102 protein-coding genes and 2 tRNA genes (1 of these 104 running past the window's edge) are annotated in these 115,343 nt (G+C 45.0%); 45 read left to right on the forward strand and 59 right to left on the reverse strand.

Annotated features, from left to right (window positions below; all coding sequences use genetic code 11):
- The first annotated feature begins 95 nt into the window (after positions 1-95).
- Complete coding sequence (locus JMX92_RS00005; RefSeq protein WP_201543198.1) at positions 96-806, forward strand: YdcF family protein; 711 nt, start codon at positions 96-98, stop codon at positions 804-806.
- 38 nt (positions 807-844) lie between these two features.
- The gene (locus JMX92_RS00010) at positions 845-1,102 is read left to right on the forward strand and encodes a YfhL family 4Fe-4S dicluster ferredoxin (protein ID WP_011960290.1); all 258 of its coding nucleotides are present in this window, start codon (positions 845-847) and stop codon (positions 1,100-1,102) included.
- 269 nt (positions 1,103-1,371) lie between these two features.
- On the opposite strand, the gene leuA is transcribed toward JMX92_RS00010, so the two are convergent.
- Complete coding sequence (leuA, locus tag JMX92_RS00015) at positions 1,372-3,132, reverse strand: 2-isopropylmalate synthase (protein WP_011960289.1); 1,761 nt, start codon at positions 3,130-3,132, stop codon at positions 1,372-1,374.
- A 412-nt stretch (positions 3,133-3,544) separates the two neighbouring features.
- On the opposite strand from leuA, the gene JMX92_RS00020 reads away from it, so the two are divergent.
- The gene (locus JMX92_RS00020) at positions 3,545-4,033 is read left to right on the forward strand and encodes an Lrp/AsnC family transcriptional regulator (protein ID WP_201543199.1); all 489 of its coding nucleotides are present in this window, start codon (positions 3,545-3,547) and stop codon (positions 4,031-4,033) included.
- A 113-nt stretch (positions 4,034-4,146) separates the two neighbouring features.
- The gene (gene leuE, locus JMX92_RS00025) at positions 4,147-4,803 is read left to right on the forward strand and encodes a leucine efflux protein LeuE (protein WP_201543200.1); all 657 of its coding nucleotides are present in this window, start codon (positions 4,147-4,149) and stop codon (positions 4,801-4,803) included.
- 87 nt (positions 4,804-4,890) lie between these two features.
- On the opposite strand, the gene JMX92_RS00030 is transcribed toward leuE, so the two are convergent.
- The 3 genes from JMX92_RS00030 to JMX92_RS00040 form a co-directional block, all read right to left on the reverse strand.
- The gene (locus tag JMX92_RS00030) at positions 4,891-5,565 is read right to left on the reverse strand and encodes a YoaK family protein (protein WP_011960286.1); all 675 of its coding nucleotides are present in this window, start codon (positions 5,563-5,565) and stop codon (positions 4,891-4,893) included.
- Positions 5,566-5,705: 140 nt separating this feature from the next.
- A complete protein-coding gene (locus JMX92_RS00035) occupies positions 5,706-7,004 on the reverse strand; it encodes an ABC1 kinase family protein (RefSeq protein WP_011960285.1) in 1,299 nt (432 codons plus the stop codon).
- 126 nt (positions 7,005-7,130) lie between these two features.
- Entirely contained in the window at positions 7,131-7,961 is an 831-nt protein-coding gene (locus tag JMX92_RS00040; protein WP_011960284.1) for an ion transporter, read from the reverse strand.
- A gap of 449 nt (positions 7,962-8,410) precedes the next feature.
- Between JMX92_RS00040 and JMX92_RS00045 the strand changes: the two genes are divergently transcribed.
- A complete protein-coding gene (locus JMX92_RS00045; RefSeq protein ID WP_011960283.1) occupies positions 8,411-9,157 on the forward strand; it encodes a YebC/PmpR family DNA-binding transcriptional regulator in 747 nt (248 codons plus the stop codon).
- A 139-nt stretch (positions 9,158-9,296) separates the two neighbouring features.
- Here the strand turns inward: JMX92_RS00045 and JMX92_RS00050 are convergent, their stop codons facing one another.
- The 9 genes from JMX92_RS00050 to JMX92_RS00090 form a co-directional block, all read right to left on the reverse strand.
- Entirely contained in the window at positions 9,297-10,460 is a 1,164-nt protein-coding gene (locus tag JMX92_RS00050) for a cytochrome P450 (protein WP_201543201.1), read from the reverse strand.
- Positions 10,461-10,761: 301 nt separating this feature from the next.
- Entirely contained in the window at positions 10,762-11,589 is an 828-nt protein-coding gene (locus JMX92_RS00055) for an NTP transferase domain-containing protein (RefSeq protein WP_201543202.1), read from the reverse strand.
- A 33-nt stretch (positions 11,590-11,622) separates the two neighbouring features.
- Positions 11,623-12,945 carry an XdhC family protein gene (locus JMX92_RS00060; protein ID WP_201543203.1) on the reverse strand — a complete coding sequence of 441 codons (1,323 nt, stop codon included), beginning with the start codon at positions 12,943-12,945 and terminating at the stop codon, positions 11,623-11,625.
- A 17-nt stretch (positions 12,946-12,962) separates the two neighbouring features.
- A complete protein-coding gene (locus JMX92_RS00065; RefSeq protein WP_201543204.1) occupies positions 12,963-15,404 on the reverse strand; it encodes a xanthine dehydrogenase family protein molybdopterin-binding subunit in 2,442 nt (813 codons plus the stop codon).
- 2 nt (positions 15,405-15,406) lie between these two features.
- On the reverse strand, positions 15,407-16,399 hold the full coding sequence (locus JMX92_RS00070) for an FAD binding domain-containing protein (protein WP_201543206.1): 993 nt from the start codon (positions 16,397-16,399) through the stop codon (positions 15,407-15,409).
- The gene (locus tag JMX92_RS00075; RefSeq protein ID WP_201543207.1) at positions 16,396-17,127 is read right to left on the reverse strand and encodes a 2Fe-2S iron-sulfur cluster-binding protein; all 732 of its coding nucleotides are present in this window, start codon (positions 17,125-17,127) and stop codon (positions 16,396-16,398) included. The genes JMX92_RS00070 and JMX92_RS00075 overlap by 4 nt, the downstream gene beginning before the upstream one ends.
- 207 nt (positions 17,128-17,334) lie before the next feature.
- Complete coding sequence (locus JMX92_RS00080; RefSeq protein WP_155587762.1) at positions 17,335-18,096, reverse strand: SDR family oxidoreductase; 762 nt, start codon at positions 18,094-18,096, stop codon at positions 17,335-17,337.
- A gap of 53 nt (positions 18,097-18,149) precedes the next feature.
- A complete protein-coding gene (locus JMX92_RS00085) occupies positions 18,150-18,932 on the reverse strand; it encodes an SDR family NAD(P)-dependent oxidoreductase (protein ID WP_201543208.1) in 783 nt (260 codons plus the stop codon).
- A gap of 44 nt (positions 18,933-18,976) precedes the next feature.
- Entirely contained in the window at positions 18,977-20,782 is a 1,806-nt protein-coding gene (locus JMX92_RS00090) for an acyl-CoA dehydrogenase (protein WP_201543209.1), read from the reverse strand.
- Positions 20,783-20,939: 157 nt separating this feature from the next.
- On the opposite strand from JMX92_RS00090, the gene JMX92_RS00095 reads away from it, so the two are divergent.
- The gene (locus JMX92_RS00095) at positions 20,940-21,938 is read left to right on the forward strand and encodes a GlxA family transcriptional regulator (RefSeq protein ID WP_201543210.1); all 999 of its coding nucleotides are present in this window, start codon (positions 20,940-20,942) and stop codon (positions 21,936-21,938) included.
- On the opposite strand, the gene JMX92_RS00100 is transcribed toward JMX92_RS00095, so the two are convergent.
- Positions 21,931-22,494, reverse strand: a complete 564-nt coding sequence (locus tag JMX92_RS00100) for a methylated-DNA--[protein]-cysteine S-methyltransferase (protein WP_201543211.1) — start codon at positions 22,492-22,494, stop codon at positions 21,931-21,933. The two genes, JMX92_RS00095 and JMX92_RS00100, sit on opposite strands and share 8 nt — an antisense overlap.
- 243 nt (positions 22,495-22,737) lie before the next feature.
- Positions 22,738-23,931 carry a signal recognition particle-docking protein FtsY gene (ftsY, locus tag JMX92_RS00105; protein WP_110816469.1) on the reverse strand — a complete coding sequence of 398 codons (1,194 nt, stop codon included), beginning with the start codon at positions 23,929-23,931 and terminating at the stop codon, positions 22,738-22,740.
- Between the two features lie 211 nt (positions 23,932-24,142).
- Here ftsY and JMX92_RS00110 point away from each other — a divergent pair.
- Positions 24,143-24,218: transfer RNA gene (locus JMX92_RS00110), tRNA-Val, on the forward strand.
- 56 nt (positions 24,219-24,274) lie between these two features.
- A tRNA-Asp gene (locus tag JMX92_RS00115) sits at positions 24,275-24,351 on the forward strand.
- 257 nt (positions 24,352-24,608) lie between these two features.
- Here JMX92_RS00115 and JMX92_RS00120 read toward each other — a convergent pair.
- The gene (locus JMX92_RS00120; protein WP_201543212.1) at positions 24,609-25,466 is read right to left on the reverse strand and encodes an alpha/beta fold hydrolase; all 858 of its coding nucleotides are present in this window, start codon (positions 25,464-25,466) and stop codon (positions 24,609-24,611) included.
- Between the two features lie 273 nt (positions 25,467-25,739).
- On the opposite strand from JMX92_RS00120, the gene JMX92_RS00125 reads away from it, so the two are divergent.
- From JMX92_RS00125 to JMX92_RS00135, 3 genes are all read left to right on the forward strand, one after another.
- On the forward strand, positions 25,740-26,735 hold the full coding sequence (locus JMX92_RS00125) for an NADP-dependent oxidoreductase (RefSeq protein WP_201543214.1): 996 nt from the start codon (positions 25,740-25,742) through the stop codon (positions 26,733-26,735).
- Between the two features lie 287 nt (positions 26,736-27,022).
- A complete protein-coding gene (locus tag JMX92_RS00130) occupies positions 27,023-27,934 on the forward strand; it encodes an alpha/beta fold hydrolase (RefSeq protein ID WP_201543216.1) in 912 nt (303 codons plus the stop codon).
- 223 nt (positions 27,935-28,157) lie between these two features.
- The gene (locus JMX92_RS00135) at positions 28,158-28,916 is read left to right on the forward strand and encodes a siderophore-interacting protein (RefSeq protein WP_201543218.1); all 759 of its coding nucleotides are present in this window, start codon (positions 28,158-28,160) and stop codon (positions 28,914-28,916) included.
- 298 nt (positions 28,917-29,214) lie between these two features.
- On the opposite strand, the gene hrpA is transcribed toward JMX92_RS00135, so the two are convergent.
- The 4 genes from hrpA to sohB form a co-directional block, all read right to left on the reverse strand.
- Positions 29,215-33,393, reverse strand: a complete 4,179-nt coding sequence (gene hrpA, locus JMX92_RS00140) for an ATP-dependent RNA helicase HrpA (RefSeq protein WP_201543322.1) — start codon at positions 33,391-33,393, stop codon at positions 29,215-29,217.
- Between the two features lie 412 nt (positions 33,394-33,805).
- The gene (locus tag JMX92_RS00145) at positions 33,806-34,459 is read right to left on the reverse strand and encodes a DUF1543 domain-containing protein (RefSeq protein ID WP_201543220.1); all 654 of its coding nucleotides are present in this window, start codon (positions 34,457-34,459) and stop codon (positions 33,806-33,808) included.
- Between the two features lie 35 nt (positions 34,460-34,494).
- Positions 34,495-35,532, reverse strand: a complete 1,038-nt coding sequence (locus JMX92_RS00150) for an alpha/beta fold hydrolase (RefSeq protein ID WP_201543222.1) — start codon at positions 35,530-35,532, stop codon at positions 34,495-34,497.
- Between the two features lie 170 nt (positions 35,533-35,702).
- Positions 35,703-36,701 (reverse strand): protease SohB, encoded by a 999-nt coding sequence (gene sohB, locus JMX92_RS00155; RefSeq protein ID WP_201543223.1) that lies wholly within the window; start codon positions 36,699-36,701, stop codon positions 35,703-35,705.
- 242 nt (positions 36,702-36,943) lie between these two features.
- On the opposite strand from sohB, the gene aspS reads away from it, so the two are divergent.
- The 7 genes from aspS to JMX92_RS00190 all read left to right on the forward strand — a co-directional run bounded on the left by aspS (position 36,944) and on the right by JMX92_RS00190 (position 44,079).
- Positions 36,944-38,749, forward strand: coding sequence for an aspartate--tRNA ligase (gene aspS, locus JMX92_RS00160; RefSeq protein WP_201543224.1), 1,806 nt, complete (start codon positions 36,944-36,946; stop codon positions 38,747-38,749).
- 107 nt (positions 38,750-38,856) lie between these two features.
- Positions 38,857-39,864 carry a lysophospholipid acyltransferase family protein gene (locus JMX92_RS00165; protein ID WP_201543225.1) on the forward strand — a complete coding sequence of 336 codons (1,008 nt, stop codon included), beginning with the start codon at positions 38,857-38,859 and terminating at the stop codon, positions 39,862-39,864.
- Between the two features lie 45 nt (positions 39,865-39,909).
- Entirely contained in the window at positions 39,910-40,698 is a 789-nt protein-coding gene (locus tag JMX92_RS00170; protein ID WP_201543226.1) for a glycosyltransferase, read from the forward strand.
- Between the two features lie 78 nt (positions 40,699-40,776).
- A complete protein-coding gene (locus JMX92_RS00175; RefSeq protein WP_201543227.1) occupies positions 40,777-41,775 on the forward strand; it encodes a Stealth CR1 domain-containing protein in 999 nt (332 codons plus the stop codon).
- 30 nt (positions 41,776-41,805) lie between these two features.
- A complete protein-coding gene (locus tag JMX92_RS00180) occupies positions 41,806-42,570 on the forward strand; it encodes a glycosyltransferase family 25 protein (RefSeq protein ID WP_201543228.1) in 765 nt (254 codons plus the stop codon).
- Positions 42,571-42,637: 67 nt separating this feature from the next.
- Positions 42,638-43,417: a glycosyltransferase family 25 protein gene (locus JMX92_RS00185; RefSeq protein WP_201543230.1), complete on the forward strand. Its 780-nt coding sequence runs from the start codon at positions 42,638-42,640 to the stop codon at positions 43,415-43,417.
- A gap of 44 nt (positions 43,418-43,461) precedes the next feature.
- On the forward strand, positions 43,462-44,079 hold the full coding sequence (locus JMX92_RS00190) for a YrbL family protein (RefSeq protein ID WP_110816455.1): 618 nt from the start codon (positions 43,462-43,464) through the stop codon (positions 44,077-44,079).
- Positions 44,080-44,160: 81 nt separating this feature from the next.
- Here the strand turns inward: JMX92_RS00190 and JMX92_RS00195 are convergent, their stop codons facing one another.
- The 7 genes from JMX92_RS00195 to rfbB form a co-directional block, all read right to left on the reverse strand.
- Positions 44,161-45,045, reverse strand: a complete 885-nt coding sequence (locus JMX92_RS00195) for a glycosyltransferase family 2 protein (RefSeq protein WP_201543232.1) — start codon at positions 45,043-45,045, stop codon at positions 44,161-44,163.
- Between the two features lie 61 nt (positions 45,046-45,106).
- Positions 45,107-46,360 carry a glycosyltransferase family 61 protein gene (locus JMX92_RS00200; protein WP_201543234.1) on the reverse strand — a complete coding sequence of 418 codons (1,254 nt, stop codon included), beginning with the start codon at positions 46,358-46,360 and terminating at the stop codon, positions 45,107-45,109.
- Between the two features lie 39 nt (positions 46,361-46,399).
- On the reverse strand, positions 46,400-47,500 hold the full coding sequence (locus JMX92_RS00205; RefSeq protein ID WP_201543236.1) for a DegT/DnrJ/EryC1/StrS family aminotransferase: 1,101 nt from the start codon (positions 47,498-47,500) through the stop codon (positions 46,400-46,402).
- Complete coding sequence (locus tag JMX92_RS13715) at positions 47,497-47,961, reverse strand: acyltransferase (protein ID WP_110816451.1); 465 nt, start codon at positions 47,959-47,961, stop codon at positions 47,497-47,499. The genes JMX92_RS00205 and JMX92_RS13715 overlap by 4 nt, the downstream gene beginning before the upstream one ends.
- The gene (locus JMX92_RS00215) at positions 47,958-48,359 is read right to left on the reverse strand and encodes a sugar 3,4-ketoisomerase (protein WP_201543238.1); all 402 of its coding nucleotides are present in this window, start codon (positions 48,357-48,359) and stop codon (positions 47,958-47,960) included. Before JMX92_RS00215 ends, JMX92_RS13715 begins: the two co-directional genes overlap by 4 nt.
- Entirely contained in the window at positions 48,356-49,234 is an 879-nt protein-coding gene (rfbA, locus tag JMX92_RS00220; RefSeq protein ID WP_201543324.1) for a glucose-1-phosphate thymidylyltransferase RfbA, read from the reverse strand. Before rfbA ends, JMX92_RS00215 begins: the two co-directional genes overlap by 4 nt.
- An 8-nt stretch (positions 49,235-49,242) precedes the next feature.
- A complete protein-coding gene (gene rfbB, locus JMX92_RS00225; protein ID WP_201543240.1) occupies positions 49,243-50,304 on the reverse strand; it encodes a dTDP-glucose 4,6-dehydratase in 1,062 nt (353 codons plus the stop codon).
- Positions 50,305-50,693: 389 nt separating this feature from the next.
- Here rfbB and JMX92_RS00230 point away from each other — a divergent pair, with 389 nt between their 5' ends.
- Complete coding sequence (locus JMX92_RS00230; RefSeq protein ID WP_201543242.1) at positions 50,694-51,767, forward strand: NAD-dependent epimerase; 1,074 nt, start codon at positions 50,694-50,696, stop codon at positions 51,765-51,767.
- 105 nt (positions 51,768-51,872) lie between these two features.
- On the opposite strand, the gene JMX92_RS00235 is transcribed toward JMX92_RS00230, so the two are convergent.
- The 4 genes from JMX92_RS00235 to JMX92_RS00250 all read right to left on the reverse strand — a co-directional run bounded on the left by JMX92_RS00235 (position 51,873) and on the right by JMX92_RS00250 (position 58,186).
- Entirely contained in the window at positions 51,873-52,802 is a 930-nt protein-coding gene (locus JMX92_RS00235; protein ID WP_011960251.1) for a branched-chain amino acid transaminase, read from the reverse strand.
- Between the two features lie 170 nt (positions 52,803-52,972).
- Positions 52,973-55,834: a bifunctional [glutamate--ammonia ligase]-adenylyl-L-tyrosine phosphorylase/[glutamate--ammonia-ligase] adenylyltransferase gene (glnE, locus tag JMX92_RS00240; protein WP_201543244.1), complete on the reverse strand. Its 2,862-nt coding sequence runs from the start codon at positions 55,832-55,834 to the stop codon at positions 52,973-52,975.
- Positions 55,835-56,002: 168 nt separating this feature from the next.
- Positions 56,003-56,587 (reverse strand): phosphatase PAP2 family protein, encoded by a 585-nt coding sequence (locus JMX92_RS00245; RefSeq protein ID WP_413786845.1) that lies wholly within the window; start codon positions 56,585-56,587, stop codon positions 56,003-56,005.
- A 249-nt stretch (positions 56,588-56,836) separates the two neighbouring features.
- Positions 56,837-58,186, reverse strand: a complete 1,350-nt coding sequence (locus JMX92_RS00250; protein ID WP_227675215.1) for a glycosyltransferase family 4 protein — start codon at positions 58,184-58,186, stop codon at positions 56,837-56,839.
- 226 nt (positions 58,187-58,412) lie between these two features.
- Between JMX92_RS00250 and tusD the strand changes: the two genes are divergently transcribed.
- The 4 genes from tusD (at position 58,413) to JMX92_RS00270 (ending at position 60,045) form a co-directional block, all read left to right on the forward strand.
- Positions 58,413-58,823 carry a sulfurtransferase complex subunit TusD gene (gene tusD / locus JMX92_RS00255; RefSeq protein WP_201543246.1) on the forward strand — a complete coding sequence of 137 codons (411 nt, stop codon included), beginning with the start codon at positions 58,413-58,415 and terminating at the stop codon, positions 58,821-58,823.
- A gap of 24 nt (positions 58,824-58,847) precedes the next feature.
- The gene (locus JMX92_RS00260) at positions 58,848-59,171 is read left to right on the forward strand and encodes a hypothetical protein (RefSeq protein ID WP_011960246.1); all 324 of its coding nucleotides are present in this window, start codon (positions 58,848-58,850) and stop codon (positions 59,169-59,171) included.
- 44 nt (positions 59,172-59,215) lie between these two features.
- Entirely contained in the window at positions 59,216-59,563 is a 348-nt protein-coding gene (locus JMX92_RS00265; protein WP_201543248.1) for a hypothetical protein, read from the forward strand.
- Positions 59,564-59,658: 95 nt separating this feature from the next.
- On the forward strand, positions 59,659-60,045 hold the full coding sequence (locus JMX92_RS00270) for a TusE/DsrC/DsvC family sulfur relay protein (RefSeq protein WP_011960244.1): 387 nt from the start codon (positions 59,659-59,661) through the stop codon (positions 60,043-60,045).
- A 10-nt stretch (positions 60,046-60,055) separates the two neighbouring features.
- Here JMX92_RS00270 and JMX92_RS00275 read toward each other — a convergent pair whose 3' ends face one another.
- Positions 60,056-60,598 carry a tRNA (cytidine(34)-2'-O)-methyltransferase gene (locus JMX92_RS00275; protein WP_011960243.1) on the reverse strand — a complete coding sequence of 181 codons (543 nt, stop codon included), beginning with the start codon at positions 60,596-60,598 and terminating at the stop codon, positions 60,056-60,058.
- Between the two features lie 371 nt (positions 60,599-60,969).
- On the opposite strand from JMX92_RS00275, the gene JMX92_RS00280 reads away from it, so the two are divergent.
- The 3 genes from JMX92_RS00280 (at position 60,970) to JMX92_RS00290 (ending at position 62,554) form a co-directional block, all read left to right on the forward strand.
- Entirely contained in the window at positions 60,970-61,110 is a 141-nt protein-coding gene (locus JMX92_RS00280) for an entericidin A/B family lipoprotein (protein WP_011960242.1), read from the forward strand.
- Between the two features lie 354 nt (positions 61,111-61,464).
- Positions 61,465-61,995, forward strand: a complete 531-nt coding sequence (locus tag JMX92_RS00285) for an inorganic diphosphatase (RefSeq protein WP_011960241.1) — start codon at positions 61,465-61,467, stop codon at positions 61,993-61,995.
- 124 nt (positions 61,996-62,119) lie between these two features.
- Positions 62,120-62,554, forward strand: a complete 435-nt coding sequence (locus tag JMX92_RS00290) for a hypothetical protein (protein ID WP_201543250.1) — start codon at positions 62,120-62,122, stop codon at positions 62,552-62,554.
- 65 nt (positions 62,555-62,619) lie between these two features.
- Here the strand turns inward: JMX92_RS00290 and JMX92_RS00295 are convergent, their stop codons facing one another.
- From JMX92_RS00295 to JMX92_RS00305, 3 genes are read right to left on the reverse strand one after another with little or no spacing between them, the layout of a single operon-like run.
- Positions 62,620-63,741 (reverse strand): lipase secretion chaperone, encoded by a 1,122-nt coding sequence (locus JMX92_RS00295; RefSeq protein WP_201543251.1) that lies wholly within the window; start codon positions 63,739-63,741, stop codon positions 62,620-62,622.
- Positions 63,742-63,801: 60 nt separating this feature from the next.
- Positions 63,802-64,896 (reverse strand): esterase/lipase family protein, encoded by a 1,095-nt coding sequence (locus JMX92_RS00300; RefSeq protein ID WP_201543252.1) that lies wholly within the window; start codon positions 64,894-64,896, stop codon positions 63,802-63,804.
- A gap of 24 nt (positions 64,897-64,920) precedes the next feature.
- Positions 64,921-65,586, reverse strand: a complete 666-nt coding sequence (locus tag JMX92_RS00305) for an alpha/beta hydrolase (protein WP_011960237.1) — start codon at positions 65,584-65,586, stop codon at positions 64,921-64,923.
- A 301-nt stretch (positions 65,587-65,887) separates the two neighbouring features.
- Here JMX92_RS00305 and JMX92_RS00310 point away from each other — a divergent pair, with 301 nt between their 5' ends.
- Both JMX92_RS00310 and creC read left to right on the forward strand, forming a co-directional pair.
- Positions 65,888-66,688, forward strand: a complete 801-nt coding sequence (locus tag JMX92_RS00310; protein ID WP_049750988.1) for a response regulator — start codon at positions 65,888-65,890, stop codon at positions 66,686-66,688.
- Complete coding sequence (gene creC / locus JMX92_RS00315; protein WP_201543253.1) at positions 66,685-68,571, forward strand: two-component system sensor histidine kinase CreC; 1,887 nt, start codon at positions 66,685-66,687, stop codon at positions 68,569-68,571. The genes JMX92_RS00310 and creC overlap by 4 nt, the downstream gene beginning before the upstream one ends.
- A gap of 94 nt (positions 68,572-68,665) precedes the next feature.
- Here creC and JMX92_RS00320 read toward each other — a convergent pair whose 3' ends face one another.
- The 3 genes from JMX92_RS00320 to ispF form a co-directional block, all read right to left on the reverse strand.
- On the reverse strand, positions 68,666-69,151 hold the full coding sequence (locus tag JMX92_RS00320; RefSeq protein ID WP_110816438.1) for a hypothetical protein: 486 nt from the start codon (positions 69,149-69,151) through the stop codon (positions 68,666-68,668).
- A 375-nt stretch (positions 69,152-69,526) separates the two neighbouring features.
- On the reverse strand, positions 69,527-69,862 hold the full coding sequence (grxD, locus tag JMX92_RS00325) for a Grx4 family monothiol glutaredoxin (RefSeq protein WP_011960233.1): 336 nt from the start codon (positions 69,860-69,862) through the stop codon (positions 69,527-69,529).
- Positions 69,863-70,098: 236 nt separating this feature from the next.
- Positions 70,099-70,614 (reverse strand): 2-C-methyl-D-erythritol 2,4-cyclodiphosphate synthase, encoded by a 516-nt coding sequence (ispF, locus tag JMX92_RS00330; RefSeq protein WP_110816436.1) that lies wholly within the window; start codon positions 70,612-70,614, stop codon positions 70,099-70,101.
- 56 nt (positions 70,615-70,670) lie between these two features.
- On the opposite strand from ispF, the gene mnmA reads away from it, so the two are divergent.
- On the forward strand, positions 70,671-71,867 hold the full coding sequence (gene mnmA, locus JMX92_RS00335) for a tRNA 2-thiouridine(34) synthase MnmA (protein ID WP_197708912.1): 1,197 nt from the start codon (positions 70,671-70,673) through the stop codon (positions 71,865-71,867).
- Between the two features lie 507 nt (positions 71,868-72,374).
- Positions 72,375-73,784, forward strand: a complete 1,410-nt coding sequence (gene purB / locus JMX92_RS00340; RefSeq protein ID WP_201543254.1) for an adenylosuccinate lyase — start codon at positions 72,375-72,377, stop codon at positions 73,782-73,784.
- A gap of 118 nt (positions 73,785-73,902) precedes the next feature.
- Here the strand turns inward: purB and JMX92_RS00345 are convergent, their stop codons facing one another.
- The gene (locus JMX92_RS00345; protein WP_011960229.1) at positions 73,903-74,085 is read right to left on the reverse strand and encodes an NF038104 family lipoprotein; all 183 of its coding nucleotides are present in this window, start codon (positions 74,083-74,085) and stop codon (positions 73,903-73,905) included.
- Positions 74,086-74,269: 184 nt separating this feature from the next.
- On the opposite strand from JMX92_RS00345, the gene JMX92_RS00350 reads away from it, so the two are divergent.
- Together JMX92_RS00350 and JMX92_RS00355 are read left to right on the forward strand one after the other, a co-directional pair.
- Positions 74,270-75,445, forward strand: coding sequence for a cupin domain-containing protein (locus JMX92_RS00350; protein ID WP_201543255.1), 1,176 nt, complete (start codon positions 74,270-74,272; stop codon positions 75,443-75,445).
- 231 nt (positions 75,446-75,676) lie between these two features.
- On the forward strand, positions 75,677-75,841 hold the full coding sequence (locus tag JMX92_RS00355) for a hypothetical protein (protein ID WP_162853843.1): 165 nt from the start codon (positions 75,677-75,679) through the stop codon (positions 75,839-75,841).
- A 93-nt stretch (positions 75,842-75,934) separates the two neighbouring features.
- Here the strand turns inward: JMX92_RS00355 and JMX92_RS00360 are convergent, their stop codons facing one another.
- Positions 75,935-76,741, reverse strand: coding sequence for an enoyl-ACP reductase (locus JMX92_RS00360; RefSeq protein WP_041773301.1), 807 nt, complete (start codon positions 76,739-76,741; stop codon positions 75,935-75,937).
- Positions 76,742-77,007: 266 nt separating this feature from the next.
- Between JMX92_RS00360 and folE the strand changes: the two genes are divergently transcribed.
- Positions 77,008-77,613 (forward strand): GTP cyclohydrolase I FolE, encoded by a 606-nt coding sequence (folE, locus tag JMX92_RS00365; RefSeq protein ID WP_201543256.1) that lies wholly within the window; start codon positions 77,008-77,010, stop codon positions 77,611-77,613.
- A 75-nt stretch (positions 77,614-77,688) separates the two neighbouring features.
- Here folE and JMX92_RS00370 read toward each other — a convergent pair whose 3' ends face one another.
- The 5 genes from JMX92_RS00370 to JMX92_RS00390 all read right to left on the reverse strand — a co-directional run bounded on the left by JMX92_RS00370 (position 77,689) and on the right by JMX92_RS00390 (position 84,048).
- Complete coding sequence (locus JMX92_RS00370) at positions 77,689-79,425, reverse strand: dipeptide ABC transporter ATP-binding protein (RefSeq protein ID WP_201543257.1); 1,737 nt, start codon at positions 79,423-79,425, stop codon at positions 77,689-77,691.
- A gap of 89 nt (positions 79,426-79,514) precedes the next feature.
- The gene (gene dusB, locus JMX92_RS00375) at positions 79,515-80,549 is read right to left on the reverse strand and encodes a tRNA dihydrouridine synthase DusB (protein WP_201543259.1); all 1,035 of its coding nucleotides are present in this window, start codon (positions 80,547-80,549) and stop codon (positions 79,515-79,517) included.
- A 171-nt stretch (positions 80,550-80,720) separates the two neighbouring features.
- Positions 80,721-81,152, reverse strand: a complete 432-nt coding sequence (locus JMX92_RS00380) for an HIT family protein (RefSeq protein WP_011960222.1) — start codon at positions 81,150-81,152, stop codon at positions 80,721-80,723.
- A 177-nt stretch (positions 81,153-81,329) separates the two neighbouring features.
- Positions 81,330-82,970, reverse strand: a complete 1,641-nt coding sequence (gene sthA / locus JMX92_RS00385; RefSeq protein WP_011960221.1) for a Si-specific NAD(P)(+) transhydrogenase — start codon at positions 82,968-82,970, stop codon at positions 81,330-81,332.
- A gap of 178 nt (positions 82,971-83,148) precedes the next feature.
- A complete protein-coding gene (locus JMX92_RS00390) occupies positions 83,149-84,048 on the reverse strand; it encodes a pyruvate, water dikinase regulatory protein (protein ID WP_011960220.1) in 900 nt (299 codons plus the stop codon).
- Between the two features lie 533 nt (positions 84,049-84,581).
- On the opposite strand from JMX92_RS00390, the gene ppsA reads away from it, so the two are divergent.
- The 3 genes from ppsA (at position 84,582) to rpsT (ending at position 88,807) form a co-directional block, all read left to right on the forward strand.
- Positions 84,582-86,969 carry a phosphoenolpyruvate synthase gene (ppsA, locus tag JMX92_RS00395; RefSeq protein ID WP_011960219.1) on the forward strand — a complete coding sequence of 796 codons (2,388 nt, stop codon included), beginning with the start codon at positions 84,582-84,584 and terminating at the stop codon, positions 86,967-86,969.
- A gap of 252 nt (positions 86,970-87,221) precedes the next feature.
- On the forward strand, positions 87,222-88,052 hold the full coding sequence (locus JMX92_RS00400; protein WP_201543261.1) for an RDD family protein: 831 nt from the start codon (positions 87,222-87,224) through the stop codon (positions 88,050-88,052).
- 488 nt (positions 88,053-88,540) lie between these two features.
- Positions 88,541-88,807 carry a 30S ribosomal protein S20 gene (gene rpsT / locus JMX92_RS00405; RefSeq protein ID WP_011960217.1) on the forward strand — a complete coding sequence of 89 codons (267 nt, stop codon included), beginning with the start codon at positions 88,541-88,543 and terminating at the stop codon, positions 88,805-88,807.
- Between the two features lie 111 nt (positions 88,808-88,918).
- Here the strand turns inward: rpsT and JMX92_RS00410 are convergent, their stop codons facing one another.
- The 4 genes from JMX92_RS00410 to JMX92_RS00425 all read right to left on the reverse strand — a co-directional run bounded on the left by JMX92_RS00410 (position 88,919) and on the right by JMX92_RS00425 (position 91,920).
- A complete protein-coding gene (locus JMX92_RS00410) occupies positions 88,919-89,770 on the reverse strand; it encodes a histidine phosphatase family protein (protein ID WP_201543263.1) in 852 nt (283 codons plus the stop codon).
- A gap of 12 nt (positions 89,771-89,782) precedes the next feature.
- Positions 89,783-90,577: a metallophosphoesterase gene (locus tag JMX92_RS00415; protein ID WP_201543265.1), complete on the reverse strand. Its 795-nt coding sequence runs from the start codon at positions 90,575-90,577 to the stop codon at positions 89,783-89,785.
- Positions 90,574-91,287 carry an orotidine-5'-phosphate decarboxylase gene (gene pyrF, locus JMX92_RS00420; RefSeq protein ID WP_201543330.1) on the reverse strand — a complete coding sequence of 238 codons (714 nt, stop codon included), beginning with the start codon at positions 91,285-91,287 and terminating at the stop codon, positions 90,574-90,576. Before pyrF ends, JMX92_RS00415 begins: the two co-directional genes overlap by 4 nt.
- A 258-nt stretch (positions 91,288-91,545) precedes the next feature.
- Positions 91,546-91,920 carry a lipopolysaccharide assembly protein LapA domain-containing protein gene (locus tag JMX92_RS00425; RefSeq protein WP_201543267.1) on the reverse strand — a complete coding sequence of 125 codons (375 nt, stop codon included), beginning with the start codon at positions 91,918-91,920 and terminating at the stop codon, positions 91,546-91,548.
- A gap of 394 nt (positions 91,921-92,314) precedes the next feature.
- On the opposite strand from JMX92_RS00425, the gene yajC reads away from it, so the two are divergent.
- The 5 genes from yajC to JMX92_RS00450 all read left to right on the forward strand — a co-directional run bounded on the left by yajC (position 92,315) and on the right by JMX92_RS00450 (position 99,099).
- The gene (yajC, locus tag JMX92_RS00430) at positions 92,315-92,647 is read left to right on the forward strand and encodes a preprotein translocase subunit YajC (protein ID WP_011960212.1); all 333 of its coding nucleotides are present in this window, start codon (positions 92,315-92,317) and stop codon (positions 92,645-92,647) included.
- A gap of 271 nt (positions 92,648-92,918) precedes the next feature.
- Positions 92,919-94,796, forward strand: coding sequence for a protein translocase subunit SecD (gene secD, locus JMX92_RS00435; RefSeq protein ID WP_011960211.1), 1,878 nt, complete (start codon positions 92,919-92,921; stop codon positions 94,794-94,796).
- Between the two features lie 9 nt (positions 94,797-94,805).
- Positions 94,806-96,002 (forward strand): protein translocase subunit SecF, encoded by a 1,197-nt coding sequence (secF, locus tag JMX92_RS00440; RefSeq protein ID WP_011960210.1) that lies wholly within the window; start codon positions 94,806-94,808, stop codon positions 96,000-96,002.
- Positions 96,003-96,176: 174 nt separating this feature from the next.
- Positions 96,177-97,607: an MATE family efflux transporter gene (locus tag JMX92_RS00445; RefSeq protein ID WP_201543269.1), complete on the forward strand. Its 1,431-nt coding sequence runs from the start codon at positions 96,177-96,179 to the stop codon at positions 97,605-97,607.
- A gap of 13 nt (positions 97,608-97,620) precedes the next feature.
- Positions 97,621-99,099 (forward strand): anion permease, encoded by a 1,479-nt coding sequence (locus JMX92_RS00450; protein ID WP_201543270.1) that lies wholly within the window; start codon positions 97,621-97,623, stop codon positions 99,097-99,099.
- A 107-nt stretch (positions 99,100-99,206) separates the two neighbouring features.
- Here the strand turns inward: JMX92_RS00450 and JMX92_RS00455 are convergent, their stop codons facing one another.
- From JMX92_RS00455 to prmB, 10 genes are all read right to left on the reverse strand, one after another.
- Complete coding sequence (locus JMX92_RS00455; RefSeq protein WP_201543272.1) at positions 99,207-99,722, reverse strand: RidA family protein; 516 nt, start codon at positions 99,720-99,722, stop codon at positions 99,207-99,209.
- A 202-nt stretch (positions 99,723-99,924) separates the two neighbouring features.
- A complete protein-coding gene (gene purF, locus JMX92_RS00460) occupies positions 99,925-101,460 on the reverse strand; it encodes an amidophosphoribosyltransferase (protein ID WP_011960206.1) in 1,536 nt (511 codons plus the stop codon).
- A gap of 104 nt (positions 101,461-101,564) precedes the next feature.
- Complete coding sequence (locus JMX92_RS00465) at positions 101,565-102,116, reverse strand: CvpA family protein (protein ID WP_011960205.1); 552 nt, start codon at positions 102,114-102,116, stop codon at positions 101,565-101,567.
- Between the two features lie 45 nt (positions 102,117-102,161).
- Positions 102,162-103,196, reverse strand: a complete 1,035-nt coding sequence (locus tag JMX92_RS00470; protein ID WP_011960204.1) for a quinone-dependent dihydroorotate dehydrogenase — start codon at positions 103,194-103,196, stop codon at positions 102,162-102,164.
- 239 nt (positions 103,197-103,435) lie between these two features.
- Positions 103,436-103,972: a DUF4870 family protein gene (locus JMX92_RS00475; protein ID WP_011960203.1), complete on the reverse strand. Its 537-nt coding sequence runs from the start codon at positions 103,970-103,972 to the stop codon at positions 103,436-103,438.
- 62 nt (positions 103,973-104,034) lie between these two features.
- Positions 104,035-104,490 (reverse strand): phosphohistidine phosphatase SixA, encoded by a 456-nt coding sequence (gene sixA, locus JMX92_RS00480; RefSeq protein ID WP_011960202.1) that lies wholly within the window; start codon positions 104,488-104,490, stop codon positions 104,035-104,037.
- Positions 104,491-104,499: 9 nt separating this feature from the next.
- On the reverse strand, positions 104,500-105,897 hold the full coding sequence (locus JMX92_RS00485) for an NAD(P)H-dependent glycerol-3-phosphate dehydrogenase (protein WP_201543274.1): 1,398 nt from the start codon (positions 105,895-105,897) through the stop codon (positions 104,500-104,502).
- A 72-nt stretch (positions 105,898-105,969) separates the two neighbouring features.
- Entirely contained in the window at positions 105,970-106,629 is a 660-nt protein-coding gene (locus tag JMX92_RS00490; RefSeq protein ID WP_413786846.1) for a nitroreductase, read from the reverse strand.
- 254 nt (positions 106,630-106,883) lie between these two features.
- Entirely contained in the window at positions 106,884-107,987 is a 1,104-nt protein-coding gene (gene aroC, locus JMX92_RS00495) for a chorismate synthase (protein ID WP_155586872.1), read from the reverse strand.
- Positions 107,988-108,109: 122 nt separating this feature from the next.
- Positions 108,110-109,294: a 50S ribosomal protein L3 N(5)-glutamine methyltransferase gene (gene prmB / locus JMX92_RS00500; RefSeq protein ID WP_011960198.1), complete on the reverse strand. Its 1,185-nt coding sequence runs from the start codon at positions 109,292-109,294 to the stop codon at positions 108,110-108,112.
- Positions 109,295-109,720: 426 nt separating this feature from the next.
- Here prmB and JMX92_RS00505 point away from each other — a divergent pair, with 426 nt between their 5' ends.
- The 4 genes from JMX92_RS00505 to JMX92_RS00520 form a co-directional block, all read left to right on the forward strand.
- Complete coding sequence (locus JMX92_RS00505) at positions 109,721-111,019, forward strand: L,D-transpeptidase family protein (protein ID WP_011960197.1); 1,299 nt, start codon at positions 109,721-109,723, stop codon at positions 111,017-111,019.
- Between the two features lie 65 nt (positions 111,020-111,084).
- Complete coding sequence (gene coq7, locus JMX92_RS00510) at positions 111,085-111,726, forward strand: 2-polyprenyl-3-methyl-6-methoxy-1,4-benzoquinone monooxygenase (protein ID WP_011960196.1); 642 nt, start codon at positions 111,085-111,087, stop codon at positions 111,724-111,726.
- Between the two features lie 152 nt (positions 111,727-111,878).
- Entirely contained in the window at positions 111,879-112,799 is a 921-nt protein-coding gene (locus tag JMX92_RS00515) for a tetratricopeptide repeat protein (RefSeq protein ID WP_155586873.1), read from the forward strand.
- A gap of 278 nt (positions 112,800-113,077) precedes the next feature.
- Positions 113,078-115,343, forward strand: partial view of an esterase/lipase family protein gene (locus JMX92_RS00520; protein WP_227675217.1) — the 5' portion only. Its footprint extends 254 nt past the window's final position; only the first 2,266 of its 2,520 coding nucleotides appear in the window; the start codon lies at positions 113,078-113,080; the stop codon falls past the right edge of the window.

Raw genomic sequence — 115,343 nt, forward strand, 5'->3', positions numbered from 1 at the left:
TGAGTGTGATTGCGTACGAGTTGCTGATAACGTTTAATAAGTCTCGTATCTAGGGTCATTTTCTCTATACCATACTGCGCTATTTTATCAAATTTATGCTCACTGATAAATTGTGTAGATACCTATGCCCTTTTGTGCTGGGTCTGATATTTATCATTCATGCCGTATTTTGGCATAAGATAAAAGCCAAGCTACAGGTAAGTAAACACTGGCGTATGGTTTGGAAGCTGCTGTGGGCAATATTTGTCCTGTGGCTGATAAGCTTTATTGTATTTGCCTTTTCATTGCACAAAAATATTAAGCAAGTTGACCAACCGTATGAGACAGTGGCGGCCATTATCGTACTTGGGGGCGGTATTCAAGATGGTTTGCCCACCCCCACTTTGGCCAGTCGCTTAGACGCCGCTGCTCCCTTAATAAAGGAACAACCCCAGGCGGTGGTCATCACCAGCGGCGGCATCGGCATGGGTGAGATACGCAGTGAAGGTGAGGCCATGGCCCGCTATCTGTACGCGCTTTATGGCATCCCACTTGAGCACATTCAGCAAGAAAAAAACAGCACCAGTACTGAGGAGAATTTCTTGTTTAGTCAGCAGATTTTGACCGAGCAAGGCATCTCTTTAAATGACCCAATTGCTGTGGTGACCAGTGACTTTCACATCCCGCGCTCGCTGGCCATCGCTGAGCATCAAGGCTACACCAATCTGGTGGCACTTGCCAGCACCACCCCGCTCTCGATACGTTACAACTCTTGTTTTCGAGAGTATTCTGCCTACATCAGTGGTTGGCTGTTGGGCGAATATTAAACTTAAGCCGGTTTGGTTGATAAAAAAGGAGACGTCCTATGGCTTTAAAAATCACATCTGAGTGTATCAACTGTGATATCTGTGAGCCTGAATGCCCCAATGAAGCCATCAGTTATGATCAAAAGGGGCAAAAGACCTATGTCATTGACCCCAGTCTGTGTACCGAATGCGTGGGCTTTTATGACGAGCCGACCTGCGATAAGGTATGCCCCATTGACTGTATCATCCCTGACCCTGATCGTATTGAAACTAAAGAGCAGCTGCTGCAAAAACATCAAAACATTTGGGCACAATAATAAAAGATACGCCTTTATCCACAAATAAAAAGCTCATCAATAAAAAAAGGCGTCTATAAGACTAATGCCAGTCAGTTAAGAGATTTTATAGCGAAATTCTGAAATTCGTTTTTTCTAGAAACCCCTGTTTATGGAGTTCTCTGGTTTTAAAAAACCATATCTCCGCTAAGTCTCTTGTTTAACTGACTGGCATTAGTCTATAAGACGCCTTTTTTTATTGAAAACTAAAATAGGTTTTTAGGGTAAGCGGTTAATGACAACCCTTAACCTTAAAAAGCTTGCGATAAGGCAGATAGGGCACCGCGCAACATGGCAGATACTGTACTGGTGTGGGTGCCAATACCTGAGTAAATCTCGCCATCCACGTTGAGCTGAATATAAGCTGCCGCTGTGGCATTGGTCTTATCGCTGGTGGTATCCTCATCCTCACTCATATTGGCCACAGGCTGAGTCATGGCATGCTCTGAGTAATTAATAATATGCAGCTTCTTGCCTGTGTGACGTGCAACCCCATCAATAAATGACGACAACGGCCCATTACCTTTGCCGGAGATTTCAACGGTTTCGCCATTGATAATCACTTGCCCGCTAAACTCAACGTCACCGCCTTTGTTATTCACGCTATGATCTAATAGCTCAAAGCCTGAATTATGTAGATAAGTGGACTCAAAGGCTTCTAAGATTTCCTCGTTTTTGAGCTCACGCGCTGCCTCTTCCGCTTTTTGCTGTACTACGCGGCTAAAGTCAATTTGCATCCAGCGCGGCAAGTTAAAGCCATAGTTGCGCTGTAGAATATAAGCCACGCCCCCTTTACCAGACTGACTGTTAATGCGCACCACATCTTGATAACTGCGGCCAATGTGAGCGGGATCAATCGGTAAGTAGGCCACATCCCAGATATTTTGAGTGGCATCGCTGTTTTTCTCATTGTAATCAAGTGACTTTTTAATCGCATCTTGGTGCGAGCCACTAAAGGCGGTAAACACCAACTCGCCCACATAAGGATGGCGTGGATGCACCGGCAAGTTATTGCACTCACTGACCACTTGCACAATGCGGCTCATGTCACTTAGATCAAGCTCAGGATCAACGCCTTGGCTATATAAGTTCATGGCCATAATCATAATATCCATGTTACCGGTACGCTCGCCGTTACCAAGTAGTGTGCCCTCGATGCGATCGGCGCCGGCCAACACCCCAAGCTCAGCGGCGGCCACTGCACTACCACGGTCATTGTGGGTGTGCAAGCTGATGATCACATGCTCGCGGTTTTTTATGTTACGGCAAAAATACTCGACTTGATCGGCATAGACGTTTGGCATGGATGACTCAACCGTAGCTGGCAAGTTGATGATCACCGCTTGGCCCTCTTCAGGCTTCCACACCTCGTTAACCGCATCCACCACTTGCACCGCATAATCGGGTTCAGTTTGGCTAAAGCTTTCTGGTGAATACTCAAACACCCATTCTGTTTCAGGATGCTTGGCGGCATGGTCTTGCAGCATTTTTGCGCCTTCTATCGCAATTTGCTTAATCTGCTCAAGGTCTTTGGCATAAACCTTATCACGTTGCACGCGGCTGGTAGAGTTATACACATGGACCACAGCGCGGCGTACGCCTTTTAGCGCCTCAAAGGTGCGTTCAATTAAATGCTCACGTGCCTGCACCAATACCTGAATGGTCACATCCTCTGGAATATGTCCTTCCTCGATAAGCTTACGCGCAAAGTCAAATTCCACTTGCGCAGCTGATGGAAACCCAATTTCAATTTCTTTAAAGCCTACTTCGACCAGCAGTTTAAAGAACTGCATCTTTTGTTCGATGGTCATAGGATCAATCAGAGCTTGGTTACCATCACGTAAATCCACACTGGCCCAAATCGGCGCTTTTTCAATGGTCTTATTTGGCCATGTGCGATCAGATAAGTTGGGTGCAAAAGCAAAAGGTTGGTATTTACGAAAATCAAACGCGTCAAACTTAGGCTTTACCTTAGGTTCCACTCGGGTTGATTGGCTAGTAACTTGGCTCATGGGGTGCCCTCTTTGGTCGATTGTTTTTTATCACATTGGTTTTGGTTAATGTTAATGGGTTTATATCCATACCCTTAAAATTGATTTGGCATAACAAGCTGACTTTGCACAAACCATCTACTTTTTAGACGCGCTTATCAGCGTCTTAAGTCTATGCTACTTCTTTAAGTCTATCAAGAACATAGATACTTTCGCCAGCTGCTTATTGATACTATTTATTTATCGATATTATTTATTTATCGATACGGTTTATTTAACTATGACGCCATACTGACTATCATATCAAAGCGGGGTGAAAATAATCCTACAAAATTAGCCCAATTTTTAATTAAAATTAGCGTATTATGTTTTTTATTTATCATAAATTAGTGAAAATCACTAATAAGCATCATATTACTCCGGATAAACCGCTATGAGCTCATTCTCAAATCTTTCCCCAGCCATCGATATTGACGCCATTGATCGGCAGATTTTAACCCTACTACAACAAGATGCCCGCATGAGTATTACCGATATTGCTGAAGCGGTGCATTTATCGGCTACCCCTTGCGCCAGAAGGATTAAGCGTTTAGAGGAAGCGGGTGTTATCACCGGCTACCATACTTTGGTGGATCCGCAGAAGCTTGGTTATAGCCTAGCTATTTTTATTGCGGTGAGTATGGACCGACATACTGCTGAGCGCTTTGCTGAGTTTGAAGCTAAAATCCAAAGCTTCGATGAGGTGGTCAGCTGCAGCATTGTCACCGGCCGCACTGAAGATTATTTATTAAAGGTGGTGGTGCGTGATATGGCGCATTATGAGGAGTTTTTATTGCACCGATTAAACCGCCTGGAGGGCGTCAGTCAAGTGCATACCAGCTTTGAGCTGCGTGAGGTATTTAATCGCGGCATCATTAGATAGCTCGGTTAATAATAACGCAAAAAACGCGGCTTGATTTAAACTATAAAGGCTTACGCAGCGGCCAAAAAATTCACTATAATAGTGCGTTTACAATATAGGCCAAAGGAGCCTTTATGTTTGGGATAACAGATCTTACCGCCTATATCATTGGCACCATTGCGATTATTTTACTACCCGGCCCCAACAGTCTATATTGTCTGGCCGTCGCGGCTGCCCATGGCGTGCGTAAAGGCTATCAAGCCATAGCTGGTATTTTTGTGGGTGATGGGATACTTATCTTAGTTACCATATTTGGCGCAGGCGGGCTACTTAAGCTATACCCCTCTTTGTTTAATGGCATAAAGCTGATCGGCGGCCTGTATCTTATGTATCTTGGTATCAAGCTGTTAATCGGTGCTTATCATACCTTTAAGCAGCGTGCGCTTTTGGCGGATGCAAAGCCCAAGCTTGCGGTGCCAAACCCCAATCAAAATTTCTTTTATCGCGCCATGTTGCTAAGCCTCACCAACCCCAAAGCCATTTTATTTTTCTTATCGTTTTTTGTGCAGTTCGTAGACCCTGCTTATCCGCATCCACTGCTGTCTTTTTTGGTATTGGCCATCATATTACAGTGCATCAGCTTCACTTATTTAACTGTTTTGGCATTTTCTGGTCAAAAACTGGCTAAAAAATTCAGCCAACATCCTTGGCTGATTGTCTCTAGCATGAGCGCTGTGGGTCTGTTATTTATCGGCTTTGCTATTAAGCTGTGGCAGGCGCAATTGATGTAAAGCGCGAAGCTAAAAAATTAGTCAATAAAAAACCACTCAAATGGCTTTTAGCGGTTTTTTATTGACTAAGCTTTGGGTGTAATTGAGTTATGTTTCGCGCTTTTCAGGCAGACGACTTGAGGCCACTTGATAGAAGACGGCTGCCATAAACACAATGCCAACCGGAATAAGCATGGCGCTATAGCCCAATTTAAAAAACCCATAAGCCCCTACCACACCGCCGCCACAGAAGCTGTACCAGATGATGGCCTGGAAGCCCAAGGTTAGCTTGCTAATCGGTCGACCCGCCAACCAGTTACCAATAGCGGCCCCCATGTCTGAGGTCAGACCGGTCAAATGCGTGGTGCGAATAACCGCCCCACTGTAGGTGGCTACCATGGCATTCTGTAGCCCGCAAGCCATAGCCGCCAGCAGCTGACCGAAATAATCATGGTGAAAAAACAATAAAAAGCTGCAAAACAATAAGCCAGCTTCGGTGAATAAGGCAATGCCATAACGGCGGCCAAGCTTTAACGAGTGCTGGCCAATCAGGTAGCCGCTTAAAATCGAGCCTGACAAGAATGACAGCAGCGATGCCCCCACGAACAGCACCCGCGAAAAATTCATCTGCGCCAACGCTGCCGAAAAATAACTGACGTTGCCGGTCACATGCGACACCGATAAATTGGTAAAGCCGCTAAGCGCAATAATATTGATGCAGCCGGCACTAAAAGCCAGCACTGCCCCACCAATCAAAATCCAAAGAGGTAACCTAGTTATCATAAGCACTAATTACAGTTAAGTGTGTACCAAATCAAAAACGTATATTACTAATCAAAAGATTATCCATCGGGCGCGTATACAGTCCTCTACTTATTTGCCCTACCCTAGCGCGGCGCCCTTTTTCACTATTTATCTGTCCATTATCTGCCCAGCAAGCTGACGCGGGCATCATTAAACATATCCATGTCGGGTGCAAGCGTGCGCATAAAGCGGTCAAAATACAGCATTTGCTTGGTCAGCAGCGCAAAGTCGCGCGGGAAATGAATACCGTGGCGTTTGCCGACCTCAACAATCTCTAGCATCATTTTGTTTAGCTCATCGGCCTGCTCTTTGGTATTAAAAGGCTTGCCACTGGTATAGGTTTTATCCTCTGCCATAATGCGGGTAATCATTTTTGCCAAATCACCGGCCAGCTGTGCCTGATCGACTTGCTCACGATCATGAGTCATGCCCATATCAATCATACAGCCGGCCATGGTCACATAATCATTGTCCTGTAGCGCTTGCATCATACCCATACACGCTTGCCAGCTTTCAGGCTTTAGCTTACCGACAATACCAAAATCAATAAAGCCAATACGCCCATCTTTAAGCAGCATTAAGTTGCCAGCGTGCAGATCAGCATGGAAGCTGTTGCACATCATTAGGCTTGCAAACCAAGTGTTGAGCGTATCGGCCATCACTTGCGCAGGATCTGCGCTATATTGGCGCATCGCCACCTCATCAACCATAGAGATGCCATGCAAGCGGCTCATGGTCAGCACTTTTTTGGTGGTCAGCTCATCCACCACTTCAGGCGCCACCACCTTTTGATTGCCCGTCATCTGTAAAAACTGCTGAAAATCACGGATATTAGACGCCTCAGCGATAAAGTCGGTCTCAGCCAACATACGGGTGCGAATCTCATCGATAATCGGCGAGATACTGGCAAAACGCATTTGCGGCATTAAGCGCTCCATAATCTTGGTCACCCCGTGTAGCACCCCAAGATCGGTCTGCATGATCACATCGACATCCGGCTTTTGGACTTTTAGCACCACATCACGGCCATCACGCAGCGTTGCCGCGTGCACTTGGGCGATACTAGCAGACGCTAGCGGCGTCTCATCGATATGCAAAAACAACTCATCCAAGCTGTGATGGTCTGTTAACAGCTCTTGCTTTAATACCCCTTCAATATACTGATACGGCAGCGGCGTGGTCTGGTCTAAGCAGCCTTGAAAGGCAATCACATAGTCACGCGGAAACAAGGAGGGCGTGCTGGCGATAAACTGACCAATTTTTATATAAGTGGTGCCAAGCTGCTCGAACGTCTCACGCAGCATGACCGCATCTGGACGCTCACCTTTGGCCACACGCAATGCAGATAAGCCGGCCACACTGGCAGTGTGACGGACACGATTGACAACATTGAAGGATTTTTTCAATAAATTTGACATAGGATTTTGAGTCTATTAACAAAAGAAGGTCAGGCATTAGGTCGTAAAAATTTATAACTTAATGCGTCTGTAACATGAGCAAAGTGCCGCTATATTATAGATAAAATCGGCACTTATAAGGCAAAACTAGATGTGCAGGTCATGACCACAGCGGTCACAAAACTGAGCACCGGCGGCGTGACCAAACTTACCACAGTTAGGGCAAGTGACTGGATGTAGCTGCGGGCGCATGCTCTTAGCAAGCTCAGAGGTAAAGATACCGGTCGGCACCGCAATAATGGAGTAACCGGTCATCATCACCATGGTTGCAATAAACTGACCTAAAGGGGTCTTAGGTGACATATCGCCATAGCCCACCGTGGTCAAAGTTACCGTCGCCCAGTAGATAGATACCGGAATACTGGTAAAGCCATTTTCTGGCCCCTCGACCACATAGATGACCGAGCCGAAAATCATAACCAACAGCACCAAGGACAAGAAGAACACGGTGATTTTTTGTTGACTGGTGCGTAGGGCTGCGGCCAAAAACCCCGCTTGCTGCATATAAGATTTGAGCTTTAACACTCGGAACACACGTAGAATACGTAGGATGCGCACCACAATTAAGTACTGAACACCACCAAATATTAAGCTTAAATAACTGGGCAATACAGACAATAAGTCCACCACCCCAAAGAAGCTAAATACATAGCGTACCCGGTTGGGTGCCGAAAACAGGCGCAGCAAATATTCTATGGTGAATAAAATGGTAAAAAACCATTCTGCATAAAAGAATACTGTACCAAATTGCAGGCGCAAATACAGCACACTGTCTAACATCACCACGGCCACACTAGCAGCAATGGCTATCAATAATACGATATCAAACAGCTTACCTAAAGGCGTATCTGTGCCTTCAATGATAATATGAATGCGATCGCGTAGATGATTTAGCGTATTTGAGGAGAGTTTTTTCATAAATACGGGTAACTGATCTATAAGAGTGGCCCATTATACGTTATTACATCGGCAATGTTACCTATTAGACAAACTTTGTTTTTAGCACCTCCTTTTTTATATGGCTTAACACCCTAAACTCAATGAAAACCGCTTTAGCGCCAAAAAATAAGCTATCCTGCCAAACCCAAATTTCTGCTATAATCTAGCTCTTTTAGAGGCTTGTTAGACTCAAAGTACAAGGCCATTTCCCTAACTGCTCAGGTCATCAAGCCCCTCTTATTTATCGCCGTGTTGCTATCGGTGCAATCAGTAAAAAATTCAAGTCAACACTCATACTTTCATGGCCACATAGTGCGTCCGCAGCTGGCCTATTATTACAGCTGCCGAGGGTGCTAGGTCTTTTTTATACACTCCAAGCGGATAATACCCTTGATTTGTTTAACGTAATTGATAAGGATAACCATATTATGGCAGGTCATTCTAAATGGGCAAATATTAAGCACAAAAAGGCCAAAGAGGATGCCAAGCGCGGCAAAATCTTCACCAAAATCATTCGTGAGCTGGTTTCAGCGACCAAACAAGGTGACCCTGACCCAGAATCTAACCCTCGCCTACGTGCTGCAGTCGAAAAAGCACTATCGGCCAACATGACCAAAGACACCATCAAGCGTGCCATCGAGCGCGGTGCCGGTAACTCTGACGGCGGCGAAATGGACGAGCTAACCTATGAAGGCTATGGCGTGGGCGGTGTGGCTGTCTTGGTTGAGACCATGACTGACAACGTAAACCGTACCGTCAGTGAAGTGCGTCACGCCTTTACCAAGTTTAGCGGCAACCTAGGCACCGCAGGCTCGGTGGCTTATCTGTTCACCAAACGCGGCGAAATCATTTTTGATGATGTCTCACTTGAAGATGAGATTATGTTAGTGGCGTTAGATGCCGGCGCTGTCGATATCGAAAATGATGGCGAAAGCTTACTTGTCATTACTGAGCCTGACACTTTTGGTGCGGTAAAAGATGCGTTAGATGCAGCCGGCTATGAGTCGAGCAATGCTGAGGTTACCATGTCGCCTTCGACCACCGCGCTTATCGATAATATCGATGATGCCGAAAAAGTGATGAAAATGATCGATATGCTAGAAGATTTAGACGATGTACAAGATGTGCATACCAACGTCGACTTCACTGATGACGTATTAGCGCAGTTAGGCTAGGTGGTTAGTCGTTTTAAATATTATCACTACTAACAACCATAGCGTTATCAACAATAGCATAAAAAAAGCAGCCACTATGACAATAGGGGCTGCTTTTTTTGTCTTACGATGTCAAGTATAGCCAAAATAGATAACAATATTAACTTAAGATAACAGGTACACGGCTATATCCACCTAATGGAGGCAGCTGCCGTTCAAATGACTCATTCGGCGCTGGCGTGATCGCCTCTACATGCGCAAGCAGTGCTTGGATAAGGATTCTAAGCTGCCAAGTAGCCAATAACCGCCCAGGACACACATGACGGCCAATACCATAGACCAGATTATCCGCTGCATGCTTGACTGGATCAAAGATATCTTTACCAAATACGGCCTCATCGCGGTTTGCTGAAATCCAGTCTAAATGCACCTTAGCCCCTTCAGGCAATTGATGCTCGCCTAGAGTCACCGGACACTTGGTTATCCTACGGTTTGAGGGAAAAGGATTATCAAGACGCAGTATCTCATCAATAATGGCTTCAAGCTCTGCATCAGAGGCATTGGCACAGTGCTGTAGCTGCTTAGGATGATGGGCAAGACAAGCCACCACTACGCCCACACATAATGCCATAGACCCCAAATCACCCCCAGTCCAATTGCGCAAAATAGACACAATTTCAGCCTCGCTAAGTGGACGTCCCTTTATTTGCTCACGGCATAGCTGAGCTGTTATGCTGTCTTGATTTGCTTTGTTATGGCTAGCAGCAGCAGAGTCTGTATCCCGAAATGGGGCGATAACCGAGCGAATAATTTCATTAAAATCCTGTGCTACTGTTGCAAGCTTAGCAGTGTCTTTTAAGCGGCTGGCTTGGTGATTGTCATTGACCCATTGTACTAAGATAGGCTCAACCTCTGCAGGCCAGCCTAGCCATTGACACTGAGCACGCACTGCAAAGACAGTGCCTATATCCGTAACCGCATTAATGACCTCCCCTTTAGGCAGCCCCGACACAAGCTCTGTTGCCACGTGTTGAAACATCGGCACATAAGGGGTAATGGCGTCTTGACTAAGATAGCGGTTAATCAGTGCTCTATACTGATCATGCTCTGCGCCGTCTAAGCCATTCGGGATTTGTAAAAACCGCGAGACATGACTAGAGAAAGTGGCATCATCAAGCGCCGCCGCCTTCACATCAGCATGGCGTAACAGTACCCACTCACCGGCCTCATTTTTTATAATACCCTGCTGCCGCCGCCGCTTATCTGTCAGGCTTCGCTGGTCATCTTCTGCATATAAGGCTTTGATTTTAGAATCGCCAAACATGATACCTCCTAGACAATCAACTCATATGTCACATCATAAAATATAAAATAAGGCTTGAGTCACTTTTATATCCTGTCTAACCGCAACCACAAGACCTTGTGCCTTTAATCTCTAGTATACGTTGTCCACTTACTTTGTCAGTAATACGAAAGGCTTACACTTCACGCTTTGCTGTTATTTACTGTTATGAAGCAGACTGCTGCCAGCGTATTTATCATAAGCGATTGTTATACCAAACCTAAAAATCAACCAAGCTAGGTTGTTTTTTAGAAGTTGTTTTTTAGAAAAGGTATTAGCCATTTTAACAATCTAGCCAGCCTTGTTGCTGCGCAAAGCTTAGCTGATCAGGTGTGTCTATATCCAAACTAAGCTTTATGTTATCAATCACATGAAGCTGTCTATCATCCAAGCTTCTAATTAAATCACGCAGCCCTTTATCACCCGTGAGTGTTGGCTGCCACCGGGTTAACAGCTCATAATCAATGGTAATAGGAAGACCGGTAATATTTGTATTAGGCTTGGCTGCCTTATTGGATGATAATTCAGGTAAGTCTTTATAAGAGCGGCCATAGCCACTGGCGACAACCTTGCTATCTGCTAAATTCTTGTTCATCGCTGGACTGTTGTTATCAACCGGATTATCGCCAATAGTGTGAACGACTTGAACGGATTGCTCGTGGCTGACCAGCAGCTGATGCAAATGCGCCGTATCCAGTAATATTTGATCCACCCCCATGATAACCACTCTTTTTACGCTCAGTCCCTGTGCTACTTTTTTATTAAGCACATCAATGCCCAAATTTAAACTATAAGCCATGCCCTGCTCTGGATATGGATTAAATACTGGGTTGATTACATCGTATTGGGCAGCTAATGTTTCGGCCAAGGGGTGGATAATGCTATGAGACTCGGGTACGACCAGCATAACCGCTTTGGGAGAGGTGGCCAGTGCACGCTGGGTCATCACCTCAAGCAGTGGCTGAGTATCTATGGTAAGCAGCTGCTTTGGCTGGCCCAAGCGCTTGCTTAACCCACTGGCTAACAAGATCACCGCATGTTCAGGTGGCGCTTGTGGTGATACAGAAACAGTAGATAATTCGGATAGTTTGGATAAGCTAGAAATACTCATTTAGAAACACTCATTTGATTAAAACCACCCCTATCACTGAGCAGCCCATCTGTCTTTATACCGTCTATCTGACGCTGTCTTCGGCTGAGACGCCTGCTTCATCTTCTTTGCATTTATAGACGCACTGAGTGTGTTTTCTTTACCATGCATCACTGCACTGATTTGCGCCATAACTCCTAGCGCCAACGCCTCAGGCCCATCACCGCCTAGCTTGTAGCCGATGGGATAATAAAGCTGATCAATGCCTTGCTCTAAGCCATTAACATCGCCCTGATACGCTTGCTTAATCTCATCGATTAGGTGCTCAGTACGGTATTTGGGGCCCAACTGTCCTAAATATAAAGGCGGATTGGCAAGCAGCACTTGTAGCCGAGCTCTATCTTGAGTAAGGCTGTGCGACATCACTGCCACCGCTGCATTTTGGCTCAGTGCCAATAAGGTCTGGGTATCCTCAAGCGGTACACACTGGACTTGGTCAGCTGCCATAAAGCGTGAACGAGTAGCATAGTGAGAGCGACTGTCGATCACAGTGACGTGCCAGTCCTGCATTTTGGCTAAGCGCACCAGTGGCTGCACATCATTGCCAGCGCCGCAGATAAGCAGCCGCTTTTGTGGTTGCAGCTGCTGAACCAGCCACTGAGTCTGTACTGGCTGAGTGATATCTTGCTGAGCCACACTGGTGATGGTGGCAAAATCGGTTGGTTTTTGTTCGGTTGGTTTTTGTGTTAGGCCAGATTTTATGTGTTTGGCTGACACATATTTGGCCGACAAGCTTTGAATGGTTTGATTAATCAGCTCATCACAATCAGCGGTAATGTTATTAGCAGAAGCGACTTGTACTGCATTAGAATCTGACGTTAACTGAACGTGTAATCCCACTGGGTGGCTCGCCTCTTGTGAGCGGATTAACGTCGCTACCGTTACTGGCTGCTGGGTCTGCCGAACCTGTTTGATCGTCTCAAGATATGCTCTAGCTGTATCTAGGCGCTCAAATAGCACATGCACACGCCCATTACAGCCCAGACCAAAGTTAAGCTCTGTTTGAATACTAAACTCAATATCATCGACAGCCTGCGTATTTTCAGCAGCATCCTCGGGCAAATCCTCACCCGTTTGATAGACCTGTACCACCGGGCCATTTCGGGTCAGCCATAACGCCTTTTTTATAATATGCGGCTCTAAGCAGCCACCACTTATCATACCCACCGACTGACCATCAGCGCAGATAAGCATCATGGCGCCAGGCTTACGGTAAGCAGAGCCTTCAATGTGTACGACTGTTGCAAGCACCGCCTCTGTATCAGCGGCGATGGCTTGATCGGCCAGCTGCAGAATATCAGATATCTGATTGCTCATAAGAGTACCTTTTGCTATTAGTCAGGCAAGTGATCAATCAGCTTATCTAGCGTAATCGGAAAGTCATAAATACGAACCCCAACCACGTTATAGACCGCATTAGCAATGGCCGCCGCTGCCCCGGAGATGGCCGTCTCACCTATGCCTTTGATGTGCATTGGATTGGTATATGGGTCATCTTCTTCGACTAAAATAACCTCAAGCTGTGGCACATCGGCATTGACTGGCAGATGATATTCTGCCAAATCATGATTGCATAAGCGGCCATCATGCTTGTCGTGGATGACCTCCTCCATCAGTGCCGAACCAATACCAAACACCATACCCCCATAGCACTGCGAGGTCGCCAGCTTGTGGTTTAAGATACGTCCGGCTGTAAAGGCACCGGTCATATTCTTCACTCGGATTTCACCAGTATAGCGATGTACAGCGACCTCAGCGAAGTTAGCGCCAAAACAGGCTTGACGGTGTGTTTTACCATTTTTGCCTGGGGCAATCTGCCCTTTGGCACTAAGTTTTTGATCCTCATAGCTTGCGATAATATCTGCCAACGCATGGCTGCTGCTATCGCTAAAATAGTCAGCAGAATTGTTTTTATCACTGCCCAAATCGCTATCCAAACCCGCTTTTTGTGCCGCCGTATCGACGGACTTAAGCACCGCATCCGCTGCACTTTGCAGAGCCGCTTTTCCGGTTTCAACGCCAGACTCTAGTAAACTTGCTTGATGTTCACCCTGCTGTTGTACCTGACCTTGCGTAAGCTGTATGGTATCGGCATGTAGTCCGACCTTTTCAGCGATTTGCTCCCGCAGCTTGGCACAGGCTAAATAAATACTACTGCCTGCACTGGCCGCCCCAAAGCTACCACCTGAGCCAGATGAGGCCGGCAAAGCACTGTCGCCGAGCTTCATCTCGATATGGTCAATCGGTAAGCCCAATAAATCAGCAGCTACTTGTGAAAATACAGTATAGGAGCCGGTACCGATATCTGTCATGTCTGACTCAATCACTGCTTTGACCCCAAATGTCTTGGCCGGATCAAGCTGTAAGGTGGCCCGTGCTTCGGCAGGCAATAGGCTGTTCCCGCGCGAAGCAACGGCCATCCCTGTGCCAATCCACCAATCCCCTTGTTGACGACTGGCCGGCTCAGGACGGTGCTTGTCCGCCCAACCAAAGGCTTTAGCCCCTTGCTCCATACACGCCAGCAACTGACGGGTAGAAAAAGGAATGTCTTGTGACGGGTCTTTTTCGGGCTCATTACGGCGACGCAGCTCAATAGGATCTATGTTAAGCTGACAGGCCAGCTCATCCATCGCACACTCTAACGCAATCTGACCCACAGCCTCACCTGGCGCGCGCATAGAGCCTGCCAGCGTCCAGTTCATGTCTGTTTTTTTGTAATGGACTCTGCGGTTTTCACCGCGATATAAAAAATGTGTCGATAATCCTGCTGGCTCAAAGAAGCCTTCACCGGGCAAGTTACTAGAAATCGTATCGTGAATCAGCGTATCAATCACTCCATTTTCATCACAGCCGATTGCAATACGCTGCTGCGTGTTCGAGCGGCGTACCGTCGCCTCCATTACTTGCGGGCGGGTCATCATAACAAGCACAGGGCGCTCTACTTGCTTGGCTGCCACGGCAGCGGCAATAATTTCAGGAGAGATGCCAAGCTTACTACCGAAGCCGCCACCCACAAAGCGTGAAATCAGATGCACCTGATCATCATCTAAATCCAGTGCGTCTGCGATTTGTTTTTTACTAAAGGCCACCATCTGATTAGAGGCATAAAGGGTTAACTTATCTTCTTCCCAATAAGCCAAGGTAGAATGCAGCTCCATCGGCGAGTTGCTTTGGCTGGGCGTGGTATAAGTACGATCTAATGTCACCGCAGCCGACTTTAGCCCCTGCTCAGGATTACCCTGCTCGGCATTATTATCTGAGCCGGCATCTTCATCGACTTCATGCGCATCTGCTAAAGCCTTATCAAAATCCAATGCCGCATTATCCGTCTCATCTTCATAATGAACCAGCAGTGCTTTAGCCCCCTCCGTCGCCGCCTCAAAGGTCTCACCAACCACGACAGCAATGGGCTGACCATGATAAGCAATCTCTACTGCACCTTGTGTTGGCGCCTCTAACTCACCGCCCTGCTGTGAATTGCGCAAAAAATGCTGAGCATCTGTCACCACTTTAATCACACCAGGAATATCAGCGACGGACTCTGTATCAATCTTTTTTACTTTACCTTTGGCAATGGTCGCCCCTACTAAGACCCCATAGACTTGACCATCACGGTGGTGTTCAGCAGCATATGTTGCCTGACCGCTTACCTTTAAGGCACCATCCACCCGAGTGATAGGCTTACCGACCAGCTGGCTTGAGGTTTTATCAAATAACGTATCGACCGGCTCATTCATTACCATCTTTTTGGTCGCGTTTGAATTAAATAAAGCCATGATTATGCGTCCTTAGCGGCAAGCGCGCGCTGAATGATTTGTTTTAATAAGCGGCGAGTCAAAGTGATCTTAAAATCATTTTGCCCCCATCCTTGAGCCTGCTCTAATAAGATATTGGCCGCATGAACAATGTCTGGGATACCGCCCTTAGTACCGACTAAGGCATCCTCAACCGCCTCATTACGCCAAGGCTGAGTACCAATACCACCAAAGGCCAAACGTACGGTAGTCAAAGTGCCTGTCTCATCAGCATCAATAACAGCCGCGCAGGATACCAAAGCAAAGGCATATGAGGCTCTATCACGTATCTTATCGTAGGTGTGCATCCCTGCTGTCGGCGGCGGCAGAATAATATGAGTAATCATCTCTCCTGCCTCTAGCACGGTTTCGATATGCGGTGTGTCTTTGGGCAACTGATAAAAATCTTTAATCGCTATCTGACGTGTGCTGCCATCGGCTTTTTGGGTTTCTAACGTAGCATCAAGTACGCGCATCGCGACCGCCATGTCAGAGGGGTGCTGGGCGATACAGTGCTCACTGGTACCCAAAATAGCAAGAGATCGATTCTCCCCGTCAATGGCAGGGCAACCACTGCCTGGATTGCGCTTATTACACGGACTATCAGTCTGATAGAAGTAATAGCAGCGGGTACGCTGTAAGAAGTTACCCCCTGTGGTTGCTTTATTACGTAATTGCCCCGTTGCACCGGCCAATATTGCCCGTGACAGCACTGGATAATTTTCAATAACGCTGGGATGCGCTGCCAAATCACTATTGGTCACCAGCGCACCGATGCGTAATCCGCCCGCTTCGGTCGGCTCTACTTGCTTTAATTCAAGCTGAGTGATGTCCACCAGCTTAATCGGGGTTTCAATTTCAAACTTCATTAAATCCAGCAAATTGGTACCACCGCCGATGAAGGCTGCCCCCTCTACACTGGCCGCTTTGCAGGCAGGCGTCAACTCACTGGCACGGACATAGTCAAAACGTTTCATGAGTTTTCTCCTACAGCTTGCGACTGATTGTTGGTGCTATTATTGGCATTGTCTTTATGGGCTTGGTCTTTATGGACTTGAGACTGGCTTGGCGGTGGCGACCATATGCCGGTCACTGCTGCCGAGACTGCCGGCTTATTGCTTGGGTTGCCTGAGCTATCTAGGTTATCTGAGGTCGATGGATGCGCCACTGATTTGCTCTGGTTTACCTGTTTCTGTAACTCCTTTTGTAATACTTCAGAGATGGCATTAATGATATTAGGATACGCTGAGCAGCGACAAATATTACCACTCATGCGCTCTGCAACTTCTTGGATTAAAGCGCCATCTGGGTTTTTTAGATCCTCAGTGACATAGCTTGGCCAGTTTTGTTTGACTTCCTCAATCAGCGCTGTGGCCGAGCAGATTTGACCGGGCGTACAATAGCCACACTGAAAGGCATCATGCTCTTTAAAAGCTTGCTGTAAATCAGAGAGCGTCTCTGGCAGACCAATACCTTCAATGGTAGTAATCTCATCACCTTCGTGCATCACCGCTAAGGTTAAGCAGCTGTTAATGCGCTGACCATTAATGAGTATGGTGCAAGCGCCGCACTGCCCGTGGTCACAGCCTTTTTTGGGTCCGGTGATTTGTAAGTGATGACGACATAAGTCAAGTAAGGTGGTGCGAGGGTCAAGGTCCTCGAAGTGATAGAGGTTATTATTAATCGTAAGCGATAAAGTAGTCATGCTGGCGTCCGCTGGCAAGTAAGTTTGGGAAAGTCTCGGTTAAGCTGAGCTCTTATCTATCCTAATGAAAATCCACATTTTATTTAATGATAAAATGTTGTGAGACTGTGCATTTAAGTAAACACGAAAATAAACACTAGACTTTTTAATAAAAAAACCCTCATGGGCATCTCATGAGGGTTACAAACAGCGGGGCCTTAAATAGGCTTAAGCGAGCAGTCCACCATCAACATTGATACAAGCGCCTGTGGTATAACTTGACGCATCAGAGACCAAATATAGCACCGTGCCAGCCATTTCCTCTGGCTGTGCCACACGCTTAAGCGGAATCATAGCCAGCGCCATATTAAGCACCTTATCATTGCTGGTCAGTGCTGAGGCAAACTTGGTATCAGTCAAGCCTGGCAGCAAAGCATTCACTCGAATATTGAGCGGCCCACATTCTTTAGCAAAGGCTTTGGTCATGCTTATGACCGCCGCTTTGGTAATAGAGTAAATGCCTTGTTTATCCCCTGGAGTAACGCCGTTTACTGAAGCGGTATTTAAGATTACCCCGCCCCCTTGCTCGCGCATCATCTTGCCAGCTGCCGTCGACATAAAGAAGTAGCCTTGGATATTTACTTCTACGGTTTTATTAAAGGCCAACAAGTCAGTATCTAGAATATGACCATAATAAGGATTGGCTGCAGCATTGTTGACCAAAATATCTATGCGACCAAACGTGTCTTTAATATAATCAAATATCGCATCAATCTGAGACATATCACCCACGTGACACGCATAAGCGCTGGCCTTGCCGCCGTCCTTAACGATACTATCCGCGACTGCTTGGCAGGCTTCAAGCTTACGGCTCGATACAATTACCTCGGCACCATAATTTGCCAATAAGCGAGCAATGGCCTCTCCTATCCCGCGGCTGGCTCCGGTGACCAGTGCTACTTTTCCAGTTAAATCAAATAAGTCTTTCATAAAAAATTCCTTTTTAGTAGATAAATACAGGTCACAGGCAATATGCGGCTTTATTATGCCAACATACCCCCATCTAAAGTTAAGCTGTGACCATTCATAAAGCTGCTTTCATCACTGGCCAGCCAAGCAATCGCACTGGCAACTTCTTCAACTTTGCCCAGTCGGCGCATCGGACTGGCGTTGAGTAAAGCGTGCTGCTGCTTTTCACTCATATTAAGCATGCTGTTGCGCACCATAGGGGTATCAATAAAGCTTGGGCAGACGGCATTAAACCTTATATTGGCACGGGCATACTCAATAGCAGCAGACTTAGTCAGTCCAATCACTGCATGCTTTGAGGCGCTATAAGCTGACAGCATGGGGGCTGAGCGTAGACCAGCAATAGAGGCCACATTAATAACGTGACCACCGCCATGAGGACTCAAGCAAGCAATGGCCGCTCGCATACAGTGCCAAACCCCTTTGACATTCACCGTCATACAACGATCAAAGTCATCTTCCGTTAACTGGTGTAGCGGCGCTGGTCGGTGATCGACCCCAGCATTATTGATCACCACATCAAGGCCTCCCAGCTGCTCTACGGCATAAGCAAATAATGCGTTAACCTCAGCAGCTTGAGTGACATCTACTTTCATAAAGTTTATCGTGTGATCTGACGCCCAAGCTTGCTGTGCTAAAGCATGGCCTAAGTCTTCAGCCAAATCAGCAATGATTATCTTAGCGCCGCGACTGGCCAATAGCTTTGCACTGGCCGCGCCAATACCGGAAGCGCCGCCTGTGATTAAGATGCGTTTGTTGAGGACGTTGGCGACAGTTTTGTTGGGTTCAAATTCCATTTTGATACTCAGCTTAGTTAGGTTTTTATGTTAAATTCGATCCGTTAGAACCACTCAGGCTGCATGCTGTGGCACACCGCATTGTCCGTGGTCAGCAGCTCAATATCACGCTGGATAAGCGGCAGCTCCCAATCGATGAAGTATTTTGCTGCTTGAATTTTGCCACGATAAAAGTTTTGCTTAGCGCCATCTTCAGTGAGTGCTAATAGCTGCTCGGCCTTGCTGGCTTGGCGAATCCAAATCCAGCTCATAACAATAGTGGCAAATACCGTCATTAAAGCTTGTGCATTGGCACTCAAGGTGGCAGCTTTTGGTGTGCTTAGGGTTTGACCCACATGCTGTAGCAGCGGCTGCAGCTGTTCGATATAAATCTGCAATTTGTTAGCAAGCTTCGCGGTTTGCGACGTCGAAATGGCAATCAAGTCTCGAGCGATTTCTTGCTGCAATACCTGTAATCCAAGCCCTTGATTTTGCCATAATTTGCGGAAAGTTAAGTCCAAGGCTTGTATGCCATTGGTGCCCTCGTGAATGGGGTTTAAACGATTGTCACGCCAAAACTGCTCTGCTTGATACTCTCGGGTGTAGCCTGCGCCGCCCAATACCTGAATACCTAAATCATTGGCTTTGGGGCCATATTCTGAAGGCCAAGCTTTTAAGACAGGGGTTAATAAATCCAGCAGTTCAGACAAGGCTTGTTTTTGTGTGTCATCATCGCAGGTATTGATACGATCAATGAGATTTGAACCATACAGACACAAAGCCATGCCGCCTTCGCTATAGGCCTTTTGTGCCAATAGCATACGCTTGACATCGCCATGCTCGATGATGGCCGCCGCAGGATCATCAGGCTTAAGATGTGGGGCCACTCGTCCTTGCAAACGGTCTTTGGCATAGGCCAGCGAATACTGATAGCCACGATAGCCAATCATAGCTGCGCCAAAGCCTACTGCGATGCGCGCCTCATTCATCATCTTAAACATATAGCGTAGGCCAAAATGCACCTCGCCAATCAGATAGCCAACACAGTCATTGGCATCGCCAAAGCTAAGCGCCGTTGACGTGGTGCCGCGGTAGCCAAGCTTATGAATTAGACCGGCCAAATGTACATCGTTACGCTCAGCAGGTTTGCCATTAGCATCCAAGCGGTATTTTGGTACCGCAAATAGCGATATGCCCTTCACGCCAGCAGGACCGCCTGGCACTTTAGCCAACACCAAATGCACAATGTTTTCAGCTAACTCATGATCTCCGCCTGAGATATAAATCTTGCTACCACGGATACGATAAGTGCCGTCATCATGGGGTGTGGCGGTGGTTCTGATATCGGCAAGAGAAGATCCGGCATGCGGTTCAGTCAAAGCCATAGTGCCGGTAAAATCACCGCTGAGCATGCGTGGTACAAAGGCTTGTTTTACCTCATCATTGGCAAAGTGCATCAACACATTAATCGCTGCAGTGGTCAAAAATGGATAAGCAGTGGTCGATGGATTGGCTGCCATAAAGTAACCGGCCACCGCCGTCATCACCGTCTCAGGTAACTGCATACCGCCTTGATCAAAATCATAGCGGCCGGCGATAAAGCCAGAATGGCGATAAGCATCAAAGGCTACTTTTACGTCATTGAGCATCGTTACCTTTTTGCCATCGAACTGTGGCTCGTTTTTATCAGCGACTGTGTTATGCGGTAAGAAGAGATCGGTGGCTATTTTTTTGGCGGTATCGATGGTGGCATCGAAGGTATCACGTGAATGTTCAGCGAATTTAGGGTGCTGACATAATTGCTCGGTATTTAGTACATCGTAAAGCTGAAAGGGTAACTCAAACTCATTAATTAAGCTCTGTGCGTCCATGCTGTTCTCTCTTAACAATCATCAGTGGTTCAATATTAGTTCATTTTTGTGCCTTACCACATTGTCATTTATGACATAATTAAGGTAGTAACTGACATCTATTAGGGTTAACCTGTCCAATTGATTACCGTATTACGCCGCAAACTAAGGAGTCTTTATGAGTGACAGGGCACCATTTAAAGTCGTTATCGTAGGATTTGATGGGGTACTGGGCAGCGCCCTGACGGGTGCTCTAGATTTGTTCTCTTTTACCGGTGTCAGTTGGCAGCGTTTTTTGGATCAAGACATACAGCCTAAATTTAACGTACAGATTGCCAGTTTACAAAAGGCCGATATTCGCTGTAGCAATCGTTTAATTATCCAAGCACACTGTGATATTAAAGACATTGAACACTGTGATTTGCTGCTTATTCCCACTATTGGCGACTCTATCGATAAGGTATTGGCACACAGCACTGAGCTGCTAATTGAGCTGCAGCGCCTTGCCAACACTGGTACCGATATAGCCAGCAACTGTAGTGGCGCCTTTTTATTGGCAAAAGCTGGTCTATTGGAGGGAAGAGCGGCGACTACTCACTGGGGCTATGCCAATAAATTTAAGCAAGATTTTCCCAATGTGAACCTGCAACAACAGCACTTCGTCACTCAGTCAGATAATATATTTTGCGCTGCAGGCGGCAGTGCGTTTTATGATTTAGCGCTATTGTTAATAGAGCGCTATTGTGGGCGTGAAATCTCAGCGCAAGTGGCCAAGACTCAAGTAATTGACAAAAAAACCGGTCATCAGGACAGTTATACCAATGTCACCTTGCATACGCCACACTCAGACCCAGTGGTGAGCCAAGTTCAAGCGTATATCGAACAAAATTTTGCCGAGCCGCTGCAAGTCAGTGACTTGGCCAAGCGGGTTAATATCACACCGCGCACCTTAAACCGCCGCTTCCAATCCTGCCTGTCTATGCGGCCGATAGAGTATATTCAAGCGGTACGTATTGAGCAGGCAAAACGCCTATTAGAGTCAGCCGATGTGAGCATCAAGTCACTCGCCTATCAAGTGGGCTATCATGATTTATCCTCATTTAGCCGTTTGTTTAAGCGTGCCACGCACCTAACCCCAAAAGCGTATCAAAATAAATTTGCTCGCACTGTTAGCTGAGCGTTTCTAGTTGTAGTAACAGGCGTTTTTTATCAAGCCCACCAGTATAGCCGCCCAAGCCACCATCACTGGCCACTACTCTGTGACAGGGAATGATAATACTAAAGGGGTTTTTGCCATTGGCATTGGCCACCGCTCGGTAGGCGGTGGGTTTGTTTATATTTTGCGCCAATTGTGCATAGCTTATAGTGTCTCCATAAGCAATTTGTTGCAACGCCCGCCAGACATTTTGCTGAAATGGCGTACCCAACGACCAGTCTAGTGCAATATCAAACTGTTGACGCTCACCTTTTAGATACTGCTGCAATTGGGTGATGGTGGTTATGAGCAGTGACTCAATTGGCTTATCTTTGCTTAGGCTATTTTCGTCAATAAACTGAAAATCATCATCCATTAGTTGATGACGCTTTTTTAGCGGTGCCAGTGACTTTGAGTCAGACCACTGTTGACCCTTGGCTAGCCAATCTAAGCTGACCAATTTGGGCTCTGCAGAGGGTATATCTGAAGCAATAAGCAGTAAGCTATGCTGGGCAAAAGAGGTGGTAGTTACAATCATAATCACAGGCCTCAAAACAGGTCTCAAACAAAAAAATGGCACCTTATGATTAATGCCAGTCAGTTAAGAGATTTTATAGCGAAATTCTGAAATTCGTTTTTTCTAGAAACCCCTGTTTATGGAGTTCTCTGGTTTTAAAAAACCATATCTCCGCTAAGTCTCTTGTTTAACTGACTGGCATTACACCTTATGATGCCATTTTTTTAAGAGTAAAGGTTACTTTTTGAGATAGACACAAGCCTATTATTCATCGGTTTCAAACAATGCAGCCACAAACTGCTTCGGACTAAAGGCACGTAAGTCATCAATAGACTCACCCACCCCGATATAGCGAATCGGAATGTCTGTGGTATTGGCAATGTTAAATACCACACCACCTTTGGCTGTGCCGTCAAGTTTGGTGATGGTAATGCCGGTTAGGGGCACCGCATCGTTAAAGATTTTGACCTGATTGATGGCGTTTTGGCCAGTACCAGCATCTAATACAATCATGCCCTCGTGCGGCGCCGTGGGATCAGATTTGCGCATGATGCGAACTACTTTTTCAAGCTCAGCCATCAGGTGAGTTTTGTTTTGCAGGCGGCCAGCTGTATCGGCGATTAGCACATCGATATTTTTGGCTTTGGCAGATTGCATGGCATCGAAGACCACTGACGCACTGTCTGCGCCATGACCTTGCGCCACAACCGGAATATTATTACGCTCACCCCAAACCTGTAACTGCTCGGTGGCAGCGGCTCTAAAGGTATCACCGGCAGCTAACATGACCGACTTGCCCTCACCTTGCAATCGCTTGGCCAATTTACCAATGGTGGTGGTCTTGCCTACCCCATTGACGCCTACTACTAAGATAACAAAAGGTTTTTTACTGGTATCAATGATCAGCGGGGCCACTTTTGGCTCAAGAATCTCAACCAGCTCTTTTTGTAAGGCTTTATATAAAGAATGCGAATAAATCAAATCACCGCGGGCGGTCTGCTCGGTTAAACTTTTGATAATCTTATCAGTCGCTTCTACCCCAATATCTGCCACCAACAGCTGATCTTCTACTTCCTCAAGTAGCTCATCATCAATCTCTTTACCACCGATTAAGATATTGGCCACACCCTCTGCCAAATTCTTACGCGATTTAGATAAGCCTGATTTCATGCGTGAGAACCAACCGCCACGCTTTTTGTCCTCTTTTTGCTGCTCACTTTGTGTCAGCGTCTGAGCGACTGGCTCTGGCGTTGACGTTACTGAGCTGGCAGTGGTAGATGTCGAGGAAACGGGGTTAGGTTTTGTGTCTGCGGCGGCCTGCACCACACGAGGGGTCTCGATAATAGGTATGTCTTGCGGCTCAGCCAAATCCGGCAACGTGATGTCATCATCGTCCAATTCATCTAAGCTACCATCGAGGTCAATGACCACGCGGGTCGGATTATTTGCATTATTCATGGGCGTCTCTTATTTTATTTACAGTTATGGTTTTGCATGTGTCATCATGAGATACAGTATTTAATTACCGCGTAGTTTACCATATCTGCCCCAAACCAGGATAAATCCCCTTATTTAGCCCCCTAAAATCAAAATTTTGAATTTTCTCCACTTTTTTGCAGAAAAAATTTGACACATATTGATATATGTATATAATACGCTCCTACATTCAGGGTGATTAGCTCAGTTGGTAGAGCGTCTGCCTTACACGCAGAATGTCGGCGGTTCTAATCCGTCATCACCCACCACTCTTTATAGACTACCACTTTTTTAGAAAGTGGCTAAACATTCTAAAGCGACCTAAGCAGCGGTAGTTCAGTTGGTTAGAATACCGGCCTGTCACGCCGGGGGTCGCGGGTTCGAGTCCCGTCCGCTGCGCCATATTTAAAACTTAGTGTTTAAAACAAAGTTTCAGCCTCAAGTATTTATACTTGAGGTTTTTTTGTATTTATTGGTTCTACACTTACCTCTTATCATCCCTTTATCTATACAGTCTCATCGTAGTTCTAGAGATTCAGACAAACCCAATACGTCGACCTGCTTGAGGCCAAGCGCATGAATATTCGATAAACTACGTTGGAGCCGTTAAATGAGTCGTAGTCCTACAATAGATGCCTTAAAAAAATATTAATATAAATTTAATTATTCGCTAAAAAATTAAGCGTCTGTTTTATAAAATCTTTATGATTTTGAAAAATACTACCGTGCCCAGCGTCTGGATATATGATTAACTGACTGTTGGGCAATCGCTTTGCTAAATCATAAGTATTGAGCGTTGGCACCATACGATCATGATCTCCATTAGCGACCAAAGTAGGCTGTTCAATGATAGAGAGATCGACTGGGATTTTGTTTCCCCACTTTTTCAATGCTTTAAGTTGAGCTCGATATGCTGAAATGGTGATTTTTTTGTCAAGATCTTGAGTCCGTTCATTAATACGTTGAATAAACGCTTTTGCCGCACGCTTTCCATTGTCAGTACGAGTGAAAAATAGAAAAATCTTAGGATCTTGACGTGTCAGCAAGCCCCTAAGAAGCTCAAAATTAGCCACTCTACTGACTTTAGAGATACCTTTCCCTCCAGCGGGCCCTGTACCCGATATCACCATTTTTCTCACCAAACTGGGTTTTTTTAATGCTATTTCTTGTGAAACCATACCGCCCATAGAGAAGCCAAATAAATCAACCTTCTCAAAGCCTTTTGCTTTAATGAAAGTAATAGCGTCATCAGCCATTTGCTCTATTGATTCAGCTACTCTCCCTGTCGATGCACCCACACCTCGATTATCAAACGCCACAACGTGATGTGTTTGGGCGATACCATCCATAATGCGAGGATCCCAATTGTCTAAAACCGCTGCCAAATGGTTTAAAAATATGATGGGTGTGCCACCATTTTGCTGACCATACTCACGATAGGCAAAGCCAATGCCATCTGCACTAATAAACTCAGTAGGTACTGTTGCCCATTGATAGAGCGAAGTTTGTACTGACATTAAATGTCTCCTATGGCGTGTAAATCAAATCTTAAAATACTAGTCACTACTAAAAAAGCCACAACTAAAAGAAAAGCCACAACTAAAAGAAAAGCTGCTACTAAAAGAATAGTGAATATAGTACAAAAAGTTTCAATAGTTACTATCTTTTTAGTAGTAACTGGTCCCATTTTGTATTACTATCTTATTGCTCAATAAAATATGTAAGAAAACCTTGCGATATCGTAGGCTACTTTAATCCCACTTACGATCATCATATTTAGGTAGAATATTATGAAAGCCGCTTATATTAATCATTATGGTAAGCTCGATCAGATTCAATTTGGCGACCAACCCAAGCCGACGATTCAAAGTGATGAGGTTTTGGTTAAGGTTCATGCCGTGAGTATTAATCCACTCGATTTACGCATGGTAGAAGGGGAATTTAAAGCTGTGATACCCGTGCAGTTTCCTTTTATTTTAGGCAACGATGTGGCAGGTGTCATTGTCGAGGTTGGTACAGAAGTTGAGCATTTCAAAGTGGGAGATGAGATTTTCGCTAAGACAGATGATCAGGGTTCTTTTGCTGAATATACCTCTCTTAAAGAAGCCTCAGTTGCGCTGAAACCTAAAAATATTTCTATGGCCCAAGCTGCTGCCTTGCCACTGGTTACGCTGACAGCATGGCAAGCTCTCGTGGAAATAGCACAGTTAAAACGTGGCCAAAAAGTTTTGATTCATGCAGGTTCTGGTGGCGTGGGATCCGTTGCCATTCAGCTCGCTAAGCATTTAGGCGCTTACGTTGCCACAACGGCAAGTGCTAAAAATGCTGATTGGGTAAAAGACTTAGGGGCAGACCTCGACATCGATTATAAAACGAGCAATTTCACAGATATCGTGTCTGATTATGATGTCGTGTTTGATACCCAAGGCGGCGATACTTTAGAGCAGTCTTTGCAGGTCTTAAAGCGCGGCGGTATCGTTGTCAGTATAGCGGGACAACCCGATAAGAATATGGCAGAAGCCATCAATGCTAACTGGCTTATGAGCAAAATCATCCCCTTACTCAGCCTACCTATTAGAATAAAAGCTAAAAAAAGGGGCGTTCGCTATCACTTTTTATTTATGCAGCCAAATGGTGAGCAGTTATCCTATATTGCTGAGCTTGTAGACGCAGGAAAGATTATTCCAGTCCTAGATCAGGTTTATGATTTTGCTGATTTTGCAAAGGCCATTCAGCATGTAGATGACGGGCATAGTAAAGGCAAAGTAGTGGTCAATTTACTTTAAATTACCACCAGAATAGACAATAAATAGTACAAAGACGGCTATTGACGACGTGTTCTGCCGTCGCTTGCGCTATTGAGTAAGGTAAATATGATTCGTGCCTTGACTCAGGCTGTGCCATTGATGCGTACTGAGGCCGAAATTGTTCATGTGGGGCGCCAAACTTCCCCACTATTCTAAATTTTAGGTAGCCTAATATACCCATGCAACCTACCTATCAAAGACGTCCTAACGTAAGGCCTCGTTTTTATTAAAACTTTTAACTGAAGACAAGACGGATACTCTGTACTATGCAAACATTTGATCGCACAATAACATTAGACGGTAAAAAAGCACGCTACTATGACCTGTCTGATTTGGCTCATAAAACAGCCAACCTCCCCTTAGCGCCTGCACATTTTTATGGGGGGAATGGCTTTACGACAGGTGTCTATCTGCCCTTATTAACCAAACTTAGTGAGCAGTTTACTATCACCAGTCTTGCCTTACGTGGCTATTGGCATGACCTACCTACTGTCAAAAAGTTAACGCGTGAAGAAGATGCCGATATCTTGATCGACTTTTTGGAGAAAACTCAAGACAAACCCATCGTCGGCATCGGACATTCGCAAGGCGCTACCGCTACTGCTATTGCGGCAGCCAAACGTCCAGAGCTATTTTCAGAGCTGTACTTAATAGAGCCGGTGACGTTTACCAAATCTCAGACACAAATGATGAATGCAGCGCCAGATGAAGTGAAGATCACACAAGAACCTTTTAAGTGCACACGAGCAAAGCAAGCAGATTGGGAGAGTATTAGCGCCTACTACGATTATCTACGAGCCCATCGCGCCTTTAAACGTATTAACGATGCGCATCTTTATGAGTTTGCCAAACACAGTCTGGTACAAAATAAGCCAGGGCACTATCGTCTAATGTTTGCACCTGAACAGGAGTTAGCCAGCTATTTTGATACTCCTTTTGTCACAGACGCTTTACAAGATTTAAATGCTTTATCTCTTTGCTATACTATTATTGTCGGTAAACCCTCTTTATTTATTAGCGACGAGGTACGCAAGGTATGGCAGCAGCTGGTCCCTGCGGATCGTATTATTGAGCTATTAGACAACGGTCATTTGCTACCCATGGAGGCTCCTGAACAGTGTGCATCCCTTATAATTCAGAGATTTAACAAGGGTATTGCCAGTACGTTGTCATCATAGGCTGCGTAACCATAGACTAAAAACCTATAATCTATCTCTGTTATAAACACAGTGGGTCTAGATACCGCTGTGTTTATGAGTATAAGTCATTCATTGAGTCTGGCTCTTAGCCTCTTTATTCGCCTTATTAAAAGAAGCTTGAATTATTCGCAATCAGCCCTATATATATTAAATGATAACGATTATCATTTAAGATATTACAAAGACTAAAAGGAAATAATTTATGGCAAGAGCTGCTCCTAGAACCTTAACTGTCCTAAACATTGAAGACATCACTCCAAATATGCGCCGCCTTACCTTGGGGGGCACAGACATGCAGACTCTTCCTGCGCAGCAAGAAAGCGCTTATCTAAAATTCATCTTCTCCGATACCCAAAACCATCAGGTAGCCAAGCGCTCTTATACCATTATCAATCAGCGTCCTACTGAGATTGATGTGGATTTTGTGCTTCATGAAACTACCGATAATGGCGTGGAGGGTCCGGCCTTAACATGGGTCAAAAACGTAAAAGTCGGCGATGACATCTTAGTAGCAGGCCCAGGTCCCACTAAGCTTGTCAGCCCTGGCGCTGACTGGTACCTATTAGTCGGTGATATGACGGCCCTACCAGCCATCACAGCAAACTTGGCGCAGATGCCACAAGATGCCACAGGCCATGCGGTCATTGAAGTACTTAGCGAGCAAGACATCCAAAACCTGGCCAAACCTAAAAACATTGAGATACATTGGATAATCGTACCGCATGCCAGCGCTGATAAGGCGCCTTTATTGGATAAAGTAAAATCACTGACTTGGCCGGCAGGACTGCCTGAAGTTTGGGCTGCCTGTGAATTCAATAGCATGCGCGCGCTACGATATTACTTTAAGCATGAAAGCCCCGTTACCCCTTGCAGAATGTATATCTCAAGCTACTGGAAAATCGACAGCAGTGATGATGAACACAAAATAGCCAAGCGCCTTGAAGAGACGCAAGCGGTATAATATCTTGTCGCTCTTTATTTAACCACTCAATAAAAAAAGGCCTCAGCTTATCTTATATAGATAAAAGCTGAGGCCTTATTAGATACAAACTAAAAGTAGATAAGCGGCCAAAACGGTAGACGTTTTTACGTATCAACACATACAGCGCTTTAAACCGGGCCTGTTTATCTGTGGCTCTTTTAGACTCAATAGGATCTGGTTTAAATAACGCTGTAGCGCCGCCTGGCTGTTGAAGAAAGCCGATATGGCCGTTAAATACAGCAGGCAACATAAGGCAAGTCTCTTGGTTTTTTAATATTTACCGCCGAGCATTGACCTGTTCCCACATTTTATTAAGCCGCTTTTGTGACACCGATTGACGGGTTTTCATCGGCTGCGCAAACAGCTGAATACGAAACTCCTCAACCAGCCAGCGGTAGTCACTAATGGTCTCGTCATCTGCACGCCCCGCCAAACGCTCCATATGGACATCAAGCTCATACACCGCGTCCAGATCGCCATCAAGATTATGCTCTAAGCGCTCAATGCGTATCTCTAATGCTTCAAGATAACGCGGATATTGCTGCCAATCCTCATACGCCATACGATACACAAAGTCTGACAAATGCAAATCATCAAGCTGATCCTCGATATCATCTATCGATTCACCAAACACGTCACGATCAAGCATGAGTAGGCTGCGGCGGATACGCTGCCATCGCGCATAGACATCTCGCAGCAGTCTTAGCACTTTTTGGCCTTCTAATAAGAAATTGGCCAATACCTTTTCAGATGTTTTTTCAAACTCTGTGTCATCTAGCGGCAACTGATTGGCCAATTTCTCAGCAACTTTATCAGCATTATCAGGCAGCGCTTCGTCATGATCTTGAAAGCTTGGTGCGTACGCTTCTAAGGTGGCGTCAAGCGTGGCGTCTACCACGATGGTCTTTAATTTCTCCATATCGCCTAAAGGCGCAAAGGCCAGCTTAAAGGTCTTATCAATCTGACTGGTAAGCTGCTTTTGCTTGGCACCGAGTTTGCTGCGGATAAGGGTCAATACCCCTTTGCGATGCGCTTTTAGCGCTGCTGTCACATCGGTAAATTGATGAATGGTCACCGCCTCGCCAGCCTCATCAGCCACCAGTGCAGAAAACTCTTTCATCACAATACCGGCACTATGACGGTTTTTGCTAAATCTAAAGTGCTCAGGGAAGCTGGTATGTACCCCTTGCGTATCTTGGCTGCTGCTTAACGCTTGACTGGTCTTGCTGGCATGACGTTGCTGCAAGGCTTTAAGATCACGCCCTTTTTCAATGACCCGCTTTTTGTCATCAACCACACAAATTTGTGGCTGCAGGTAACGGTCGATAGCGCTTGGATTAAAGTCCTCTGGTTTTACCCCAAGCACACCGCGGCGCTGCAAGGCCTGGCACAGCTGGTTTAATAAACCTTGCTGGTGATTTTTTTCAAGCTCGTCATATAAGCTGTCTGCGGTATTGGGAATGGGCACAATCTTGCGACGAATCTCTTTTGGCAAGGATTTGAGCAATTGCAGCACCAGCTCATAACGCCAGCCTGGTACCCCCCATAACAATTCAATGGCATCTAGCTGCGGTAAGGCAGCAAGCGGTACTCTAATGGTCACCCCATCATCTTCAGAGGCCGGATCGAACACGTATTTAAGAGGCAGCTTTAAATCACCCAATTGCCAAACCTCTGGGAACTCGCCTGTGGTCGGTGCCGTCTCTTTCAGCACATCCTCATCGGTAAAGAACAAGAATTTTGGGTCTTCTTTTTCAACATCAGCACGCCAGTCTTCAAAGACTTTACGGCTGGCGATGTGTTCTGGGATTTTGCGCTCGTAGAATTGATATAAGTCCTCTTCATCCACTAACAAATCACGGCGACGCAGCTTTTCTTCTATACGCTCAACATCTGCAATTTTGTCCATATTGTGCTGCAAGAAAGGCGCTTGACGGCCCAGATTACCAGTCACAAGACCATCGCGAATGAATATTTCTCGTGACTCCTCTAGGTTAATCTGCTCATAATTTGTCAATTGCTTAGCGACCACAATCAGACCAAATAAGCTGATCTGAGCATAAGCACGCACGCGACCGGTTTTCTTCGACCAATGCGGCTCGAAGTAATGGTATTTAAGCAGATTGCCCCCGGCAGAGATAATCCATTCTGGCTCAATTTTTGCCACGGTGCGCATAAATACTTGTGAGGTCTCAACTATTTCAAACGCCATTACCCAAGCAGGTACTTGCTTAAACACGGTACTGGCTGGGAATATTTTGGCTTTTTGTTGACGTGCAGCCAGATACTCACCACGCTGATCTGTCTTATGCGCAATAACAGACAGTAAGCCGGTTAGTAACGCACGATGCAGGTTGGCATATTTCACCGCACGCTGCGCTTCATTGACCTTGTTATCACTGGCATTATCAACAATTAGGTCCGTGGCCACGCTTTTGGCCACTGTTACTGCCTGATTGGCATGACGCTGGCCCTTAGCAGCGTCATTTTGCGTGTGGGGCTTGTCTTTATGCTCTGTGCCAGAGTCTGTGAGCAGCTTTAGGTCAGTCACCATTTGCTCAAGCTGGCGGTAGGTCTTCTCCCATTCACGCAGACGCGGGAAGCTTAGATAATGCTTTTTGGCAAAGGATTTGCGCTGACTGCTGCTTAGCTTATTACTACCGCCGCCATATAGAGCGTTCCATAGGCTTAGATAAAATAGAAAATCAGAGTCTTCTTGACGAAAAATAGCATGTTTTTGATCAGCCTGAGCCCGCTTCTCGGCTGGACGCTCTCTGGGATCTTGCACCGCAAGTGCAGCCACAATGATGAGCATCTCAAGCATACAATCAAAGTCACTACCAGCGACCAGCATACGGGCAAGCCTTGGGTCAATCGGCATGCGTGCCATTTTTTGACCAATACGAGTCAGCTTGACATCATTGAGTGTTTGCTTAGCCACAGGTTTTTTACTGTCGCTATTTTTTGGTGTCAGTGCACCGAGCTCATCGAGCAGCTTTCGGCCATCTTTGACCAAGCGGCTATCAGGTGGTTCGATAAAATCAAAGCTCTCTACTGTGCCCAGACGCAAGCTTGCCATCTGTAAAATCACCGATGCTAAGTTGGTACGCAGAATCTCAGGCTCAGTAAACTCAGGGCGACTGGCGAAGTCTTCTTCTGAATATAGGCGGATACATACCCCAGGCGCCACACGACCACAGCGCCCTTTACGCTGGTTGGCCGCTGCTTGTGAGATGGCCTCAATAGGCAGTCTTTGTACCCGTGAGCGATACGAATACCGCGAGATACGCGCAAAACCTAAGTCAATAACATAGCGGATACCCGGGACAGTCAGCGCGGTCTCTGCCACGTTAGTGGCAATAACAATGCGTCTGCCGCGACCTGAGGGCTGAAAGATACGCTGCTGCTCAGCGTAAGTCTGGCGCGCAAATAATGGCAGCACTTCAGTATGGCGCGGCCCATGTTGCACCAACACCTCTTGCATCTCACGAATCTCTGCTTCGGTTGCGGCAAATATCAGAATATCGGCATGCTCAGGATGCCCTTTAGCAATCGCATCTTCAAAGCACTCCTCTACCGCCGCCACCACCGCACGCGGCAGATTATCCTCAAAGTCATCATAACTGTCGTCATCTGAGCTGCTCACTGGGGTATCTGTCAGCGGACGATAGCGCACTTCAACTGGATAGCCTCGGCCCTCGACATCAATAACAGGCGCCGGCACCATACGCTTTTTAACAGGGTCATACTGAGCAAAATACTCACTAAAACGGCCGGTATCCAAGGTGGCTGAGGTAATAATCACCTTCAAATCTGGACGATTGGGCAGCAGCTGTTTTAAATAGCCCATAATAAAATCGATATTTAGGCTGCGTTCATGCGCCTCATCGATAATAATTGTGTCATAACGGGTTAAAAAGCGATCATGACCCAGCTCGGCCAGCAAGATACCATCGGTCATTAATTTGACCACGGATTGGGCGCTGCCCTGCTCATTAAACCGAATCTTAAAGCTAACGGTTTCCCCAAGTGGCTCACCCAGCTCTTCAGCAATTCGGTTGGCCACACTGCGCGCCGCCAGTCGTCTGGGCTGAGTATGGCCAATCTGACCCGTAATACCTCGGCCTGCCAGCATCGCAAGCTTCGGCAGCTGAGTGGTCTTACCTGAGCCGGTCTCACCGGCCACAATAATCACTTGATGGTCGGTGATGGCCTGAATAATATCGGTGCTGCGCTTACTGACTGGCAGCTCATCATTAAGCAGCTGCGGCAAATTATGAGGAATGCTATCAATACGCTGTTGTACCACGTGCTGTGAGCGCTGCTTTATTTGCTCAAACTTAGCTTGCTTGTCTGCCAATACTTTAGGGTCTGCGTTTTTTGGCGGACGTGATAATTCACGCTGCAAGCGGCTTAGAAAATGACGGTCTTTGGCCAGTACCGGCAGCTCCTTCATCGATTTAACAACAGCCAATTTAGAGCTTATCTTATCGTTTGAGCCATCCTCTACCACAGACGCATTATGTTGATGCGCCTGCATTAACGAGGGCTCTTGAGGATTAGAGGAGGCAGTGCTATTCGTGTCTTTAGTCATAAGTTTTTTTGGCTTTATCGGCTTGAATTTTGGGGTCAGCAAAGCATTGCAGTGACACAATTATCTATAGATAAACAGACGTGGGCGCGGGTATGGCCGCTTGAACCCCTATTTTAGACGCTAAGACGTTTTATATTTCTCATGCCATCATTTCAAAGGGCATGGGGGTTTTATGAGGGGTAATGGCCGCACAATCAAGGGTTTATTATAACACTGCTGAGCGGTTATTTTTGAGTTGCCATTGATTACGAGAAATTAACTTATAATGCCAAACTCACAACGCCAAACTTTTAAGCGTCTTGAGACTGAGGTAGCCGACATAATTTTTATCCTCTACAGCTTCATCAAAGTCAATAGAACCAACAGGTATAGGCGTGATAACCAGTCGACCAACACTTAGCAGACCATTAATATCATAGATATCATCGACATCCACCTGATGTTTATTATCAATGTGTGAGGCGGCATTGAAGGGAACGTCGTCATCATTATAGCTGTAATGTTTATAAAACTCGGTCGTGGCGGCCGCTTTCATTGCTGTAGCTTGAGTGGGTGCAACCACCAGCATTTTGTAATGAAACTCTTCGATACTGCCCTCTTGATAGCCACCCAAATTAATAAAAAACAGTTTTAAATCGGAAGCGTTATCTGTGCTCTGGTTACTCTTAATTGACGAGTTTATATTATCTTTTTCTGCAGTATTATCGTCCTGCCACTCAATATGATAAGCACTGCCATCAGGGTTAATAACCGTAGTGACGCTACGATAAGAGTCGATATGCCATTTGTTCTTGACCGCAGGCCAGTGGGCATTTATCGCATCTATCAAATCGCCTACCTTATCTGCTACCCCAAAGAACATGTCGTGCTGTTCAATCAGCCGACCCTTTGGCGTAGCGCCGAGCTGCACCATAAACAGTGTCGTCATACTCTGCCCCTTTGACTCAATACTGGATGATTTATTTAGTTAAACGACTTAGTATAATCAGATTTGGTGTCTCGCAAGAACTGCTTCACCACAGCCACTGTAGCTTTCGGGTCTTCTTCTTGCGGCACATGACCTAGGTGATCAAATACCACCAATTGGCTATTGGGTATGGCAGCCTTAAATTTATAAGCGCTTTCAATAGGAATTAATTCATCTTGTGCGCCCCAGATAATCAGTGTGGGCTGCGTAATCTCACCCAAGCGCTTGACTTCATCTTGATATAACCCCTCGCGCATGCGTCTGGTCAAGGCTTTACGATTGCCTGCACGGCGGCTGAGCTCATAATAACGGTTCACTAAGTCATCGCTTACCTTGGATTTATCTGCATAAACACTCTGCACACTACTGCGCACCATGCTTTTAGGGAGTACATGCTCGGTAAGACCATCTAATACAGGAGACTGTGCCAGTTTAAAGCCAATGGGCATGCGTTTGGGGGTAAATTTAAAGCCCGATGCATCAACCAATATCAAGCGGTCAGTCCGCTCAGGGTGCATTAAAGCAGTTAGCCAAGCAATGCCGCCGCCAAGCGAATTACCGGCAATGGTCGCTCGCTTGATATCAAGCTTATCCATCACTTTAATGACAGTATCAACATAATTATCTAAGCTATAGGGCTTGGTATCATCAGCATAAGGGCCTGTTAACCCAAAGGCTGGCAAGTCTAAGCGTACCACGCAATATTGTTCTTTAAGCGCCTCAGTCCAGCCATCCCAAGTATGCAAGCTGGCTGAAGTGCCATGGATTAGTAACAAAGTTTCAGCGCCGCTTTGCGCTTCACAGTTATTAGTAGCCGCTAAGTTATCAGATGTCTCAGACTTGGCCACATGCACCTGTAATCCTTCTACATCGACATAAAAGCTGGTCGGCAGCTCCCAATGCTTAAGCTTAGAGGCCTGCAAATCTGGCTTCCAGATGCGGCCGATGACAAGTGCTGCCGTAGAGGTTGCCAGCACACCCGCCAAACCCATCTTGACTAAAAGTGTCTTATTAAACGTCAAATGCTTATCCATTGAACACCTATCCTTGGTTAATTTATCTTTGATTACTGGTCTTAATGATTGGTTTTTGCTGATTAAACTCAATCCTTATCATTCAGGTTATTGCAAGATAAATCCATCAAAAAAAGCGACCTTAAGGTCGCTTTTTCTTCACATCAAGTGGCTGATAGTTTATCCAACCATTAAAACTTTAAACGCTTGTCTTGCTCAATCTTGCTCATGACCTCAGGCAATTTATCACCCAGCACAGTCAACGCTGACTTGGTTGCGGTGCTTACCAAGCCTGATACCGCCGAATGAGCGGCGTTAGCAAAACCCAACTTCTCAGCCAAAGTGGGTTTTTGGCGTGATAAAATGGCATACACTTGATGCTCATCCATTTGCTTTAGCAAATATGCATCCGAGGTCGTCAGCTCATCGACCAGGTTTAAATGCAGCGCATCCTCACCATACCAGTGATCGCCATTGGCCACTTTGGTTAAGTCCAGCTGCGGGCGATAGGTGGTCACAAAGTGCTTAAATAATTGATGAGTTTGCTCTAGCTCCTCAGTGTATTTGGCACGATCGTCATCATCATTCTCACCAAAAACAGTCACCGTACGCTTGTACTCACCTGCGGTAAACATTTCATAATCGATATCGTGTTTTTTTAGCCATTTATTAAAGTTTGGCATTTGTGAGACCACACCAATTGAGCCGATAACGGCAAACGGGGCTGCTAAAATTTTATCTGCCACACAGGCCATCATGTACCCCCCACTGGCAGCGATTTTATCCACGGCAATGGTGAGCGTTAAGCCGGCGTCTTTGAGGCGCACCAATTGAGCTGCGGCCAAGCCATAGCTATGTACCATGCCGCCGCCTGACTCTAGACGAATGACCACCTCATCACCCTTATTGGCGCCGCTGATGATGGTGCTGATCTCCTCGCGCAAGTGCTTAACGGCACTGGCTTTAATATCACCATCAAAATCAAGCACAAATACACGCTTTTGCTTGGCTTTCGCTTTAGACTTGTCTTTTAGTTTTTGCTTGGCTTTTTTGGCCAGTGCTTTTTGGAATTGTTTTACCGCATTTTTGTCCCCTGTCGCTTCAATAAGATGCTTGCGACGCTCGTTTTGACTTTTATTTAAATGAACTACTTTTAACTCAACTGGGTTTTTGGCCGGATAAAACAACATAAATATTCCTTTAAGGGTATAAAACATATCGAAAACTAGATGGGATATAATAACGCTCTAGCACAAATAATTTTTTATCATATTGTTATTAATATGCGTTTGCATTTCAATAATTTCAAGGGTGTTTGGTTGTATCAACACGCAAGATTAGGCATAATGTGCGTTTGATAAAAATTCTTTGACAGAACCTTCTTGAATTTATAAGAATTCTTTTTTGATAACTGATAGGTAGTGGACAATTTATGATGCGTACCGAGTATTGTGGGGCCGTAACCGAAGCGTTACTAGAGCAAACCATCACTATAACAGGCTGGATTCATCGTCGCCGTGACCATGGTGGGGTTATCTTTTTAGATATGCGTGATCGCGCGGGTATCTTGCAGGTTGTCGTTGACCCCGATACGCCAGAAGCTTTTGCAACCGCTGATGCTGCACGTTCTGAGTATGTATTAAAGATTACAGGTCGTGTGCGCAAGCGCTATGAAGGTACCGAAAACGCGAATATGACCAGTGGTAATGTTGAGCTGTTGGCCAAAGAAATTGTCGTATTGGCCAAATCTGAAACACCGCCATTTCCATTAAATGACGAGAATATCTCTGTATCAGAAGATTTGCGCCTAAAATACCGCTATTTAGACATGCGTCGTCCAGAGATGCAAGAGCGTATGGTATTTCGTGCCAAAGCCACCTCTACCATCCGTCGTTATTTAGATGACCAAGGTTTCTTAGACGTTGAAACCCCAATTTTGACTCGTGCCACACCAGAGGGTGCACGTGACTATCTTGTGCCATCACGTACCCGTCCAGGTAACTTCTTTGCCTTGCCTCAGTCGCCACAGCTGTTCAAACAGTTATTAATGGTGGCAGGCTTTGATCGTTATTATCAAATCGCCAAGTGTTTCCGTGATGAAGACTTACGTGCCGACCGTCAGCCAGAATTCACTCAGGTGGATATCGAGACGTCTTTCTTGTCTGAAGAAGACATCATGGACATCAACGAAGGCTTGATCCAAAACCTATTTAAGACCATGCTAGATGTGGACTTAGGTAAGTTCCCACGTATGACCTACGCTGAAGCAATGCGTGACTATGCCTCTGATAAGCCTGATTTACGTATCCCATTAAAACTAATCGACGTCGCAGACTTGATGCAGTCGGTTGATTTTAAAGTGTTTGCAGGCCCTGCTAACGATCCTAAAGGTCGTGTGGCCGCCTTACGTGTGCCAAATGGTGGCTCACTAACCCGTAAGCAAATCGATGAATACACCAAATACGTCGGCATCTATGGGGCGCGTGGTCTGGCATATATCAAAGTTAACGATGCCAGCAACATCAACAATGGTGTCGACAAAGAGTCTGGCCTACAATCGCCTATCATCAAAAACATGAGCGATGAGGTGTTGGTAAGCTTAATTGAGCGCACAGGCGCACAAGATGGCGACATCATTTTCTTTGGTGCAGATAAAGCCAAGATTGTGAATGATGCTATGGGTGCGCTACGTGTCAAAATCGGTCTAGATATGAACATGGAAACTTGTGAGTGGGCCCCGCTATGGGTCGTCGACTTCCCAATGTTCGAGGAGGCCGATGATGGTAAGTGGACCTCAATGCACCACCCCTTCACCATGCCAAAAGGCTCAGTTGAAGAGCTAAAAAACAACCCAGAAACAGCCCTATCTATCGCCTATGATATGGTACTAAACGGTACTGAGATTGGCGGTGGTAGCTTACGTATTAACACAGTTGAGATGCAGCGTGCAGTATTTGATGCCTTAGGTATCTCAGAAGAAGAAGCCAACGAGAAGTTTAGCTTCTTACTAGACGCTTTAAAATTCGGTGCACCTCCGCATGGCGGCTTAGCCTTCGGTTTGGACCGTCTGATTATGCTTATGGTGGGCGCAAGCTCTATTCGTGACGTGATTGCGTTCCCGAAAACCAAAACTGCAGACTGCCCATTAACTCAGGCCCCTGCAGAAGTCGACAGCCGTCAGCTGCGTGAGCTGGGCATTCGTGTGCGCGAAAAAGCGCAAGCTGAAAACAAAGAGTAATTTAGCTAACCGCTTGTGGGGCTAGCCCCCACCAGCAGCACACTTAGCTGGCAAAGCGGTGGTTATTCAATAGCTTAGATAATTACCCCTTATTGCGAGTTAAGTCTATGAACCCATTAAATGCCGTCAAATTTGTGCCATTGTCCGCTATGCGGGCAGTGGCACTTTTCGTCACTCCCATCGTGAATAAAATTCCTAACACCTCGATCAAACGCAGCATTGATATCAATCTGCAATTGGCAACACCTGAGCTTGACCATGAAGCTCGTGAGCAGCTTTCAGAACAAATTATTCGCAATCAACTCTTAAGCACGGTTGAATCAGTGAAAAGCTGGGCGATGCCGCCTGCTTGGAGCATCAACCAAGTCAATAAAGTATATAATCTGCAGATACTTGAGGCTGCCTTAAAAGATCCTAAGGGGATGCTTGCCATTGTCCCGCATTTGGGTACGTGGGAGATTATGAATGCCTGGCTGAATCAATTTGGCTCACCTACTATCTTATATAAACCGGTCAAAAACCGACTTCAAAATGACTTTATTCTGCAAGGCCGCCAACGCCTTAACTCACAGATGGTCCCCACTGACGCCTCTGGTATAAAGGCCATTTTTAAGACCTTAAAATCTGGCGGCTTTAGTATCATCCTCCCCGACCATGTGCCTCAGCCCTCAGGCGGTGTTCAAGCACCATTTTTTGGTATTGAAACATTAACCAGTACGCTTGCACCCAAGCTTGCCAGCAAGACCAAGTGCTCATTGGTAGGACTGGTCTGTGTACGCAGTGACAATGACTCACCCTTAAAAAGCGGCTTTGATGTCCACTGCTTCGCCTTAGATGACCCTAAGCTATTTGATAAAGACATTGTAGTTGCTACCAGCGCTTTAAACAAAGCGATGGAGGACATGATCAAGCGCTTCCCTGATCACTATATGTGGAGCTATCGACGCTTCAAACAAATTCCCTTAATCAACAATCCTTACAAAGCCAGTACGGATCAGCTAAAGCAGTTTATTGGCGCTTATGTTAAACCTAAGTTATTGACCCAAAATGCTCAGCAAAATGAAGCCTTAGAGGATTCACCCGATCGCACATTAGAGCGCTCATTAGACAAGTAAGCATTTTACTGACTCCTAAACCCACCTATTTGGCCCGAGTAACTCATGACAACTACCCAATCTGACTCACGCCTTACGCCTTCTTCAAATAGTGAGGCCCGCTATGTGATCTGTATGAAATGGGGCACCAAATATGGCCCTGAGTATGTCAACCGTCTATATAATATGGTCAAGCGTCATCTGACATTAGATTTTCAGATGGTATGCCTTACCGATGATGAGACGGGTATTGACCCCAATGTGCGCTGCTACCCTATTCCTGAGCTCAATCTACCTGAGGGCTTGCCTGAACGTGGCTGGAAGAAGCTAACCACCTTTAAGCCTGAATTATATGACTTAAAAGGTACTGCGCTATTTTTGGATATTGATATTGTTATTGTTGATAATATCAATGCTTTTTTTGAATACGAAGCCAAGTTTGATGAAAGCGTGGTCATCATCCGTGACTGGAAAAAGCCTTGGCGCATGGTAGGCAACAGCTCAGTGTACCGCTTTAAAATTGGTCAAAACACCTATCCCAATCTGCTCAGTCACTTCGAGCAAAACTTTGCCAAGATAAGCAAAGAGGTACGTCATGAGCAGGCTTATTTATCTAATTATTTGCGTAAGCATCACCACTTAGAGTACTGGGATAAAACTTGGTGCGTAAGCTTTAAATACCAATGTATGCCCTCTCCTGCTATGAGTTTTATTAAAGCGCCAAGCTTACCTGATAACGCTAAAATTATTATCTTTCATGGTGAGATTAATCCGCCTGATGCGATTAAAGGTGGTGGCGGTAAATGGTATCGCCATGTGAAGCCAAGCCCTTGGCTTAAGGATTACTGGAAATAAAAACATCGACTCGGTAGCAGATAACTAAAGAGCTATCTACCCAGATACTTATATTACCATGACATAGTGAGAGCCCTTGTGAGCCTACAATCCCCATCTGAAATAGACTTAGTTATCGCCTGGGTGGACGGTGATGACCCGAAGCTCAAGCAAAAGCGCCAGTCGTATCAAAAAACCACTCAAGTGGCCTCTGATGCGATTAGTGCTACTCGCTTTGCCAGTAACAATGAAATCTATTTTAACGTGGCCTCTATTTTAAAATACGTGCCCTTTTGCCGCTATATCTATATCGTCTCTGATGAGCAGCAGCCTAAATTTATCGAAGAGTTTGCAGCTCAAGGTATCTGTACCCAAGACAAAATTCGCATTATTGACCACAAGCAAATCTTCGCAGGCTACGAGCAGTATCTGCCAACCTTTAATACCCGCTCGATTGAGACCATGCTGTGCAATATACCAGGTCTGTCTGATTATTTTATCTACTTAAATGATGACTTCTTTTTTAATCAACCAGCCCAGATTGAAGATTTTTTGACTGATAATAAGATGGTAGTGTATGGCCACTGGCGTAGCAGCCTGCCACTGAAGGCTAAGCTTGATTACCGCAAGACATTACAAAAGCTAGTGGGTAAGCCGGTGCAGCCTAAGCATGCTATTGCTCAAATGCGGGGGGCACAACTGGCGGGGATGAGCAAGTTTTTTGAAATACATCATTATCCGCATATTGTTGATAAAAATATTTTGCGAAATTTCTTATTAAGCAAGCCTACGCTACTGGCTAAACAAATCGAGTATAAATTTCGTGATGTGGAGCAGTTTAATCCCATATCATTGATGAATCACTTGAAAATCAAGCAAAATCAGGTCATCTTAAAGCCTGATATTGACATCAATTATCTAAAAGATGAGCGCAGTGTGCAGCAGTTTATTAAAGGTTTGCAAGATTCTAATATCAAATATGGCTGCATACAAAGTATGGAACAACTGCCCGCTAAAGAATTTGCTCAAGTTACTGAGGCCATGTTTACCAAGCTTCAGTTCTACCTGCCGCAGTCACTATTGACTGCGCAAGGCTGACTATCACACACTAAGGACAAGATACCTCTTATGAAAGTATTAACTTACTTAATCAACTTAGATGGCAGTGACAAACGACTCGAGCGCTCTACCGAGCAGCTACAGCAGCAGAACTGGGACTTTGAAAGAATATCGGCGTATGATGGGCGTGGTAAAGCATTATCTGAGTTTGTCTATTATGATGACGAACAAACGCGTAGTAACTTAGGCCGCAGCCTTTTAAACTCAGAAATCGGCTGTTATCTGAGTCACTATCAGTGCGCCCAGAAGTTTCTTGAGACCGATGCGGATATGCTGATAGTTTTAGAAGATGATATGAAGATGTCCAGTGCATTTGCGCCGGTAGTCAAAGAGGCCGTATCGTATTTATATGCGCATCCAGAGCTTGACTGGTATTTGGTCAATATTGCTGCCAAAAAAAAGAAACTGGCCAAAGATATCACAACCATCAATGAACATACGCTTTGGCACGCATATTATTTTCCTATTAGGGGTCTTGGGCTGATTTGGTCACGTAAAGGCGCCGAAGAATTTGTTAAGCATGGCAAGCCCATTACGATGCCAGTCGATATTTTCTTTCAAAGATGGCTCAGTCAAAATGGCAAAGGTCTAGGCGTTTGGCCCGCCGTGATTAGCCCCATGGGGATCGATAGTGATATTTTAGGCACTCAGTCCAGTCAAAATATTCAGCGTAAAGATAAAGAAGGCCGAGATGGCAGCTATAATCTCAAAAAACAAAAAAGAATGCTACAAGACAAAGCGGCAGCTGTTAAGCATCTTTATTTGAATAAATAACTGTATTAAAAACTACTCAAAATCTGGTCTAGCCCAGATGCCAGTGCTTTATATGGATAAAACAGTTATGAAGAATATTATTATTAGCTTAGATTCTGCCAATAAAAGACGTCAACACATTGAAAATGAATTTGGGAAACATCACCTTAGGTATGAGTTTTTTGACGCTCTAAGACCTGAGCAAGAAGCTCAATACGCTAAGAGTCTAAACTTAGAGGATACCTCAGATTTAACCCCTACTGAGCTGGCATGTATGATGAGCCATGTTGCAGTATGGGAGAAAATCATTGCAGAGCAGCTTGATTATGTCGCCATCTTCGAAGACGATGTTTTTTTGGGAGAAGATGCCACAGAGTTACTGACCCAGACCAATTGGATACAACCGGATTGGCATATTATTAAAATAGAGGCATTTTCAAAAAAGGCTTATTTATCCTCTAAGACTTATGAGGTAATACCTAATAAGCGTAAGCTTGCTATTCTTGAAGGTAAAAACCTAGGTGCCGCTGGATATATCTTATCTTTGCAGGGTGCTAAGCTTTTTTTAGACTTTATTTTAAAACAGCCTGCTAAACCTGTCGATAAAATGATTTTTGATGAGTTTATTGCTGCTCAAATAGAGCCTGTCTATCAAATGCTACCGGCCCTGTGTGAGCAAGAGAAGATTTTAAAGAAGAAACAAGATAATAACAGCGAGGTAACCTTACCCAGTGCATTATCTTCTGAACGTAAGCTGCGTCGTAAACAAGAGAAGAAAAAGGGCTTTAGTAAATTACAATTAGAGGCCAGTAGACTTATTAGAAACACCAAAAAGCATTTGCTTGCCAAAAAAATAGTATTTAAATAAACCTTATTACCATCTCTACTTTTAACTTATAAGGCTTAGCTTTTATGATTAAAATTGATCAGTTACAACTGTTAGGACAAGGGACTCAAAAGTTAGTTTATCAGCATCCAGATGAGGCTAATAAGGTCATAAAATTAATGAAGCCTGAAAATGCGACAGCTGAGGGTGGCCGAGCGACTCAAAGCCGATTACGCGCTAATCGTCATCAAGGTATCTATCGCCAGTTTCGCCGTGAATTATTGCAGTATTTACAGCTGTGTAAAACCCATTACAGCCAAAAACTATTTACCTTCCCTATAGAAACAGTACACGGCTTTATTGACACAGATCAAGGACTCGGACTGGTTACTGAAAAGATTATTGCTCCCTCTGGAGAGCCTAAAACCTTAGAGGATTTGGTTAACCAGCAACAATTTGGCGAAGCTCAGAAAAAGGCACTCGATCAATTCTTTGACGACTGCTGTGATTACCACGTGGTATTTGGTGAGGTTAACATTGGTGGTATCATGTATACCGAATCGCGCCAAGGTCGCCCTGAATTTGTACTGGTAGATGGCATTGGTGAGAAATTAGTCATTCCATTTAGAGCAATGAGTAAGACCATCAATGATAAAAATATTAGAAAGGTGGAAGCTAAGATTAAGGCTAAAATAGGGATATAAACTTTTTTAGTTCTCTGTAGCAATCGGTATGTTGGGGCTTGTTTTCGTTATTGGTAATATCAAGCCCCATCACCTTACCGTCTACTGTTTATTTTTGACTTTTTTAATCATTTGTTTAAACACTAGATTCGTCGCTTTCAACGGTTTTTGCTTAAATAGCCCTGAGAACTTCTCAAGCTTTTCTAGTCCCTTTTTACTCTCAAACTCTCTACGTGCATTAGACCACAGAACCTTCTGCATTGCCGGCTCATAATATTCAGAGTCTTTAAAGCAATTGAGAACCTCTATTCGACCTTGCATCATTTTTTCAATATTGCCAGAAAAATTACTGTCATGCTGCCGGTAGAGACCTAGCACCTCATTGAGATAGTAAATATCGCCAATTTGGCTAAGTTTTAACCACATATACCAATCTTCTAAAGCAATTTTTGGATTGTATCCTCCAACCTGTTTAACCGCCTCTAACCTAAGTAACTGTGTAGCAGCAGGAAAGTCATGTTTATTCATAATGATACTCTCAAAGCTATAAACCCCAGGCTTTCTTAAAGAAACAGACAGCTCCTTATGACGACTATCGATCAGCTTAACGCCAGCAAATACTGAATTTACCTCTGGGTGTTGCTCTAAAAAACTTACCTGTACTTCAGTTTTATGAGGCAATATTAAATCATCAGAAGCCAATACAGCAAAATACTTACCCTGACACCACTCAAGTGCCTCATTTAAAGTAGCACTGAGTCCTTTATTGGGTCTATGCCTAAATTCAAATCGGGTAAATCTTTGCTCACAGGCCAGAATCATTTCCTCGATTCTCTGGACTGAATTATCTTTAGAGCCATCGTCTATAATTATTAATTCTATATTTTTATAGCTTTGATCAATGACACTTTGAATGGAGTCTTGCACAAAACTTTGATGATTATAACAAGGAATCACCACCGAAACTAAAGGACCAGAAGTACTCATATTGCTACCTAAATGTGATAAAAACTGTGATTTATAATAGTTTTAGCCACTATTAAACCAGCTACTGAATTTGTTGATACAAGTCTATTAATTGCTGAAGGTCTAAACGATAAGAGCCATGCACCTTACCGCATTTCACCTGATACTGTAAATAATGCATATCCACACCCAGTATATTTGCTAAGGAACAATATGTATCAAAGTATTTTAATTGTTCAGGAAGCCAACTGATCGCCTTTGTACCCTCTTGTGCAAATAATAAGTTAGACCAAGCTGCACCAGATGGCCCCACAATAAAGCTTGCCTCTTGAAACATAGTGATCTGCTCAATGAGGCTAAGCTTATCAGGATAAACCCCGACGAAGCCTTCTTTTTTAAAAAAAGAAAATACCTCATCTTGGTTATAACTTCTTTTGTTATAACTGCTTACGGCATCTTCATTACGCAAAATAAATATTTTTTTATGAGAATTGCTATCTAGCCGTTGTTTAGGAGAGTGCAAAGTGGCATTAGATAAACGATGACGTAAGTCAATGACAACCTCCTTATTGAAGATAGTACTGGTACGATAATCGTCTAAGAAATTATGGTAGTTATAGATGGTTTGGTTAAAGGTATTTACGAAGTATAGATGCTCAACAAAGAGCACCTCTTTAGGCTGAGCATAAACAATTTCAATATCGTGCAGATGTTTTAGACACTGCTGTAATACCCACTGATAATTATCGTTTTTTTGGACACACTCACTGACTATGATGGTGTTGACCGCTCTTTGTGTTAGCGCTTCATCTGTTAATACTAATAACTTCGGGGCAATCTCTATCATCCAATGATAAAAATTAAATGACCCATTGCCACCTAAGAATAGCGCCCTTTTAAAAGCTCTAACACTATTTTTTCTTATGTTTTTTATATACGCACTCTTTGTATCATGACGTACTAAAAACCCTGATTTATAATTAGCGTCTTGACAAGAGATGTAAGGAAACTCTTCTATATAAACACTTTTAATATCACCGCTAACAAAGCTTGAGCATTCTATATTGCAATAAACATCACTTAACTCGTAAAGTTTAATATCAACCGGCTGATAGCTGCATTCATAATGACATTGATTATTATATTTAGGGCTATTTGAGATACTGTTTGTTTCTGCTTTTTTTAACAAAACATACGTTTTTATGTCTTCAACAGACCGCTTCTCAAGTCGCTTATGCTTTAACCTAAACTCAAGCTCTTTTAGATGTTGGGATACACCACTTCTACCACCGGCTAAGCTCTGTTTCACTATCTGCACCTCTCCTCCCAGTTTCATAAGTGCACCGCACAAATTCGTCAACTATGGTTTTGTGAACTATGAACGATACGCATTACAAAGCTCAACGACTTTTTGAGCATCATCCATAGACAGAACTGGACTTATCGGTAAGCTAAGTACTTGCTGGTGAATCGCTTCACTTATTGGGTAACTGATATGATTCCACTGCTGATAGGCCTGCTGCTTGTGCGGTGCAATTGGATAATGGATCAACGTCTGCACCCCGTTATCTGCCAGATATCTTTGCAAGTTGTCTCTATCGTCACAGCGGATTACGAATACATGCCACACATGAGACTCACTATAATAGGCGGGCAAGGTTATCGCTGGATTATGAATGCCATCTAAGTAGACTTTGGCTACTGCACGTCTATGCGCTATCTCACTATCTAGATAACCAAGTTTGACGCTTAGCATAGCCGCTTGGATGTCATCTAAACGACTATTGACACCCTGAAATAGATTTTTATATTTTTCATGTGAGCCATAATTACGTAGAGCTCTTAAAGTCTGTGCCAGCTCATCATCATTTGTGGTTATTGCCCCAGCATCCCCTAAGGCACCTAAATTCTTGCCAGGATAAAAACTAAACCCTGCTGCATTGCCAAAATTTCCAGCCTTGGTACCATTTAAGCTGGCACCGTGTGCTTGTGCAGCATCCTCTAGTACCAATAAATTGTGTCGCTTAGCAAGTGCCATAATATTAGGCATATCTGCTAATTGCCCGTATAGATGCACCGGCAAAATAGCCTTAGTTTTATCAGTGATGGCTGCCTGTACCTTTTCAGGGCTTAAGTTACACGTTACGACATCAGGCTCCACCAGCACAGGTGTCAAGTGATTTGCACTAATAGCCAATATGCTAGCGATATAGGTATTGGTGGGTACGATGACCTCATCCCCTTCTTGCAGCTTGCCCATAAGCATCCAAGCTTTAAGGGTCAAAATTAGTGCATCTAAGCCATTTGCCACACCAATGCAGTGTTTGGTCCCGCAGTAGGTGGCAAAGCTATCTTCAAAGCGGCTTAATTCATTACCACCAATATACCAACCTGAATCAATCACTCGCGTAGCTGCCGCAACCAGCTCATCTCTGTATTGCTGATTTACTGCTTTAAGATCTAAAAAAGGAATCATTTTAAATACCTTATAATTTTTGCTGGATTACCTACCACAACAGCATTAGCGGGAACATCTTTGGTCACAACCGCACCGGCACCCACCATCGCCTTTTCACCTATAGTTATACCAGGGAGTATTGTGGCATTTGCACCTATGCTCGCCCCTTTTTTCAAAGTAATTCCTGAAAATTCATCAGGGTATTGCTTAGATCGAGGCATAAGATCATTAGTTAATGTCGCATTTGGGCCCAAAAAAACATCGTCTTCTATTCGGGTTCCAGACCAGACATACACACCCGATTTTACAGTAACGTTATCTCCAATAATCACATCATCTTCAATCAACGTATGCGCACAAATATTACAGTTTCTGCCAATGATTGCACCTTTTAAAATGACCACAAACTGCCAGACTCTGGTGTTCTCACCGATATCGACTGAAGCCACATCCGCTTTTTCATGAATGAAGAAACTCATTGCTTGACCACCTTCAAAAACTCATCATAATCACGAATATAGTCTGACTCATCATAATGCTCACTGGCCAATACCAGTAACACACAATCGTCACTAAAATCATGCATCTCACGCCAGATCATATCGCCTATTAACAGTCCCTTATTAGGAGAGTCAAGCCACGCCTCTTCTTTGGTTTGCCCATCATCAAGTACCATACGGCATTTACCAGACACACACACCGCAAGCTGCTGCAATTGATGATGCGCATGAAAACCACGCGCAACACCTGACTTGGTATTAAAAATATAGTACACCCGCTGAACTTCGAACGGGATGGTATCTGAGGCTTCAATGGCTACCAATGAGCCTCTATCATCACCTAATACTGGCAAATCTATCCAATGAACCAAACTCATAATCTGCCTTCTGCCAGCGCTAATAAATACTGTCCATAACTGTTTTTACTTAACTTCGCGCCTTGCTCTTGTACCTGCTGCGCTGACAACCACCCATTATTAAAGGCAATCTCCTCTAAGCAAGCTACTTTATAACCTTGGCGCTTCTCGATCGTCTCAACAAACATGCCCGCTTCCAGTAAGCTTTCGTGAGTACCGGTATCTAGCCAGGCAAAACCTCGCCCTAGTAGCTCCACATTCAAGTCACCACGCTGTAAGTACATTTGATTGATACTGGTAATCTCAAGCTCACCTCGCTCTGAGGGCTGTACTTGTTTGGCCATCTCAACCACATCATTGTCATAAAAATATAACCCAGTGACGGCAAAATTGGATTTTGGCTGAGCCGGCTTTTCTTCTAATGAGATGGCTCGCTGATTATCATCAAACTCAACCACACCAAAGCGCTCAGGATCTTTCACTTGATAACCAAAAACAGTCGCGCCGGTTGGACGCTCTACTGCTTTTTTTAACATTGGCGTAAAGCCTTGACCATAAAAGATATTATCGCCTAAAACCAAGCAGACATTACTATCACCAATAAAGTCTTCACCAATCAAAAACGCCTGTGCCAATCCATCAGGACTTGGCTGAACCGCGTATTCAATATCAATACCCAACTGACTGCCATCACCCAGCAGACGCTTAAAGCCATCGATATCTTCTGGGGTGCTAATGACTAAAATATCTTGGATACCTGCCAGCATAAGCACAGATAGCGGATAATAGATCATAGGCTTATCGTAAATAGGCAATAACTGCTTGGAAACCCCTTTAGTAATCGGATATAAGCGAGTGCCTGAGCCACCTGCAAGAATAATACCCTTGGTATTCATATTTTTACTCATTCTGGCTGTACTCCCAGTCTTTCACGTTGATAACTACCGTCTTGTACACGTCGACACCAGTCTAGATTTGCCAAATACCATTGTACTGTCTTACGTATGCCAGACTCAAAGCTCTCCTCGGGCTGCCAACCAAGTTTATTGTATATTTTACGAGCATCAATGGCGTAACGGAGATCATGGCCTGGGCGGTCTTTAACAAAAGTAATAAGAGACTCATAAGACTGGCCATTCGCCTGTGGTTGTAGCTCATCTAATATCTGACAAATACTCGTTACAACGTCAATATTTTGCTTCTCATTATGACCACCAATATTGTAAGTCTCACCTGTCAAACCCTCTGTAATCACTTTATATAAAGCACGCGCATGGTCTTCTACATAAAGCCAGTCACGGATTTGATTGCCTTTACCATATACAGGCAACGCCTTACCCTCAAGCGCATTTAAAATAACTAGCGGTATTAGCTTTTCAGGAAAGTGATAGGGGCCATAATTATTAGAGCAATTGGTAATAACAACTGGTAGACCATAAGTACGATGCCACGCTCTCACCAAATGATCTGAGCTGGCCTTAGAGGCTGAATAAGGCGAGCTTGGAGCATAAGCTGTGGTTTCGGTAAATAAATCAGAAGTATTTTCTAAGTCACCATAGACCTCATCTGTTGAGACATGATGAAACCGAAAGCTCTGCTTATTGTGCTCATTAAGAGATTGCCAATACTGACGAGCGACCTCCAATAACGTATAAGTACCAATAATGTTGGTATGAATGAATTCTGCAGGTCCATCAATAGAGCGGTCGACATGAGATTCTGCGGCTAAATGCATGACAGCATCTGGCTGAAAACTTTCAAATACCTGCTCAACAGCGGCTCTATCACAGATATCTATTCGTTTAAATTGATATCTAGCGCTATCCTCAACAGACGTTAATGACTCTAGGTTCCCTGCATAAGTCAGCTTATCAATATTTAACACTTCATCTTCAGTGCAGCTTATAATATGACGGACAACCGCAGAACCAATGAAGCCTGCACCGCCAGTAATCAGTATTTTCATAGACTCAATGTATGCCTTAAATAGAAGTAATAGGTATTGTAACAACTTAGCAAAATTAATTAAATTTTATAGTACTAATAACTTTTGATTTGTTGAAAATTCTAAGCAAGTAATAATAACAATAAAGCTGGTAAGGTTATATAGTTAAGATGTTGAATTTATGCGTAATTTATAAATACTTTTCTCAGCTATCATCGCTATGACAGAAGTTATAGAAATTGTAAGTCGCATCATATGCTTAAAGCAGGTTATTTGTTATTATCCTCACCCACAAGCTATGCTATAGATTTTAAAAGTTCGACCTAGTGCTCTTAAAAAATACACTTAAAAGTACTAAATTCATTGTAAGTTAATTTATTAAGCTCGAAGAAACCTACGGATATAAGTGCATGAAAATACTAGTAACAGGCGCAGCAGGATTTATTGGTTTTCATGTGTGCCAAAAACTATTGGCACGCGGCGATCAGATTATTGGCGTGGACAACCTAAACGATTATTATGATGTCTCGTTAAAAATGGCCAGATTAAGCGAGCTCGGGGTGACTTTAGACGCTGAAACGATGACCGCTGATCATTCAAGCCGTGATAGCACCTCTTCTGCTAATTTTGAATTTATTAAGCTAGATATTGCAGATCGTGCAGCGATGGAGAGCTTGTTTGCCGAACATCAGTTCGATGCGGTATGTCACTTAGCCGCACAAGCGGGTGTTCGCTACTCTATCGAGAACCCACATGTGTACGTTGAAACCAATGTGGTTGGGTTTTTGAATATATTAGAAGGTTGCCGCCAGCATAACGTAGATAACTTATGCTTTGCTTCAAGCTCCTCGGTTTATGGTCTAAACCAATCACAACCATTTAAGACCTCAGATCACACTGATCATCCTGTTTCCTTATACGCTGCCACCAAAAAGTCGAATGAGATGATGGCACACACTTATGCGCATCTGTTTGGTATTCGTTGTACTGGTTTAAGATTTTTCACCGTTTATGGTCCTTGGGGACGCCCTGATATGGCGCCGATGTTGTTCGCTGATGCCATCTCTAATAACCGCCCTATCAAAGTATTCAACCATGGTGATATGAGCCGCGACTTTACCTATGTTGGTGATATTGCCGAGGGTATTTTGGCGATTTTAGACACTCCGGCCGGTAGCAAAGATGTGGGTGCATCAACCTTTGACCCCCGACATCCGAGTCCAGAAACCTCTTCTGCCCCTTATCGCCTCTATAATATTGGCAATAACTCACCGGTAAACTTGATGGCCTTTATTCGTACATTAGAGGCAGAATTTGGCACAGAAGCACAGAAGATTATGATGGATATGCAGCCTGGTGATGTGGCTTCGACTTACGCAGACTCCAGCTCATTAACCCAATTAACCGGCTTTACCCCCAATACAGAGTTGGCTGAGGGTATCAAACACTTCGCTAATTGGTATCGTGATTATTTTAAAAAATAACTACCGACACTTCACATAAAAAAATCCGAACATCATGTCCGGATTTTTTTATAATTAAGCCATCCCTAAAATAAGGGCTTAGAGCATAACAGCTATACCACTTAACTAATCAACAAAGCTCAGCCAATCCATGTACTGCTCATTGCGGCCATGTACCACATCAAAATATAAGCTCTGCAGCTTCTGTGTGATGTCACCGCGTCCGCCATTACCAATGGTGCGATCATCGTATTCACGGATGGGCGTCACTTCAGCGGCAGTACCGGTCATAAACACCTCATCGGCTAAATAAAACTCATCGCGAGTAATACGGCGTTCGACCACTTTAATGCCTAAATCCTCAGCGAACTGAATCATCGTACGGCGGGTAATCCCATCTAATGCCCCACCTGCCAAATCTGGCGTATGTAGCTCGCCATTTTTTACCATAAATAAGTTTTCGCCTGAACCTTGGCACACATAGCCTTGAGAGTCCATCAAGATGGCTTCGTCATAGCCGTTGCGAGTCACCTCTTGGTTGGCCATAATAGACACTGGATAGTTGCTCGCTGCTTTGGCCTTACACATGGTGACGTTGGTCATATGGTGGGTATAGGATGAGGTTTTAACCCGGATTCCTTTTTGGATGCCCTCCTCGCCCAAATAAGCGCCCCATTTCCAAGCGGCAACCATGGCATTGATACTATTATCTCGTGAGGAGAGTCCTAGTTTTTCAGCGCCCACCCAGATAAGCGGACGAATATAGGCCGACTCAAAGCCATTTTGTTTAACGACCTCTTTTTGGGCTTGATTCAAAGTGGCTTTATCAAAGGGGACATTTAATTGAAAGATTTTGGCAGAGCCCATTAGGCGATCGGTGTGATCTTCTAATCTAAAGATTGCAGTACGGCCATCTTCTGTTTGATAAGCACGCACCCCTTCAAATACTGCCATACCATAATGCAAACTGTGCGTTAACACATGTACTTTGGCATCAGGCTGATTGACCATTTCACCGTTTAGCCAAAGCTTGCCTTCCGTTGTTGCCATACTCATAATGTTGTTCCCTTTACGCCAATAATCGTCAATCGAGCCTGCATGATCTCCCCTTATAATAAACAGCATATTTAGGAGAGGTCAATCATTTTAGTATATCACTGCGGCCTAAATTGACTATCAATTTTTAGTTTTGTAGCGCATTTGATTTGGTTATATTGAGTCCTAGGCTACACCACTATCTCATTCCATTTAGAGATGACATACTCGCGTGTCTCATTCCAGACCGCTGCATCTACCACCACCGATTCGTTAGCAAGCGCCAGCTGATGCATCGCGGCGCGCAGTAGAAGATAGGCTTTAGTAAGTCCCTCACAGGTCTCAGCATCCCACACTCCAGCGGCCGCTAAGCTTTCAAAAATTCTGACATTATCGCTCCACTGCGCCAGCTCTGGGTGGTCGTGGGCATGGGCCAATACGCCATATTGCGCCATAAACTCAATATCGACAATACCGCCTGCATCTTGTTTTAAATGAAACTCACCTTGCTGCTGAGCTAAGGGGTTGCTGCCCAAATGGTCTTTCATTTTGCCGCGCATTTCAATCACGTGCTGTTTTAAGTCAGCAATATCACATTTGCGCGTGAGCACCTGTTTGCGAGTATGATTAAAGGCCTGCATCACTCGACTGTCACCACAAATGGCGCGCGCCCGTACTAAGGCTTGATGCTCCCAGACCCAAGCTTTTTCTAATTGATAGCGCTCAAAGGATCGGCTTGAGACTACCATCATGCCAGCATTACCCGAAGGTCGCAGTCGCATGTCAATCTCATAAGCACGCCCATCTCGGGTTTGGGTATTGAGATAGGTCATCAGCTTCTGGGCCAAACGCGCGGTAAACTTCATGCCGCTAACCGGTTTAAGCCCTGTGGTCATTGCCTGCTCATTAATCTGGTGAATAAATACCAAATCAAGATCTGAGGTATACGACATCTCTATCCCACCAAGCTTGCCATAACCAATAATCGCAAAGCCGTTGTGCGCTTCGGTTACTGACTCGCCTTGCATATTGATCGGATAGCCATGACGCTTGACCAGCTCTGAGAAGGCACGCTCTAAGGTGAATTCAAGTACCACCTCAGCAATATAAGTCAAGGAATCAGACACCTTCATAATCGGGCGTTCGGCCAGCACATCACTGGCGGCTACAGCCAGCACCTGATTGTTTTTGAACAATCTAAGCACGTTTAGTAGCATCTCCTCATCATTAGGCTCAACGCGCAAAAGGCGCTGACGCAGGATATTGGCAAGCTCCTCTTTGTCCGGCAGGTGGCGGTAGCGCTGCTGCAAGAATGAATCAAGCAATACCGGATAGCGGGTCAACTCGCCAGCAATCCAAGGGCTTGCCGAGAGCATGGGAATCAGATTAACTGTGGCATCTGGGTTTTCAGCGAGCATCACTAGATATATAGAGCGGCGACAGATGGCCTCTAATAAGTCGATAAGTCTGGGTAATGCCACATTGGCTAAGCCCTGCTTGGCTTCATGAATTAGTAACGCATGCACCAATACAGGATAAGCGGCATCTAATCGCTGTTTGGCCTCCTCAGATAGATTGGCCACCATTTTGCTTGACCAAAACTGCTCAAGCTTGGCCTTGTTATCCTCGTTAAGCACCTCATCTAAGCTTTGCAGCTCATCACTGGAGGCAACAGCGGTATTGGTAGGCGTCTGGCGCTCAGTCACCATACGATCAAAGGGGAGATGCACATTGCGGCGATGCTCATTTAGACGCTGTAAAAAAGCATCCCAATTATCAAAGCCTAAGGTGAGCGCCAAATTGTGCTGGCATTCTGGATTGTGCGGCAGCTTTTGAGTTTGCTGGTCATGAATGGCCTGAATACCATGCTCAACGCGGCGAAAAAAACGATAAGCAGCCTCTAGGTTGCGGTAAGTATCATCATCGATGAAATCAAATTCGTTTAAAGCCTGCATCGCTTTGAGGCAGGACTTGACCTCAAGCTGACTGTGACGACCGCCATATATTAATTGGAAAGCCTGTACCACAAACTCTATGTCTCGAATGCCGCCGGCACCGAGCTTAACATTGTCTAAGTCCTCTCGCTGCGCCACTTGATTTTGAATTAAAGACTTCATTTCACGCAGTGCAGCAAAGGCACTGTAATCGACATAATAGCGAAACACAAACGGCTTAATGATGCTCTCTAATTGACTATTAAACCTATCGTCAACCTCATTAATCACCCGTGCTTTTAGCCACGCAAACCGCTCCCATGCGCGGCCATGAGCAGCAAAGTACTTCTCTAAAGCCGATAAGTGAATGGCCAAGTCACTGCCCTCACCCCAAGGGCGTAGGCGCATATCGACTCGAAACACGAAGCCTTCTGCCGTGCAAGTATCTAAGATCTTAATAATACTTTGACCCAAGCGAATCATAAAGCGCTTATTATCTATACTTTTGGTGCCTTTGGATTTATCACCATCGGTTTCACCGCGGGCACGGTGTACGAAGATTAAGTCGATATCACTAGATAGATTCAGCTCTTGCGCCCCAAGCTTACCCATGGCAAAGATGGCCATGTCATCGAACTGACGTTGCCCTTTTTCATCAATATATGTGGGCCGGCCATAGCGCGCAACCAATTGCTCCCAAACATACTCTTTAACGAATATCAGACAATTATCCGCAAAATCTGATAGCTCACCGGTCAGCTGTTCAAGCGCAATGAGCCCCAAAGCGTCCTGCCAAATCCAGCGCAGCATCAATAGCTCACGCAAGCGGCGCAGACCTTTCATGACGCCGGCTTCATCGGCCCGCTTAAGCTCGCCCTCTAACCCATCGTCTAAGGTGTAATCATCAATCAAATCACAGATTTGCTGGCGAGTCAGCAGCTCACCTAAAGGATAACTGGTCAAAAAGTTTTGGCAAATAGCCGGCTTGTTTTCCCAGATTTGATAAGCAAAAGGACTGGCCATCTTAAGTGCTTGAATGTGCTCTTGGGTTATGTGCTGGGCGCTTAGTGAAAGGACGTTTTGAGTTAATTGGTCAATGAGGCTACGGTCAGAGGGCATGATAGGGCACGGCTCCTTAAAAGTGCTAGTGTGCTATTAGCCTACCACATAAAAAGCACTTAGAAGATAACTGTTCGTGTTAAATTTTTATATCCTTATAGCAAAAATTCTCATATCTAATAGCCTCATTTCAGCGTAAGATAAAAGGTTACTTACAGCAAAGGTTACTTACAGCAGTAGCAGGCTGTGCTCCACCATCTTTTGCATATCAGGTGCCCATAAAGATAAGCTATAGCCTATGGCACCGCCAATCAGCACATCGGTAGGATAATGCAGGCCAAGCACCATACGCGATAAGGCCACCAATAATGCAAAAAGCATCATGATAGGCAGCAGCTGAGGAAAATAACTGCCTAAAGTTGCGCTAAACAGCACCGCTTGTAAGGTGTGTCCTGAGGGAAAGCTAAACACATCTAATGGCCGCTCACCGAGCACTATCACCTGATGTACTTGATAGGGTCTGGGGCGTACCGTTTTTATTTTTAATACTTTATATATCGCAAGCCCAATCAGGCTAATGAGTAAAGTGGTTATAATCGGCAAAAAAGCCTGTTGACCATAAACAACCAAAGCCGCCAGCATCATCGCATACCAAAACCACCCATCTCCTAATCTGCTAATAGATTTAAAGACGATGGCCACAGCATAATTGGTAGAATAGCGGTTGATATGGATACACACTGTGGTGTCCCATGATATAAGCTGATTGACATAAACGGCCAGTGCTGGACTGCGTGAACATAAGGTGAACACAGGACTCGGCGCAACGTTTGGTGGCAGTTGGCGCACCAAAGAAGGCTTTGCTTGGTTAGATTTCACCGCTTATCCCCTTATTAGGTTATGGCGCATTAAAAAAGTATAAAAACTAATTATCATATTTTAAGTTATTGAGTTTACTTTATTTTGTAAAAAATACTCATCTATTTAATCACTCTGTGTGTACATCTCGTTTTACCAGCCATAAGCGCCTATAGTCTAGTCTAACTGTTTTAATCTAACTATTTATAGTAGCCTTCGGTTTATAGTAGCCTTCGGTGCCAAGGCTTGATAAAACATGGCCAGCATTTTCTCAGTGGGGCGCTGCCAAGAGCACTGAGCCACACTCTTTCGCGCATGACTTCCCTGCTCTTTTAAACACTGCATTTTTGGCAGCTGCGAGATGGCAGTAATAAACCCTGCTTTATCGCCTAACGTCACAAGCCGGCCACTATCGGAGGTGACCAGCATACCAGCGGCTGCATCATCAAAGGCATACACCGGCAGGCCACTGGCCATCGCCTCTACCACCACATTACCAAAGGTTTCAACTTGGCTTGCAAACACAAAGGCATCGGCACTGGCATAATGCTCAGCCAAAGCCTGCCCAGTTTGCGTGCCTGCAAAGATAATATCCTCTTTGTTGTTGGCCGCCATTGCCTGTAGTCGATCTCTATCTGGCCCATCTCCCACTATTATCAACTTAACCGCTCGATGTAGCTGTTGCTGCTGTAGCGCCTTAAACGCATCTATTACCCAGTCTATCTGCTTTTCAGGCGACAAACGGCTCACCATAATCAGTACCGTGTGATGAGTGTGCGCCCCCCACTGTGCTCTAAGTGCGTCACTGCGATGCTTGGGGTTAAACCATTTTAAATCTACGCCGCGACCTACTTCCACCAGCTGCTTAAATCCTAGATTCTGTAAGTCATGCAGCGTCTTTTTACTCGGCACACAAGTGGCTTTTGAGGCATTATGAAACCATTTAAAGTAGGCCATGATGGGCCCTGCCAGTAGGCCAAGTCCAAAGTGCCGGCTAAAGTCATGAAACTGAGTATGATAGCCGGTGGTAACAGGAATATTAAGCGACTTGGCAGCCATGAGCGCCGCCCATCCTAGAGGCCCTTCGGTGGCAATATGTACCACATCAGGAGCAATGCGTTTGAGCTGTTTTTTTATGGTGAAATATACCGGCAACCCAAATTGCAAATTAGCATATTTAGGTATCGCCATGCCTTTTACCTGCACATCATGGCTAAGCACCAAACTACGGCTTTGTTCCCCTAGGTTTTGGGTGCCAAGACCTTGAATGGGCATATCGACTGAACTTGATTTGGGTTTGGGCCGGATGAGGCTCACCTGATGACCTTGTAGAGAGATTTGCTGCATTAAACGTCCCAAACTCATCGCCACACCATTGATATCTGGTGTCCAAGTCTCGGTCACCAGTAAGATGTGTAGTGGCTTTGAATAAGCAGTGACGTCCGTCAAAGTATATTGCTTATCAAAAGTTAAAGCTAAATTGGCCAATAAGCTATCAAAGCCATAGTCAGCGACAAGGGGTGCTGCTCGGGTGTCCATGTTATGATTTAGCATGTGGCCTCCTGATTGCTACTAGATTGCTAATTTGGGACTATAGCCTTACTGTAAAACAAATAGTTGACACTTTTATGGCGGTAAAATCACAGTTTAATGACAGACTAGGTTTTAGCTTAACCTAGTTATGCAGCTTATTTGTTGGCTTTGCGTCCTTATAACATGCTCAAATCATGTATAATTAACGCCAAATGCGCCCTTTTTTATTGTACAAGCTGATACTTTTATGACGACAACGACGTTATTACTGATTACCGCCGACCCAAGCCAGCCGCTTGCGTGGCATGCTTATCGTTATGCCAAAGCCTTTATGCAGCATACTCAAGAAGAGGATACTGTGTCACCTGCTAAGTTGGCCATTTTCTTTTATGCAGATGCAGCCAACACGGCCAATGGGCTACGTTGGCAGAGTGCAGATAGAGCCGATTTAACCCAGCTTTGGAGCCAGTTTAGCGCCGCGTACCAGCAAAGATTACCCGTGTGTGTGAGTACCGCCTTAACCCGCGGCGTAACCGATGAGGACAATGCTGCGCGTCACAGACTACAGACCAATAACTTAGCAGCTGGGTTTGAGCTGGTGGGACTTGGGGAGCTGGTTGAGCAAATGGCCTTAGCCACCAAGGTCATTCGTTTTTAAAGATAGATTAAAAAAGGAAGTTCTGTGTCATTACTTATTCGTTTAACCACCGCCACCGAAACCGCTACTTATGAAGGGTGCGCGCTAGCCCTAACTCTAGCAAGCTTCGGACAAGACGTGCAATTGATGCTAAGCAGCTCTGTGTTTGGCTTATTAATGCAGCCTGAGAGCCGCTTACATGGCATGATTAAATCACTAGATTTGTATGATATTGCGCCCGCTTGGCTACCTGACGATGTGTTTAGCAGTTGGATCTTTGGCATGTTGCCTGGTGATGTTGCGCAGCAAGTCGACTTCATTCCAGAAGATTTTGACGCCAATAACTTTCAGCAGATTCTATCTTTTTAACCTGTATCCGCATCAGTGTTTTCCCAAATTATAAGAGCCAAACCATGTCCACTTTGTTTCAATTACAGGCCCCAATGAATACCCTTAAAGCCACCGTCAAAGAGCTGGCTCCCTTATGGCACGCCGGTGACAGTCTATTATTATTGGCTGAAACTTCAGCTTATCTGCCTTGGCTGCAAGTGTATATCAATGAGCTAAACGGTGATGATGAGTCTGAATATCGTATTAAAAACATCCATGCGCTCTATGTTCTGGCCGATGATTTGGCTCATCTTAATGAGACCGCACGGGTCAATTTGGATGTGAGTAAAGTACACGTCATTAGTGATGCGCAGTGGGTGGCATTAACCCAAGAGGTAGATCGCGTGGTAACGTTAAATTCACTCAGTTAGTGGGCTGCGATGATCTATTCTATCCCGTAAGACGATTTATTCTATCTCATAAGACAATCTATCCCATAATTTGTATTCCCTTAAGCCGTTAAACCATGAGTCAAGCCATGAATTCATCTTCTACCAGCCCCGCTTCACAGACTGCTGCTGTCACCTCAGAGGACCTAGCCTATCTGGGTCTTGATGAAGAGGGGCATTTGCTTGACCATACCCAGTGGACCCCTCAGATTGCGCAGCAGCTAGCAGATACGCTATCCGTAAAATTGACCGAGCAGCATTATCAGATTTTGCAGCAGGTGCGAGACTTTCACACTCAGTTTAACCACCCGCCGACCACCCGCCCCTTAATTAAGTATCTGATGAAAACCTTGCCTGAGCACAATATCAGCAATCAATTACTGCAGCAGTTATTTAATACCGGTTTGGTTGCCCGCCATGTCAATCGCATCGCAGGGCTACCCAAGCCGCCCAATTGCTTATAATGCTTGCCGGTTATTTAGGATCATAAGGGGTCAGCTCGGTGTATCCGGTGCTTCGCCCTTCATCGCCATAAAAGCCTTTTTGACGCCATACTTCATATAAGCAGATGCTGATACTATTGGCCAGATTTAGGCTGCGAGAGTCTGGTAGCATGGGCAAACGCAGCCAGTTGCTCTCCCCAATGTCTGCTCGGATGTCATCAGCTAAGCCTGCCGTCTCTGAACCAAATACCAAAGCAATACTCTCATGCTCAGCCGCATTGCTATCGCCAAAATCATACTCATAAAACGGATGACTCAGCTTAGTGGTCAATGCCACCATCTTATGACAGCCTGCTGCTTGTAGCGCCTCTTTCGCCACTTGCCAGTTTTTGTGCACTTGCATGGCTGCGTATTCATGATAATCAAGCCCTGCACGGCGCAGCTTCTTATCGTCTAAATCAAACCCTAATGGCTCAACCAAGTGCAGCTGAGCTCCGGTGTTGGCACACAAACGGATGGCGCTGCCGGTATTGTTAGGAATTTTTGGGTGCACAAGCACAATGTGAATGGTCATAAAATGTTGCCTTAAATGAGACGAAGTAAAAACAAATAGTCCGTCTGTGTATCGAAATTTACAATTCTATGACAGTTTTAGATAAATTTCACACATTTCTCTGTTGTTGCTATTGGACTAATTGATATATTATGTAATTAAGGATAACTGCTGTGTTTCTAAAACTTAACGTTTTCTCAGTCGACAAATGTCTGTAAAACCTAGGTTTTTATTATCTGATCATCTAGTGTTAGGTATTTTATCGTAGTATTTGGTGTTAACTTATAGTTGGCGCTACTCGATGGTTAACCTAGTTAATCCAGAAGACACCTATCCTTAGCACACAGTGATGAATTTATATTATTTATTTTTTCAACTTTTAAGGACTTATTATGAAAAAGTTAGCATTTGCATCTTTAACTGCTCTAGTTGTACTATCTGGTTGTAACACTTTCAAAGGCCTAGGCCAAGACGTATCTAAAGCCGGTGAAGGCGTTACTAACACTGCTGACAAAGTTGAAAATAAAATCTAAACTTTTTTAGTTTTGTATTGTCTTGAGGTCTGCCATATCCATATCATATATTGGCAAATACTGGTAAACCGATAAAAGCTCACTTTTTTAGTGGGCTTTTGTTGTTTTGGACCACTGCATTCTACTGTACTATCTAGCTGACCGCCTTATTTATAAGCCACACGCTGTTTTACCAGTGCATGACCTGATCTATTCGCCCACCAAAAAGTGTTAAAATAACAAACCTTGCGCTGACAAATGTTTATTTGGAATATTGTCATAACTTGGCAATCAAGTAAAAGTTGTTATAATCAGCATGACTTTTAAAACTATGACAAATCAATGCTCTTTTTAGAGCCTATCTTGGAGAAAAACATGGCAGATTTTAACGTGATTTTAGATGCAGGCGATGTTGACGGCGGCGAAATTAACGTTGTTGTTGAAATCCCAACCGGTAGCAACCACAAAATCGAATGGAACCGTGAATTGGCTGTATTCGAGCTTGACCGTGTTGAGCCAGCTATTTTTGCTAAGCCATGCAACTATGGTTTTATCCCACAAACTTTAGATGAAGACGGTGATGAGCTTGATGCGCTAATCATCACTGAACAGCCACTAACCACAGGTATCTTTTTAAAAGCCAAAGTTATCGGTGTGATGAAGTTTGTTGATGACGGTGAAGTAGACGACAAAATCGTTGTTGTGCCTGCCGATGACCGTAACAACGGCAACGCTTACAACAGCTTAGAAGACCTACCAAAACGTCTTATTGAGCAGTTAGAGTTCCACTTTAGCCACTACAAAGATTTGAAAAAAGCAGGCACTACCGTTGTAGAATCTTGGGGCGATGTGGCTGAAGCCAAAGAAGTTATCAAAGAAGCTATTCAGCGCTGGAAAGACAAATAATCTGCTATTAAGCCTGTTATAACACTGGCAAATAGAGTATAAAAAAGCACTTTAACCTTAAGTTAGAGTGCTTTTTTTGTTACTATCTGTGCTAAAAGCCCTTATTATGCCTTGAGAACTGACTATGTCTACCAAACTTCCCAAACACATCGCCCAAATGGTTGAAAAAAACAACTTGGTTATGGCCATAAAAACGCTGTCCGAAGAGCAAGGCATTGGCATGGGTGAAGCCAAGGTTATCATTGATGAGCATGAACAAAAGCTCAAGCAGCAACAAGACAAAAATGTGGCCGCCATTAGTGCCAAACAAAACAAAAAACAGCCGATAGCCGTCTCAAAAACTACCAGCCAGCTCAATACTGCTGCCAATCAAAAAATCAAAGACAATCCTAAGCTGCAAGCGCTAAACTCAGGATTAGACAACCATCTACAACACTTGGGATATAAAAAGCCACTGTTGCCTTATTGGGCCAAACGCCTGCTGGTTATCTTATTGATCATCGTACTGTTAAGCTTAATCTTTTGGCAAATTGTGCCTAAAGACAACACGCCTTTTTAGAGAGCTACTGTCCTTTTAGAGCACTACTGTCCTTTTAGATTAATATTGTTAAGCCGCTTAGTAAGCTAGGGCTGTTGACCGTCATCAAGGTATGCTCGGTAAGCCTCATAGCCGACTAAGCGCTTTTGTTCTGTCTCACTAAATAGCTGCTGCTCAAGCTGAGTAATTTGCTGCTGTTTATTGTTATCACTGCTGTTGGTAGCCAAAATCTGCTGCTTGCGCTGCTGATACTGAGTAAATCTGTGGTCAAAGTCTTGATTTTTTTTATCCAATGCACCCAAACGCTGAGCTGCTTGAGGTCCCACAAGCTTCGCGCGCATCTCAAATATTTGCTTCTCTGAGGCACCTTGCTGCTTCATCTGCTGCGCCTGCTTAATAAGCTGTTCAATCTGCTTTTGCTGCTGCAGTTGCTGCTTGGTCGCTGACTCAGGTAGTTTTTGAATATAGGCCTGCTGAGCTTGCTGCTTTTGAGCGATACTCAAAGACTTATCTTGGGCAATTTGTAACATGGCCATATTATAATCTTGCACCTGATCATCGGCGGCAAAAAATGCCTGAGCAACTGGTTTGCCCAATATCTGCTGACGCAAAGCTTGCACCTGTTGTCGCTGCTGCTTAATACGCGTAAGATCCACCTCACCTGCTTGCATCGCCTCCAATGTTTTAGTTGCTTGTTGCTGATTGGTCAAGCGACTCTCAAGTGCCGCCACCTGCTTAAGGTACTGCTGGTATTGATAGTAAGTATCTATGGCAGCATCAGCGGCTGGCTGCGGCGTACGACTGCTAATATATGCCTCAACACGAGCATCGATGGTGGCACTGTCCTCCTCTCCAAGCGCTGACAAAAAATAATCAAAAAGGCGACGTAGGCCCGGCGTAGCTACCAGTTGCCCCTCTTTTGTGACAATAATCTCACCATCGACTTGCGTGCCTTGTAGCGACTTAGGCAACCGCTCAACACCAGTGACAAAGTGGCCCTCAGGATAAGGCAAATCTATTATCTGCTCCTCACTGTCAGCCTGAACTGGCAAAGTATGGTTTAAAGAGGAGCGCTTAGAGGGGGTCGCTGCCGTATCTGCCGGCTTATCAGACGTATTAAATCTTTGTATTAAGAAGATAATAGCGCCTATCACACAGGCCACAATAAGCACAATAAGCGCCGTTTTAATCCATGATTTATTTTTCATAGCTTGGTTTTACCACTTATTGGGTCGCACCTTGTAGACACAGCGGGAGCAGTTTGATTTTTATAAGCCATTATTTTTTAATCGATTGATTTGGGCACGATATACCGAAATCGGATCTACTTCACCCCAAGCCACCAGACCAAACATCTGATTGACTGAGTCTAAATGGTTCATTTTATAATCATCTCGAATCACATAGCCTATCCGGCTAGAGCAGGCCGATACCAGCCCATCATTGGCATCATCTTTACCAAAGCTCAATGCGGTAAGCGACAGCAGATAATCACTCGGATCTAGACCATTGGTGATGGTGCCCACCCCTGAGAAGGAATAATAGGGAATATCATTGACCACGAAATTATCCGGCGGCTGACCACAGTATTCACTCGGCATGGCCGCAGGATATTTTCGATTGTAGTAGTGTGCCATATAGTCTGTGGTCAAACCGGTAACCGCACGCACCCCGTCTTGCTGCTGTAGTTGTTTGCGATTGATACCTGAACCGTAATCTAAAAAGCGTCCCAAAGCATTGTGAAAGTTAATTAAAGCCCGACTCCGCAGATTGTATTCACCTGGTGCGTAGCCGCTTTTGGCACTGCTGTTGGTCACTAGATTTAATAGCCAATCGGCCATTTTTGAGCCCTGTTCAGGGCTGGCGACTGCAGTCACTGAAGCCACAGACTCTGGCGCTACTGCAGCCACATAGCGAATGTCTATGCCGCCTAGGCTGTGCCCCACTAGATTCACTTTTTGTTTGCCGGTGACAGCGGTGATGGTTTGTACTTGCTGTAGCAATTGTTCACCCCGAAACTCAGCATCGTGAATGGCCGAGGTCTTGGTGACATACACCTCGCTACCGCCTGCTATTAATGCTTCGGGAATGCCATTGAAGTAATTAATGATACCAAATAAGCTATTAAAACCGCCCAAGCCATGTGCCAATACCACAGGATACTGTGTGGCGGTCAGGTTGTCCTCTGGCTCAATACTCTTTATCAGCTGACAGCCCGTGGGATTAGAGCAGTTGTAATACTCAGCCGCAGCAGCGCGGTTAGCCAGCCCTAAAAGGCTCATTGCCAGTAGCATAGCTGCAGCCACTGCGTATTTTTTAGATTGAGCTGTCGTGCTTTGATTAACTTGGGTTAATACACTCATCAAACATCCCTGTATTGGCTGAGGTTACAGTACGTTGTTTAGCCACTGACCAATGGCTTGAAGCTGTGGTAAGCAGACCTGATGCGCCATGGGGTAGGTCGAAAAATCTACGTCATAGCCAGCTGCCGTTAGACTGTCTGTAGCACGTTGACCCAAAATAATAGGAACTACCGGATCTTGAGTCCCATGATCAATCTTAATCGGCAGCTGTTTGTTTTGGATAAAGCTTGCTGCATCGTCTATGGCCAAATACGTAGATAGTGCCAATAGACCTGCTAGTGGCGCAGGCTGGGTCAAAGCCACTTGATAGGCCACCGCCCCGCCTTGAGAGAAGCCGGCAATCACAATGTTCTGATGAGGCACACCGCGCTCAACCTCACGATTAATTAAATCATGAATGGCTGCAGCAGACTTCTCAATTTGTGCCACATCCACTTTACGCTCTAAGCTCATCTCTAAAATATCATACCAAGCTGGCATCACCATGCCGCCATTGATGGTCACTGGAATATTGGGCGCATGCGGGAATACAAAGCGTACCGCCAGATCGCTGCGTAGGCCAAGCTCGGGCACCACAGGCTCAAAATCGTGGCCACTGGCCCCTAAGCCATGTAGCCAAATCACAGCACAATCAATGTCTTTATTGGCTGGGTTATGCTCTACAACAACACAATCTAAATAGTGGGTCATAATTATCCTTATCGTATTTTTATGGGTTATCAGCGCTAGGTATCGTCACACCGTCAATAACTTGCGCGACGTTACCTATTTAACAAACTTCTTAGTAATTTTAACACACCCAGCGGGTAGGCGTTTTTACATGCCAGTTCAAATTGCTGCTATTGACTCTGAACTCATTTGACGATACTGACATTCATTAATTTTTCATAGTCTGCTCATCTGAAACACATCTATTTTGGCATCAGCTATGCTAGGATTAGGCCTGTGAATTTGCTTTCGCCCCTCTTCGCTTCATTATCTGGTATTTTTCATGACGGCATTATCTAATTTCGCTGCAAGCCAATCTCCTGCCCCTCATATTTTGATCGTCGAAGATGATCCTGCCATCGCCACGTCGCTTCGAGTGACGTTCAAGCGCGAAGGCTGGCAAGTGACTTGGCTGGACAATGCCAGTAGTGTCATCCCTACCCTAAAGCATTTCAACGATCAGCAGCAGCCACTTTCTGGCATTGTGCTGGATGTGGGTCTGCCTGATGGTGATGGCTTAAGTTTATGTCAAGACATTCGTCACAGCGAGGGCATTGGGATACTAAAGCAGCTGCCTATTGTATTTTTGACCGCCCGCAGCGACGAGGTGGATAGAATTTTGGGCTTAGAGATGGGCGGTGATGATTATTGCCCTAAGCCCTTTAGCCCCAGAGAGTTGGTGGCACGTCTCAAAGCCATTTGGCGCCGCGAGCAGTTGTCCGCCACCAGCATCGAGACGCACATCAGCAGCGCTGAGGACACCACGCCACAACTGTTTGAGTTAGATTCAGGCATTTGGCGTTACGAGCCGCTTACCTATACCTTGTACTGGAATGATCACAAGCTTGAGCTGAGCAATACTGAGCGCAAATTATTGTTGGCATTGTTGGCCAATCCGGAGCGTGTCTTTAGCCGTGAACAGCTCTTAAACGCGATTAGTGATTATCCCGATCACCGATTAGCGCGCACCATTGATAGCCATGTTAAATCTATACGTAAGCAATTGGCACAAATTAGTGAGCGTGAGGATTTGGAGATTATCCATACCCACCGAGGTCTTGGCTATGGGCTTTGTAGTTCATGAGTGATGAGGATAATGAGCTGAGCGAAGCGACAAAACAAGCGCTTAATAAAGCCGGCTCTGCGAACTGGTACGCCAAACTTCACCCCACTGGCAAAGAGACTCCGCCTGTGATTCAAGACAAAAAACCAAAAAAAATCCTCAACTTAAGCTTATTTTTTAGAATATGGATAGCGGTTGGGGTTATCGTGATTATCTCAGGCATAGTGGTGTTCAATCAGTTGTTTAACTACGTGCGCCCCATCACCCAACAAGTTATCGAGGATACCTTAGTGGATACCTCAAAGCTGCTGGCAGCAAGCTTGCAGTCAGCGGTGGAGTCCGGTGAGATTTATGATAGACACTATCAGTCGATGCTCGATAATGCGTTTTTGGCACCCACTTTGCCCACCAAGGAGCAAGCGGCCCAACACCCATCTAGTGCAGACAATACAACCATCGATCCAGCGCGCCCAGCTTCTGCACCTTTTGGTACTTGGTATCACGAAAAGACACACAGCAGCTTTCGGGTGTACATCACCAATAACGAAGGCATCGTTATCTACGACTCCTTACCCAAGGATGGCAATGACATAATGCCCGAGGCCAACGCTGAGGGCCAAGATTACTCAAGCTGGAACGATGTCAATTTGACCTTGCAAGGCAAATACGGTGCCCGGACCACACGCACTAATCCTGAAGACTCAAGCTCGTCAGTCATGTATGTCGCCCAGCCCATCTACAGCTCCAGTGACCCACAGCAAATCATTGGTGTTGTTAGTATCGGCAAACCCACCTCCACCGTCTTGCCCTATCTTAATGCCACTCGCCAGCGCATGCTAACCGCCTCGCTTATCATCAGTATCGTCACCTTATTGATGGCGGGTCTAATTGCTTGGTGGCTAAGACAAAGCACTTTACTGGTCACCCGTTATACGCAGTCATTGGCGCAAGACACCAAAAAGCCTTATTTTTATCTAGGGCGTGAGCTCAATGAATTAAGTGATACCATCGAGAGCATGAAGCATCGTCTCGAAAACCGTGCTTATGTCACTGACTATGTTCATACCCTTACCCACGAGCTAAAAAGTCCGCTGACCGCCATTCGTGCCAGCGGTGAGCTGCTTGAAGAGACGGATTTGGACGGTGAAGACAGACTGATGTTGAGCCAAACCATTACCGAGCAAAGCATCAAGCTACAGTCATTAATTGATCGTTTGCTGCTGTTGGCCAAAATTGAGCAGCCGACCTTTCGTTTGGCCATGCAGCGTATTAATCTAGATGGGTTAATTAAGACTTTGGTGTCCGGTTATGAGATGCAGCGTCAATACCAAAGCCTGCAAATCAATTATCAATGCCAACTGCCACAAGCGGATAACAACAGCATCTTAGCGGATGAATTTTGGCTCACACAAGCGTTGCAAAATGTGCTCGATAACGCTCTATATTTTGCTCACAATCAGGTCACTATCACCCTCACCTCTCAGACCATCCAAAAAACTGATTATATTAAGCTGTCGGTCATCAATGATGGCAATCTTATTCCTGACTATGCGCTAAGTAAGGTGTTTGATCGCTATTTTAGCCTCTCGCATCAGTATTCAAAGCCGCAAGCTGCTTCCATCTCGTCGCAAGGTGCAGCCGGTGCAAGTAGCCTCGGTAATGCCAGCCCCACTCAAGGCAAAAAAGGCACCGGACTTGGCTTAACCTTAGTCAAACAAGTCATCGAGCGTCACGGCGGTAATGTCAGCGTCCATAATCTAGAGGCTATCTTAGAGGATACGGATACTAACCGTGATAGCCCCACCACACCGATTCAGTTCACCGGCGTCGAGTTAATTTTATATTTACCCCTAACCCGTGTGTCTGGTAATGAGCGCAGTGGCAGCGAGACGACAACCACTTAGATATTGTCTTGGCACAGTGTACTGATTTTTAAATAAAAAAAGGCCCCAAAACATCTGTTATGGGGTCTTTAGGTGGTTATCAATTCTTACAAAGTTAGCTTTGCGAGGGGCTTAACGGCACGATACGCTCTTTTTGGCCACTGCCTAACATACCTTGGCTGCCCACCCCTTCTGGATTGGCCTCAAGATAAGCGGTCATCTGCGCAATGGCGTTTTCATCGCCACTGTCGATAAGACGCTGCTTAATCACCTCAACTGGCGGTACCGGTAAATTCTTTAATAAGGAGATTAATTGCGCATTGTCGCCTTTGGTCACCACCATCTCAATAAGCTGACGCGCATCTACGGGTAAGTCTGGGGTAGATTGTGCCATTAAAGCAAGGTGATAGGCGCCTGAGATATCATCATCAGTGACGATACGCTGCTCAATGGCGCTATAAGTCTCGCTGGTCGCACCGCCTGCCACGCTTAATAGGTGGATACACTTCAAAGAAGAATGCGGCTCTTTGGCAATCGCCATAATTTTCTCTGATTGCGCTTCTAAATGCTGTCTTTTTTGCAGTAATTTATCATCTGTCATAGTCATTTTCCTAATTAAGCCCGTATTTGTCCCACAGGTTACCCCACTTGATCTCAGCTGATATATTGCCTGTGTTTCGCCGCTGTTATAAAAGCTAATCTATAAAGCATCGCTAAGCGAGATTTAAGCTAAAGCAGCCTATATGGGTTAGGGCTCACTAAATATGTTTATCGTTTATTGTGGTTGCTTGTTGTTTAGGTTGCTTGTTATCTATATGGTGATGAGCGCTCAGTTCTAAAGGGCACATATACAAAAACATAACAGCTTGCCTGTTATTCAAATCGCTTTACTTCTTAAATTCTTGACCAAAAAAAACCCCAGAATCATTCCGGGGCCTTTGATACTAACTTATTTTAATCAACCACTGCTAAACGATTAGTTAGCTGGGCTGTGCTCTTCTACTAAAGGCTTAAGCTCGCCTGATTGATACATCTCTAGAATAATATCAGATCCACCCATAAGCTCCCCATTGATCCAAAGCTGTGGGAAAGTCGGCCAGTTGGCAATTTTTGGCAAAGTGGCACGAATTTCAGGGTTTTCTAAAATATTAACAAATGCAAATGGACGACCAATTTGAGTTAATACTTCAATGGCTTTAGCAGAAAAACCACACTGCGGAAACTGCGGCGTACCTTTCATATAAAGTAGCACTGGGTTTTCTTTAATCTGGTTACGAATTAACGTTTCGATGTCTTGGGCTTGGTCTGTCATATCAATTCCTTAATGGTGAGACAAGGTTGCCAACTACAGTTTTAAAGCTACAGTTTAACAAATTGGTGAATGCTAGTACCGAGTCAGCTAGGCGTCAATAGCCTGGCGTCTAACCGGTGTAGCGGCTAAAAATATCATTCATAGGTAATTATAGTATTTATGGGGATAGTAACAAAAAATACAACGAAAATGCATCTTATCTGTCATCTCAATTTAGCTTTTGCTAAAAAATCAGCTTACACCTGCTTTGTTAATAACACCACAGCACTGGCCATAATACCCTCTTGACGACCCGTAAAACCTAACTTCTCAGTAGTGGTGGCTTTAACACTAATATTATCAACGTGAGTCTGTAAGTCTTGAGCGATATTAAGGCGCATCGCCATATTGTGTTTGGCAAGCTTAGGACGCTCACACATGACCGTAATATCGGCATTGACTAAGCTGTAGCCTTTTTGGAGAATCAAATCATAAACATGGCGCAGCAGCACGCGTGAGTCTAGTCCTGAATTGGCATCATCAGTATCTGGGAAATGCTGACCAATATCCCCCAGTGCTAAAGCGCCCAAAAGCGCATCGGCAAGCGCATGCAATACCACATCGCCATCAGAGTGAGCCAGCAGACTGTGGCTGTGCTCAATCTTCACGCCCGCTAGGGTAACAAATTGATTGGGCTCACTTTTGGCGCTTTGTGCGTCCAGCTTTTTGTCATAAAACGCGTGTACATCAATACCTTGTCCAATTCTTATCATTATCAGCCTATCAGTGTTATAATTTAGCCCAAATTTTAGCATAGTTTCTGATACTTATGACGACATCTACTGGTTTTGATAATAACGCCTATAATTTGCCCGCCCTACGCCTAAGCGATGTGCCCAATCCTGCCCAGACTCGTGTAGTCGTAGGCATGTCTGGCGGTGTGGACTCTTCTGTTTCTGCGGTACTGCTACAGCAAGCTGGCTTTCAGGTAGAAGGCTTGTTTATGAAAAACTGGGAAGAGGATGACGGTACCGAATACTGTACAGCCATGGAAGATTTGGCCGATGCACAAGCGGTGTGTGACAAAATAGGCATCACCTTACATACCGCAAACTTTGCGATGGAGTATTGGGACCGAGTATTCGAGCATTTCTTAGCCGAATACCAAGCCGGCCGTACCCCAAACCCAGATATTCTGTGTAATAAAGAAATCAAGTTCAAAGCCTTCTTAGACTACGCTGTGACCCTAGGCGCAGATTACATTGCCACCGGTCATTACACCCGCCGCAGTGTCAATTACACCCGTGAAGATGGGCTTGAAGTGGCGCATCTGATGCGTGGGCTTGATAACAACAAAGACCAAAGCTATTTCTTACATGCAGTGGGCGGCGACAAGATTGCTAAGACATTATTCCCAGTGGGCGAGTTAGAAAAACCTGAGGTACGCCGTATTGCTGAGGAGCATGATCTGATTACGGCTAAGAAAAAAGACTCAACCGGTATTTGCTTTATCGGTGAGCGCCGCTTTAAAGACTTCTTACAGCAATACTTGCCGGCCAAGCCGGGCAATATCGTGACCGATGATGGCATTACTATTGGCAAGCACGATGGACTGATGTACTACACCTTAGGTCAGCGCGGCGGCATTGGTATTGGCGGGGTCAAAGACCGTCCTGAAGAGCCTTGGTTTGTGCTACAAAAAGACTTGAGTAACAACGAGCTGATTGTCGGTCAAGGTCATGACCACCCGATGCTGCTTAGCCAACGCCTAACCGCTTATAAGCTTGACTGGGTTGAGCGTATCGCGCCAGCTGCTATCTTTAGTGAGCAAGGCCTCAAATGCATGGCCAAAACTCGGTATCGTCAGCCCGATCAAAGCTGCACGGTATTTGCTGACTCTGATGATGGCAGCCGCGTAAAAGTAATATTTGATGAGCCGCAGCGCGCGGTCACGCCAGGTCAATCTGCGGTATTTTATATCGGCGAGGTGTGCTTAGGCGGCGGTGTGATTGAGTCATTTGAGTAATTAAGTGAGATAAGTCATTTAGTCACTCCTTGATATAAAAGAAATCATGCTTATATGGAGTGCTATGTTTATTCTATTACTATTAGTTGTTGCTTGGCTTTCGATTTTGCTAAGGCTGATTGCACTTACTAGTGAGTCCTCTGACAATTCTAAGCCCAACTATTCGAAGAATAAACTTATTTTCTTATGTGCTGTGACTGTGGCTTACCTCATAGTCACTTCATTCTTATGGTATGCATTTATTAGTGCTATATTTGATGCTGCTGCTTCAGTATAGCGCCATTTTTTTAGACTTTGCTTTTTTAGACTTTATTAGTCTTTATTAGACTTAAAAGGTCACTTAGCGTCATTAATTGCTATAATTGCAAACCACGCTGATCAGAAGCGGTATTTGATTTACGTTTTATCTGAGTTTTGCTGTCCATCGCGGCAGCCGTTTTTATTTATTATTTTAACAATTTGTCGTTTCCTATTCTTGTTTTTCACCCACTGAGCTAAAGGATATTTATGTCTGCCTCTTTATCTGCCTTAACTGCCCTATCTCCGATTGACGGTCGCTATGCCAGCCGTGCTGACTCATTACGTGCTCATTTATCAGAGTTTGGCCTTATTAAAGCCCGCGTTACTGTTGAGATTCGTTGGTTGCAAGCCTTAGCCGATAATGATGCCATCACTGAATTGGCCAAGTTTGATCAAGAGACCAATGCCTTTTTGGACGCCATCGTTGATAACTTTAGCGAAGACGACGCACAAGCGATTAAAGACATCGAAAAAACCACCAACCACGATGTAAAAGCGGTTGAATACTTCATCAAAGACAAGTTTCGTGGTAATGCTCAGCTAGAGGACAGCTTAGAGTTTATCCACTTTGCTTGTACTTCAGAGGACATTAACAATCTATCTTATGCGTTAATGCTAAAAGACAGCCGTGACATCGTGGTTGCCAAATTGCAACAGGTCACCGACTCTATCGTGGCACTGGCAAAAGAACATGCCAAACAACCTATGTTGTCTCGCACTCATGGTCAGACTGCCAGCCCAACGACTTTGGGTAAAGAGATGGCTAACGTGGCCTACCGCCTAGCCCGTCAAATCAAGCAAATCAATCAAGTTGAGCTACTTGGCAAAATCAATGGCGCCGTGGGTAACTACAACGCTCATTTATCTGCTTATCCTGAGGTTGATTGGAGCGCACATGCACAGCAATTTATCACTGAGCGCTTAGGTCTGACCTTTAACCCTTACACCACTCAGATTGAGCCACACGACTATATCGCTGAGCTATTTGATGCGCTGCGTCGTTTTAACACCGTGTTAATCGATTTTAACCGTGATATCTGGCAATACATCAGCTTAGGCTATTTCAAGCAAAAACTTAAAGACGGTGAAGTCGGCTCATCCACCATGCCGCACAAAGTTAACCCCATTGACTTTGAAAACTCTGAAGGTAACTTGGGTGTGGCAAATGCCATGCTGGCGCATTTGGGCGAAAAACTGCCTATCTCTCGTATGCAGCGTGACTTATCTGACTCAACTGTTCTACGTAACATTGGGGTTGGTCTGGCTCAAGGCATGATTGCTTATGATGCGTGCCTAAAAGGCGTTGGCAAATTGGAAGTCAATCCTGAGAAGCTAGATAGCGACCTTGATAACGCTCAAGAAGTATTGGCAGAGCCTATCCAAACTGTGATGCGCCGCTACCGTGTTGAAAACCCATACGAGAAGCTAAAAGCGTTAACCCGTGGTCAGGCCATGACTCGTGAAAAAATGCTTGAGTTTGTTGATAGCAATGAATTAGATGCAGTGCCAGATGCAGACAAAGCCCGCTTACGTGAGCTGACCCCTGCCACCTATATTGGTAATGCTGATGAACAAGCCCTGGCCATCGATGAGTGGATTGCCAAGCTAAATAAATAATCAAAGCCTTGACTAAAAGCTGATGAATATTAGTGTCGTAATAAAAACCCTGCTTTGATAAGCAGGGTTTTTATGCTTGATAACGTATATCTTGAGTATTAAACCCTTTAGATGTTAGTTACTCTTTTTTATCGTCGTCATCACCGCCTGGAATAATGGCTTTGGTCACAGCAACGGTTCCTTTAACTACGCCTTTGGTGGTTTTGTAGGCGACTTTAACCGGCACAGTGACCAACTTATGGACACAGGCTTGGAGCATGAGACTGCTAATAAGAATGGTCAAAAGGGTGAGTTTTTTCATAGATACCTTAATGCAATAATAAACATAAAAGACAAATAACTTGTCTGATTTTAGTGCTCATAATAAAGCAATAAAATCAGATACAACACCCAATTTTTATATTTTTTTCTTTCTTTGCACTCATAAAAGCCCCATTAATACTTTTATTTCGCCACCTATACCCTCAATATGGATACCCTTTTTTATGAATACCATTAAGTTTTGTCTGCCAGATAACATCAGCCCTGAGGTCTTCTTGCGTGACTATTGGCAAAAAAAACCTTTACTCATTAAACAAGGCCTACCACAACTGGCCGGCATGTTTGAGCCAGATGATATTTTAGGTCTTAGCCTAGATGAGGCAGCCACAGCTCGGCTGCTGACCCAAAACCCGACGTCACAAGGCGATCAGTGGCATCTTCAGCAAAGCCCTTTATCTGAGGAAATGTTTGACGATTTACCTGAGCAATGGACAGTGTTGGTACAAAACTTAGAACAATGGTCACCTGAGCTGGGTCAATTATGGCATGCTTTTAACTTTATTCCGCAGTGGCAGCGTGATGACATTATGGTGTCCTACGCCCCTGCCGGCGGCTCTGTGGGCAAGCACTATGATGAATATGATGTGTTTTTGGCGCAAGGCTATGGTCACAGACGCTGGCAACTGGGCAAGGTGTGTGATGCCGGTACTGAGTTTATTGCCGATCAACCGATTCGTATTTTCGATGACATGGGTGAGCTTATCTTTGATGAGATATTAGAGCCAGGTGACGTGTTATATGTGCCACCCAAGCTCTCTCATTACGGGGTGGCTCAGGATGATTGCCTGACTTTTTCATTTGGCTTTCGACGTCCAAACTTAATGCAAGTACTAGATAGCTTGGTGGACATTACGACCGCTGAGCCCTCGTTATTTACCCCACTGCTACTAGAGCAGCCCTTGCAGCCTTCAGGTCAACTTGAAGCCTCAAGTATTGCCCAAATTAAGTCTCAGCTGTTGGCCAAGCTACAGTCTGAACAAGGTGATCAGCTGATTGCACAAGCCGTCAGTGAAGTGGTCAGCAAGCGCCAGTACGAGCTACTGGTGCCCGAAGAAGCGCTCGATGTCTCAGAGCTGGAACAGGCACTTAAAGAGGGCGCCGTCATTAAGACAGACTACAGCAGCCGCCTCATTTATAGCCAACAGGCAGACCAAATCACTGTCTTTGCCAACGGTCAGCGTTTAGAGGACATAAGCGGCTGTGAAGCCGAGCTATTACAACGCTTAGCAGATGCACAAAGCCTAACTTATCAGGATTTATTGGCCGCTGATTTGCCGCTTGAGACAATAATGGGCTGGCTTGAAAACAGTTGGGTGTGGCTGGACTTCGATGCCCAGTAATCATCGGCTGTAGCGCTTAAGATTTGTGCGCTGCGTTACATCATTGATACACTAAGGTGCGTTGGGTGGTTTTATTAACCACATCTCCATATTAGTTTACATTTGTAAACACACTAGGTTTGATTTGGTTTTATAATAAAAAAGTGACTTATTTATAATTTTTTAATAACAACCAATCAATCACATAGATAGACCCCCACTGCACGGAGTGCTGTAACAAGGAGAACCACCATGTCCGATGATAATAGCGTTAACGAAACCACCAAAATGGCGCGTAATGATATTAACCAAGACCATTTAGACAAAAAAGACCAGCAGCGTACCGATGATTGCGCCTTAGATATGATGCAGGGTCTGCATGATCACGAAGACCATGAAGATAGCCAAGACAGCTAATTAAGTTTATTATTAAATCAAAGTTTTATAAAAAAAGACGTTAACCCTCGTTAACGTCTTTTTTATTTGATGTGCTTTGGTGTTATGGCATGCTTATTCTTCGTCGCCCAGCGATAGCAACTGCTCACTGATAGCCACGGTATTAAAGCCACCATCTACGAATACAATTTCACCGGTAATCCCTGAGGCCCAAGGTGATAATAAGAAGGCAGCTGTATTACCCACCTCCATCTGAGTCACATTGCGTTGTAGCGGCGCAATCTTAGCATTCACATCAAGCATTCTACGGAATGATTTGATACCGCTGGCCGCTAGGGTACGGATTGGACCGGCTGAGATGGCATTGACGCGGATACCTTCGCCGCCCATAGAAGCCGCTAAATAGCGCACACTGGCCTCAAGGCTGGCTTTGGCCATACCCATTACGTTGTAGTTTGGAATAACCGATATACTGCCTTGGTAAGTCAACGTCAGCAATGAGCCTTGACGCTTGGCCAATAATGCTCTTGAGGCACGTGCCAGCGCCACAAAACTGTACGCAGAAATGTCATGAGCAATGGCGCTACCTTCACGGCTGGTCACTTGAGTGAAGTCCCCATTAAGCTCATCAGCGGGTGCAAAACCAATGGCATGGACTACCCCGTCGATACCGTCTTCCCAGTGCTCAGCCACAGCGGCAAAACACGCGTCAATCTCAGCATCCGAGCCTACATCACAGGGCAATACCAAATCTGCGCCGAAAGCCTCTGCCGCCATATCTACGCGTTTTTTCATCTTGTCATTGGGATAAGTTAAAATCAATGACGCCCCTTCTCTATGTAATGCCTCAGCGATGGCCCAAGCGATAGATAACTTACTGGCAATACCCGTCACCACAAAACGTTTACCTTGTAATAACATCACTATTACTCCCTTATTTATAATTTTTCGTTGTTTTATCATTGTCCCCCACCTGATGTTAAGATAAAGGGACTCCATTTTTAGTACCAAGTGTTCACTCAGACTTTTGTGATGTGCATAATAATACAAAAGTCAGCATAATTCACAGTAATCTGTGTTTTTTTATCTCTTAGGTGAAAAATACTCAGCTATTTTTTGACAAAGACCTTTACAATTTATTTGTAGCCGTTAAGCTATAGCATTCTTCTATTTTGCTATTTATAACTATGTGTGATTCTAATTCAAATTCTTTAAAAACAGCCCTAGATCCCAGACTGCCCAGTCCTGATCTTTATGCCAAATTAATCGCCTCTACTGGAGAAGATTTAAATCGACTAGGCTTACTAGATACGCCTACTCGCGCCGCCAAGGCATTTGGTTATTTAACCCAAGGATATCATCAATCACTCACTGAAGTGACCAATAATGCGGTATTCCCTACGGATAACTCTGAGTTGGTATTGGTGCATAATATTGAGTTTTACTCATTGTGTGAGCATCACTTGCTGCCGTTTCATGGTGTCGCTCATGTGGGCTACTTACCAGATGGTAAAGTACTGGGCTTATCCAAAGTGGCACGCATTATCGATATGTATGCCCGCCGCTTACAAATCCAAGAAAGCTTAAGCCAACAAGTCGCTGAAGCCATTATGGAGGTGACTCAGTGCCGCGGCGTAGCTGTAGTTATGGACGCCTCGCACATGTGTATGATGATGCGCGGGGTCAATAAGCAGTTATCTAGCACCCGTACCACAGCCATGCTAGGCGACTTTAAGACGGATATGCAAGCCCGCAACGAATTCTTTGCTGCGCTGCCGGCCTCAAAGCTCTAAACCGCTTATCTATCCCTAGCCATTGACCGTGTTTACTGATATCAACCCGTCTTTATAGGCGGGTTTTTTGATGGGTTAAAACTGCTGGCTATGGGCACTGGTATCAATCAGTAACTTTGAATAAGGATGCTGAGGATTCTCAAATAGCTGCTGAGTGGGTTGATATTCGACACACGCCCCCGCCTTTAATACCATAATGTGCTGACACAAAGCCTGCACAACTTTTAGATCATGGCTGATAAAGATATAGCTGATACCAAACCGAGCCTGGATATCTCTTAGTAGATGCACCACAGCCACCTGGGTGCTGCTATCTAAGGCAGAGGTCGGCTCATCTAAGATGATAACCTTTGGACGCATAATCAGTGCACGTGCCAGTGCCACTCTTTGACGTTGACCTCCTGACAGCTCATGTGGATAGCGATAAACAAAGTCTGGCGGCAAGTTCACCGTTTGTAGCACGTCAATCACTGCCTTTTCACGCTCAGCCTTGTCCACCCCTTTTACCAATAGACCTTCTTCAATGATTTGCATGACGTTAAATCGTGGATTGATACTGGCGAAAGGATCTTGAAACACCATTTGTAAGGTAGAACGAAAGTGACGCAGCTTACTTTTGCTTAGGCTATTTACTTTTATGCCTGCCACGTCAATCTCGCCGCTTACCTGAGCCTGAGTACTGAGCAATCGAGACAAGGCCAAGGCGATGGTGGTCTTGCCTGAGCCTGACTCACCCACAATACCTAATGAGGCGCCACGTGCCAACTCAAAGCTGACATTGTTTACTGCAGGTGCCCACTCACTCACCCCGCCCAGCAGACTTTTTTTGGCAGCAAAGGCAATCGATAAGTTGATGGCTTTAATAATAGGTACGGTATCGCTATCATCTGATAAAGATAGCGCTGGGCCAAAGTTTTGGTTAATTAATGACAGGGTATAAGCGCTTTTGGGATGGTTAAAAATCTGCTCACTTAGCCCTTGCTCCACCACTGTGCCTTGCTGCATCACAATGATTTGATGGCTATAGCGGCGTACTAGGTTCAGATCATGGCTGATCAGCAACATCGCCATGCCTTTTTGTTGTTTTAGCCGATTAAGCAGCTCAAGAATCTCATGCTGCAAGCTGACATCAAGAGCGGTGGTGGGCTCATCGGCAATGAGCACATCGGGGTTTTGAGCAAGCGCCATAGCAATCATTACCCGCTGACGCTGACCCCCTGAGAGCTCATGCGGATAGCGATTTAATTTTTGCTCAGGCTGCTTGATATTGACATCATTTAACAGCTCAATAATGCGCGCTTTAATCTGAGATTTTGGGAGGCCACTCAAGCGCAGACTCTCAGCAATTTGCTTGCCTACTGTATGCAGGGGGTTTAAGGCCGTCATTGGCTCTTGGAACACCATCGCAATTTTTGCCCCGCGGATTTGCTTTAAAATACGCTCACGCTTAACTTGACGCCTAGCAAAGCCATCCGGCTGCTGGGTGATGGGCAACTCACCTACCTGCTGTAAGCTGACCGTCCCCTTAACGCTTAAGCTCTCAGGTAATAAGCCAAGTAGCGCCAAGCTCGATAAAGACTTACCAGAGCCGGACTCGCCAACGATGGCCAAAGTTTGCTTTTGATACAGCCGATAGGATAGATCCTGCACCAGCACAGTGTGTGCTTGCGCAATATGTAGGTGACTGACGCTCAGCACCGGCTCACCGCCATATTGCTCAGCACAATTATGATTAATAGATGAGCCGTCAATCTTAGTAGATTGAGCCGGATGACAAGCAGAATCGGAGGGGTTGGCGGGGCTTACGGGCATGGACTCATTCTCATAACAAAGACTGAACGCCTAATTTAACCCATTTGAGCGGTGAATCCTAGCCAAAGTTGGTCTGTACTGATGCCGGTCTAGCTTTCACGAGCTGAATGAGAGGATAAAAACGTATCCACCACTTTATATTGACCAGCAGTGCTCTCCTCGCCATACATGGCCTGCCTAAAGGCGTTAGAATCCTCGATACCAGAGGTATACCAAGCAATGTGCTTGCGGGCGATGCGGCAGCCTGAGTATTCACCATAAAAATCATATAGCTCTTGTAAATGAGTCAATACAATTTGTCTTAACTGCTCAATACTGGGGGCTGGTAATATCTCACCGGTCTGCAAATAATGGGCGATATCTCGAAACAGCCAAGGCTGACCTTGAGCAGCACGACCAATCATAATGGCATCACAGCCGGTCTGCTCATACACTTCTATGGCTTTTTGGGGGCTGTCAATGTCGCCATTGGCAATCACCGGGATGTTAACCAATTGCTTTACTTCACGAATGAGATCATAACGGGCCTGACCTCCGTATTTGTCTTCTCGAGTACGGCCGTGGATAGCAATGGCAGCAATGCCCGCCTCTTCTGCTCGCTTGGCCACACGCAAGATGTTCTCCTGTCCATTTTCATAGCCCAAGCGTGTCTTTAAAGTGACAGGTGCATCCACTGCGGCCACTGTCGCATCCAGCAGACGTGCCACCAGATCTTCATCTTTTAATAAAGCTGAGCCTGCCAGTTTACGGCACACCTTCTTGGCCGGGCAGCCCATATTAATATCAATAATCTGCGCCCCATTATTGACCTGATACTGAGCCGCTTCAGCAATTTTATCAACATCTGCGCCTGCAATTTGCGCGGATATGGGAGCAATTTCTCCCTCAAAGTTGGCTCGAAATAACGACTTTTTATGGGCATATAACGTGGCATCAGCCGTCATCATTTCGCTGACGGCATGACCGGCCCCAAACGACTTGCATAAGCGTCGAAACGGGTTGTCTGTTACTCCAGCCATAGGCGCCACCATCAATCGGTTCTGAATCTCTAATCCGCCAATATATAATGGCTGCAATAAGGGATGATCGGCCAAGGTGGTGGGTAATGTCATATCATTTGCCATTGAATCGCTCAAAAAATCATTTTAAAAAAAGTATATTATTTGCAGACAAAAAGGCTTGCCCTAATAAGGACAAGCCCGTTTTATCCTGCCGCTATTGTAAGGGCTAATACCTAAAACTCAAGCGTTAACTCAAAACCTAAGGTTTAGACACCCAGCGCCCAAAGCGGCCTGTTAAGCGTGCTCAATCGCTGCTGCTAGCTGCTCAGCCTGCTGTGCAAGCTCTGCCATGTCTGCTTGAACCACAGCATGTTTACCTAGCTCATGGATATTAGAGGGAATGAGATGCACATGATAATGGAAGACGGTTTGGCCTGCCTCAGCGCCATTTAACTGCATTTGAATAATGCCTTCACGATCAAATACTTTACGCTGTGCTGCCATCACCTTTTTGGCCGTCATCAGTACCGCACTGGCATACTCAGGCTCAAGCTGCGAAAGCTCTACCGCTTTTTGTTTAGGAATAACCAACACATGACCTTTAGCTTGCGGCATGATATCCATAAAGGCTAAGGTCTTGTCATCTTCGTATACCTTGTGACAAGGGATATCACCCGATAAAATCTTAGCAAAAATATTATCATCTTCGTAATGCTTAATGCTCATTGTTATGTCCTTATTTGTTGTGATTTATATGAGGCATACGTTTACCTCAACATCAGTCGTATTTATCCAACTATTCAACACCAACCGCTGACAAGTTGCAACTGTAATTGCACCTATAAAAAAGAGACTGCCAAGCAGTCTCCTTTTTTATGGTAGTTAAACACTGAACCACTTAGATTAAAATACGCGGTTTAGACCATTTAACGCAGCCACACGGTACGCTTCTGCCATGGTGGGATAGTTAAAGGTGGTATTCACAAAGTACTCTAGATTGTGACCACATTTCATAACGGCTTGACCAATGTGAATAATCTCAGAGGCATGATTGCCATAGCAGTGGATACCCAAAATCTCTAAGGTTTCGCGGTGGAATAAGATTTTTAGTACGCCTGAACGCTCACCGATGATTTGGGCACGTGCCAAATGCTTAAAGAAAGCCTGACCCACTTCATAAGGTACTTTCTCATCGGTCAATTCTTGCTCAGTTTTACCGATACTTGAAATCTCAGGGATGGTATAAATACCAGTAGGTACGCTAGATACCGGCTCAGCATCTTCATCACCCACCATGAAGGCAGCTGCACAGCGGCCTTGGTCATAAGCGGCAGAAGCCAGTGATGGCCAGCCAATAACATCACCGGCAGCATAGATGTTCTCAACCTCAGTACGATAAGTGTCATCGACTTTGAGCTGGCCTCGGCTGTTGGCTTTTAGGCCAATGCCCTCTAAGTTTAGGCTTTCTGTATTGCCTGAACGACCATTCGACCACAAAATGGCATCTGATTTGATTTTTTTACCACTTTTTAGATATAAAATAACGCAGTCGTCATAGGTCTCAAGCTTTTCAATCTCTTCGTTATTGCGAACCAATACCCCAAACTGACGGAAGTCATGCGATAAAGCATCGCTAATCTCTTTATCCAGATAGCTTAGCAACGAGTCGTGGTTATTGATTAAGTCCACCTTATAGCCAAGACCGGTGAAGATAGAAGCATATTCACAGCCAATCACGCCAGCACCATAGATGATGATTTTTTTGACCACATAATCCATTTGCAAGATTTTGTCAGAGTCAAACACGCGTGGATGATCGAAATCTAATAAGTCTGGACGATACGGACGGCTACCGACTGTGATAATGGCTTTGTTAAACGTGATGGTTTCAAAACCTAAGCCGTCACCTAATTCGATATGCAAGGTGTGATTGTCTACAAAGCTTGCCCAGCCATGACGCACTTCAATCTGATTGCGCTCATAAAAACGGGTATGCGTGTCTACTTGATTACGCACGACTTTACGCGCTTTGGTCAGCACCTTATTTAAAGGTACCTGATAATAGTCTAAGCCTTGAGAGAATAAAGGGTCACGGCGATAGTTAATTAAGTTGAACACAGACTGACGTAGCGCCTTACTGGGGATGGTCCCCACATGGGCTGAGTTACCACCGACTTGACTACGGGCATCGACTACCACAACTTTTTTGCCAGATTTGGCAAGCTTCATGGCCGCTGCTTCCCCAGCAGGACCTGCGCCAACAACGACAGCATCATATTCATACTCATGATTGTCATTTTTTAGGCGCTCAGAGTCACGAGTGAACCCAGAATTGATACGAATGCGATCGTTATCTAATGGACTGATGAGGTTTGGATGAAACAAGGTGTCCTCTAACGAGCTGTCACTGGCTTTGACAGGCGTTTTTTTGACTTCTGATAACACACTAGGTGCAGCACTGCCAATCTCATTAGCCGCTGTTTGAGTGCTTTGTTTGTCATCGTTAATATCGCTGGTTTCATCACCTTTACGTTTTTTAGACATATCATCCTCTTTGGTATTATAGTTCTGGCTGCAGTGGGTACGGCAATCGCTCAGTGGCACAAAATGTTTTTTTCGGAATCACTTTTTGATATTGGCTATTTTAGAGCCTGTGAAAATGCCCAATAAAAACTGGCGCCATTATAACAAATACTGACCCTTAGGTCATGGTAAAGTAGCCTTATCCAATACGGCGCTTTAATCCGGTAATTTGTAAAATACGGGTAGCAATCTCCTCGACCGACATCTCAGAGACATTTAGGCTGGGAATATTTTGGGTCATATAAATTGCCTGAATTGCCCGCTGCTCCTCTTCACACTGTTTATAACTGGCGTAACGACTACCGGCTCTGCGCTCTTGTCGAATCTTTTGAAGACGCTCAGTATCAATAATCAGACCAAACAATTTACCACGGTGCGGCTGTAGCGCTTTGGGCAGCTGGTTATCAAACAAATCATCTTCGGTCAGCGGATAGTTAGCGGCACGAATACCAAACTGTAAGGCTAAGTATAAAGAGGTGGGCGTTTTGCCAGATCGAGATACCCCGATTAGAATGATATCGGCCATATCATAATGACGGGTGCGAGCGCCATCATCATTATCTAGTGCAAAATGTACCGCATCAATACGAGATTTGTAGGTTTCTGAGTCCACATTATCATGGGCGTGGCCTGAATGACCGTCTGGCTCTACCCCTATCTCATCAGTAATACGGCCAATTAATCCCTCATACATATCAAGATTACAAGCCTGAGCAGAATTCACCACCGCACGAATATCAGGATCTACAATGGTATCAAACACCAAAGGCAGAATACCGGTAGACTGATAGGCTTCATTGATGTGTTTTACCGCCGCCTCTGCTGTCTCAATGGTGTCCACATAAGGAATAACTCGCGTCTCAAAAGGCACACTGGCGAACTGGCTTAAGATAGAGCGGCCTAAGGTCTCTGCCGTAATGGCGGTACCATCTGAGATAAAAAAGGCCACCCGAATCACTTGCGGCTTGTCATCGACAGCCAGTGCACTACGATTTTGGATGGTGGGTTTTACCGACAGAGTATTGAGTAGATTTTCCATAAAATTCCTTAGCAGCAGAGCGTTAAAAACCAAATTTTATAAACTAAGCGCATCTTATCAAATTATCGGTGTTTTGAGTGTGTAATAAGTTTTGAGTATGTAATAACTTAACCTGATTTATCGCAATCTATTTAAGTTAATTTTGACAATTACCGCGTCTGTCTTTTTTAGGCTTTATTTAGGCCGTGTGCTAAATGCCCTTATTTTTGATAGCCATAGAATAGCCATAGCAACTGCCTTGAAGCTCAAAACTGTTCAAAAAACAACCAAAAAGATATCATTTCTAAAATAAATATCTGTATTTTAATTGCATTATAAGCTATGCTATTAAAGGCTAAAAACGGCATAATTCAGCCTTGATACAACTGGGTAACATAGACTCTCAATTAACTTAAATGCTATAGTATTCCCAAATCTACTACCGTAACCCGTCAGAGTGTTGACTACGCCCAATCTCACAGCGCACTGACCCTACACAATTTTTTTAAATAACGTTATAATTTAAAAAAATAACCTTATTTCCTGGAGTTATCATGACAGCACCGCAAGTTATTACCCTTGACAAGCTAGGCAAAAACGACGTCGACACAGTCGGCGGTAAAAACGCCTCTTTAGGCGAAATGATTAGCCACTTATCAGATTTAGGTGTGAGTGTTCCTGGCGGCTTTGCTACTACTGCAGCGGCTTTCAATAGCTTTTTGATCGAGACAGGTCTGTTAGACAAAATCAACAATGAGCTTAAAAGCCTAGACGTTGATGATGTCAAAAAATTGACCGAAACCGGTGAAAAAATTCGTAACTGGATTATCGAACAAGAGCTACCTAAGTCACTAGAGCAAGAAATTCGTGACGCTTTTGAAGTGATGAGCGAAGGCCAAGACATTGCGGTTGCTGTTCGCTCATCTGCCACAGCAGAAGACTTGCCAGATGCCTCATTTGCCGGTCAACAAGAGACCTATCTAAACATCCGTGGTATCGAAAACGTTCTGATCGCTATTAAAGAGGTGTTCTCATCACTTTATAATGACCGCGCTATCGCTTACCGTGTTCACCAAGGTTTTGAGCACGCAGGTGTTGCCCTATCAGCGGGTATCCAGCGTATGGTTCGCTCAGAAACTGGCGCGGCCGGCGTTATGTTTACTCTAGATACCGAAAGCGGCTTTGATGAAGTGGTATTTATCACCTCAAGCTATGGTCTAGGTGAAATGGTGGTACAGGGTGCGGTTAACCCAGACGAATTCTACCTATCAAAAGCGCTATTAAAAGAGGGTAAGCCTGCTGTTATCCGCCGTAACCTAGGCAGCAAACATCAAAAAATGGTGTATGGCGATGAAGGCAGCACTACCCGTTCAGTAAAAACCATCGAAGTAGAAAAAGAAGATCGCAACCAGTTCTCACTAACGACAGAAGAGCTGACTGAACTTGCCAAACAAGCATTGGTTATCGAAAAACATTACGGTCAACCAATGGACATCGAGTGGGCCAAAGACGGTGATTCAGGCAAGCTATTTATCGTTCAAGCACGTCCAGAAACCGTTAAGAGTCGCCAAGACCGCAACGTCATGGAACGCTACTTGGTACAAAGCAAAGACGCTAAAATCTTATGCGAAGGTCGCTCGATCGGTCAGCGCGTAGGCTCAGGTAAAGTACGTGTGGTAAACAGCATCCATGAAATGGACAAAGTACAAGTCGGTGACGTGCTGGTATCTGACATGACAGATCCAGATTGGGAACCTGTTATGAAGCGTGCTTCTGCCATCATCACCAACCGTGGTGGTCGTACCTGTCACGCAGCGATTATTGCTCGTGAATTAGGTGTACCTGCTATCGTTGGCTGTGGTAATGCCACTGAAGTATTGACCGATGGCCAAGAAGTGACTGCGTCGTGTGCTGAGGGTGACACCGGATTTATCTATGAAGGTCTATTAGACTTTGAGGTGAAGAGCAGCTCTATCGACTCTATGCCAGAGCTTCCATTTAAGATTATGATGAACGTGGGCAACCCTGACCGTGCTTTCTCATTTGCTCAAATTCCAAACGCAGGTGTGGGCCTAGCGCGTCTAGAGTTCATCATCAACCGTATGATTGGTGTGCATCCAAAAGCGCTATTGAACATGAACACGCTACCACGTGAAGTGTCGCAAGCCATTAAAGAGCGCATCTCAGGCTATGCCTCTCCTGTAGATTTCTATGTAGACAAATTGGTTGAGGGTATCTCAACGCTAGCCGTGGCCTTTAGAAACCAGCCTGTTATCGTTCGTATGTCTGACTTCAAGTCAAACGAATATGCCAACTTAATCGGTGGTAAGCTGTATGAGCCATCAGAAGAAAACCCAATGCTTGGTTTCCGTGGTGCTAGCCGCTATGTGTCTGAGAACTTCCGTGACTGCTTCGATCTTGAATGCCGTGCATTAAAGCGTGTGCGTGATGAAATGGGTTTAACCAACGTTAAAATCATGATCCCATTCGTACGTACTACTGATGAGGCGCGTCAAGTGGTTGAAATCTTAGCCGCCAACGGTCTAAAACGTGGTGAAAATGGCCTAGAGCTTATCATGATGTGTGAGCTACCTACCAACGCCCTATTGGCTGAAGAATTCTTAGAGCATTTCGATGGCTTCTCAATCGGCTCTAACGACTTAACTCAGTTAACCTTAGGTCTAGACCGTGACTCAGGTATCGTCTCTCATCTATTTGATGAGCGTGATGCTGCGGTGAAAAAACTACTGTCAATGGCCATTGCAGAATGCCGTAAGCAAGGTAAATATGTCGGTATCTGTGGTCAAGGCCCATCAGATCACCCAGATCTAGCTTACTGGTTAATGGAGCAAGGTATCAACTCTGTATCATTAAACCCAGACTCAGTCCTAGACACTTGGATGTTCTTAGCCGATGATGCCAATGCCAAACAAAATGGCTAATTAGGCACAGCGCTGAAAAGCAGACAGCTTAGAGGTTAATCTTTAGCCTCTAATCCGGCGACCACAATTATCAAGTTTTATTGATTATTGTGGTCGTTTTCATTTAATATAATAAATAAGATTGAAAGCCACCGCGCTACACCCAACTATAAAAACTATAGGGATAAAAATAGCTTAAACACTTTAATTTAACTGTTTTAATGAATTTTGTCTTAAGTAGTGGTTTTGATTTTACAAAAGGTTGTTATATCAATGCAGATTTATCTAGCAAGAAACCAAGTTCAGGCGGGTCCTTACACGCTCACAGAGCTCAATAATATGCTTGCCACCGGTCAGGTAGACTTAAGTGATCTGATGTGGCATGCCGGTATGGAACAGTGGCAGCAAGTTGGTGAAATGACCCAAGGCAAAAATCACTACAACCCAAATGGCAGCATAAGCTCAGTACCGCCAAAGCGAGTATCTGTGGCTGAGCTTTATGGCAAAAAAGAGTCTCATTCGACTACATCGCCCTCAGGCAATAAGCCTTTTAATATCAATAAGCCAGTTAGTCTAAAAAAACAGACCGCCAGCATGGCCGCGCCCACACAGCTGGCCAGCATTAGCAGCCGAGTTTTTGCGGTACTGCTCGACGCTTTATTATTTTTGGCCTGCTACTTACCCTTTTTGTCAGGCTTAAATTATGATTTTGCAAAAATTACCGCCACCAATGGCGACATGGAAAAAATGACCCAATTGGCGCAATCGGTTCCTGAGCATTTAAGCTCAATGACCTCGATTATGTTTTTGGCGCTGTTTGCCATTCAGCTGATCTTATTACTAAGACGTGGGCAGACCATTGGTAAATTGGTGAATGGTATTCGTATTGTTGATGAGCAGTCAAAAAAACTGGCTTCAGCGACTCAGGTTATTTTAATGCGCAGCGTCATTACGTCAGCACTGTATATTCTACCCATGGTAGGCCCTATGATTTTATTGGCTGATTTTGTGGTGATGACTATAAATAAAGAGCGCCGCAGTATTCACGATAGGATTGCCAAAACCAGAGTGGTTAAAGCCGATCCTAAGCAGTTAGAAAAATAATAATCTCGCTATAGGCCTTTGGTGCTATTAATATGCCCCAAAAGCCGCTCATTTCTTGAGTTTATATTGTATTAAGCTGCCAAATTTGTTAAAATTGGCGGCTTTAATTTACACACAAATATAATATTCCAATTTGGTGTAAATGACACAACGGCCGCTTAGATTTAAGCTAAGATAAGTGATTACTCACAACCCTTTAGACTTAAATATCACGTTATTAGATGGGCTGCTCTGATAACCAGCTATTTTGTGTCAACAACTATTTGCTAGTCAATGGATAGTCTCAGATCCATGATGGCTAAAATAGGAAAGCTTACCATTGCCCTGCCCTAAGCTTGCTTAATGGCATTAATTGATAAGTTTTGTGTTATTTTACAAATAGAATTTTGCGTCAATTAGTTTTTGCTATAAACTATTGATTTTTATATTCATCAGTAATTATTACTGAGTCCTAATTTTAGTAATTAAACTCTACCAAGGAGACATCCGTGGCTAACTCAGCACAAGCTCGTAAACGCGTTCGTCAAAACAACACTCGTCGTCAGCACGCTGCATCACAGCGTTCAATGATCCGTACTTACATCAAAAAAGTAGATGCCGCTATCTTAGCTGGTGACTATGATGCCGCTACTGCCGCTTATAACAAAGCAGTACCTGTTATTGATCGTATGGCTGACAAAGGTGTTATCCATAAGAACAAAGCTGCTCGTCATAAGAGCCGTTATAACAAAGCAATCAAAGCACTTAAAGCTTAATTGATTTGATATAACCCAAAAAAGAGCCCCTAACTTTTTATGAAGTTAGGGGCTCTTTTTTGTCAGATACAGACTTCAAATTTAGCCATAAATCTTTAAATGACTGGCAGACTAAGGCAATATTAAACGCTGTGTGGGTACTTCAAATCTCTCACCACGCCAAATAAAGTTGGCAGTCGCCTGCTCAAACGGCTTATCATCAAACCACAAGAACATCCCCTCCATCATCTTAGGCCAATCATCCCAAGTAATGCCTGTGCTTTGGGTCATAACGCCCAAAAACGCCGCGAGCAAAGTATCATGACTGACCGCCAGCGACAAGTGTCCCGGCTGCGGCTGCGATTGATACAGTACAGATAATAAATCTAAAGCCCCTTTATTGGCAGGCTTAGTACTTGGCAAGCTATTTTGTAAAAAAGCATTGATAAACTCTAAAGCACCAATCTCTTTAAACACCGCATTGGCAAGCTTAGCATCAACCACCAAACTACCAGGCTCGACCAATAGCGGCTCATGAGCAATGGGCTGACTCACCCCCGCCCCCTCTTGCATCAATTTGGCAGTATCTACACAGCGCCAAATGGGACTGGCAATACTATGCGTATCTAAAGAGTACGGTAAAGACTCTGCCAGCCAGCGCCCCCATGACTTGGCCAGCACTCGGCCTTGCGGGGTTAACGGTAAGTCATAGCTGGCAAAGCCCTGACCATTTGAGCGCTCTCTTAAAGAATGACGGGTGAATAAAATCAGCCGCTCATTATTATGCGGCAAATGCTTAACCGAATGCATCATACTCGGTGGCAGATGCGCAGGCGCCGGCGCTGTCTTATGTAGACTGGGGGTATTGTCAGTGAGTGTTAAATCGCCTGTGTTAAGCTTGGCAGAACCAAACTCCGGCTGTATGGACTTGTTATCCAAACGAACGTCATGGCTTGTGATTTTATCTGTTGAATTATTTGTCATAATTTCGCCGTATCAAACCTCCACCATTTTTGACCAGTCAAACTCTAATTGAGTACTACTCACCTCACCAGGATAAGCACGGGGATTCACAATCACTCGAGTATTGCCTTCTATATAGTCAAAAGCCTCATGCGTATGACCATGTAGCCATAGCTTAGGAGCCCATGGCTTGTGCATCCAAGCACTTAAGTCACTGACAAATGCAGCATTGCTTGGCATACCTGCGTACCGCTGTGATACCGATCTGGGGGTGACACTGTGATGGATCATGACCACTACCTTCTTGTGCTCACTGTGTGCCTCTATTAAAGCCTGCTTGAGCCAAGCGCGGTGCTGAGCATGAATCTGCACCGAAATCTCAGGCGAGAATAACTGTTCGCCTGCGTAAATTTGCCGGTAGTCTCGCATAAATGACATGACGACCTCTCGCGTCTCTTCGGTGGCACCAAACTGATAGTCGGTCCACAAATTACAGCCTAAGATACGCACATCTTGGATATCAATCTGATCACACTGTAGTACTTTTAGCCCACTCATGCGGTTACTGTCAAAAGTATCCCACTGAGCCAGCTGCTGATCGAAGCACAAAATGTCTTCTGAGAAATATTCATGATTTCCGGCAATGGTCACCACAGGCGTTTCGTTGAGCATGGCTTGCTGCTGTAGCCAAGCCATCCCCTTATCACTGTTGGCGGTATCTCCGGCTACCAAGATAATATCGGCTGCTGTCTTTGGGATATGGCCCAGCGGCTTATCCCGTTTGGCATAACTGTCGATATGAAGATCACTTAATAGTTGTAGTTTCATAACGTATCAAGAATTTGTGACATCTTTTGGGTGGGATTATCAGCGTGGGTGATAGAGCGGCCTATAACCAGATAATCTGAGCCGTTTTTCATAGCCTGCTCTGGGGTACAAATACGTTTTTGGTCATCGGCTGCATCCTCAAGGGTACGGATGCCTGGGGTCACCAATTGAAAATCCCTCCCACAAAGCTGTTTGAGACGACTGGCCTCTTGAGCGGAGCACACTACCCCATCAAGTCCCGCCTCTTTAGTCAGCAGCGCCAAACGCTCAACTTGCTCATTGACCGGCACATCGATCCCCAGCTGACGCAGCCCCACCTCAGTCATAGAGGTCAATACTGTCACTGCAATCAATAACGTCTCATGGCCACCGTTTACCAAGCGCTCTTTGGCCGTCTGCATCGCTTCAAGACCAGCACTGGCATGTACATTGACCATCCATACCCCCATATCTGCTGCTGCCAATACCGCTTGTGCTGTGGTATTGGGAATGTCATGGAATTTTAGATCCAAAAACACCTCAAAGCCTCGTTGATGTAACTCATCGATAATTTGAGGTCCACAGCGTGTAAACAGCTCTTTACCCACTTTTACGCGGCAATACTTAGGATCCAGCTGATCGGCCAAAGCCAAGGCTTCATTCAAAGAGGCTTTATCTAACGCCACAATAATAGGCGAATTGGGCCGGGTTAATTGTGGTTTGTTTTGCAGAATTGACTTGGACTGCTGAAGTTGGGTCACATTGCCTCCTAAGCATGTATCATAAATAATAAAATGAGCTGATTAAATCGCTTTAGCAGATAAGCTTGAGCAAATAAATAGTATATAGGATGCGCCTGCAAAGCGCTAAATTAATCCACAGTTGACCACTTAGTTTTCATGTTAATCGATTGTTATGACCCGTCACTCAACCACTCGGCCAAAAAAAACGACCCTGAGGCCGTTTTTTAATCGCTATAACATCTTATCTTATCTAATAACGGTCGTATCCACGGTATCTACGCCCGCTTGTGAGTCAACATAGATGGTCTGATCGGCAGTCTTAACAGTTGATAGACGCTCTATCTCGATGGTTGACTGAGCCAGCTCTTCTTGTAAGCGCTTGTTCTCTTTACTCAAACGGCCAATTTCCCACTTGTTTTGTAGTACTTTAAACAGTAATAAAGCCAATAGCATGCCGATCACGACACCTAAGAACAGACACAAAATTAATAACAGACCTAAGTTCATGGCTGGCGCTTGAGTAAACAGTAAATTTACTGCCACTTCGCTACCGTTGACCAATACCAGACCCAAAGAATAGCCAAAAATCAAAAATAATAAAACAATTAAGACAAAACGCATAGTGACCTCAAAATAATCAAATTTAGAAAAAGAGTAAAATAGGGCGCATTTATTATAGACATTGACTTATTAAATACGCTAATAAATGCGATTATAGCGCTTTATAAGCGCATGCCGCTAGCATTCATTTTATGCCATAATCTGTTTTTTTGTGAAAAATGACCGAATCACACGGATTAACGTGCTGTATTACAAGTAATAGTTATCAATAGGCCATTTTTTTGGTACTATGCGTGTTAAATTATGACAACTATAGCCCTATATACCAATAACAGGAAGGGCGGCATAAATTGTCTGTCAGATTATGCGCAATCTTAGGTCGGTGACCTGCCTTAACGTAGGCCTTGCCGCCGACAGCTAATCCCTGTTATTTATTGAATTTTAAGGAAGTAAGATGAGTTTATTTATTCAAGCGGCCCACGCGGCTCCAGAAGCGGCCGGTGGCCCTGCTATGATTATGCAATGGATTTTCCCATTAGCCATTTTCGCAATTTTTTACTTTTTGGTGATCAGGCCTCAGTCAAAACGCGCCAAAGAGCACCGCAATATGGTGGACTCGTTGGCTGTTGGCAACGAAGTTATCTTCGCTGGCGGCTTAATGGGCAAAATCAAATCTATTGAAGGCGACTACGCGGTAGTTAGCCTAAACGATAGAAACGACGTAATGATACAACGTGCTTCTGTCATCTCAGTTTTGCCAAATGGCACAATTGATGGCTTGCAATAACAGTTTATTATGACCGTTAATTAATCCAAAAACCAACCCCATGCCCCTAAACCATCACTGGTTTGACGGCAAAATGGGAGGGGTTTTTGGATTATATGTTTTAGTTAAATGAATTAGAGTGCGTCACTCGCGATAACTATAGTTCAGTGTTATAAGCCCAATTTGATTGCTTTAACAATAGCGCTTATCACCTCGTTTTATACGTATCTTATCTGTTAAAGACTGCCTATAGCACTCTACTGTTTCCCTTCCCTCAAGTGAAGAAGCTACTATGCATTACCCTGCCTGGAAATATTTCTTAATCGTCACCGTGCTCGTCATCGCTGGGCTTTATGCTCTGCCGAATTTATATCCTGACGAACCTGCGGTTCAAGTAACCAGTGCCTCAGCAGGTACCGAGCTGACTGAAGAGGTGCTAACCCAATCCACTCAACTGCTTGATGAAGCGGGTATCGCCTATCATGATCCCACCTTCTCAGGTAACAGTGCTTTGTTACGTGTAGAAAACGGGGCAGAGCAACGAAAAGCTCAAGAAGTACTGCGCCAACAACTTGGTAATGACTATGTTGTGGCTTTAAACCTGGCTCAAACCACCCCAGAATGGCTGCGCAGTATCGGTGCCAAGCCATTAAAGCTTGGGCTAGACTTACGTGGTGGTGTGCGCTTTGTTCTTGAAGTCGATATGAACAAAGCCTTAGAGCAGCGTCTAAAAACCACCAGTAATGATGTGCGCAGCAGCTTACGTGCTGAGCGTGTGGCCGCCAAAGGTATTAACGTGGTGGAGCAAGGCTTAGTACTGCATTTTAAAGATGTTGATCTGCGTGACAAAGCACAGCGCATTATCCAGCGTGACCATGGTGCCCAGTTTGACATGCAGGCATTGATGGATGATCAAGGTCCTGCACTGCGCCTGAATTATAATGAGGCAACTTTAAAAGAGATTAATGAATACGCAGTGGGTCAAAACTTAACCACACTACGTAACCGTATCGCTGAGCTTGGGGTATCAGAAGCGTTGGTTCAGTCGCAAGGCAGCAACCGTATTGTGGTTGAATTGCCAGGTGTCCAAGACACCGCTGAAGCCAAGCGTGTGTTAGGTCGTACCGCAAACTTAGAGTTTCGCTTAGTTGCTGATGAGAACACCACTTATGCAGGTGGCATTCCTCCTGCAGGCACCGAAGCCTTTCCTTACATGACACTTGATGGCCCACCATCTTTGCTAAACCGTCAGCCCATCTTAACGGGTGAAAAAGTCCAAGGCGCCACCTCTGGTCTAGATGAAAATGGGGCACCTGAGGTAAATATTACCCTAGATACCGCTGGTGGTAAGCTGATGCAAAATGCCACTAAGAGCGCTGTTGGCAAGCAGATGGCTGTACTGTTTATTGAAAACAAACAAAAAATCGCCTACAGCAAAGATCCAAACACTGGCGAGACCATTGAGACGCGTACCCCCTACGCTGAGACCAAAATCATTAGCCAAGCCAATATTCAAGCGGTGCTGGGCTCCTCATTCCGTATTACTGGCTTAAACAGTAATGCTGAGGCCGCTGAGCTGGCATTATTGCTTCGCTCTGGTGCTCTGGCTGCGCCAATGTACTTCGTAGAAGAGCGCACCATTGGTCCGTCACTGGGTCAACAAAACATCGATGATGGCTTGTTCTCAACTAAGATTGGTTACTTACTGGTCTTCTTATTTATGATCTTGTTCTATCGTCTGTTTGGGGTGATTGCCAATATTGCTCTGGCCTTTAACCTTATTATTATGATTGCGGTATTGTCTATCTTAGGGGCGTCTTTAACCCTACCTGGTATTGCTGGTATCGTATTGACCATTGGTATGGCGGTGGATGCCAACGTGCTTATCTTTGAGCGTATACGCGAAGAGATTGCCGAGGGCGTAAGGCCAAAATCTGCTATTGTTGCCGGTTTTGACCGCGCCTTTAGCAGTATTTTTGATGGTAACATCACCACGTTATTGGTCGCTATTATCTTATTCTCAATTGGTTCTGGTCCAATCAAAGGGTTCGCAATTACCCTAGCGATTGGTATTTTAAGCTCGCTATTCACAGCCATTATCGTGACACGTGCTTTGGTTCACCTGATTTATGGCAATCGTAAATCTGTCGATAAATTGAGCATAGGCTAGGAGAGAATAATGTCTAATAACAATCAAAACGACCAACCGAACAACACGCCAGGCGGCTCACATCCTGACTATATTGAAGGCGGTCGTCGCCGCAGACGTGGCCCTCGCCGTGATGGTAAAAATAACAGCTCAAATCGCAGTGCGGTGTCAGAGTCTACAGACTTAACCACCTCTCAAGATTTAGCAGCCAGCAATGGCTTTGATGCAGACGTCTATGAAGATGAAGCCGCTTTAGCCGAAGGGGGCATTAAAGCGGTAGGTTCTAAGCGCATCATCCCCTTCATGAAGCTTGAAAAGCCGATGGCTATTTTTTCAATTCTGATGGTTTTGATCAGTATCGGTGCGCTGTTCATTAATGGTTTGAATTTAGGGCTAGACTTCACCGGTGGTGTCTCAGCAGATGTCAAATATGAAAATCCAGTAGAGCAGACTGAGGTCATTCAGTCTCTAGAGAAATCTGGATTTGATGATGCTGTCGTACAGTATCTTGGTGGTACTACTGAGCTTTTGGTACGTCTACCCCCTCAGTCAGATAACGTGGCTGGCCTTAATGAAAGCTTAGGTAAAGCATTGGATTTACCAGGTAACAATGCTGAAATTAGCAATGTAAACATCATTGGTAGTCAGGTGGGCAGCGAGGTATATCTTAGCTCACTCATTGCCATCGTCACAGCATTGGGCATGATGATGCTGTACGTTGCGGTTCGCTTCCAGTTCAAGTTGGCTGTGGGCGCTTTATTGGCCCTAGTGCATGATGCCGTTGTTACTTTAGGGGTGTTTGCGTTATTTCAGTTTCCATTTGACTTGACTGTATTAGCCGCCATCTTGGCGTTAATCGGTTACTCATTGAACGATACCATTGTTGTGTTTGACCGTATCCGTGAGAACTTCAGACGGGTGCGTGATGCCAGTCCAAGGCAAATCATTGATTTATCGCTCACAGAGACCTTACGCCGTACTATTATGACCGTATCTACGGTATTGGTTGTGGTATTGGCGATGCTGTTCTTAGGCGGTGCCGGCCTATACTGGTTCTCCTTCGCCTTCTTCATCGGTCTGATTGCAGGTACTTATTCTTCTACGTACATCTCAAGCTCAATCCCGTTAGCCTTAGGCTTATCGCGTGATGACTTCGTCGTAAAAGTTAAGCCTGAATTCCAAGAAGAAGTGGTCAGCTTCAACGACCCTAAGGCTTTTGAAGACTAAGATAAAGTCTATGGAGATCACTCAAGAAGCTTTGCTAACTAAAGTTACAGCTTGCTTCTTGAGTTAATATCTTTGCCAAGAGATACTAGCCCCACCTAACATTTTTTTATGCAGCAATTGATATTCGGCCATGTTGTATTTGCTTTCATATTTGATCAAAAAGTTAAGGTTTTTATGACTCAAGACTCAGCCGCTCCCCTCAATCTTAGTTATCGTCATATCATTGCTATTGCCGCCCCTGTACTGATTGCTAATCTTGCAATGCCACTACAAGGCGCTATTGATGTGGGTGTGGTGGGCCATTTTCCAAGCTCTTATAATTTGGCCGGCTTAGGCATTGCCTCACAGCTGTGGCTACTTATCTTAGTCAGCTTTAATTTTTTGCAATATGCGTCATCTGGTCTTGCCGCTCAAGCTTTAGGTCGACAAGCCAGCGGATTAGCTACGCCCAATGAGCTGGCTGATATCTTGTACCGCTCCTTGGGTCTTGCGCTGATATTGGCGGCGCTACTGTGGGTATGTCGACCCTATATCTTGAGTCTGGGCCTTGACTTACTCGGTGCACAGCCAAACAGCAGTGCAGCTGCTCATACCTACTTAAGCGTACGCTACTATGGCCTTGTGTTTGAGCTGATGAACTACGCTTTTATTGGTTGGTTTGCCGGACAAGGCCGAACCAATCAAATGATGATGGTGCAGCTGCTTATTTCTATCATTAATATTGTGCTCACTTTAAGCTTTGTGTATCTGTTTGATATGGGTCTTGAAGGCGTGGCTTTGGGCACAGTCATCGGCTATGCATCCGGCTGTGTCACCGCCCTTATTTTGGCCAAAAAAAGCTTGGCAAGTATAAGCTTGGCAAGTATGAGTACCGCTGCCTCGCCCCACAAAGCTTTGGTGTCACCCTCGCCCCAACACTTAATGCTTAGGCTCAAACAAATTTATGCCGCTGATAAAATGCTCAGCTTGTTTTCTTTGAACAAAGACATTTTTATCCGCACCATTTTGCTTACCTTAAGTTTTGCTTGGATCACTCGTCTATCGGCTCAGCAAGGCGACTTGGTGATGGCCACTAATGCACTGCTGCTACAAGTACTTAGTATCTCCGCTTTTGCGTTAGATGGGGTTGCTGTGGCAGCTGAGAGCTTATCAGGACAGGCGGCGGCGCGTAAGGGTCGTGATCAGTTTATCACTGCACTCAAGCGTACTGGTGTCATTACATTTCTATTGGCCTTATCGTTAAGCATCATTTGGGCGTTTGTTTTGCCTTATTTTTTAAGCCTAATGACCGACTTGCCAGCGGTATATGACTTGGCCATAGAGTATCGTTATGTGGCCACGTTACTACCATTAATGGGCGCTGGTGCTTATTGGCTAGATGGCATCATGTTTGGCTTAACTGCAGGATCAAAAATCCGTCAAGTGGCCATTATCGTGTCGGCTATCTTCTTTCCTTTAACCTATATAGTGTACGCACTTTATGGGTCTGAGCATGCCATGCTGGTCATCTGGTTTGGGGTTTATTGTTTATTAGCTTCTCGCTTTGTGGTGGCCGCTATTGTCTTATGGCGCAACCAAGATGTATTAATTTATAATAAAAACTAACTTAGGAATATTTATGTCAGAAGCTCCTGAAAAATTTCCCTTTAAGCTTTGGCCTACTCTAATAGCAATAGCGGTAGGACTTATTATTTGGTTCGTGATTCCCACCCCTGAAGGTGTCACCGACAATGCTTGGCATTTATTAGCCTTGTTCGTGGCAACCATCGTGGCTATTATCGGTAAGGCTTTACCCATTGGTGCTTTGGCCATTATCGGTATTACCTTAGTGGCCTTAACCGGCGTGACAGCTGAGACGCCTAAAGCGGCTATGCAAGATGCCTTATCAAGCTTCTCAAGCCCCTTAATTTGGCTCATCGGTATCGCGGTCATGATATCACGTGGCCTGATTAAAACAGGGCTTGGCTCAAGAATTGCCTATTACTTCATCTCTATCTTTGGCAAAAAAACCTTAGGTATTGGTTATTCATTAGCGGCAGCGGAGCTGATGATTGCGCCTATTACGCCCTCAAACACAGCCCGAGGTGGCGGGATTATTCATCCTATTATGCGCTCTATCGCGCTAAGCTTTCACTCCACGCCTGAAGAGGGTACCCAAAATAAGATGGGGCGTTATCTGGCGATGGTCAATTATCATGCCAACCCCATTACCTCTGGTATGTTTATTACTGCCACGGCGCCCAACCCTTTAGTCGTCGACTTAGTCAACAAGGCAACAGGCAGCGACATTCATCTGTCTTGGACCACTTGGGCACTGGCGATGTTTGTGCCGGGGCTACTGTGTATCTTGATTATGCCGCTGGTGATTTATCTGGTGTATCCGCCAGAGATTAAAGAGACTCCTGACGCCAAAAACTATGCAAGAGAAAACCTAGCCAAGCTTGGCTCCGTCACCCGTCAAGAAAAAATTATGCTGGCGGTGTTTGCCCTAATGCTACTGCTTTGGGCCAATATTCCTGCGCTTATCTTCGGTGATCAGTTTAGTGTAGATGCCACAGCCACAGCATTTTTAGGCTTGTCTGTGCTGATTATGGCTGGCGTATTGACTTGGGAGGATGTGCTAAAAGAAAAATCGGCGTGGGACACCATCGTATGGTTTGGCGCGCTGGTCATGATGGCTGATTATCTTAATAAACTAGGTTTAATCAGTTGGTTTTCATCCAATATCGAATCAGCCATTGCTCTAACAGGTGTGGGCTGGGTTGGTGCTGTGGCAATTTTGACCTTGGTCTATTTGTACATGCACTATTTCTTTGCCAGTACTACCGCACACGTGACCGCCATGTTCGCCGCTTTTTATGCAGTCGGCTTAAGCCTAGGCGCGCCCTCTATGCTGTATGCACTCATATTAGCAGCCGCGGGTAACATCATGATGACGCTCACCCACTATGCTACCGGTACCGCTCCGGTAATCTTTAACTCAGGCTATACCACCTTAAAAGAGTGGTGGACAGTCGGCGCTATCATGAGTGTGGTGAACTTAGTGGTTTGGATTGGCTCTGGTCTAATCTGGTGGAAAGTACTCGGTTATTACTAGCCCCTGTGTTATTGCGCAGCCGTTATATTGTCCAACGCCAGAACACCAAAAGACGCCTTGTATCAGGGCGTCTTTTTTATGATCCATACTAGCCCAACCTAAGCTGGCTATTTAACGGCCATGCACTCTATTTCAACTTTAGCACCTAGTGCCAAGTCTTTAACGGCAAAGGCTGAGCGTACCGGATATGGTTTACTTAGCTTGCTTTGATACACGTCATTAAACGCATCAAAATCTTTAATATCAGTGAGCATCACCATACATTTGACCAAGTCCGAGCTTTGGTAACCGTAGCTTAACAGGGTTTGATTGATATTGTCTAAGGCCTGAGCGGTCTGCGCTTTAATACCGCCTGATACCAGTTTATTGTCTTTCATACCCAGTTCGCCTGATAGATATAAAGTATTGCCTGCCCGAACCGCCTTAGAAAAAGGATAAGCGCCTTGTGAACCATAAAAAATAGGCGCTGTTTTGCTAACGATATTCACTTTGGGTGTGGGTGGATGAGAGTTTTGGCTGGGGTTGACGCCCTGAGTGGCAGCTTGTACCGTCATGGCTTGGGCTAACAGAGTGATACTCAGCAGCGAGCCAATCGCGATTTTATTTAAAGATATCTGAAACATAACCGTCCTATTTTATTTTTAGTTTGTTATTAGTTAAAGGTCAAATAAAGAAACTGTGGTCTATTATGGGCATAAAAAAAGCACCGCATAAATTATGCAGTGCTTTTATCATAACAAACTAATGGTGAGCTTGGCGGGCAATTTTTTAGTTAACATCAATCTGCTTTATATTATCAGATGATAATGATCTTAAACGCCTCGCTTAGTTTTCTTGTACCCCAGTCATGTCCACTGGCGTATCTGCAATGACTTCCACTCCCCCTGCCTTGCTTTTGGCCTGATCGTTGCGCTGCTCTTGCAGGTAGTCTAAATACTCAGGGGTAATGGTACCTGTGATGTATTTACCATCGAATACCGCACAATCAAAACCTTCTACTTTGCTGTGCTTAGTATCTTGTACCGCTTCAATCAAGTCATCTAGGTCTTGGAAAATCAAACGGTCAGCACCGATAATGTCACGAACCTCTTCTACCGTATGACCTGATGCAATCAGCTCATGACGTACTGGCATATCAATGCCATAGACATTCGGGAATTTAACCGGTGGCGCGGCGCTGGCAAAAAACACCTTATTGGCACCGGCATCACGCGCCATTTGGATAATCTCATGACAGGTCGTACCACGTACGATAGAGTCATCGACCAATAAGACATTTTTATTTTTAAATTCAAGCGGTACTGCATTTAGCTTTTGGCGCACCGATTTTTTGCGCTGCTGCTGACCGGGCATAATAAAGGTGCGGCCGATATAGCGGTTTTTCATAAAGCCTTCGCGGTACTTCACATTAAGCTTAAGCGCCAGCTCCATCGCTGAGGTACGTGATGTATCTGGGATAGGAATAACCACGTCAATATCGTGCTCATTGCCCCACTCATCCAAAATCTTCTGAGCCAACTTCTCACCCATACGCAGACGCGCTTTGTATACTGAGATGTTGTCCATAATAGAATCTGGACGCGCAAAATATACATACTCAAACATACAAGGGGTGTACTCTTTTTGCTCCGTACATTGACGGGTGTGCATCTTATTATCAAGGTCAATAAAGATGGCTTCACCAGGCTTGATATCACGAACCACTTTGAATCCTGATCCAGTCAGAGCCACTGACTCTGAAGCTACCATGTATTCGATGCGGCCATCAGCAGCTTCACGCTCGCCGTAAATCAGTGGACGAATACCATTAGGGTCTCTAAAAGCAATCAGGCCTTGACCAGTAATTAGCGCCACTACAGCATAAGCGCCTTCGATACGCTTATACATTGAGCTGATCGCATCAAAAATGTCATCGGGTGTAGGCTGAGTTTTACCTAATGCCTGAATTTCATGCGCCAATACGTTTAATAATACCTCTGAGTCAGAGTTGGTATTTAGATGACGTAGGTCATCTTGATACAGCTCTTTTGCCAAGGTTTCTGCATTGGTCAAGTTACCATTATGTGCAAGTGTAATGCCATAAGGAGAGTTTACATAAAAAGGTTGCGCCTCTGCACTACTTGAAGTGCCTGCTGTTGGGTATCTGACATGACCCACACCAAACTCACCCACAAGTCGCAACATATGACGTGTCATAAACACATCACGCACCATACCATTGTCTTTACGCAGAAAAAAGCGTCCATCTTTCATGGTCACGATACCAGCGGCATCTTGCCCACGGTGTTGAAGTACAGTTAATGCGTCATACAACATCTGGTTGACTGGTTCATGTGCTGCAACACCTACAACTCCACACATACTCTATCCTTTTAAAATAGTCTTTACTGGTTAAAAGATTCATTTAGTGGTGGCTAAACTACACTTCATCGCTGAAAACACTCAGCTTTTGGTTATCAACCCACTTACTGCTGCTCCATTGAGTTTGAATCAACAGCAGAGGGATCATTGCTTTTCGAGTCAGGCACATCAATTTGTTGCCATGCCTCACCCAACACTTTGGTAGCAAATTCTTTGGCAAAAGGGGCATAAGGCAGTAGCTCTGGCGCAAGCACAGAGGACTGCCACATGGCCGTATTGACCAGTACCGGCGCTGATACACTAAGCATCACCAGCACCACAAGTAGGTTTTTAAAAGCACCCAGTACCCCGCCGGCCAGCTGGTCAATAAAACCAAGCTTTAGGCTTTTGACAATACCAGACACCAGCATGGTGAGTATCTGAATCACCAGCATTACGATAAGTACCACGGCCAAAAAGCCTGCGCCCATCTGTAATACGGGGGAGCTGACAACATTGGCCAAATAAGGCGCCACGTCATCGGCCAAGCGCGTTGCAGCTAATAGGGCAATAAACCAGCCTACCAGCGAGATGGCACTACGAATAAAACCTGCGCTAAAGCCTCGCCACAACCCTGCCAGCACCATAATGGCAATAACAATGTCTAAAAACCCCATACTCTCTCCACGCCTACTTTAGTTGTTTTATCAATTGATGGCTTACTAAAGCATCATGGCATCACGATGACTGGTAATGGCTTCGACACACTGCTGCACCAGTTTTGGCCCTTGATAAATCATACCGCTGTACAGCTGTATCATGGTAGCGCCAGCGTTTAACTTACGTACCGCTTTATCTCCACTATCAATACCGCCAACCCCAATAATAGGCACCTTACCCTCTAGTCGCTCATAAAACTGTTCGATAATCTGGGTACTTAGATGTCCCACAGGGCGACCTGAGAGTCCACCTGCCTCATCACCAAACGGCAAGTCCTCTACCCCTGTTCTACTTAACGTAGTATTGGTAGCAATCAAGCCATCAATATCAAATTCAATAAGCTGGTTGGCAATATAATCGACCTGCTCAGGGGTTAAGTCTGGTGCTACTTTTAGCACCATGGGCACATAAAACCCATACTCTGTTGCCAGCTGACTATGACGGTTTTTTATGCTGTCTAGCAGCTCAGTTAAGGCCTCACCACTTTGCAAGTCACGTAGATTTTTGGTGTTTGGAGAGGAGATATTGACCGTAATATAAGAGGCATGAGGATATACGCGGTCTAAGCAATATATGTAGTCATCGGCGGCATTTTCAACCGGCGTCACTGCATTTTTTCCAATATTTATGCCGATATTGCCTTTGTATTTTGCACGCTGAACGTTCTGGATTAAGCGATCCACCCCTAGATTATTAAAGCCCATACGGTTGATAATCGCATCGGCCTCTTTGATTCTAAATAAGCGCGGTTTTTCATTACCTTGCTGCGGTCTTGGCGTCACAGTACCCACTTCGATAAAGCCAAAACCAAGCTCAGCCAACGCATCAATATATTGACCATTTTTATCTAAGCCGGCTGCCAATCCCACAGGGTTTGAAAACTGCAAACCCATACATTCAGTCGGCAAAGACTGCTGAGAATAGATAAAACCAAGCGCTCGAGCTTTGTGCGCTTTTTCTAACAGTTGCAGCGTAAGCTCATGAGCATGTTCAGGATCTAAATTAAATAAGAAAGGGCGTAGTAAGGCGTAGGACATAACGCTAGGTAACCTGTTATGAAATAAGTAAATTTAGAAGATGGCAATCAAGCACATTCGATCAATTATGGGTTTACTCAAGATAAGTTGTGTTCTACTCAAGAGGTATTGATTATAACAGCATACGTAAGCCAAATCATCGATTAGTCACAACTAAAATAACCACTAAAATAACCGCTAAAATACAGCTAAGTGATTGATGTCACTGTGAGATTTGGCACGTTTATTATGGCCACTTACTAAATAGGCCGCTTATCACTTAAGGCTATCCAGCCTTTGACAATACGGTAGATGTGCCAAATGATTGAAAACAAAAATATAATGCCGCCGACCACAGTAAGAGCAGTTGAGCCTAAGGCCACATTTGAGCTATCGGCAAACACACCTATCCCCAATCCGCCTAAGCCAATCACACCTATGATAATGCCTAGGATGCCTAAGATAATACTGTACCAAAAGGTCTTAATTTGCCAATCAAAATGTGTGGCAAGCCAAGTTCCGTCAGCCTGCTGGCGGCGGGCATAATTCATAACAATAGGCACTATCCACATCAAGCCCGCTGTAAAAAAGCTAAGCGCATATAATAAGTAGGTGATGTGGTTATAACGAATCAAAGACTCTTGCTGCTCATGGCTTAATATATCAGGCGCACCTATGGGTTGACGCACCAAGTTTGAATGCCCAAACTCAGTAGTTGAGTCAAAGACTGGCCTATCAAGATTTGGCTTATCTAATGTGGGTTTGCCACTATTATTATCAGAATGCTTCGGGTCCATTATTGCCCCCTTTTTAAAGTTGTTTTTTCAGCCAGCAAAAAATTAGCTAAGCCATAAAGCTGCTAATACTGCTTAGGCACATAACGCCCTATCTCATGGCCCATGTTTGGCGCAATAAATACAGTTTCAAATATTCGAGCTTCTGCAAGACTAAATGGCTCAGGCTCATCTGCGGTCAGCTGTGCAGCCATCTTTGCCACAATCGGCATATGACACACCACCACCACACACTCACCATCGACATCCATTAAGCTGTGCAGTGCCTGTAGCGGGTCATCGCCTGGAGTAATGTTGGGCTGTACGATGACCGGTATCTCAGGTGCAAATTGACGCAGCGCCTCTAAGGTCTGCTGCGCTCTAACATAGGGGCTGACCACAAAGGCATCTGGCTGATACTGACTTAACAGATGCTGTGCGGTTTCGGCCGCTTGTTGTTGGCCAAGTTGAGTTAGTTGCCGCTCGGCGTCATTATCATTATAGTTCTGCGCTTCACCGTGGCGCATGAAAATAACCTGCATAGGGCCTCCTTATTTTTTTGACGTGGCATTCATTTGGGCATTTAAGCTCTCATTGCTGTACTCATGCGGCATCACAAACTCCACATCACTTCTAAATCCTGATTCCATCAGATTTAGTGCCACACCCAATGCCGCTTGATCCTCAAAGATAACCGCATACAGCGCATGAGTGATGGGCATATAAATCCCAAGCTTAGTGGCTTTTTCATGCACTTGCTGAATGGTGTTCACCCCTTCAGCAGTTTGACCCAGCTTCTTAATGGCAGCCTCCAAGCTCATGCCATTGCCGAGCATGTTACCAATACGATAGTTGCGGCTTAGCTCCGAGCTACAAGTGGCGTATAAGTCGCCCACCCCAGCTAGACCCAAGAAAGTCAGAGGATTGGCACCGGATGCCACCCCAAAGCGGCTCATCTCTGCCAGACCTCTTGTTAATAGCATGGCCTTGGTGTTCTCACCTACATTGTAGGAGGCCGCCATACCCATGGCGATGGCATAAATATTCTTTAATGCGCCGCCAAGCTCAACCCCTTTAATATCATCTGAGGCGAATACTCTAAAAAACGCACTGTGCAGCGCTGACTGTACAGCATGGCGCAAAGGCTCAGAGTCACTGGCTATCACAGAGGCTGAAGGCATGTTTTGCATAATCTCAACCGCCAAGTTAGGCCCTGACATTACCCCAAAATTCACCTCCGGCAGCTCCTGGCTGATGATGTCACTCATTAAGCTAAAGGTGTCTTTCTCCATACCCTTGGTCAACGAAACCACCGACTGACCACTTAAGTAAGGACGAATCTTCCTTAAAGTCTCTCTAAAAGCAGAGCTCGGTACCGCCACAAAGATAATGTCTTTGTCTTGTACCGCCGCCTTTAAATCATGCTCATACTTTAAGCGCTCATCCAAAATATAGCCGGGTAAATACTTTTTATTAACACGGTTTTTTTGTAGCGACTTAACTGTGCGTTTGTTGCGTACCCAAAGCGTTGAATCACAGCCATTACGTGCCGCCAAGTTTGACATAGCGGTACCAAAGCTGCCGCCACCCAAAAAGGCCAAGCGCAGCGTATGTGGCGACTTAGTGCCTTGAGGCTTGGCCATATTGTGCATCACCGTCTCCTCTACCACAGTAGGATCTAAGGTTTGGGTGGTGCGCTTAGCCTTACTTACTTTAGTGGCTTTTTCAAATAAGCTGCTTAATAAACCAGCATTAAAGACCGGCTTTTCAGCTTTGATTTCAGCACCCGTTTGCTCGTTTTGGCGCTCGGCTTGAGCCGTGTCTGGCTGGTTGTTCTGATTGTTCTGGTCGTTCTGATGGCTATCTGAGCCATCGGGCGTTACCGACTTTTTCAATTTTTGATGCTCTTGGGCGTCTGCATCTGGTTGTTTTTGGGTATTATCTGACATGGCTTTCTCGCTAAAATAATAAAAGTATCAAGTTATAAACAATAAAAAATCTATGCAGTAGCCAAGCTACCGTTATAATCCGTTTTGATAAGTCACAAAGCCTTGGGTATCAATGTCACCGCGGGCAGGCATGGCACAGTGGCTGCTGCCCACATAGACAAAGGCGGTTATATAATCTTCTGCACCCACATTAAAGTAGCTTTTTACGGCAGGCTCATTGGCCAAAGGCCCCGTACGCCAAACCGTGCTAAAGCCTTGAGCTTGCAGTGCCAAGATAAGATTTTGTACAGCGGCGCCACTACTTAATAGCTGCTCAAAGGCAGGCACTTTTTCATGATATCTCATCCGTGTCACTACCGTGATAATAACGGGCGCCCGCAGCGGCATTTTTAAGGTTTTCTCTGCGCTACGTTCATCAAGCTCACTGCCCTCACGCAAAGCTTTAGCCTGTGCTGCTGCCAATAAGGCTCGGCCTAACTCATGTCTTGCCTGCCCTTGAGTAACGGTAAAGCGCCAAGGCTGTAGCTTCTTATGATCTGGGGCGCTCATGGCACATTCAATGGCGGCCTCAAGCTGCCGCTTCGTGGGTGCAGGAATACTTAAATTGCCAATACTGCGGCGAGATTTAATCCAGTTGATAACTTGCTCATCACTCACCTTAGTCGACTGTATTTGCGTCGCATCCGCCCGTTGATCGCTGGTTTCAAACTCGTCCTGCAGGGTGTTATTCATCATAATATCCTCTGATTTTTTATATCCTATCCCTTTATATATTGGCATTTTATGCTTGTATTACAATGTTTATTACCAAACTGCTACTAAAGCTCGCCTGCCATCATGTAGCAAAGGTCATACCAAGTTTCACATGGACACAAGCCGCGCTTTGTTTACTCAAGGCTAAGCCAAAAAAATAGGAGATGATAAGACCAAGTTTTTGGCCCATCACCTCCCACCTATCTGCTGCGGATACCTATTACCTGTAGCGCTTAAGCAATAGGAGCCACCGGTTGGGTGACATCAGCATTTTGGCCTCGATGACGCAAATAATGATCGAGCAGCACAATGGCCAGCATCGCTTCAGCAATGGGCGTGGCCCTTACGCCAACACAGGGGTCATGACGACCTTTGGTAAGCATATCCACTGGCTGACCTTGCTGGTCAATACTCTTACCTGGGGTGGTGATACTGGATGTGGGCTTTAAAGCAATACTCACTTTAATATCCTGGCCTGATGAGATGCCCCCTAAGATACCGCCTGAATGATTGGCGGTAAAGCCATCGGGCGTTAACTCATCGCGGGCAATATGACCAAACTGCTCAGCCACACGCATGCCATCACCAATCTCCACGCCTTTTACCGCATTAATGCTCATCATGGCATGGGCAATATCGGCATCTAAGCGATCAAATACCGGCTCACCCAGACCCACAGGCACGCCTGAAGCAATCACTTCAAGTTTCGCACCGCAGCTGGTGCCTTCTTTGCGCAGGCGTTCAATCAACGCCTCAAAGCGAGGCAGAGCGTCAGGGTCTGCACAAAAAAACGGGTTACTGTTCACAAACTGCCAATCAATCTGATTCGGGTCTGTTACAGCGGCCGCCTCATTGCCCATCAATACCACGTGACCATGAATTTCGATACCTAAGCGCTGCTTTAGGTACTTCTTGGCAATGGCACCTGCCGCTACCCGCATCGCTGTCTCACGCGCTGAGGAGCGACCGCCACCGCGATAGTCACGAAAGCCATATTTCATACTATAAGTATAATCGGCATGGCCGGGGCGGAAGGTATCCTTGATATCGCTATAGTCTTTTGATTTTTGGTTGGTATTGCGAATCAATAGACCAATAGAGGTGCCCGTGGTTTTACCCTCAAACACACCCGAGATAATCTCTACCTCATCAGGCTCACGGCGCTGGGTGGCAAATTTAGAGGTGCCGGGTTTGCGGCGATCTAAGTCTAACTGCAAGTCCTCACTGGTTAATGGCAATCCAGGCGGTACCCCATCAACGATGGCCATCAGTCCTGCCCCGTGTGACTCACCGCACGTGGTTACCTTAAATGCTTGTCCAATACTATTTCCTGCCATATCATGCTCAATCTTATTTATCGTATCAGTTATGGTATCAATTATCGGGGTGTTTATTGGCTTAATTTGCGCTCACACTCAACGATGAGCTCTATTTAAACGGTTTATGTGGCTTAAATCAATTATGAATTTAGCTGAGCCACTTGAGCCTCAAACAGATGACGATAAGTGATTAATTCCTCACGGTCAATGGCAAAAACACCACTACCGCCGCGAGCAAAGCTCAACCAGTTAAACTGAATCTCTGGGTAGGCTTGGCGCAGCGCCCAATCACTATCCCCCACTTCACACACTAACAGGCCTTCAGGAGACAGATAATCGGCTGCCTCATTTAATATTTTGTGCACCAAATCCAGCCCGTCTTGACCAGCCGCTAACGCATGCTCAGGCTCGTGGATGAACTCAGGGGGCAGCTCAGCCATGGCGGCAGCATCGACATAAGGGGGATTGGTTACGATAAGCTCATACTGATTTTCGGCAGGAATCTTCTCAAACAAGTCAGACTCAATAAGATTAAGCTGATGCTCCATACCATGGTGCTCAACGTTCACTGCGGCTACCTCAAGCGCTGAATTATCAATATCAGCGGCGTCCACTAGCGCATCTCTAAAGCGGCTAGCCAGCGCAATCGCAATACAGCCAGAGCCGGTACACAAATCTAAGATACGCTCAGGTTGATACAGCTGCTTGTTCTCTAAGCCATGCAGATAAAATGACGGCAAGTCAGGGGTAGAATCAGCCCCAAGCGGCTGAGCCATTTCGTTGGTTTCAAAATAAGGATAAAACTGCTGGCGAATCAGCTCAGCTATTGGTGATCTTGGGATAAGCACACGCTCATCGACATAAAAAGGTAAGTCACAAAAATAAGCTAGGTTGACCAAGTAGCTTAGCGGCTGACGATTTATAATACGAGATTGCAACAAGGCCAATACCTCCGCTTTTTCAGAGGCAGTAAGACGGCAATCTAAAATCTGCTCATCGGCAGACCAATCTAACGATAAAGTGTGCAATACAATTGCCGCCGCTTCAGCAAACACATCATTGGTACCTTGGGCCACAACCACATCATAGTTACGCAGCTGAGTAACACAAAAACGAATAAAGTCACGGATGGTATAAAGCGCAATCACTGCCTCATCACAGTCAGCGATTAAGGTGTCAAATTGACCATCTAGCGCCAATGTATCCTCTTCTAGATCACCACTGTTTGCGCCTTGAATCTGGGCCAATAAAGCTTCGGCATCTAAGTTGCTTAAATCCAAGGCCTGGCTCTGTACATTGTCTTGCTGAGTATTATCTGTTGACATAATTATTTAATTACCCACGGTTATTTAATTACCCACGTAGCTTGTTGTTAAACTGCTCAGCTTTCAACTCTCATTAGCCAAAGGCTATTTTGAGTTTTCAGCGATCAGCTTAAAGCGCTAAGTTAAAAGATTTGAATGAAAAAATCGGACTGATAAAACATTCTATATGAAATCGTTCAAAAATTTCAGTTTTGTTTGCATACCTGTCCAGCAATTTTGCTCTATTATAACCAACATTGCTCTGATAATCTGATAAAAGGGGCTCTGCTGCTCTATAATCTAAGACGGGTTCACCCAATTAGCTTATAGCTGTCCGCTTAACTCGCACAATTGTTACTGTTACTTTAGAATTTGTGGTAAACATTTGCCAGTTACCCTTTTTCATCGCATAATAGCAGCACCTCTTTATTAATTGTGAATACCTGTATGACTATGTCTTTAAAACCAACTCCCCGCAGCACGTTTTTTGCGCCAAAATCTTTGGTAACTGCGGTTACTGCCGCGTTAATGGCACTAAGCAGCAGCGCGATGGCGGTGCAAACCCAGCCTAAGCCTGTCGACAAGCTACAACAGCTTATTAATACCTCTGAGAGCAACCAAAAAGCGGCTGCCGCCAAATCTATGGCGAATGCTCAAAGTACGGCAATGCCAGACCCTGATCTAGACAGCGACGACGCAGAAGATAAAGCAGTACAAGCACAAGTTAACAGCGAAATCGCTGAACAAGTCTCAGAGGATGAAAGTGACGGTGAAGCCGTGGAGCTTGCTGCACCGAACAAAGATGACAGCTCGATTAAGAGCATCGAAAATAAAGATGGTAAAATCTACAAAACCACGAACCTATCTAATTATGCACGGGCAGTGAACGAAGCGGTATGGACCCCTAACATGCGCAAAAACACGGCGATGTCGGTCAAAATGCAAGCATTATTAGACTGGAACCATGCCTCACCCGGTCCGATTGATGGTGGCTGGGGTATGAACAGCACGAAGGCGTTGGCCAACTTCCAAACCATGCGCGGCCTGCCAAGTACAGGCAAAATGGATACCGCCACTTGGAACGAGTTGACAAAAAAAATCAATCCAAAACAGCCGGTATTGGTGCAATACACCTTGACCAAGGAAGACGCTAATACACCTTTAGCGCCAACGCCTTCAGGCTCTGAAGCCAAATCAAAAATGAAAGGTTTGTACTACCAAGATATCAAAGAGATGCTTGGTGAGCGCTTCCATATGGACGTACGTTATCTTGAAAAATTAAACAAGGGCAAGCGCTTTGTTGAAGGTGAAACCATTACTGTCATTAACGTGGGTGACCCGTTAAAAGCTAAGATTAACCGCGTGATTGCCAACAAAGCTGACAAGACCCTTTATGCCTATAATGGCAATCAATTGGTCGCCACTTATCCCACCACTGTGGGCAGCACCAGCACCCCTTCACCGACTGGTACCTTTAAAATTGTTAACAAGGTAAAAATGCCTTGGTATAAATCAACTGTGAAAAATGGTGATAAAAAACAAGTATTTATGTTGCCACCAGGGCCCAATAATCCAGTAGGCGTGGTCTGGATGGGTTTATCAAAACCCTCTTATGGTATCCACGGTTCTCCCGTACCTGAAGGCATCAGTCGCCAAGCTTCAGCAGGCTGTGTGCGTCTGACCAACTGGGACGTATTAGAGGTATATGCCAACATCGAAAATGGCGCTAGTGTAGAGCTTAAATAGGCTAGATAGATGGGGTGATATTCACCGCCTATCTTATTGATAACTAACAGGATACAGAGGGCTTTATGGCAAAAAACTTGAGTATTATCGACCGTGCTATTGTGGGATTTGACAGCAGTCTGCGCGCCATTATTCCACACTCAAATCAAACCGCACGCCCGCTTCCTGTTAGCTCTGATGCCCTGCCCCAACTGTCTATCACTGAGTCTCGCCATGTGGCGGGACTTATGCGCATCAACCATACCGGCGAAGTATGTGCCCAAGGTCTATACCATGGCCAAGCCTTTACTGCAAAAGATGATTTGGTCAAACAAGCCATGCAGCACTCCGCTGATGAAGAGATTGATCATTTGGTCTGGTGCGAGACCCGCTTAGATGAGCTGGGCAGTCATCCCAGCGTCTTTACGCCCGTTTGGTATGGCCTGTCTTTTGGCCTAGGCGCCATTGCCGGCATCATATCAGATGAGTTTAGCCTAGGCTTCGTGGCCGAAACAGAAGCACAGGTCAGTGAGCATCTGCAAGACCATATTGATCAGTTGCCGGAGCAAGACACCCGCAGCAAAGAGATTTTAGCCCAAATGAATATTGAAGAGCTTGAGCACCGTGAGGCGGCATTAAATCATGGCGGCAAGGCGTTATCAGCGCCGGTTCGTATTTCCATGCGCTGGATGGCCAACCGCATGAAAAATCTAGCCTATCATTTATAAGCCGCTAAGCTTTAACTACGGTTACATCTGCTCACTTTAATGGCGCATAAAAAATTGTTATGGTTATGGGCTAAACGTCTCTTTTATGCAGCCTAATTAAGCTGTACCCCTTTCATTTCATTGAGTTTTATCATAAAAACAAGGACCTAATAATGACTAAGCAGGTATCTACAAAACTTCTTTCGAGTGTGATTTTACTTGGACTGGCCGCAACAGGCTGTCAAGCACTACCTACCTCTAGCAGCAACGCCGCCACCAACACCCCGGCCGCTACTGTGGATACCAATAGCGATACCACACCGATGGATGCCGCGGCAGCAGCCGAACAGAGCTCAGAGACAGTACATCGTGTCAAATATAGTGCCAGTGAACTGCAAAACGATCCCCTACTAAGTGCCACTGACATTACCAAAACTCGCTTAGCAGGTATTCCTACCCCAACTGTTAATGTCTCTGCGGTCAGCTACGTACCTACAGTGCTTATTCCTAAGTTACGCAACAACCAAGCTGATCAATTAGATGTCAGTTTACTAGATGATTTTATTGCAGAAATCAGCCCCAGTGCACGTCACTATCCGCCAACATTTAAAACCAACTCAGACCGCTACTATGCCAAAGAGAAGCTAAAAGAGCTTGAGCAGTGGATCCGTCCTTTTGCCGAAGACCAAGATGCCTCTTATGAAGTACTGCTAAGAGCGGCCAAATTAAATGGTATGGGTCGTAACCTAGATCTCGGCTCAGACTACGCAGTGCGCGGCAGTACTTTTATTGCCAAAGCGATTGACAGACAGCCAGATAGCGCTGAAGCCAACTTTATTTATGGCATGATGCTATCAGAGGGTGGCGGCTTTAAAGAGGGTAAAAAATACCTAATGAAAGCAGCTTCTCAAAGCTACAAGGAAGCTGAGCAAAGCTTGGCGCAAGCTGACTTATTAAATGACAACCGCCCTGCGGCACTTTCTCGTTTAAAGACCCTGCAGCAAAAACATCCTGATGATGCCACCATTGCCAAACAAATTCAGATTGTTGAAGATGGCAAATACTACATCTGGGACTTATCAGGTAAGCAATAAGCGGTGCTAAGTTTTTTAATCATTAAGCAATAAAGCCACGTTATGTGGCTTTATTTTTAGCTGTCATTTTACCCACCTGATAATAAGTTAAACTCAGTCATTAACAGTACTTGACTCAAACTCTATCTGCCTACAAGATAGAAGTGGTTTTTTTATCCACTTATCTTTTAGCTAATTTTTTGCAACATGGTTAACCGATTGGCTTTGGCCATTTACTGTTAATCCTCTTTATCTGTTTTTAACTTTTATTCTCACCCTTACCGCTGATGGCTTTTTTTATGCAAAAAAAATTTATTGTGGCACGATTAACTCTAAACTTAGCCTTAACCGCCGGTCTATTGACAGCAGTAGGATGTAGCACCGTATCTGTTGACAAAAAAAACTCCAGTCAGACCATTGTAAAAAAGCGCAGTAATGTGGTCACCACAAACGCTTTAAGCAGTAAGAGCGCTTCGGTCTTGGTCTCTATAGGTGTGCCGGCTAGAGAATGCTTACCAAAGTTTGATGAGTGTCTACAAAAGATTGATGCCGGCTTATTCAACAAAGACTCTAAAGAAGCCCTAGCGCTATATGCTGAGCTATACCTGGCCAAAGCCAAAGAGATTTCGGCATTAGAGGACTGTGTTGAGAAGATTTTACGACCACCTATTGATACTTATTATGCCAATGCACCAAATACCCCTGAGCAAGAACAACAAAGAATAAGCTACTTAAGACAGTGCAATACTGACTATCGCAATAACTTATTAAGCGCGATAAAGTACAGCTATGCCTATTTATTCTATAATCAGCTAAATCCTGAAGCCGCTAATACTGCTAACATGGCGGTAAAACCCAATAACCTACCCTCCAATTTAGACATTCAAACTCAAGATGTCTATGAGGCGGCCTCAGACGCCCTTATAAAACAGCTGTATTCCAACAAAGATCACAGCCAGCAAATCGCTAAAATGACGTCTTTTATTAGCTCTGATTTAATTGATGATGCTAAATTGTCTATGAATACGGGTGCTCAATATGCCAATGGCATTAAATATGGCGATCAAATTAAAGTCTTAAACTTCACCTTCCCGCCCATTGAGCAAGACCTTAATACCGATACTGACAATCAGGATTTGAAGCACACACAACAGACAGATTCAACCAAACAGCTCAGTAAAGACTTAAATTCAGTAGAGACCTCTATCGACTTATATCTGCCTAATGAGCCTGAGTATTTACAAAACACCACCCGCTATAACAAAAGCATAGATAAATTGTATGCCAGCCATGACCTAAGCTTTTCGGGGCTCAACACCATCAGTGAGCGCGAAGGCTTTGGGATTAGCTATGTCACTTTATTTGATGATCGCTTAAACACGTCAGTGACCAATCTGATTAAGTCTGATAACAAAACCTTAAACTCTGAGGATCCATTAGACCGCATCCATTTAACCGGCAATCTTTTGTTAACCGGTATGATTTTACCCGCCGGCAATACCTTAGATGAGGTGTTAAACAGCCAACATTTTGATATAAAAATGTATAACCCACATCATGTCAAAAGTGTGGATATCTTGGGGGAGCCGTATTATCTGGCGGCCAACTTTTCAGCAAGCTACGGTATCTGGCTATCAGAGAACCGTCTAAACAACGTTGGCTACTTTAGCCTGCTATCTAAACAGCAAACCCTAACGTTACCGCAGCTGTTCATGTTAGAGCCTTATGACCCCAATAAGCGGGTAATTATCATGTTACATGGTCTGGCCTCAAGCCCTGAAACTTGGGTCAGTATCACCAACGATATCTCAAATGACACCAAGCTACGCGACAATTATCAGGTATGGCAGATATTTTATCCCACCAATATCCCTATCTTGGAGAATCGCTATCGTATTCAACAACTGATTGAGACTACCTATCATATGAATGACCCAGAAGGGGTTCATCCTGCTAGCCATAATAGTGTGCTTATAGGTCACAGCATGGGCGGGGTTATTGGCCGCATGTTGGTCTCTAATGAAAATCTGGAAGAAAAATTTAATACGCTAAATACCCAGCAAAACAATCTGCGTTTAAACAAACTATTAGAGGATCAATTCGATAAATCAAAGGTTAAAAACAGACTACATTTACACCAATTACAAAGCGTGGATACGGCGGTATTTATTTCTGCACCCTTTAGAGGGACTGACTTCGCTGATCGCTGGTTTACTCAGCTACTGCGCCGTGTGGTTCAGTTGCCTATTGGTTTTGCTCAAACCATTCGTGGCAACCTTGCCAGCATTGCTACTGAAGGGGAATTGGCGGCCAATCCTTTAGGCGCCTTATACTTTGAAAATGGGGCCAGTCAGTTAAGTGATAAGTCCTCATTTATGCAGCTCACCGCTGACTTACCTATTGCCGACAATATCACTTATCATTCGATTATTGCCAATAGAGACTCAGACTTGTATAACGGCTTATTAAAGCTCAATATCGCCTCAACGCCAACCACATCCTTATCAAATAACGATGAGGCTCAAGCGCTTAAGGCCGGTGTGAACCTCAACGAAATGGAGGCCA

The organism is Psychrobacter sp. H7-1 (genome assembly GCF_904846585.1).
Classification (GTDB): Bacteria; Pseudomonadota; Gammaproteobacteria; order Pseudomonadales; family Moraxellaceae; genus Psychrobacter; species Psychrobacter raelei.

Coding starts and splice junctions, on each gene's coding strand:
- JMX92_RS00005 (WP_201543198.1), top strand. CDS start 96: ATGCTCACTGATAAATTGTGTAGATACCTATGCCCTTTTGTGCTGGGT.
- JMX92_RS00010 (WP_011960290.1), top strand. CDS start 845: ATGGCTTTAAAAATCACATCTGAGTGTATCAACTGTGATATCTGTGAG.
- leuA (WP_011960289.1), bottom strand. CDS start 3,132: ATGAGCCAAGTTACTAGCCAATCAACCCGAGTGGAACCTAAGGTAAAG.
- JMX92_RS00020 (WP_201543199.1), top strand. CDS start 3,545: ATGAGCTCATTCTCAAATCTTTCCCCAGCCATCGATATTGACGCCATT.
- leuE (WP_201543200.1), top strand. CDS start 4,147: ATGTTTGGGATAACAGATCTTACCGCCTATATCATTGGCACCATTGCG.
- JMX92_RS00030 (WP_011960286.1), bottom strand. CDS start 5,565: ATGATAACTAGGTTACCTCTTTGGATTTTGATTGGTGGGGCAGTGCTG.
- JMX92_RS00035 (WP_011960285.1), bottom strand. CDS start 7,004: ATGTCAAATTTATTGAAAAAATCCTTCAATGTTGTCAATCGTGTCCGT.
- JMX92_RS00040 (WP_011960284.1), bottom strand. CDS start 7,961: ATGAAAAAACTCTCCTCAAATACGCTAAATCATCTACGCGATCGCATT.
- JMX92_RS00045 (WP_011960283.1), top strand. CDS start 8,411: ATGGCAGGTCATTCTAAATGGGCAAATATTAAGCACAAAAAGGCCAAA.
- JMX92_RS00050 (WP_201543201.1), bottom strand. CDS start 10,460: ATGTTTGGCGATTCTAAAATCAAAGCCTTATATGCAGAAGATGACCAG.
- JMX92_RS00055 (WP_201543202.1), bottom strand. CDS start 11,589: ATGAGTATTTCTAGCTTATCCAAACTATCCGAATTATCTACTGTTTCT.
- JMX92_RS00060 (WP_201543203.1), bottom strand. CDS start 12,945: ATGAGCAATCAGATATCTGATATTCTGCAGCTGGCCGATCAAGCCATC.
- JMX92_RS00065 (WP_201543204.1), bottom strand. CDS start 15,404: ATGGCTTTATTTAATTCAAACGCGACCAAAAAGATGGTAATGAATGAG.
- JMX92_RS00070 (WP_201543206.1), bottom strand. CDS start 16,399: ATGAAACGTTTTGACTATGTCCGTGCCAGTGAGTTGACGCCTGCCTGC.
- JMX92_RS00075 (WP_201543207.1), bottom strand. CDS start 17,127: ATGACTACTTTATCGCTTACGATTAATAATAACCTCTATCACTTCGAG.
- JMX92_RS00080 (WP_155587762.1), bottom strand. CDS start 18,096: ATGAAAGACTTATTTGATTTAACTGGAAAAGTAGCACTGGTCACCGGA.
- JMX92_RS00085 (WP_201543208.1), bottom strand. CDS start 18,932: ATGGAATTTGAACCCAACAAAACTGTCGCCAACGTCCTCAACAAACGC.
- JMX92_RS00090 (WP_201543209.1), bottom strand. CDS start 20,782: ATGGACGCACAGAGCTTAATTAATGAGTTTGAGTTACCCTTTCAGCTT.
- JMX92_RS00095 (WP_201543210.1), top strand. CDS start 20,940: ATGAGTGACAGGGCACCATTTAAAGTCGTTATCGTAGGATTTGATGGG.
- JMX92_RS00100 (WP_201543211.1), bottom strand. CDS start 22,494: ATGATTGTAACTACCACCTCTTTTGCCCAGCATAGCTTACTGCTTATT.
- ftsY (WP_110816469.1), bottom strand. CDS start 23,931: ATGAATAATGCAAATAATCCGACCCGCGTGGTCATTGACCTCGATGGT.
- JMX92_RS00120 (WP_201543212.1), bottom strand. CDS start 25,466: ATGTCAGTACAAACTTCGCTCTATCAATGGGCAACAGTACCTACTGAG.
- JMX92_RS00125 (WP_201543214.1), top strand. CDS start 25,740: ATGAAAGCCGCTTATATTAATCATTATGGTAAGCTCGATCAGATTCAA.
- JMX92_RS00130 (WP_201543216.1), top strand. CDS start 27,023: ATGCAAACATTTGATCGCACAATAACATTAGACGGTAAAAAAGCACGC.
- JMX92_RS00135 (WP_201543218.1), top strand. CDS start 28,158: ATGGCAAGAGCTGCTCCTAGAACCTTAACTGTCCTAAACATTGAAGAC.
- hrpA (WP_201543322.1), bottom strand. CDS start 33,393: ATGAAGGAGCTGCCGGTACTGGCCAAAGACCGTCATTTTCTAAGCCGC.
- JMX92_RS00145 (WP_201543220.1), bottom strand. CDS start 34,459: ATGACGACACTGTTTATGGTGCAGCTCGGCGCTACGCCAAAGGGTCGG.
- JMX92_RS00150 (WP_201543222.1), bottom strand. CDS start 35,532: ATGGATAAGCATTTGACGTTTAATAAGACACTTTTAGTCAAGATGGGT.
- sohB (WP_201543223.1), bottom strand. CDS start 36,701: ATGTTGTTTTATCCGGCCAAAAACCCAGTTGAGTTAAAAGTAGTTCAT.
- aspS (WP_201543224.1), top strand. CDS start 36,944: ATGATGCGTACCGAGTATTGTGGGGCCGTAACCGAAGCGTTACTAGAG.
- JMX92_RS00165 (WP_201543225.1), top strand. CDS start 38,857: ATGAACCCATTAAATGCCGTCAAATTTGTGCCATTGTCCGCTATGCGG.
- JMX92_RS00170 (WP_201543226.1), top strand. CDS start 39,910: ATGACAACTACCCAATCTGACTCACGCCTTACGCCTTCTTCAAATAGT.
- JMX92_RS00180 (WP_201543228.1), top strand. CDS start 41,806: ATGAAAGTATTAACTTACTTAATCAACTTAGATGGCAGTGACAAACGA.
- JMX92_RS00185 (WP_201543230.1), top strand. CDS start 42,638: ATGAAGAATATTATTATTAGCTTAGATTCTGCCAATAAAAGACGTCAA.
- JMX92_RS00190 (WP_110816455.1), top strand. CDS start 43,462: ATGATTAAAATTGATCAGTTACAACTGTTAGGACAAGGGACTCAAAAG.
- JMX92_RS00195 (WP_201543232.1), bottom strand. CDS start 45,045: ATGAGTACTTCTGGTCCTTTAGTTTCGGTGGTGATTCCTTGTTATAAT.
- JMX92_RS00200 (WP_201543234.1), bottom strand. CDS start 46,360: ATGAAACTGGGAGGAGAGGTGCAGATAGTGAAACAGAGCTTAGCCGGT.
- JMX92_RS00205 (WP_201543236.1), bottom strand. CDS start 47,500: ATGATTCCTTTTTTAGATCTTAAAGCAGTAAATCAGCAATACAGAGAT.
- JMX92_RS13715 (WP_110816451.1), bottom strand. CDS start 47,961: ATGAGTTTCTTCATTCATGAAAAAGCGGATGTGGCTTCAGTCGATATC.
- JMX92_RS00215 (WP_201543238.1), bottom strand. CDS start 48,359: ATGAGTTTGGTTCATTGGATAGATTTGCCAGTATTAGGTGATGATAGA.
- rfbA (WP_201543324.1), bottom strand. CDS start 49,234: ATGAATACCAAGGGTATTATTCTTGCAGGTGGCTCAGGCACTCGCTTA.
- rfbB (WP_201543240.1), bottom strand. CDS start 50,304: ATGAAAATACTGATTACTGGCGGTGCAGGCTTCATTGGTTCTGCGGTT.
- JMX92_RS00230 (WP_201543242.1), top strand. CDS start 50,694: ATGAAAATACTAGTAACAGGCGCAGCAGGATTTATTGGTTTTCATGTG.
- JMX92_RS00235 (WP_011960251.1), bottom strand. CDS start 52,802: ATGAGTATGGCAACAACGGAAGGCAAGCTTTGGCTAAACGGTGAAATG.
- glnE (WP_201543244.1), bottom strand. CDS start 55,834: ATGCCCTCTGACCGTAGCCTCATTGACCAATTAACTCAAAACGTCCTT.
- JMX92_RS00250 (WP_227675215.1), bottom strand. CDS start 58,186: ATGCTAAATCATAACATGGACACCCGAGCAGCACCCCTTGTCGCTGAC.
- tusD (WP_201543246.1), top strand. CDS start 58,413: ATGACGACAACGACGTTATTACTGATTACCGCCGACCCAAGCCAGCCG.
- JMX92_RS00265 (WP_201543248.1), top strand. CDS start 59,216: ATGTCCACTTTGTTTCAATTACAGGCCCCAATGAATACCCTTAAAGCC.
- JMX92_RS00270 (WP_011960244.1), top strand. CDS start 59,659: ATGAGTCAAGCCATGAATTCATCTTCTACCAGCCCCGCTTCACAGACT.
- JMX92_RS00275 (WP_011960243.1), bottom strand. CDS start 60,598: ATGACCATTCACATTGTGCTTGTGCACCCAAAAATTCCTAACAATACC.
- JMX92_RS00280 (WP_011960242.1), top strand. CDS start 60,970: ATGAAAAAGTTAGCATTTGCATCTTTAACTGCTCTAGTTGTACTATCT.
- JMX92_RS00285 (WP_011960241.1), top strand. CDS start 61,465: ATGGCAGATTTTAACGTGATTTTAGATGCAGGCGATGTTGACGGCGGC.
- JMX92_RS00290 (WP_201543250.1), top strand. CDS start 62,120: ATGTCTACCAAACTTCCCAAACACATCGCCCAAATGGTTGAAAAAAAC.
- JMX92_RS00295 (WP_201543251.1), bottom strand. CDS start 63,741: ATGAAAAATAAATCATGGATTAAAACGGCGCTTATTGTGCTTATTGTG.
- JMX92_RS00300 (WP_201543252.1), bottom strand. CDS start 64,896: ATGAGTGTATTAACCCAAGTTAATCAAAGCACGACAGCTCAATCTAAA.
- JMX92_RS00305 (WP_011960237.1), bottom strand. CDS start 65,586: ATGACCCACTATTTAGATTGTGTTGTTGTAGAGCATAACCCAGCCAAT.
- JMX92_RS00310 (WP_049750988.1), top strand. CDS start 65,888: ATGACGGCATTATCTAATTTCGCTGCAAGCCAATCTCCTGCCCCTCAT.
- creC (WP_201543253.1), top strand. CDS start 66,685: ATGAGTGATGAGGATAATGAGCTGAGCGAAGCGACAAAACAAGCGCTT.
- JMX92_RS00320 (WP_110816438.1), bottom strand. CDS start 69,151: ATGACAGATGATAAATTACTGCAAAAAAGACAGCATTTAGAAGCGCAA.
- grxD (WP_011960233.1), bottom strand. CDS start 69,862: ATGACAGACCAAGCCCAAGACATCGAAACGTTAATTCGTAACCAGATT.
- ispF (WP_110816436.1), bottom strand. CDS start 70,614: ATGATAAGAATTGGACAAGGTATTGATGTACACGCGTTTTATGACAAA.
- mnmA (WP_197708912.1), top strand. CDS start 70,671: ATGACGACATCTACTGGTTTTGATAATAACGCCTATAATTTGCCCGCC.
- purB (WP_201543254.1), top strand. CDS start 72,375: ATGTCTGCCTCTTTATCTGCCTTAACTGCCCTATCTCCGATTGACGGT.
- JMX92_RS00345 (WP_011960229.1), bottom strand. CDS start 74,085: ATGAAAAAACTCACCCTTTTGACCATTCTTATTAGCAGTCTCATGCTC.
- JMX92_RS00350 (WP_201543255.1), top strand. CDS start 74,270: ATGAATACCATTAAGTTTTGTCTGCCAGATAACATCAGCCCTGAGGTC.
- JMX92_RS00355 (WP_162853843.1), top strand. CDS start 75,677: ATGTCCGATGATAATAGCGTTAACGAAACCACCAAAATGGCGCGTAAT.
- JMX92_RS00360 (WP_041773301.1), bottom strand. CDS start 76,741: ATGTTATTACAAGGTAAACGTTTTGTGGTGACGGGTATTGCCAGTAAG.
- folE (WP_201543256.1), top strand. CDS start 77,008: ATGTGTGATTCTAATTCAAATTCTTTAAAAACAGCCCTAGATCCCAGA.
- JMX92_RS00370 (WP_201543257.1), bottom strand. CDS start 79,425: ATGCCCGTAAGCCCCGCCAACCCCTCCGATTCTGCTTGTCATCCGGCT.
- dusB (WP_201543259.1), bottom strand. CDS start 80,549: ATGGCAAATGATATGACATTACCCACCACCTTGGCCGATCATCCCTTA.
- JMX92_RS00380 (WP_011960222.1), bottom strand. CDS start 81,152: ATGAGCATTAAGCATTACGAAGATGATAATATTTTTGCTAAGATTTTA.
- sthA (WP_011960221.1), bottom strand. CDS start 82,970: ATGTCTAAAAAACGTAAAGGTGATGAAACCAGCGATATTAACGATGAC.
- JMX92_RS00390 (WP_011960220.1), bottom strand. CDS start 84,048: ATGGAAAATCTACTCAATACTCTGTCGGTAAAACCCACCATCCAAAAT.
- ppsA (WP_011960219.1), top strand. CDS start 84,582: ATGACAGCACCGCAAGTTATTACCCTTGACAAGCTAGGCAAAAACGAC.
- JMX92_RS00400 (WP_201543261.1), top strand. CDS start 87,222: ATGCAGATTTATCTAGCAAGAAACCAAGTTCAGGCGGGTCCTTACACG.
- JMX92_RS00410 (WP_201543263.1), bottom strand. CDS start 89,770: ATGACAAATAATTCAACAGATAAAATCACAAGCCATGACGTTCGTTTG.
- JMX92_RS00415 (WP_201543265.1), bottom strand. CDS start 90,577: ATGAAACTACAACTATTAAGTGATCTTCATATCGACAGTTATGCCAAA.
- JMX92_RS00425 (WP_201543267.1), bottom strand. CDS start 91,920: ATGCGTTTTGTCTTAATTGTTTTATTATTTTTGATTTTTGGCTATTCT.
- yajC (WP_011960212.1), top strand. CDS start 92,315: ATGAGTTTATTTATTCAAGCGGCCCACGCGGCTCCAGAAGCGGCCGGT.
- secD (WP_011960211.1), top strand. CDS start 92,919: ATGCATTACCCTGCCTGGAAATATTTCTTAATCGTCACCGTGCTCGTC.
- secF (WP_011960210.1), top strand. CDS start 94,806: ATGTCTAATAACAATCAAAACGACCAACCGAACAACACGCCAGGCGGC.
- JMX92_RS00445 (WP_201543269.1), top strand. CDS start 96,177: ATGACTCAAGACTCAGCCGCTCCCCTCAATCTTAGTTATCGTCATATC.
- JMX92_RS00450 (WP_201543270.1), top strand. CDS start 97,621: ATGTCAGAAGCTCCTGAAAAATTTCCCTTTAAGCTTTGGCCTACTCTA.
- JMX92_RS00455 (WP_201543272.1), bottom strand. CDS start 99,722: ATGTTTCAGATATCTTTAAATAAAATCGCGATTGGCTCGCTGCTGAGT.
- purF (WP_011960206.1), bottom strand. CDS start 101,460: ATGTGTGGAGTTGTAGGTGTTGCAGCACATGAACCAGTCAACCAGATG.
- JMX92_RS00465 (WP_011960205.1), bottom strand. CDS start 102,116: ATGGGGTTTTTAGACATTGTTATTGCCATTATGGTGCTGGCAGGGTTG.
- JMX92_RS00470 (WP_011960204.1), bottom strand. CDS start 103,196: ATGTCCTACGCCTTACTACGCCCTTTCTTATTTAATTTAGATCCTGAA.
- JMX92_RS00475 (WP_011960203.1), bottom strand. CDS start 103,972: ATGGACCCGAAGCATTCTGATAATAATAGTGGCAAACCCACATTAGAT.
- sixA (WP_011960202.1), bottom strand. CDS start 104,490: ATGCAGGTTATTTTCATGCGCCACGGTGAAGCGCAGAACTATAATGAT.
- JMX92_RS00485 (WP_201543274.1), bottom strand. CDS start 105,897: ATGTCAGATAATACCCAAAAACAACCAGATGCAGACGCCCAAGAGCAT.
- JMX92_RS00490 (WP_413786846.1), bottom strand. CDS start 106,629: ATGAATAACACCCTGCAGGACGAGTTTGAAACCAGCGATCAACGGGCG.
- aroC (WP_155586872.1), bottom strand. CDS start 107,987: ATGGCAGGAAATAGTATTGGACAAGCATTTAAGGTAACCACGTGCGGT.
- prmB (WP_011960198.1), bottom strand. CDS start 109,294: ATGTCAACAGATAATACTCAGCAAGACAATGTACAGAGCCAGGCCTTG.
- JMX92_RS00505 (WP_011960197.1), top strand. CDS start 109,721: ATGACTATGTCTTTAAAACCAACTCCCCGCAGCACGTTTTTTGCGCCA.
- coq7 (WP_011960196.1), top strand. CDS start 111,085: ATGGCAAAAAACTTGAGTATTATCGACCGTGCTATTGTGGGATTTGAC.
- JMX92_RS00515 (WP_155586873.1), top strand. CDS start 111,879: ATGACTAAGCAGGTATCTACAAAACTTCTTTCGAGTGTGATTTTACTT.